At 46.5% G+C, this 113640-nt stretch carries 123 protein-coding genes, 2 pseudogenes, 1 riboswitch and 3 other annotated features (1 of these 129 only partly in view); of the genes and pseudogenes, 53 read left to right on the top strand and 72 right to left on the bottom strand.

Annotation, left to right across the window (positions count from 1 at the left end):
• Nucleotides 1-60 (top strand): annotated as a pseudogene (locus tag HP401_RS16900) (c-type cytochrome); its annotated part reaches 168 nt to the left of the window's first position; the annotation flags it as partial.
• On the opposite strand, the gene HP401_RS16895 reads toward HP401_RS16900, so the two are convergent.
• The 5 genes from HP401_RS16895 to HP401_RS16875 all read right to left on the bottom strand — a co-directional run bounded on the left by HP401_RS16895 (nt 57) and on the right by HP401_RS16875 (nt 7570).
• A complete protein-coding gene (locus HP401_RS16895) occupies nt 57-1613 on the bottom strand; it encodes a hypothetical protein (RefSeq protein WP_173605810.1) in 1557 nt (518 codons plus the stop codon). The pseudogene HP401_RS16900 and the gene HP401_RS16895 overlap by 4 nt on opposite strands.
• Nucleotides 1582-2139, bottom strand: a complete 558-nt coding sequence (locus tag HP401_RS16890; protein ID WP_173605809.1) for an RNA polymerase sigma factor — start codon at nt 2137-2139, stop codon at nt 1582-1584. Before HP401_RS16890 ends, HP401_RS16895 begins: the two co-directional genes overlap by 32 nt.
• A gap of 67 nt (nt 2140-2206) precedes the next feature.
• Entirely contained in the window at nt 2207-3736 is a 1530-nt protein-coding gene (locus tag HP401_RS16885) for a YcdB/YcdC domain-containing protein (protein ID WP_173605808.1), read from the bottom strand.
• Between the two features lie 231 nt (nt 3737-3967).
• Complete coding sequence (locus HP401_RS16880) at nt 3968-5512, bottom strand: 2-isopropylmalate synthase (protein WP_173605807.1); 1545 nt, start codon at nt 5510-5512, stop codon at nt 3968-3970.
• 63 nt (nt 5513-5575) lie between these two features.
• Nucleotides 5576-5810, bottom strand: a binding site (T-box leader).
• Nucleotides 5811-5852: 42 nt separating this feature from the next.
• Nucleotides 5853-6121: a binding site (T-box leader), on the bottom strand.
• A gap of 81 nt (nt 6122-6202) precedes the next feature.
• Nucleotides 6203-7570 carry an MFS transporter gene (locus HP401_RS16875; RefSeq protein ID WP_173605806.1) on the bottom strand — a complete coding sequence of 456 codons (1368 nt, stop codon included), beginning with the start codon at nt 7568-7570 and terminating at the stop codon, nt 6203-6205.
• A 149-nt stretch (nt 7571-7719) separates the two neighbouring features.
• Between HP401_RS16875 and HP401_RS16870 the strand changes: the two genes are divergently transcribed.
• Nucleotides 7720-8601 carry a LysR family transcriptional regulator gene (locus HP401_RS16870; RefSeq protein WP_173605805.1) on the top strand — a complete coding sequence of 294 codons (882 nt, stop codon included), beginning with the start codon at nt 7720-7722 and terminating at the stop codon, nt 8599-8601.
• Nucleotides 8602-8650: 49 nt separating this feature from the next.
• Here HP401_RS16870 and HP401_RS16865 read toward each other — a convergent pair whose 3' ends face one another.
• Together HP401_RS16865 and HP401_RS16860 are read right to left on the bottom strand one after the other, a co-directional pair.
• Complete coding sequence (locus HP401_RS16865; protein WP_012684743.1) at nt 8651-8830, bottom strand: hypothetical protein; 180 nt, start codon at nt 8828-8830, stop codon at nt 8651-8653.
• A gap of 21 nt (nt 8831-8851) precedes the next feature.
• The gene (locus HP401_RS16860; protein WP_012684742.1) at nt 8852-9082 is read right to left on the bottom strand and encodes a YneF family protein; all 231 of its coding nucleotides are present in this window, start codon (nt 9080-9082) and stop codon (nt 8852-8854) included.
• A gap of 161 nt (nt 9083-9243) precedes the next feature.
• Here HP401_RS16860 and HP401_RS16855 point away from each other — a divergent pair, with 161 nt between their 5' ends.
• Nucleotides 9244-10026, top strand: a complete 783-nt coding sequence (locus tag HP401_RS16855) for an N-acetylmuramoyl-L-alanine amidase family protein (protein WP_173605804.1) — start codon at nt 9244-9246, stop codon at nt 10024-10026.
• A gap of 14 nt (nt 10027-10040) precedes the next feature.
• Here HP401_RS16855 and prpE read toward each other — a convergent pair whose 3' ends face one another.
• The 7 genes from prpE to HP401_RS16820 form a co-directional block, all read right to left on the bottom strand.
• Nucleotides 10041-10865, bottom strand: coding sequence for a bis(5'-nucleosyl)-tetraphosphatase PrpE (gene prpE, locus HP401_RS16850; RefSeq protein WP_173605803.1), 825 nt, complete (start codon nt 10863-10865; stop codon nt 10041-10043).
• Nucleotides 10866-11039: 174 nt separating this feature from the next.
• Complete coding sequence (locus HP401_RS16845; RefSeq protein WP_016742803.1) at nt 11040-11669, bottom strand: response regulator; 630 nt, start codon at nt 11667-11669, stop codon at nt 11040-11042.
• 7 nt (nt 11670-11676) lie between these two features.
• Entirely contained in the window at nt 11677-12825 is a 1149-nt protein-coding gene (locus HP401_RS16840) for a HAMP domain-containing sensor histidine kinase (protein ID WP_012684738.1), read from the bottom strand.
• Nucleotides 12826-12838: 13 nt separating this feature from the next.
• Nucleotides 12839-13729 (bottom strand): cell wall-active antibiotics response protein LiaF, encoded by an 891-nt coding sequence (gene liaF / locus HP401_RS16835; protein WP_173605802.1) that lies wholly within the window; start codon nt 13727-13729, stop codon nt 12839-12841.
• Nucleotides 13730-13743: 14 nt separating this feature from the next.
• On the bottom strand, nt 13744-14322 hold the full coding sequence (locus HP401_RS16830; protein ID WP_173605801.1) for a class I SAM-dependent methyltransferase: 579 nt from the start codon (nt 14320-14322) through the stop codon (nt 13744-13746).
• 94 nt (nt 14323-14416) lie between these two features.
• Nucleotides 14417-15112, bottom strand: a complete 696-nt coding sequence (locus HP401_RS16825) for a PspA/IM30 family protein (protein ID WP_016742807.1) — start codon at nt 15110-15112, stop codon at nt 14417-14419.
• A gap of 64 nt (nt 15113-15176) precedes the next feature.
• Nucleotides 15177-15581, bottom strand: a complete 405-nt coding sequence (locus tag HP401_RS16820; protein WP_012684734.1) for a LiaF transmembrane domain-containing protein — start codon at nt 15579-15581, stop codon at nt 15177-15179.
• A gap of 319 nt (nt 15582-15900) precedes the next feature.
• A riboswitch (cyclic di-AMP (ydaO/yuaA leader) is annotated at nt 15901-16040 on the top strand.
• Nucleotides 16041-16044: 4 nt separating this feature from the next.
• On the opposite strand from HP401_RS16820, the gene HP401_RS16815 reads away from it, so the two are divergent.
• The 3 genes from HP401_RS16815 (at nt 16045) to HP401_RS16805 (ending at nt 18886) form a co-directional block, all read left to right on the top strand.
• Nucleotides 16045-16566: a C40 family peptidase gene (locus HP401_RS16815; RefSeq protein ID WP_173605800.1), complete on the top strand. Its 522-nt coding sequence runs from the start codon at nt 16045-16047 to the stop codon at nt 16564-16566.
• Nucleotides 16567-16780: 214 nt separating this feature from the next.
• The gene (locus tag HP401_RS16810; protein WP_012684732.1) at nt 16781-17500 is read left to right on the top strand and encodes a response regulator transcription factor; all 720 of its coding nucleotides are present in this window, start codon (nt 16781-16783) and stop codon (nt 17498-17500) included.
• The gene (locus HP401_RS16805; protein WP_012684731.1) at nt 17501-18886 is read left to right on the top strand and encodes a sensor histidine kinase; all 1386 of its coding nucleotides are present in this window, start codon (nt 17501-17503) and stop codon (nt 18884-18886) included.
• A gap of 190 nt (nt 18887-19076) precedes the next feature.
• Here the strand turns inward: HP401_RS16805 and HP401_RS16800 are convergent, their stop codons facing one another.
• The 3 genes from HP401_RS16800 to HP401_RS16790 form a co-directional block, all read right to left on the bottom strand.
• Entirely contained in the window at nt 19077-20417 is a 1341-nt protein-coding gene (locus tag HP401_RS16800; RefSeq protein ID WP_173605799.1) for a cytochrome P450, read from the bottom strand.
• A 110-nt stretch (nt 20418-20527) separates the two neighbouring features.
• Entirely contained in the window at nt 20528-21091 is a 564-nt protein-coding gene (locus HP401_RS16795; RefSeq protein WP_064203035.1) for a biotin transporter BioY, read from the bottom strand.
• A 94-nt stretch (nt 21092-21185) separates the two neighbouring features.
• On the bottom strand, nt 21186-21758 hold the full coding sequence (locus HP401_RS16790) for a hypothetical protein (RefSeq protein WP_087342574.1): 573 nt from the start codon (nt 21756-21758) through the stop codon (nt 21186-21188).
• Between the two features lie 95 nt (nt 21759-21853).
• Between HP401_RS16790 and HP401_RS16785 the strand changes: the two genes are divergently transcribed.
• Nucleotides 21854-22219 (top strand): hypothetical protein, encoded by a 366-nt coding sequence (locus HP401_RS16785; RefSeq protein WP_242466647.1) that lies wholly within the window; start codon nt 21854-21856, stop codon nt 22217-22219.
• Between the two features lie 117 nt (nt 22220-22336).
• Here HP401_RS16785 and yhfH read toward each other — a convergent pair whose 3' ends face one another.
• The 3 genes from yhfH to HP401_RS16770 all read right to left on the bottom strand — a co-directional run bounded on the left by yhfH (nt 22337) and on the right by HP401_RS16770 (nt 24779).
• Entirely contained in the window at nt 22337-22498 is a 162-nt protein-coding gene (yhfH, locus tag HP401_RS16780) for a protein YhfH (protein ID WP_012684726.1), read from the bottom strand.
• 181 nt (nt 22499-22679) lie between these two features.
• Nucleotides 22680-23927: a threonine ammonia-lyase IlvA gene (gene ilvA / locus HP401_RS16775; RefSeq protein ID WP_173605797.1), complete on the bottom strand. Its 1248-nt coding sequence runs from the start codon at nt 23925-23927 to the stop codon at nt 22680-22682.
• A 98-nt stretch (nt 23928-24025) separates the two neighbouring features.
• Nucleotides 24026-24284 (bottom strand) — a binding site (T-box leader).
• Between the two features lie 153 nt (nt 24285-24437).
• Nucleotides 24438-24779, bottom strand: a complete 342-nt coding sequence (locus HP401_RS16770) for a hypothetical protein (RefSeq protein ID WP_007721585.1) — start codon at nt 24777-24779, stop codon at nt 24438-24440.
• Between the two features lie 172 nt (nt 24780-24951).
• Between HP401_RS16770 and rlmD the strand changes: the two genes are divergently transcribed.
• Nucleotides 24952-26334: a 23S rRNA (uracil(1939)-C(5))-methyltransferase RlmD gene (gene rlmD / locus HP401_RS16765; protein ID WP_173605796.1), complete on the top strand. Its 1383-nt coding sequence runs from the start codon at nt 24952-24954 to the stop codon at nt 26332-26334.
• Between the two features lie 227 nt (nt 26335-26561).
• Here rlmD and HP401_RS16760 read toward each other — a convergent pair whose 3' ends face one another.
• From HP401_RS16760 to HP401_RS16750, 3 genes are all read right to left on the bottom strand, one after another.
• Entirely contained in the window at nt 26562-26831 is a 270-nt protein-coding gene (locus HP401_RS16760; RefSeq protein ID WP_041749783.1) for a hypothetical protein, read from the bottom strand.
• 254 nt (nt 26832-27085) lie between these two features.
• Complete coding sequence (locus HP401_RS16755; protein WP_173605795.1) at nt 27086-27496, bottom strand: YjdF family protein; 411 nt, start codon at nt 27494-27496, stop codon at nt 27086-27088.
• A 502-nt stretch (nt 27497-27998) separates the two neighbouring features.
• Nucleotides 27999-28529, bottom strand: coding sequence for a GNAT family N-acetyltransferase (locus tag HP401_RS16750; RefSeq protein ID WP_173605794.1), 531 nt, complete (start codon nt 28527-28529; stop codon nt 27999-28001).
• Nucleotides 28530-28792: 263 nt separating this feature from the next.
• Here HP401_RS16750 and HP401_RS29920 point away from each other — a divergent pair.
• Together HP401_RS29920 and HP401_RS16745 are read left to right on the top strand one after the other, a co-directional pair.
• Nucleotides 28793-29077, top strand: a pseudogene (locus tag HP401_RS29920) (hypothetical protein); the annotation flags it as partial.
• A 56-nt stretch (nt 29078-29133) separates the two neighbouring features.
• The gene (locus tag HP401_RS16745; RefSeq protein WP_173605793.1) at nt 29134-29703 is read left to right on the top strand and encodes an SF0329 family protein; all 570 of its coding nucleotides are present in this window, start codon (nt 29134-29136) and stop codon (nt 29701-29703) included.
• 81 nt (nt 29704-29784) lie between these two features.
• Here the strand turns inward: HP401_RS16745 and HP401_RS16740 are convergent, their stop codons facing one another.
• From HP401_RS16740 to HP401_RS16725, 4 genes are all read right to left on the bottom strand, one after another.
• The gene (locus HP401_RS16740; protein WP_173605792.1) at nt 29785-30366 is read right to left on the bottom strand and encodes a type 1 glutamine amidotransferase family protein; all 582 of its coding nucleotides are present in this window, start codon (nt 30364-30366) and stop codon (nt 29785-29787) included.
• A 106-nt stretch (nt 30367-30472) separates the two neighbouring features.
• A complete protein-coding gene (locus tag HP401_RS16735) occupies nt 30473-30805 on the bottom strand; it encodes an AzlD domain-containing protein (protein ID WP_173605791.1) in 333 nt (110 codons plus the stop codon).
• Nucleotides 30796-31530, bottom strand: coding sequence for an AzlC family ABC transporter permease (locus HP401_RS16730; protein WP_173605790.1), 735 nt, complete (start codon nt 31528-31530; stop codon nt 30796-30798). Before HP401_RS16730 ends, HP401_RS16735 begins: the two co-directional genes overlap by 10 nt.
• Nucleotides 31531-31612: 82 nt before the next feature.
• A complete protein-coding gene (locus HP401_RS16725; protein WP_173605789.1) occupies nt 31613-32422 on the bottom strand; it encodes a TrmB family transcriptional regulator in 810 nt (269 codons plus the stop codon).
• 152 nt (nt 32423-32574) lie between these two features.
• Between HP401_RS16725 and HP401_RS16720 the strand changes: the two genes are divergently transcribed.
• The 8 genes from HP401_RS16720 (at nt 32575) to HP401_RS16685 (ending at nt 40659) form a co-directional block, all read left to right on the top strand.
• Entirely contained in the window at nt 32575-33282 is a 708-nt protein-coding gene (locus tag HP401_RS16720; protein WP_173605788.1) for a DNA alkylation repair protein, read from the top strand.
• Between the two features lie 123 nt (nt 33283-33405).
• A complete protein-coding gene (locus tag HP401_RS16715) occupies nt 33406-34110 on the top strand; it encodes an ABC transporter ATP-binding protein (protein ID WP_173605787.1) in 705 nt (234 codons plus the stop codon).
• A gap of 2 nt (nt 34111-34112) precedes the next feature.
• Nucleotides 34113-36437 (top strand): ABC transporter permease, encoded by a 2325-nt coding sequence (locus HP401_RS16710; RefSeq protein ID WP_173605813.1) that lies wholly within the window; start codon nt 34113-34115, stop codon nt 36435-36437.
• A 126-nt stretch (nt 36438-36563) separates the two neighbouring features.
• The gene (locus HP401_RS16705) at nt 36564-36956 is read left to right on the top strand and encodes a DUF1259 domain-containing protein (RefSeq protein WP_173605786.1); all 393 of its coding nucleotides are present in this window, start codon (nt 36564-36566) and stop codon (nt 36954-36956) included.
• 148 nt (nt 36957-37104) lie between these two features.
• Complete coding sequence (locus HP401_RS16700; protein WP_375140434.1) at nt 37105-37905, top strand: TatD family hydrolase; 801 nt, start codon at nt 37105-37107, stop codon at nt 37903-37905.
• Between the two features lie 276 nt (nt 37906-38181).
• Nucleotides 38182-38583, top strand: a complete 402-nt coding sequence (locus tag HP401_RS16695) for a hypothetical protein (RefSeq protein ID WP_173605784.1) — start codon at nt 38182-38184, stop codon at nt 38581-38583.
• 479 nt (nt 38584-39062) lie between these two features.
• Nucleotides 39063-39593: an RNA polymerase sigma factor gene (locus tag HP401_RS16690; protein WP_173605783.1), complete on the top strand. Its 531-nt coding sequence runs from the start codon at nt 39063-39065 to the stop codon at nt 39591-39593.
• Between the two features lie 112 nt (nt 39594-39705).
• Entirely contained in the window at nt 39706-40659 is a 954-nt protein-coding gene (locus tag HP401_RS16685; protein ID WP_309145134.1) for a hypothetical protein, read from the top strand.
• A 185-nt stretch (nt 40660-40844) separates the two neighbouring features.
• Here HP401_RS16685 and HP401_RS16680 read toward each other — a convergent pair whose 3' ends face one another.
• Nucleotides 40845-41588, bottom strand: a complete 744-nt coding sequence (locus HP401_RS16680; protein WP_173605781.1) for a suppressor of fused domain protein — start codon at nt 41586-41588, stop codon at nt 40845-40847.
• A gap of 165 nt (nt 41589-41753) precedes the next feature.
• A complete protein-coding gene (locus HP401_RS16675) occupies nt 41754-42680 on the bottom strand; it encodes a GNAT family N-acetyltransferase (RefSeq protein ID WP_173605780.1) in 927 nt (308 codons plus the stop codon).
• A gap of 354 nt (nt 42681-43034) precedes the next feature.
• Here HP401_RS16675 and HP401_RS16670 point away from each other — a divergent pair, with 354 nt between their 5' ends.
• The gene (locus tag HP401_RS16670) at nt 43035-43814 is read left to right on the top strand and encodes an aminoglycoside adenylyltransferase domain-containing protein (RefSeq protein ID WP_173605779.1); all 780 of its coding nucleotides are present in this window, start codon (nt 43035-43037) and stop codon (nt 43812-43814) included.
• A 36-nt stretch (nt 43815-43850) separates the two neighbouring features.
• Entirely contained in the window at nt 43851-44423 is a 573-nt protein-coding gene (locus HP401_RS16665) for a hypothetical protein (RefSeq protein ID WP_173605778.1), read from the top strand.
• An 84-nt stretch (nt 44424-44507) separates the two neighbouring features.
• On the opposite strand, the gene HP401_RS16660 is transcribed toward HP401_RS16665, so the two are convergent.
• From HP401_RS16660 to HP401_RS16650, 3 genes are read right to left on the bottom strand one after another with little or no spacing between them, the layout of a single operon-like run.
• Nucleotides 44508-46055 carry a YcdB/YcdC domain-containing protein gene (locus HP401_RS16660; protein ID WP_173605777.1) on the bottom strand — a complete coding sequence of 516 codons (1548 nt, stop codon included), beginning with the start codon at nt 46053-46055 and terminating at the stop codon, nt 44508-44510.
• On the bottom strand, nt 46039-46620 hold the full coding sequence (locus HP401_RS16655; protein ID WP_173605776.1) for an RNA polymerase sigma factor: 582 nt from the start codon (nt 46618-46620) through the stop codon (nt 46039-46041). The genes HP401_RS16660 and HP401_RS16655 overlap by 17 nt, the downstream gene beginning before the upstream one ends.
• Nucleotides 46595-48121: a YcdB/YcdC domain-containing protein gene (locus HP401_RS16650; RefSeq protein ID WP_173605775.1), complete on the bottom strand. Its 1527-nt coding sequence runs from the start codon at nt 48119-48121 to the stop codon at nt 46595-46597. Before HP401_RS16650 ends, HP401_RS16655 begins: the two co-directional genes overlap by 26 nt.
• Nucleotides 48122-48442: 321 nt before the next feature.
• On the opposite strand from HP401_RS16650, the gene HP401_RS16645 reads away from it, so the two are divergent.
• The gene (locus tag HP401_RS16645; RefSeq protein ID WP_173605774.1) at nt 48443-48775 is read left to right on the top strand and encodes a hypothetical protein; all 333 of its coding nucleotides are present in this window, start codon (nt 48443-48445) and stop codon (nt 48773-48775) included.
• Nucleotides 48776-48848: 73 nt separating this feature from the next.
• On the opposite strand, the gene HP401_RS16640 is transcribed toward HP401_RS16645, so the two are convergent.
• From HP401_RS16640 to HP401_RS16615, 6 genes are all read right to left on the bottom strand, one after another.
• On the bottom strand, nt 48849-49574 hold the full coding sequence (locus HP401_RS16640) for a DsbA family oxidoreductase (protein WP_012684695.1): 726 nt from the start codon (nt 49572-49574) through the stop codon (nt 48849-48851).
• Nucleotides 49575-49709: 135 nt separating this feature from the next.
• Nucleotides 49710-50351 (bottom strand): ABC transporter ATP-binding protein, encoded by a 642-nt coding sequence (locus HP401_RS16635; protein ID WP_173605773.1) that lies wholly within the window; start codon nt 50349-50351, stop codon nt 49710-49712.
• Nucleotides 50348-52003, bottom strand: coding sequence for an ABC transporter permease (locus HP401_RS16630; protein WP_173605772.1), 1656 nt, complete (start codon nt 52001-52003; stop codon nt 50348-50350). Before HP401_RS16630 ends, HP401_RS16635 begins: the two co-directional genes overlap by 4 nt.
• Nucleotides 52004-52005: 2 nt before the next feature.
• Nucleotides 52006-53094: a Fe(3+) ABC transporter substrate-binding protein gene (locus HP401_RS16625; RefSeq protein WP_173605771.1), complete on the bottom strand. Its 1089-nt coding sequence runs from the start codon at nt 53092-53094 to the stop codon at nt 52006-52008.
• 150 nt (nt 53095-53244) lie between these two features.
• Nucleotides 53245-54648, bottom strand: a complete 1404-nt coding sequence (locus tag HP401_RS16620; protein WP_173605770.1) for a sensor histidine kinase — start codon at nt 54646-54648, stop codon at nt 53245-53247.
• Nucleotides 54645-55322, bottom strand: a complete 678-nt coding sequence (locus HP401_RS16615) for a response regulator transcription factor (protein ID WP_173605769.1) — start codon at nt 55320-55322, stop codon at nt 54645-54647. Before HP401_RS16615 ends, HP401_RS16620 begins: the two co-directional genes overlap by 4 nt.
• Nucleotides 55323-55526: 204 nt before the next feature.
• Between HP401_RS16615 and HP401_RS16610 the strand changes: the two genes are divergently transcribed.
• Both HP401_RS16610 and HP401_RS16605 read left to right on the top strand, forming a co-directional pair.
• Complete coding sequence (locus tag HP401_RS16610; protein WP_173605768.1) at nt 55527-55826, top strand: GNAT family N-acetyltransferase; 300 nt, start codon at nt 55527-55529, stop codon at nt 55824-55826.
• 63 nt (nt 55827-55889) lie between these two features.
• Entirely contained in the window at nt 55890-56426 is a 537-nt protein-coding gene (locus HP401_RS16605) for a superoxide dismutase family protein (RefSeq protein WP_173605767.1), read from the top strand.
• 62 nt (nt 56427-56488) lie between these two features.
• Here the strand turns inward: HP401_RS16605 and HP401_RS16600 are convergent, their stop codons facing one another.
• Nucleotides 56489-57334 carry a 1,4-dihydroxy-6-naphtoate synthase gene (locus tag HP401_RS16600; RefSeq protein WP_173605766.1) on the bottom strand — a complete coding sequence of 282 codons (846 nt, stop codon included), beginning with the start codon at nt 57332-57334 and terminating at the stop codon, nt 56489-56491.
• On the bottom strand, nt 57331-57993 hold the full coding sequence (locus HP401_RS16595) for a futalosine hydrolase (RefSeq protein ID WP_173605765.1): 663 nt from the start codon (nt 57991-57993) through the stop codon (nt 57331-57333). The genes HP401_RS16600 and HP401_RS16595 overlap by 4 nt, the downstream gene beginning before the upstream one ends.
• Nucleotides 57994-58142: 149 nt before the next feature.
• On the opposite strand from HP401_RS16595, the gene HP401_RS16590 reads away from it, so the two are divergent.
• A complete protein-coding gene (locus tag HP401_RS16590; RefSeq protein WP_173605764.1) occupies nt 58143-58928 on the top strand; it encodes a class I SAM-dependent methyltransferase in 786 nt (261 codons plus the stop codon).
• A gap of 53 nt (nt 58929-58981) precedes the next feature.
• On the opposite strand, the gene HP401_RS16585 is transcribed toward HP401_RS16590, so the two are convergent.
• Nucleotides 58982-59344, bottom strand: a complete 363-nt coding sequence (locus tag HP401_RS16585) for a VOC family protein (RefSeq protein WP_173605763.1) — start codon at nt 59342-59344, stop codon at nt 58982-58984.
• A gap of 206 nt (nt 59345-59550) precedes the next feature.
• Between HP401_RS16585 and HP401_RS16580 the strand changes: the two genes are divergently transcribed.
• From HP401_RS16580 to eutH, 3 genes are all read left to right on the top strand, one after another.
• Entirely contained in the window at nt 59551-60150 is a 600-nt protein-coding gene (locus tag HP401_RS16580; RefSeq protein ID WP_173605762.1) for a nitroreductase family protein, read from the top strand.
• Nucleotides 60151-60396: 246 nt separating this feature from the next.
• Nucleotides 60397-60597, top strand: a complete 201-nt coding sequence (locus tag HP401_RS16575) for a cold-shock protein (protein ID WP_007725380.1) — start codon at nt 60397-60399, stop codon at nt 60595-60597.
• A 375-nt stretch (nt 60598-60972) separates the two neighbouring features.
• Nucleotides 60973-62244: an ethanolamine utilization protein EutH gene (eutH, locus tag HP401_RS16570; RefSeq protein ID WP_012684681.1), complete on the top strand. Its 1272-nt coding sequence runs from the start codon at nt 60973-60975 to the stop codon at nt 62242-62244.
• Nucleotides 62245-62281: 37 nt separating this feature from the next.
• On the opposite strand, the gene HP401_RS16565 is transcribed toward eutH, so the two are convergent.
• Entirely contained in the window at nt 62282-62926 is a 645-nt protein-coding gene (locus HP401_RS16565; protein ID WP_173605761.1) for a DUF2625 domain-containing protein, read from the bottom strand.
• A gap of 88 nt (nt 62927-63014) precedes the next feature.
• Nucleotides 63015-63503: an SRPBCC family protein gene (locus HP401_RS16560; RefSeq protein ID WP_012684679.1), complete on the bottom strand. Its 489-nt coding sequence runs from the start codon at nt 63501-63503 to the stop codon at nt 63015-63017.
• Between the two features lie 242 nt (nt 63504-63745).
• Here HP401_RS16560 and HP401_RS16555 point away from each other — a divergent pair, with 242 nt between their 5' ends.
• On the top strand, nt 63746-64627 hold the full coding sequence (locus HP401_RS16555; RefSeq protein ID WP_041749263.1) for a YitT family protein: 882 nt from the start codon (nt 63746-63748) through the stop codon (nt 64625-64627).
• A gap of 67 nt (nt 64628-64694) precedes the next feature.
• Here the strand turns inward: HP401_RS16555 and HP401_RS16550 are convergent, their stop codons facing one another.
• A complete protein-coding gene (locus tag HP401_RS16550; protein ID WP_173605760.1) occupies nt 64695-64922 on the bottom strand; it encodes a hypothetical protein in 228 nt (75 codons plus the stop codon).
• 142 nt (nt 64923-65064) lie between these two features.
• On the opposite strand from HP401_RS16550, the gene HP401_RS16545 reads away from it, so the two are divergent.
• Nucleotides 65065-65559 (top strand): GNAT family N-acetyltransferase, encoded by a 495-nt coding sequence (locus tag HP401_RS16545; protein WP_173605759.1) that lies wholly within the window; start codon nt 65065-65067, stop codon nt 65557-65559.
• A gap of 55 nt (nt 65560-65614) precedes the next feature.
• Here the strand turns inward: HP401_RS16545 and HP401_RS16540 are convergent, their stop codons facing one another.
• Nucleotides 65615-67354 carry a sensor histidine kinase gene (locus HP401_RS16540; RefSeq protein ID WP_173605758.1) on the bottom strand — a complete coding sequence of 580 codons (1740 nt, stop codon included), beginning with the start codon at nt 67352-67354 and terminating at the stop codon, nt 65615-65617.
• A complete protein-coding gene (locus HP401_RS16535) occupies nt 67351-68067 on the bottom strand; it encodes a response regulator transcription factor (protein WP_173605757.1) in 717 nt (238 codons plus the stop codon). Before HP401_RS16535 ends, HP401_RS16540 begins: the two co-directional genes overlap by 4 nt.
• Nucleotides 68068-68175: 108 nt before the next feature.
• Between HP401_RS16535 and HP401_RS16530 the strand changes: the two genes are divergently transcribed.
• The 3 genes from HP401_RS16530 to HP401_RS16520 are packed head-to-tail and all read left to right on the top strand — an operon-like array spanning nt 68176 to nt 69996.
• Nucleotides 68176-68889, top strand: a complete 714-nt coding sequence (locus HP401_RS16530) for an ABC transporter permease (protein ID WP_254457099.1) — start codon at nt 68176-68178, stop codon at nt 68887-68889.
• Complete coding sequence (locus tag HP401_RS16525) at nt 68889-69809, top strand: ABC transporter ATP-binding protein (RefSeq protein WP_173605756.1); 921 nt, start codon at nt 68889-68891, stop codon at nt 69807-69809. The genes HP401_RS16530 and HP401_RS16525 overlap by 1 nt, the downstream gene beginning before the upstream one ends.
• The gene (locus HP401_RS16520; protein ID WP_173605755.1) at nt 69799-69996 is read left to right on the top strand and encodes a hypothetical protein; all 198 of its coding nucleotides are present in this window, start codon (nt 69799-69801) and stop codon (nt 69994-69996) included. The genes HP401_RS16525 and HP401_RS16520 overlap by 11 nt, the downstream gene beginning before the upstream one ends.
• A gap of 292 nt (nt 69997-70288) precedes the next feature.
• Here the strand turns inward: HP401_RS16520 and HP401_RS16515 are convergent, their stop codons facing one another.
• Complete coding sequence (locus HP401_RS16515) at nt 70289-70993, bottom strand: HAD family hydrolase (RefSeq protein WP_173605754.1); 705 nt, start codon at nt 70991-70993, stop codon at nt 70289-70291.
• A 99-nt stretch (nt 70994-71092) separates the two neighbouring features.
• On the opposite strand from HP401_RS16515, the gene HP401_RS16510 reads away from it, so the two are divergent.
• Nucleotides 71093-71431: a hypothetical protein gene (locus HP401_RS16510; protein ID WP_041749260.1), complete on the top strand. Its 339-nt coding sequence runs from the start codon at nt 71093-71095 to the stop codon at nt 71429-71431.
• Nucleotides 71432-71436: 5 nt separating this feature from the next.
• Here the strand turns inward: HP401_RS16510 and HP401_RS16505 are convergent, their stop codons facing one another.
• A complete protein-coding gene (locus tag HP401_RS16505) occupies nt 71437-71847 on the bottom strand; it encodes an acyl-CoA thioesterase (RefSeq protein ID WP_173605753.1) in 411 nt (136 codons plus the stop codon).
• 140 nt (nt 71848-71987) lie between these two features.
• Here HP401_RS16505 and HP401_RS16500 point away from each other — a divergent pair, with 140 nt between their 5' ends.
• The 3 genes from HP401_RS16500 (at nt 71988) to HP401_RS16490 (ending at nt 74052) form a co-directional block, all read left to right on the top strand.
• The gene (locus HP401_RS16500) at nt 71988-72443 is read left to right on the top strand and encodes a DinB family protein (RefSeq protein WP_173605752.1); all 456 of its coding nucleotides are present in this window, start codon (nt 71988-71990) and stop codon (nt 72441-72443) included.
• Nucleotides 72440-72958: a GNAT family N-acetyltransferase gene (locus HP401_RS16495; protein ID WP_173605751.1), complete on the top strand. Its 519-nt coding sequence runs from the start codon at nt 72440-72442 to the stop codon at nt 72956-72958. Before HP401_RS16500 ends, HP401_RS16495 begins: the two co-directional genes overlap by 4 nt.
• A gap of 146 nt (nt 72959-73104) precedes the next feature.
• A complete protein-coding gene (locus HP401_RS16490) occupies nt 73105-74052 on the top strand; it encodes a DMT family transporter (protein WP_173605750.1) in 948 nt (315 codons plus the stop codon).
• Between the two features lie 63 nt (nt 74053-74115).
• On the opposite strand, the gene HP401_RS16485 is transcribed toward HP401_RS16490, so the two are convergent.
• The 7 genes from HP401_RS16485 to HP401_RS16455 form a co-directional block, all read right to left on the bottom strand.
• On the bottom strand, nt 74116-75135 hold the full coding sequence (locus tag HP401_RS16485; protein WP_173605749.1) for a S66 family peptidase: 1020 nt from the start codon (nt 75133-75135) through the stop codon (nt 74116-74118).
• A 197-nt stretch (nt 75136-75332) separates the two neighbouring features.
• Nucleotides 75333-75704, bottom strand: a complete 372-nt coding sequence (locus HP401_RS16480) for a hypothetical protein (RefSeq protein ID WP_041749259.1) — start codon at nt 75702-75704, stop codon at nt 75333-75335.
• Nucleotides 75705-75859: 155 nt separating this feature from the next.
• Nucleotides 75860-77296 (bottom strand): sensor histidine kinase, encoded by a 1437-nt coding sequence (locus tag HP401_RS16475; protein WP_173605748.1) that lies wholly within the window; start codon nt 77294-77296, stop codon nt 75860-75862.
• Nucleotides 77296-77994, bottom strand: a complete 699-nt coding sequence (locus HP401_RS16470) for a response regulator transcription factor (protein ID WP_064202315.1) — start codon at nt 77992-77994, stop codon at nt 77296-77298. The genes HP401_RS16475 and HP401_RS16470 overlap by 1 nt, the downstream gene beginning before the upstream one ends.
• Nucleotides 77995-78188: 194 nt before the next feature.
• Nucleotides 78189-79523: a branched-chain amino acid transport system II carrier protein gene (gene brnQ / locus HP401_RS16465; protein ID WP_173605747.1), complete on the bottom strand. Its 1335-nt coding sequence runs from the start codon at nt 79521-79523 to the stop codon at nt 78189-78191.
• A gap of 119 nt (nt 79524-79642) precedes the next feature.
• Nucleotides 79643-80572: a DNA-3-methyladenine glycosylase family protein gene (locus tag HP401_RS16460; protein WP_173605746.1), complete on the bottom strand. Its 930-nt coding sequence runs from the start codon at nt 80570-80572 to the stop codon at nt 79643-79645.
• A 74-nt stretch (nt 80573-80646) separates the two neighbouring features.
• Entirely contained in the window at nt 80647-81567 is a 921-nt protein-coding gene (locus tag HP401_RS16455) for a proline dehydrogenase family protein (RefSeq protein ID WP_012684658.1), read from the bottom strand.
• A 201-nt stretch (nt 81568-81768) separates the two neighbouring features.
• Here HP401_RS16455 and HP401_RS16450 point away from each other — a divergent pair, with 201 nt between their 5' ends.
• From HP401_RS16450 to HP401_RS16440, 3 genes are read left to right on the top strand one after another with little or no spacing between them, the layout of a single operon-like run.
• Nucleotides 81769-83499, top strand: a complete 1731-nt coding sequence (locus HP401_RS16450; protein WP_173605745.1) for a sigma-54 interaction domain-containing protein — start codon at nt 81769-81771, stop codon at nt 83497-83499.
• Nucleotides 83490-84629, top strand: coding sequence for a winged helix-turn-helix domain-containing protein (locus tag HP401_RS16445; RefSeq protein WP_173605744.1), 1140 nt, complete (start codon nt 83490-83492; stop codon nt 84627-84629). Before HP401_RS16450 ends, HP401_RS16445 begins: the two co-directional genes overlap by 10 nt.
• Before the next feature lie 57 nt (nt 84630-84686).
• Nucleotides 84687-85943, top strand: a complete 1257-nt coding sequence (locus HP401_RS16440) for an MFS transporter (protein WP_173605743.1) — start codon at nt 84687-84689, stop codon at nt 85941-85943.
• Between the two features lie 432 nt (nt 85944-86375).
• Here HP401_RS16440 and HP401_RS16435 read toward each other — a convergent pair whose 3' ends face one another.
• Nucleotides 86376-86996 (bottom strand): PilZ domain-containing protein, encoded by a 621-nt coding sequence (locus tag HP401_RS16435; RefSeq protein WP_012684654.1) that lies wholly within the window; start codon nt 86994-86996, stop codon nt 86376-86378.
• 119 nt (nt 86997-87115) lie between these two features.
• Here HP401_RS16435 and HP401_RS16430 point away from each other — a divergent pair, with 119 nt between their 5' ends.
• Entirely contained in the window at nt 87116-87289 is a 174-nt protein-coding gene (locus tag HP401_RS16430) for a YlaF family protein (RefSeq protein WP_007722723.1), read from the top strand.
• A gap of 11 nt (nt 87290-87300) precedes the next feature.
• Here HP401_RS16430 and HP401_RS16425 read toward each other — a convergent pair whose 3' ends face one another.
• The 3 genes from HP401_RS16425 to HP401_RS16415 all read right to left on the bottom strand — a co-directional run bounded on the left by HP401_RS16425 (nt 87301) and on the right by HP401_RS16415 (nt 90705).
• Complete coding sequence (locus HP401_RS16425) at nt 87301-88356, bottom strand: tetraprenyl-beta-curcumene synthase family protein (protein ID WP_012684653.1); 1056 nt, start codon at nt 88354-88356, stop codon at nt 87301-87303.
• Nucleotides 88357-88478: 122 nt separating this feature from the next.
• A complete protein-coding gene (locus tag HP401_RS16420) occupies nt 88479-89417 on the bottom strand; it encodes a response regulator (protein WP_173605742.1) in 939 nt (312 codons plus the stop codon).
• Nucleotides 89418-89421: 4 nt separating this feature from the next.
• The gene (locus HP401_RS16415; protein ID WP_173605741.1) at nt 89422-90705 is read right to left on the bottom strand and encodes a sensor histidine kinase; all 1284 of its coding nucleotides are present in this window, start codon (nt 90703-90705) and stop codon (nt 89422-89424) included.
• A gap of 167 nt (nt 90706-90872) precedes the next feature.
• Here HP401_RS16415 and HP401_RS16410 point away from each other — a divergent pair, with 167 nt between their 5' ends.
• Genes HP401_RS16410 through HP401_RS16400 form a run of 3 tightly spaced genes read left to right on the top strand, consistent with a single transcriptional unit; the run spans nt 90873 to nt 94368 of the window.
• Complete coding sequence (locus HP401_RS16410) at nt 90873-91880, top strand: TAXI family TRAP transporter solute-binding subunit (RefSeq protein ID WP_173605740.1); 1008 nt, start codon at nt 90873-90875, stop codon at nt 91878-91880.
• Nucleotides 91881-91886: 6 nt separating this feature from the next.
• Entirely contained in the window at nt 91887-92420 is a 534-nt protein-coding gene (locus HP401_RS16405; RefSeq protein ID WP_173605739.1) for a DUF1850 domain-containing protein, read from the top strand.
• A 1-nt stretch (nt 92421) separates the two neighbouring features.
• Complete coding sequence (locus tag HP401_RS16400; protein WP_173605738.1) at nt 92422-94368, top strand: TRAP transporter permease; 1947 nt, start codon at nt 92422-92424, stop codon at nt 94366-94368.
• 74 nt (nt 94369-94442) lie between these two features.
• Here the strand turns inward: HP401_RS16400 and HP401_RS16395 are convergent, their stop codons facing one another.
• A complete protein-coding gene (locus HP401_RS16395; protein ID WP_041749254.1) occupies nt 94443-95363 on the bottom strand; it encodes a CvfB family protein in 921 nt (306 codons plus the stop codon).
• Between the two features lie 190 nt (nt 95364-95553).
• On the opposite strand from HP401_RS16395, the gene HP401_RS16390 reads away from it, so the two are divergent.
• The gene (locus HP401_RS16390) at nt 95554-96333 is read left to right on the top strand and encodes an undecaprenyl-diphosphate phosphatase (protein WP_064202330.1); all 780 of its coding nucleotides are present in this window, start codon (nt 95554-95556) and stop codon (nt 96331-96333) included.
• 33 nt (nt 96334-96366) lie between these two features.
• Here the strand turns inward: HP401_RS16390 and HP401_RS16385 are convergent, their stop codons facing one another.
• Together HP401_RS16385 and HP401_RS16380 are read right to left on the bottom strand one after the other, a co-directional pair.
• Nucleotides 96367-96573: a hypothetical protein gene (locus HP401_RS16385; protein WP_012684645.1), complete on the bottom strand. Its 207-nt coding sequence runs from the start codon at nt 96571-96573 to the stop codon at nt 96367-96369.
• A 64-nt stretch (nt 96574-96637) separates the two neighbouring features.
• Entirely contained in the window at nt 96638-96997 is a 360-nt protein-coding gene (locus HP401_RS16380; RefSeq protein ID WP_173605737.1) for a toprim domain-containing protein, read from the bottom strand.
• Nucleotides 96998-97131: 134 nt separating this feature from the next.
• Between HP401_RS16380 and HP401_RS16375 the strand changes: the two genes are divergently transcribed.
• The 4 genes from HP401_RS16375 to HP401_RS16360 all read left to right on the top strand — a co-directional run bounded on the left by HP401_RS16375 (nt 97132) and on the right by HP401_RS16360 (nt 100199).
• Nucleotides 97132-97290 (top strand): hypothetical protein, encoded by a 159-nt coding sequence (locus HP401_RS16375; RefSeq protein ID WP_012684643.1) that lies wholly within the window; start codon nt 97132-97134, stop codon nt 97288-97290.
• A gap of 49 nt (nt 97291-97339) precedes the next feature.
• Complete coding sequence (locus tag HP401_RS16370) at nt 97340-97630, top strand: ArsR/SmtB family transcription factor (protein WP_087342861.1); 291 nt, start codon at nt 97340-97342, stop codon at nt 97628-97630.
• 75 nt (nt 97631-97705) lie between these two features.
• On the top strand, nt 97706-98881 hold the full coding sequence (locus tag HP401_RS16365; protein WP_173605736.1) for an MFS transporter: 1176 nt from the start codon (nt 97706-97708) through the stop codon (nt 98879-98881).
• Nucleotides 98882-98960: 79 nt separating this feature from the next.
• Nucleotides 98961-100199 (top strand): MFS transporter, encoded by a 1239-nt coding sequence (locus tag HP401_RS16360; protein ID WP_173605735.1) that lies wholly within the window; start codon nt 98961-98963, stop codon nt 100197-100199.
• Nucleotides 100200-100268: 69 nt separating this feature from the next.
• On the opposite strand, the gene HP401_RS16355 is transcribed toward HP401_RS16360, so the two are convergent.
• Together HP401_RS16355 and HP401_RS16350 are read right to left on the bottom strand one after the other, a co-directional pair.
• Nucleotides 100269-101408 (bottom strand): agmatine deiminase family protein, encoded by a 1140-nt coding sequence (locus HP401_RS16355; RefSeq protein WP_173605734.1) that lies wholly within the window; start codon nt 101406-101408, stop codon nt 100269-100271.
• A gap of 80 nt (nt 101409-101488) precedes the next feature.
• The gene (locus HP401_RS16350; RefSeq protein ID WP_173605733.1) at nt 101489-102313 is read right to left on the bottom strand and encodes a MerR family transcriptional regulator; all 825 of its coding nucleotides are present in this window, start codon (nt 102311-102313) and stop codon (nt 101489-101491) included.
• Nucleotides 102314-102503: 190 nt separating this feature from the next.
• Here HP401_RS16350 and HP401_RS16345 point away from each other — a divergent pair, with 190 nt between their 5' ends.
• The 5 genes from HP401_RS16345 (at nt 102504) to HP401_RS16325 (ending at nt 107645) form a co-directional block, all read left to right on the top strand.
• Nucleotides 102504-103838, top strand: coding sequence for an ammonium transporter (locus HP401_RS16345; RefSeq protein ID WP_173605732.1), 1335 nt, complete (start codon nt 102504-102506; stop codon nt 103836-103838).
• A 22-nt stretch (nt 103839-103860) separates the two neighbouring features.
• The gene (locus HP401_RS16340) at nt 103861-104901 is read left to right on the top strand and encodes a DUF294 nucleotidyltransferase-like domain-containing protein (RefSeq protein WP_173605811.1); all 1041 of its coding nucleotides are present in this window, start codon (nt 103861-103863) and stop codon (nt 104899-104901) included.
• Between the two features lie 11 nt (nt 104902-104912).
• Nucleotides 104913-105620 (top strand): 3'-5' exonuclease, encoded by a 708-nt coding sequence (locus HP401_RS16335; protein WP_173605731.1) that lies wholly within the window; start codon nt 104913-104915, stop codon nt 105618-105620.
• Between the two features lie 54 nt (nt 105621-105674).
• Nucleotides 105675-106166 (top strand): GNAT family N-acetyltransferase, encoded by a 492-nt coding sequence (locus HP401_RS16330; protein ID WP_173605730.1) that lies wholly within the window; start codon nt 105675-105677, stop codon nt 106164-106166.
• Nucleotides 106167-106391: 225 nt separating this feature from the next.
• Nucleotides 106392-107645, top strand: a complete 1254-nt coding sequence (locus tag HP401_RS16325) for an MDR family MFS transporter (RefSeq protein ID WP_173605729.1) — start codon at nt 106392-106394, stop codon at nt 107643-107645.
• A gap of 69 nt (nt 107646-107714) precedes the next feature.
• Here the strand turns inward: HP401_RS16325 and HP401_RS16320 are convergent, their stop codons facing one another.
• The 8 genes from HP401_RS16320 to thiO all read right to left on the bottom strand — a co-directional run bounded on the left by HP401_RS16320 (nt 107715) and on the right by thiO (nt 113515).
• Entirely contained in the window at nt 107715-108278 is a 564-nt protein-coding gene (locus HP401_RS16320; RefSeq protein ID WP_173605728.1) for a hypothetical protein, read from the bottom strand.
• On the bottom strand, nt 108275-108763 hold the full coding sequence (locus HP401_RS16315; protein WP_012684633.1) for a YbaK/EbsC family protein: 489 nt from the start codon (nt 108761-108763) through the stop codon (nt 108275-108277). Before HP401_RS16315 ends, HP401_RS16320 begins: the two co-directional genes overlap by 4 nt.
• Entirely contained in the window at nt 108760-109497 is a 738-nt protein-coding gene (locus HP401_RS16310; RefSeq protein WP_087342835.1) for an MOSC domain-containing protein, read from the bottom strand. Before HP401_RS16310 ends, HP401_RS16315 begins: the two co-directional genes overlap by 4 nt.
• 25 nt (nt 109498-109522) lie before the next feature.
• Nucleotides 109523-110320, bottom strand: a complete 798-nt coding sequence (locus tag HP401_RS16305; protein WP_173605727.1) for an NAD kinase — start codon at nt 110318-110320, stop codon at nt 109523-109525.
• A 102-nt stretch (nt 110321-110422) separates the two neighbouring features.
• Nucleotides 110423-110872, bottom strand: a complete 450-nt coding sequence (locus HP401_RS16300; RefSeq protein ID WP_173605726.1) for an NUDIX domain-containing protein — start codon at nt 110870-110872, stop codon at nt 110423-110425.
• A 95-nt stretch (nt 110873-110967) separates the two neighbouring features.
• Complete coding sequence (locus HP401_RS16295; protein ID WP_012684629.1) at nt 110968-111366, bottom strand: YugN-like family protein; 399 nt, start codon at nt 111364-111366, stop codon at nt 110968-110970.
• 150 nt (nt 111367-111516) lie between these two features.
• Nucleotides 111517-112323 (bottom strand): LSm family protein, encoded by an 807-nt coding sequence (locus HP401_RS16290; protein WP_173605725.1) that lies wholly within the window; start codon nt 112321-112323, stop codon nt 111517-111519.
• Between the two features lie 88 nt (nt 112324-112411).
• Nucleotides 112412-113515 carry a glycine oxidase ThiO gene (gene thiO / locus HP401_RS16285; RefSeq protein WP_173605724.1) on the bottom strand — a complete coding sequence of 368 codons (1104 nt, stop codon included), beginning with the start codon at nt 113513-113515 and terminating at the stop codon, nt 112412-112414.
• Nucleotides 113516-113640 lie beyond the last annotated feature (125 nt).

The following is a 113640-nucleotide window of genomic DNA, read 5'->3' as shown; positions in this document are numbered from 1 at the left end:
AGTGATGAAATGCGGGCAATGGAGATAATGGCGCGTTCTTATCCTGCACCGTTTGTTTAATCAAGATAGCTCGCCATTGCCTTTGGTTCCAAAGGCACATAGACTAGCGAAGGGGTCTCTTGGCCTTTCACCCATATATAAGCCAGCTGTACAGAATAGTTTTTCAAGTAGGCTCTCGCTGCTCTTTCTGGCTGCATCTCTTGCTCGTCAGTCTGCGCACTTGAAGTGTTGCTGGATAAATCCTTCTGAAAGCCGATCACCTTTCCGGTTTTGGAATCGATGTCAACCGTGTATCCTTGTACATGATTCTCCGGACGCTTTTTTCCAGACAGAGCTTTGAAATAGATGCGGTATGTAGGTGAATGGAGTTCAACTTTGATCACTTGCAGCCCAGTAATTTCGGAATCCAGATATTTTTGAAGGAATGAAACGGCTGTATCGGTCACAACAGTAGCATCCTTCGCTTCAGCAGAAGGAGATGTTGGTGGATTCACATACTCGAATCCAGTGACCTCACCTGTCAAATCATTCGCCTGAAGAGAAACAGAACTGTTCTTGCCCACCTTCCAATGATAGGTAGTCGTACCTTGGTCGCCCTCCACTTTCCACAAGCTTTCTCCTTCTACCGTGAAATCAAAATTCGTTTCCAATATTCTCATGGCCTCTTCTTTATTCATAGCAATCATTCTCGTTCCAACGCCACTCACCTTGTAATTCTTGCCACGCAATTGGTTATATTCCCTCTCGACTCCAATCAATTGACCATCTTTGGCATCTACAAAACCCATCAGGTCAGGATTGTAGCTGATGTTCTGCGTGTCTGAATAGAAAAGCGACATGACGTCGGCTAGAATGGACTCCGCCTCTACTTTAGAAATCGTACGGGATGGATCAGGAAAGGTTTGTTCATTTCGTTCTCTTATCTGAATCTGGCTAGCAAGTACAGATTTTCCGTTGTTGGCTTCATCCAGCATCACGATGTAGTGATCATTGATGAACGGAATCCCGTTTACGGTACGCGCAAAGACAAATTGCTTTTGCTTTGTATCCGACAAGGAATCTACAAACTGGTAGGAGCGACTATCCTCTCCAACCATTTGCTCCAGATAGGCAGCTGCTTGGTCATGCAGGGTAGTCGAGGTCGTTTTGCTGTAGGGAGCCGTTGTTGTCATAGCAGTGCTCTCCTTAGGAGATTTCTCTCCTATTCTCGACTCTTTTGCAGTGACTCGTTTTTCTGGCCCCGCTATCTGTTCTTTTTTTACCCCAACCGCAGGAGGTACCGGTACACTTTCCTTGGTATTTTCAGGATCTATTTTTGTAACAGTCATCGGTTCAAAACTCGGAGGAGACAACTGTTCTGGTGACGAGTGCCTTGGTTCTACGTCAGTTGAAGGAAGAGCGAGTGAAGCTCCCCAGGCAACCAACAGAAAAAAGGCAACAGCCTGAACACTCTTGATCATTCGATTGCTGGCGATTGACTGCTGATCCATTTTCCTTGCTTTTGCCGCCAAAGCTACTCTTAGCCGTTCCTTGGCTTCCATTTGCGGTTTTGGAGCATATTGATTCAATTCTTTCATTCTCTCATGTAGGGTATCTCCGTCTTTCCAATACATGTGCTCCCCCCTCCTTCCGTTCCCTTTCCTCCATCTTTTGTTGAATGAGTTTGATGGCCCGATGATAGTCTACCTTGGCTTTGGACTCAGAGATACCCAGGAGCTCTGCTGTCTCTTTCACGCTGTGCCCCTCAATAGAACGTAAAATCACAACCATGCGATACTTGGGAGGAAGCGAGAGAATCGTATCTCTAAGCTGGCGGTCTCTCTCCTTTTCCATATAAACCTCTTCTGGCAAGCCATCTTTGGCTGGAAGCTCCTTAAACCAAATATCCCCGAATATTCTCTGAAATTTTTTGCGTCGATAAAGATCAATGGCAGCATGCTTGGCAATGGAAAATATCCATGTTTTTACATGCACTCTTCCGTCATACCGAGGCAATGCCTGCAACACCCGCGTGAATACTTCTTGGGTGATATCTTCTGCGTCGTTTTTGTTCCCAATAAAATGATAGAGGAAATAATAGATGTCCTGATAATAGGTTTCGACAAGATCATGAATCCTCTCTTCATAGCTCCCATACATCTGCTTCCCTCCTTTACACAAAACAAGTGTGCTTGCTCCATTAACTGAAAGCAAGCACAGCACTCCCTTATTTCTTCTTTCTTGGGTTTTGGATAGACTCCCCTGTCAAGGCGTCTACGTACTCTAACACATCGTCATTCTCTTGTGGCTTGTAAACCAGCATCGTGGACTCCGAACGTTTGCGGTCTATGACCGGAGCAAAGTACATCAGTTCCAATGGGTGATGCTTCAGATACTCTTTGGCAGCTTTCTCTGGTGAGACTGCCTTGGCTGGATCGGGATAGGTGACTGCGCTGGGATCGAATTCTCCAAACAGGCCCATGAGTTTGCCTGTCTCACTATTAATCTCAACTGTATACGATTGATCCTCAACCGGGATGCCATTTATCGTGTTGAAATAATTGAAGAGGTAATGATCGGATTGCTTCAGGCGGAAATCCTTGTCCAGTACCACAGCTTTTGTATCGGTATGCAAATAAGTTTGTAGCACTTGCAGGGCTGTCTTTTGAGCTTCTTCGATGGATACCTTCTTGCTGGGCTCTTTAGAATCGTCTTCCAAATACAGAGCAACGACTTGACCATTCGTGTTTTTTACCTGTACGGTGGCGACTTGATCCCCTTTTTTCCATTGAAACTCCTTCCTATCCCCATGTGGCTCATATTCGGGGACCTTTTCAGTAAAAGTAGCTCCCGTTGTGTCAAAGCCAAGAAGATTTTTCAAATGGCTCGCAGCTTCATCCTTATCCTTTGCAATCAACTTTTGGCCCTGCGGCGAAACTGGAATAGCAGGAGCTGAAAGATTGGGTTCTCGGTAAAATCTCGCATGTTCGGTCTCGACTGATTTGCCTGACTTGGCATCCAAGAATCCGGACCAGGAGACCTGATACGTCAACATCAAGCCACTGCGGTCTTTATTCGAACGATAAACGGGTGTCATCAATCCTACGACTGCTTTTTCTGCCTCTTCTAAAGACATCGCTTCTTCTGGTTTCGGAAGGGAAGCAGGATCAATCTGCTTGGAGATCTGCCCAACGTTGCTGATCAGAGAGACGACCTCCCCTTTCTCATTCAGGCCCAGGTGCATTTTTTCATCATGATGCGGAACCCCGTTTATGACTTGCCGATATTCGGGAAAGCCCAATTGCTCTGACTTTTGCGGATTATATTGGTACATCTTCGCCGCGTCTCCCAGTAAAGCTTTCAAAAATGCATCCGCTTTTTCCTTCTGGACGTCCAACGGAAGCTCCTTGTCATCCGGTTCATCTGTCTCATAACCAAAGCTGTCGATGTCCCCTGTCTTCTTGTCCAGAAAAATGACCATCCGGGGAGTTTTTTTACCGTCTCCCTTTTTTCGTTCTACCATGACAGCATCGCTTGTTTCTCCTATGTCCATTTTCTGAACAGTGAGCTCTTTTATATATGGCAGTAGCTCTGACAGCTTGTCGATTGTTTTTTGGGCCATGGCCTGCGCTGTCGCATCCATCGCCACTCCCGTATGGCTGGCTGAAGTTTTCTCAGCTTGAGCCGCCCATGCTGGCGTGGCTGTCAGAAGAGTTGCCGCCATGACTGACATAACTGCCCGATTCCATTTTTTCATCTATTCTTTCCTCCTCAGATTTGTTTCCTGCTTCTCATTTGCATTATTCGCACGAGCTTACAAAAGGTTACAATTTATTTCCAGTTTCCTCCACAAAAAGACAATCATCTGAACAGCGACTATCCAAACAATCAGTTTCCCCGGTCAAACTATGGTTACAAACATACAAAAAAACCTTGCTATGGTGATAAAACAGCAAGGTTTTCAGGCTGACTTTTTATGTTTTGGCTTTTAGCTAGCCCCGGCTGTTACAGCTTTTGCTTGATGATCACGCACCGCCTGATTGCTCGCTGCCATAAACGCCTGCGCGACCGCCATCAGTACATCTCGATGCTCGGCAACTCCTTTAAAATGACTTCCGTTGGCGCTGACCGTCACGATCGCTTCGCCTGTCGCATGCTCTCCCGACGACAATGAATACAGCTCCATGTCCGTAAACTCCACGTCGAACGGCAGTGCCTGCTTGATGCCTGCCACCAATGCCTCAACAGGTCCTTCTCCCGTGCCAGAATATGCTTGTTCTGCTCCTGTCACATTGTTCGTAATCGTGCAGGAAGCCATGCGATGTCCAGATGTGCCGGTGAGCACTTGCGCATTTACGAGTGTGAATGGCTCCAGTACGGCGTTCACGGTATGTCCCACGAGTTCAAGCAATTGATGATCCTGAACAACTTTTTGCTTGTCAGCCAGCTCTTTAAATTGGACGTACAGTGTCTCCATCTGCTCATCGGTCAGCTGTATCCCGAATTCATTTACACGGTGCTTAATGGCATGGCGACCGGAATGTTTTCCGAGAATGATCATGTTGCGAGGCACGCCCAAGCTCTCCGGGTCCATGATTTCGTAGGTGCTGCGCTCTTTTAAGAGACCATCCTGATGAATTCCCGCTTCGTGCTGAAAGGCATTGCGACCGACAATTGGTTTGTTGAAAGCAATCGGGAAGCTCATGGCACGACTCACCTTTTGTGAAGTGGTGTAAATGTGCTCCGGTCTGATGCCAGTCTCGGCATCCAGTGCTTCTTTGCGCGTCTCAATGGCCATCACCAGCTCTTCCAAGGAGCAGTTCCCTGCTCGCTCACCGACCCCGTTGACCGTTACTTCGACTTGAGTGACCCCAGCACGAATCGCAGCCAAACTGTTTGCAACCGCGAGTCCCAGGTCATTGTGGCAGTGTGCACTGAACTCTACCTTGTCGCTGCCACGAACGTTTTTCATGACACGAGTGAACATAGCTCCGTACTCTTCCGGAAGCGCGTAACCTACCGTATCGGGGATGTTGATAATGGTTGCCCCTTCTTCAATCGCTGCCTCAATCATCTCAAACAGGAACTCATCACCTGTACGAGTCGCATCCATCGGCGAAAATTCGAACCGGTCTACAAACTGTTTGCCGTACGCAATCATCTCGCGGGCGATCTTAATCACCTGCTCTCTGGACTTGCGGAGTTGGAAGTCCAGATGAATGCTGGAGGATGACAGAAACATGTGGAGTCTGCGACGCTCTGCCGCTTGTGTAGCCCGAACGGCAGCGTCGATGTCCTCTTTCACCGCACGAGCAAAGCCACAGATTTCCACGCCGTGCACCTCTTGCGAAATACGTTGCACCGCCATGAAGTCACCAGGGCTGGAGATGGGAAAGCCCGGTTCAATGACATCCACACCGAGGTCTGCCAAATGCTTTGCTATCACGATTTTTTGCTCAGGCGAAAGAGACGCTCCTGGCGCTTGCTCTCCGTCACGCAGTGTCGTATCAAAAATATGGATTCGTTTTGTCATGGTAATGCCTCCTCAATTTTTAGTCGTTTTTTTCGTAATAAAAAAAGCCCACCGTCTCCATATACAAGAGACGACAGGCTTTTCGCTGCCGCGGTACCACTCTCGTTGATCCCCTCTTTTTTCAGAAGAGAATCCACCTCGCTGTCCCGATGACGTGGGACGATCCGTCAAGGTCTACTGAACGGTTTCAACCTTGCCGCTCCCGGGTGAGATTCGAGCATTTCCTGACTGCGTCGCACCTACCCGCAGCTCTCTGGACAAGAAATTCGCTTTACTAGCTCCCGTTCTTCGCGTTTGTTCTATGTCGTTGTGAAAATCAAAAAAGGCCTGCCGTCTCTATCGAAGAGACGACAGACCTTGTCTATCGCGGTACCACTCTCGTTGACCCCAGCTACTCGCCAGAAGTCCACCTCATGTACTAATCCTAGTCGATCAGCACAACCCGATCACGGAGGTTAACCGTCAGAACTTACTACTCGATGCAGCGCTACATCTAGTTCAGTCCTGCCGCTCCCGGGCGAGCTTCACTGGCTTCTCTGACTGCGTTGCACCGTCCCGCAGCTCTCTAAACAGATCAGTCCACTTACTGTTCCCGTTCTTCGCGTTATTGTTATTATTGTTTGAAATTTTATTCGGTTTATATCTGATTGTCAATGGAGGCTAGCAATAAAAATAATTTTAATTAGCAAATTAATTGAGCTCTCTCACCGAGCTGCGGCTGAACTGTCTGTAATAAAGGCAAGCGAGACCCAGTATCACGAGCACTAAAGTGGAGTAAATATTGCTATAGACCGACGCTCCTGGATAGCTATTGAGCAGATTCCAGCTTACAGCAGCTCCTCCATCAATCGACTTGCCGTACAAGGTAGCTGCAAGTGCACCTGCAATAAAGTTCAGCATTGCCAACAGTCCCATCCCGACGCCGATCTGTTCCTTTGGTAACGACTGTGAGATTGCGTTTGACATCGAAATCATCATAAACGATAATCCGACATTGCCAAAAATCAGAAAAACGGCAATGAAGAACGGGGAAACCCCCGCAAAGGAAGAGAAAAGGACAAAGCTGCTTAAAAGTAGCACAGACGCTGTGTAAAATAAATACGAATTCCCTTTCTTATCTGCAAGAATCCCAGCCTTTTTCCCCAAGAACGCGGTCACAATTGCTCCTGGTACCATGACAAAGCCAATGAGCCCCGGTGCCAGATGATTCACATCGGCCAACAACTGTGGACTAAGAAAAGCGAACGAATAGCCGCTCCCGATCATCAAAAAGGCAATGATCAGCCCGAGCGAATAGCGTTTACTCCGGAATAAACCAGGGCGAATAAATGGTTCTGCAGCCGTCCGAATCCTTACCAGGAACAGAAGGAATGAGAGGATGCACCCCAGTGCGAGCAACAAGCTCTGATTTGTAATAGCTAGCAGAAGCAATGCAATCGTTATGGCGAGAAGCCCACCACCGATCCAGTCCATTTTGACGGCTTCCCGCTCCTCCTCTTCCAAATACTTACGGAAAAAAGGCACGGCAAAGAGTGTGAACAACGGCATGCAGAACAGCCATCTCCAATCGAGCAGACTGACCAGCAAAGAGGAAAGAACGGGACCTAATGCGCTACCGATTGCCATCCCTGTCATGGAGATTCCTAGAGCTCGGCCCCTACTCTCTGGGGGAAAATAACGCACCGGAATAATGGAAGACGTCGCCGGAACAACAGCAGCTCCTGCTGCCTGCACAATTCTCCCAAAAAGCACCATGCCATAATTATCGGCGAAAAAACCGATAACGGAGCCGATGGCAAATAAAATCAATCCGAATGCAAGCAAATGCTTGAGCTTGTAGGAATCAGCTAGCTTTCCGTACATCACGGTTCCAACCGCATAAATTAACAAAAAGGCAGACGTCACCCAGCTTACTTGGCTAAAGGATAAATGAAACTCCGTCCTGATTTGCGGTAACACGATATTGAACATCGTAGCACTCATCACCGTAATCATGAGCGTAAACACGAGTACGCGAAGAACTTTTTCAGCAGATTGTTGTTGTGGTTCGGTTTGCATATTGGAAAGACACCTCTCGTTATCACCGATTTCTTCCCGGGAAGGTGATTGTTGGCCTTGCTAGATGTAGTTTATAATGATTTTAAAATAAACAAAAATATATCTTTTGACATGTAGTTGATATACCTGAGTATATGGAGTTGAATCGAATGGAATTGTTGCAATTGCACTATTTCCGAACAGTGGCCAAGTGGCAGCATATGACGAAAGCCGCCCAAGAGCTGCGGATTGCTCAGCCTGCTCTAAGCAAAACCATTGCTCGGTTGGAAGAGGATGTCGGGGTTCCGTTATTTGATCGCGAGCGGGGACGTATTCGGCTAAATACATTTGGGAAGGCATATTTGGAGCGTGTAGATAAAGCACTGAACTTGTTAGAGGAAGGTCAAAAAGTCGTATCGGATCTAGCCGGAATGGAGCATGGTCGTATTCATCTGGCAACGTCGACCTTGGATCTATTATCAGAACCGTTGGGCAAGTTTCTCGCACACCATCCCGATGTGCATTTCCAGATCACGCAAGCCACCATGGAAGAAATGGCACTCCTTTTGGAGTCAGGCGAAGTGGATATTTGCTTCACGCATTTGCCGATCAAGCTACCGGATATTTTGACAACGCCCGTATTGAAAGAAGATATTCATGTAGCTGTCCCACGCACGCATCACTTAGCCAAGCAAGCCAGCATTCAACTAAGCGAGCTGGCTGAAGAGTCCTTTATCGGCTACCGGGAGGACTTTCCCATCCAAATGCTGTATGATCAGTTCTTTCAAAAAGCGGGGATTACCCCCAAATTCGCTTGTCGGGTAGATGATCCCGGCTCTATCCAAAAGCTGGTCCGGGCAGGTCTTGGTATCGCCCTCTATGGCTGTATCAGTCGAGAGGAAGACCCTCACCTTGTCATGCTTCCGATCAAACACCCAATCTGCCAGCGACATTTTCAAATGATTCGGCACGAAAAAAGATACCTCTCCCTGGCAGCACGCCAGTTCTGTGATTTTATCGTCCAGTATTTTGCTGATTCTCTTGAAAAATAAGCCCCTTTCCAACAGAAAAAAGCCTGGCATCCTTCGCCAGGCTCTTCCCCTACTCTTGTTTTCTTTTTTTCATACGTAAAATAATGCCGTCAATGAGCAGTCCAATCCCCGCTCCGTAAAAAGGGGCCGCAAACCGAGTTCCTTCAGCAAGCGGCAGGTCTTTCAAGTACACGATAAACACACCGACAATAAAACCGATCATCGTGTAGCGCAGCCGGGTCGCCCCCATCAAACGACACTCCCTTTCACGCTACTTCCCGAATTTATTTGGCATTTTCATGTTTTTCATCGTACGACTCATTTGTTTGAGCTGCTTTTGATTTAGATTCATCCCCATTGAGCGGGCCATGGCTTGAAGCTGCTTGTCGTCCATTTGCATGTTGGACATTTGTTTTTTCAATAAATAAGTCCCTCCATAAAATCCACCAGCGAGACCGATTAACAATGTAACAATTGGAATTACCCAGTTGTACCAAGCCATCAATACATTACCATCCTCTATACGTAATTATGAACTCTTTTATTGTACCATAGTTGGGCTATCTTCTGTAAATTGTGATTAGAAAACTTGGAAAATGAGAACACTGCCCTCAACAACATCCTTGTCTCAAGCATATTCTAATAGCAAGAGGTGAAACAACCATGACTCCAATTGTGATTCTGGACGCTGGACACGGTGGCAGCGATCCAGGCGGAGGTAACAACACGCAATTTACCGAGAAAGATATGAATTTGCAAATATCGCTTTACCAATATAATCGCTTTTTGGCTCTAAATATTCCTGTCGCGATCACACGGACAACCGATGTGACTCTAACAAGTGAGGCTCGGACTGCTCTGGTTCGAAACAGTAGTGCTCGCTACTGCATATCCAACCATATTAACTCAGGTGGCGGCCGGGGCTCCGAGGTCATTTACTCGATTTATGGCTCCCCAACCTTTCCCCAATTGATCCAGGATGCCCTGACAGCGGAAGGGATGCCAAATCGGCGCATTTTTACGCGGACACTGCCAGATAATCCGCGACTCGATTACTACTTCATGCACCGGGAGACTGGTAGCGTCGAGACGGTCATCGTCGAGTATGGCTTTGCCGACAATGCGTTGGACGCAAATAAACTGCAGCAGGATTGGCGAGATCTCGCGGAAGGGGTAGTCCGGGCATTTTGCACATACGCTAAACTTCCCTACCAGCCCCCTGCGACTGCGACTCCTACTTCAACTCCAAAACCTACTACAGCACCTACCCTTGCTCCCACTACTTCTCCCGGAAACGGCGCTGACTGGAAGCAGGAAGCCGTCAACTGGCTGTATGATCAAGGCTTTTTGACAGACGAACAATGGCGTCAGCAGCCTGACCAACCTCTGCCGCTCTGGGCACATGCTGTCATCCTGAAGCGTTTATTCGAAAAGCTCAAACCGTAACATCACGTCTCCGTTTAATCATCTGCCTTAAAACGGGTCAGCGGCGTATCCGTTAAACCCGAATAGTTTCTTTTTGCTGGCACACTCACCAATTCGTCCTCTGGATAGCGGTAGGCGGTTAACTTTCCGCCGAACACACATCCTTGGTCGATGTTGATGGTGCCATTTTTTCGTTTTGGTTCTGGATGCGGATCATGTCCCCATACGATGATAGGCGAAGTCACCTTTCGTTCTTTTGCCCATTCTCTGCGGATCGGGCGCCCATCCGGCCCCGTCCCTGCTACATCGCCATATCGGCAAAACGTGTAGACCGCAGGCGAATCCATCCCTATGTAATCATCGCGAATCCCCGCATGAACGGCGACCACTACTATTTTTTCATTTTGTTTGATGATCATGTGCGAAGGAGAAGAAAATAGTAATCTACGGCTCTGCTCGCGCAGCAAAGAGGCCTTCTTCGGTCCGTATTCTTGCTGATACAACCGAATCTCCTCTTCTACCTTTTCATCTCCGTGAGCCAATGTCACTGGTCTGCCATCCAACCAGCGGGCTACTTTCCACCCGTGGTTACTATCTACCATTTCAGCCAGGCCTGCCGTGACATGCTGGTGAAAAAATTGCAGCATTTTGATTGAGTAAGGTCCACGACTCGTGATATCACCGAGGGAAAGGAGCTTTCGGCCGTGGGGATGGCGATATGTACCGTCTGGGGCTCGTTCATATCCCAAGCGTTTGAGCAATTCTATAAATTCGTCGTAACAGCCGTGAACATCCCCAACGATATCCACACCATTGTCAGCCGAAAGCACCTTGGAGCGTGTTTGAGGTTTGTGCCTCATAGCCCGTCCCTCCTTTCCGTAATCTCTCATTCGTTACTTACTATCTTTACCACATCTACGAAAAAAACTCACGGTTTGCACACAAGAAAACGGTTTAAACAAGTAAACGCGCGAAAAAGCCCCTGTTTGCTGAGGAGCTATTTGGCGCGTTTACTTAAAGATGATGCTATGTGATTAACCTAAGCTATGTGTATGCACATAAATGGCCGCTTGCGTGCGATCCTCCACGTTCAGCTTGGCAAGAATGTTGCTGACATGAGTCTTGACTGTTTTGATCCCGATAATCAGCTCATCAGCAATTTCTTGGTTGGACTTGCCCTGACCGATCAGCTTCAAAACCTCCAACTCGCGCGGCGTCAGCTGTTCATGAGGATGAGACTCTTGACCGTGACGGAAACGGGCCATGATTTTTCCTGCTACCCTCGATTCCAGAACTGGCTCACCCGCGGCAGCAGAGCGAATTGCTTTTGCAATTTCGGCTGCACGCGAAGTCTTTAACAAGTAGCTGAATGCCCCCGCTTCAATGACCGGATATACCTTTTCGTCATCAATAAAGCTAGTCAAGACAATAACCTTACTGGAAGGGCAGCTTTCACGAATACGTCGTGTCGCTTCCACACCGCCGATGCCTTCCATGACCAAATCCATCAGAACGACATCTGGGAGCAGTTCTTGCGTCATTCGCACGCCTTCTTCCCCACTGCCTGCCTCTGCTACGACTTCAATATCGTCCTCTGTAGACAAATAAGCAGCCAGACCCATCCTAACCATTTCGTGATCATCTACCAGTAGTACCCGAATCACCGAGCCTTCACCCTTCCCGTTCCGTCTGTAACACTATAGGAATACGCACCTCAATTTGCGTCCCCTTCCCAATCGCCGAGTAAATCTCCATGGAGCCTCCAACCTCTGCTACGCGCTCTTGCATGCTGCGCAAACCGTAGGACGTCATCTTCTCCCCATCCGGATCAAAACCAACACCGTCATCCGTTACTCGCAGGCGAACCTGCTCTTGCAGTGTAAATAGCTTCACTGCAATCTGGGTAGCTCTGGCATGCCGCAATGTATTGGACAAGGACTCCTGCAAAATACGGAACAAATGATCCTCAATTCCACTCGGCAAGCCTTCGACGTCTTCGATCTCCCAAGTCAGCTGCATGGTATTTTTACGCGTCAGCTCATCTAAAAGTTCCAGAATAGCTTCTTTCAATGACTTGTTTTGTAACGTAGCCGGGCGAAGGTGCAAGAGCAACGCCCTCATCTCTGCTTGTGCAGCTGCTGCCATCTCTTCGACCAATTCAATCTGTTGGGCTGCACGCTGAGGATTTTTTTCTACAAGCCGCTTCATCGCCGCAGTCGTCATGGCGATGGCGAACAGCTGCTGGCTGACTGCGTCATGCAGTTCTCTCGCCAATCTCTGTCGCTCCTCAGTTACTGCTGCATGCTTCAATTGCTCTGCGAGAGCCGCATTGTGGTTCGACAACCGCTGCAAAGATGCTACTTGCTCTTCCCATTGCGAAGCCAAGCGATTGATCTGCCATCCTAATTCGCCGACTTCATCAACGCCCAATTCGGGAACCCGATATGACAGCATCCCGCGTCCAAGCTTCATAGCAGCTTCCCACAGTACACTGAGTCTCTTTTTCAACAAATTGCCGATGATATAGGAAATGATCAATGCCACTAAGACACCTGCCGGCAAAGAAACAACAAAAGCAGCAAGCTGAATCAAGCCCTCTGGATCGGTAGGCAGATTGATGCCTATATATTCTGCCAGCCACTTCACGAGGTTGCGGTCGCTAATTATTTCGTTGTACCACCGATGAATCCCGGGGTGATCTTTCCATAAAAAGTATAGCCAAAAGAAACAAATAAACGCGGCAGTAATTGCACTGACGGCCAGTAACATGCCATAGCGCACGTATTGCCACTGAATACTTGCCAATCGCTGTCGACGCATCCGCCAGTACCTCCTAGATGTACTTGACTTTTATATCGCCGACAAGCAGCGAGATATGCAAGTTTACTTTTTGCAATGCTTCATCATACTGATCAGAACGAATCTTAACACTGCGATTGATACCTCCCTGCCGGTGGCTTAGCACCTCCAGGTCACCAATACTCAAGCCTGCCGTTACCGATACAGGAAGATCGATAGGCACATAAATCGTCACATCGCCTACCCAGCCCTCTACGACAAGAAACGCCTCATCCCGCATCAACACTGCCCGAGAAAGATCAATCACAACATCCCCGATTCCATGCCAGACATGCAAGTAACTCAGTTCAAAACGCCCGGAAGTCAGGTGATAATCCCCAATCAGAGAACTGCGGGAATCTTTTGGCAACATGTCGTCAGGTGATGAAGACATTTTTTCGTGATGAGGAATTTTGCCACCAACATGCTTCCATTTGTTCCAGTTGTCTTGCCAAGGGCGTTCCGCTGTTGAAACGTTCACGTCATTCGGGACACTCGCATCACTAGTCAAAATCGTCTCCGCAGCAGATGGGATCCCACTCTCTCCCAATGGTTGATTCACACGCTGATCTCGTTTGCTGTTCTTGCCCCGAATCAACTGAAAGCCGAAATAAATAAACACGATTGGTACTGCAATCTGGAACAAATCATCAATTCCGACACCGAACCACATATCCGTCGCGATGATGGTCCCAAGAGAGAATAGAATCCCTCCGCCAATCCGATTTTTATTCCCCCACAAACGAAGGCCAAAATAAATAAGCACCATCGGCCACAAATCAAACAGACCGAACGATATGATACCCAAACTGTCTAACAAAAGACCGATTCCCGTAAAAATAATCAGGACACCAGCCAACATTTTGTGTAAACGGGACAGTTTCACAAAAGTCTCCTCTCTCACGCCCCACGCTGATCGTTTTCACTTTGTCCATTACGACATGTATAGATGAATGCAGGCGGAATGTTCAACAGGGTAAAGTCGATCTTGACCCAGGGAAAACGATCCTGCAACTCAGCTTGGAGTTGTAGCGAATATTGGAATGTAATAAATAGGCCCCCTGGCTTCAGTACAGATTGAACTTCGTCCAGAATTGCTGCCCGCAGCTCTTGTGGAAAATTGGCGAATGGCAGACCTGAGATAATGACATCTGCACCTGCAAGGTCCTGCTCCTCCAAGTAAGACCTAAGTTTAGTCGCTTCCTCCCTGATAGCAAGATCGGGAAAACGTGATTGAAGCATAGAGCGAAATTGGGAATCTCGTTCCACGAGCACGTACTGTGTGCCGGGATGCAAGCGCTGATAGATCGTTTGGGTAAATGCCCCTGTACCAGGTCCCAGCTCCAGGATCACATCGGTTGAAGCCCAATCGACGCTTTTCAACATTTGCTCACATAAAAAACGAGAGCTGGGGATGATACTACCGACGCGTCCAGGCTCAGCGATAAACCGCCGCAAAAAGACCAAGAAGTCCTGCAAGAATCGTACCTCCTAGGGGAAAAGCAGCCTGATGTACACAGGCTGCCGAATTGACACAATCTATTCTACACCTTGTCCCCCAGTTCCTGTTGAATTAGGATTGTACTGGTTTGGCTACCGGTGTTTTTACTTCCTTAATGGATGCTTTGATGCTGGCAAGTTCTGCATCGAGATCATCCTTTTCCAGTTCAGACAGAGCGTTCTCCCAAGCGCGGTTCGTTTGGCGCCATTGCCCGCTCATTTGCGCTTCTGCTTCCATGCGCATGACTTTCTCTTCCATGCGAGCGAAGCCACGGCCTGCGGACTGATTGCCGATACCGACAACTGCTTGATTGACTTGCTTTTGTGTACGAGCTACTTGTGCACGTGCCATCAGTGTGAACTTTTTCGCACGCATTTTATAGAACTCTTCCTTCAGCTCAGCCAGCTTCTCGCGCATTTGCGTAGCTGACTCGGATGCTGACAGGTAGAGAGTTTCATATTCCGCTGCACGGCCTTCGTACTGCTTCTTGTCAGCGAGTGCTCGACGAGCCAACTCGTCTTCTCCTTCAGTCAAGGCGAGCTTGACTTGGCGATCACGTTTTTCGATCAAAGCATTGGCTTCGTCCAATTGCTGGCGGAATTTCTTTTCCAGTGCAACCTGACGGGCAACCGCTACTTCAACTTGTCCGATTTCTACTTCCATGTCACGCATATATTGATTCAGCATTACTACCGGATCTTCCATCGAATCCAATGCATCATTTACCGAAGCTACTGTCAGGTCACGCAAACGTTTAAAGATACTCATTATTTTTTCCTCCTCATCATATCACATCATATTGTTCATCCAAAAGACTCTTGCGACATTGGCGTTACTGTGGGCGTCTTCTTACATCTCTCTCCCAAGTGTCCAGCGTATCTTCCTTTAATACTTTTTGGGCCCATTCACGCTCCCAAGCAGGTGGCGCTTGTTTAGGTTCTTGGCTGGGACGCAGTAAGCGATATCCCAGATAAATCACCCCAATGGCCAGAAGCGCGTGAAACAGTAGGTCAAGCTTGCCAATCAACATCAGGAACCCGAATAGGAAGACCAGGATTCCCCAAAATCGTGAACCGGTTTGTCCCATGATCTTTTTGGCACCGTATATCATGATCACGCCGGGAATGATAAACCCGAGCAAGTCTCCGATATCGATACCAACCAGATCGAGAAGAACCAACCCACCGACTAGCAGCAGAACCAGCCCGAGTAGTACTTTGCCAGACCGTTCGCTCATTACTCGCTTACCTCCATTCGTTTTGCATGTGGTGCTTGTGGAACGTTATGCCCTTATTGTAGCCCTCGGTATAGGCTTCCCATAACGGGCGTGCGGTTGGTTTTTCCCTCCGTCCTTGGACGGAGACATTTTCCTGCCTTAATCGGACGAGCTCTCCCGCAAGGCAGGAATAAGCCCACGTCGAAAGGCGGCTTGCACTGTCGAACGAAAACGTTACAGCATTTGACGCTATCTTTGTGACGAATATGTGAATGAACAGATAAAAAGAAGGAAAAAAAGGATTGGCGTAGAATCTTCGTAAGAGTGCGTGTAAAAAAACATCGAAAAATAGCCGAATTCCGCTTAGCGGAAACGGGGGAACCACGTTTTTGGGGTGAATGGTTGCTACTCCTAGCAGCCTAGGGCGTCCTTTCGACCGAACCCTTCAGCTAACCTCGTAGGCTCACGAAGGGAGCAGTTTCTTTTGCGCAAGATGGTTTTATCTTTATTTATGGCTGGATTACTTACTATGGGGGCAGGCGCTGCACAGGCTGCTGAGGAGAATACTCTCCATGAAGTTGTCAGTGACTTGTACGGTACCCCTTACAAATCTTCCGGCTCGTCCAAAAAGGGCTTTGACTGCTCCGGTTTCACGCGCTACGTATTTGATGCGTTAGGTGTAGACCTGCCTCACAATTCTGCTTCCCAGTACGAGTTAGGTACAGAGGTAGACAGAAAAGATTTGCAACCAGGCGATCTCGTATTCTTCAATACGAACGGTCGCAGCATTTCTCACGTGGGTATCTACATCGGAGACGGCACATTCGTGCACTCGGAATCTGGTCGTGGAGTCGTCAACACCAAGTTGAACGATCCATACTACTGGAGCAAGCGTTATGTAGGCGCCAAGCGTCTCAGTGCTCCTGTTCTAGCGAAAGCAGAAACTCCGAATAAGGAAAAAGCGGTGCAAGCTGCATCGTTGCCGGAAAAACCAGCTAAAAAATAGTCATTCGGCAAAATAATAAAAGCCAGGGACACTACGTCTCTGGCTTTTTCTGACGAAATTTAGTACCTGGTCTAAAGAGGTACCCTCACATATTAGAACAACTTAATAACTTACGGGGTTTCTTCCCCTGATAGGGGCAAAGCATGTTATGATAGACAAGACCCATTCTTTGAATGGTATTCCTTATTAATAGAAGTAACTGGGGGTTGTTCCGGTGAAAGATCACATTTTAATTGTCGATGACAATCTGGAGATTATTGAACTGCTAGAAGACATTTTGGAGAACGAGGGCTTCAGCGTTTCCTCTGCTGAAAGCGGAGAAGATGCACTCTCGTTGCTCAGCCAAGGTGAGCGTCCCAACCTGATCCTTTTGGATATTATGATGCCCAACATGAGTGGCTACGAGCTCTGCTCTCAAATTCGCCGTGAGTGGGATTTACCTATACTGTTTCTCAGTGCAAAAGGAAAAGCGGTAGATAAGGTAGTCGGCTTCGAAATCGGCGCAGACGATTACATCACGAAGCCTTTTGATACAGAAGAGCTACTCGCTCGCATTCGTGCCCACCTTCGTCGCTATGAGCGCATTCGCAAGCATACCGAAGAGCAGCCTGAGAAGGAAACAGCCTCTTCTCCAATTACGGTTTTGAAATTCAAGGACTTGGAAATTCATAAAGAAACGTATTCCGTATACGTATGTAACCAAAAGATCGAGCTCTCTACCAAGGAATTCCAACTACTCACCTTCCTCGCAGAAAATGCGGGCATCGTCTTTACAAGAGAGCAAATTTATGACCGTGTTTGGGGATATGGTTATGGCTCGCTCAATACAGTGACGGTCCATATTAAAAACCTCCGTGAGAAGCTGGAAACAGAACGTCAATTCATTAAAACACAATGGGGGACAGGCTACGTTTTTATCGGGGAGAAGCTTTAAATGAGCTTGCGCAATAAAATTTTTCTCTCCTTCATTGCCTTGCTCACACTCAACATTTTGTTGTTTAAATTTGTTTTTCAAGACATTATTGTCGCTCAACTCAAAAATGACCGGCATAATCAGTACCAGGCTGAGAAGGAAGCCGCAGAGAAGGTCATGCTCAATCAACTGCTTCTCGTCAGTAATTTCAAGGACCCAATCGAACGCATGGAGCTTGAGAAGCAGTTGCCAGACGACGTGATGTACCGCATGCTCGTGAAGGATGCCAATGGAAACACTATCTACAGCAAAACATCAAGCGCCTATAATTTAAAAATGCCTTCCCCCTCCTCATCAAGCCGTGGCGATTCTGCTAAGCAAAATGACCTCAAAGTGGTGGCTGAGTACCATTTTCAGCAGGAGCCACCGCGTACAGGGGAGATTGTTGTTTATTTCTACACGGATGATTACGACATGATGGCTACGACAGGGGTTTCCATGATGCTTTGGTTTATTTACGGAAGCATTAGTCTGGTAGGATTGGTTCTGCTCGCTTTGTTCGTTCGCTGGATACTACGGCCGGTTAACGAATTATCGCGCGTCACCCAAGAAATCCAGGAAGGGAAGCGGCTGGTCACATTTACGTATCGATCGCATGATGAATTTGGGCAACTCTTTCGATATTTCGGGGAAATGGTGGATGAGCTTCGCTTAGCGGAAGAAAGACAGGCTGAAATGATTGCTTCGATCGCCCACGACTTCCGTACACCTCTCACCACGATCAAAGGGTATGCCTCATACATCGGCTCTGGTCGCGTGACGGATATGACCAAAATACAGAAACAGATGGGCAAGATCGAGCTAAAAACGACGGACTTGGAAAAGCTGCTGGATGAGCTGCAGGACTTCACCACGCAAAGCTCCGAAGTTCGACTCAGTATTAACCGCATTCATGTCAAAAGCTTCTTGCGAGGAATCATTGAGGACTATTTGCCAAGAATCAAAGAGGCAGGCCTCACGTTTCAATGGAAGCTGCGAATCTCCAATGAACTACACATCGAAGCGGATGAGACTAAGCTGCGCCGTGTCATGGAAAATTTGTTGAACAACGCCATTCACTACAACAAACCGGATGGCTCCATTTACCTTACTTGTGATCAGCGAGAAGGACATGTCCTTTTTACTGTAATCGACAAAGGAGAAGGAATCGCCGCTGAAGACTTGACGAAGATTTTCACCAAGTTTTATCGGGCGGAAAAATCACGAAATCGCAACAGTGGAGGTACAGGCTTAGGCTTAACGATTTGTAAGAGCATCGTCCGGCTTCACGGCGGAGATCTGATGGTAAACAGTGAATTGGGAATGGGAAGCAGTTTCTCCTTCACCATCCCCTTCTTCCACGGGTAGCTTTCTCAAGCTACCCTTACTTTATATAGATTTATTCTCAGTTAATTATTTCTTTATATTTTACTTGTAAAATCATTTTTGTAAGCATGTTGCTTTCAGTGATAAATAACCCCCAGTTCGGTATCTGACACAATCGGCGAAACCGTAGTGATAAGATGCCTCTTTTTTTGCCCCTAACTTCCATTTTTTTCTATCTCTTCTCCAAACGCATCGGCAGTCCGTTCTTGGGACGCAAGGTGACCAACGGCTCGGGCTCCACTGTCTGGTTCGGTTCAGCCAGTCGTAGTCGATATCGCTGTGCAATCGTCGCCAGTAGCAAAGCTGCCTCCATCAAAGCAAAGTTATTCCCAATACAAACACGCGGCCCGCCGCCAAACGGGAAATAAGCATAGGCCGGATTTCTTTTTAAGAGGTCGCTGTCAAAACGCTCTGGAATGAATTCTTCAGCCTGCTCATAATAGCGTGGGTCACGGTGCATGACATATTGGCTCATCATCAGTGTTTCCCCAGGCTTGTACGTGTGACCGCCGATCTCAACCTCATCTACCACTTCCCGGTTAATCGTCCAAGCCGCAGGATAGAGCCTCAGCGTTTCCTGTACTATGAGATTCGTATACTTCAGCTGCGGAAGATCTTCGACTGTCGGCAGCTTATCACACAGCACCGTCGACAGCTCGTCATGTAGCTTTTTCTCCACCTCGGGATGAGTAGCCAGCAAATAGAAAATCCACGACATGGTATTCGCAGTCGTCTCATGGCCAGCTACAAAAATGGTCATGACCTCGTCACGCACCTGCTCGTCTGTCATTCCCTCCCCATCATCCTCATCACGCGCAGCCAAAAGCATTCCCAACAAGTCCTTGTGCTCTTCTCCTTGGCTATTACGCCGCGCTTCGATCAAGGAGTAGATCGTTTTGTCCAGCAGCTCACTCGACTCTAGGAACTCCCGATTGCTTTTAGTAGGTACGGACAACGGAATGTCGATAAACGAGGAGCCTTTGTTTGCCACATATTTCAAACCGACATCGATGGCATGTCCAATCTGATCGGCGCCTTCCTTGACGGTTTTGCCAAACATCGTCTCCGTAATGATCGCAAGGGTTACTTTCATCATGTCCGAGTGAATATCGCGCAGCTCCCCGGTTTTCCAATCCGACATGAGATCAACTGCTTGCCGGACCATCACGTCTCCGTAGGTGGCGATGCGATCTCGATGAAAAGCTGGCTGCATAAGTCGCCGTTGTCGCAAATGCTTTTTTCCTTCACTGGTAAGAATTCCATCTCCTACAACAGCTCGGGCAACCTGTAGTCCTTTCCCTTTTCGAAAATGCGCCTGTTTGCTGACCAAAACCTCTTTGATGTGATCTGGATTCGTTAACAGATAAATATGGCGGGAAGGACCGAAGCGAAAATGAACGACTTCTCCATGCTCTTCTGCCGCGTCGCGGATGAACTGAAGCGGCGATCGGCGAAATGCCATCAAGTTCCCTGAGATTGGAAGACCTTTTGGGCCAGTGGTCGTGATATTCATGCGTCTCCTCCTTTTTACATGCAAAATCCTACCGATAGTATCCGGCACGTTTAGGAGATTATGCGAAAAAAAACCACCCGAACTTCGGGTGGCTGACGAAATCATTTTGTTTATCGTGTAACAGGCTGATCTGTACGCAACAGGCGAGAAGCAATCAGTCGCTCGCGTACCTTGATGCCAATCAGAGAAGCCAGAACAGCTTTGACAACCCCTACAATGAGGAAAGGCGTTACACCAAAAGCGACAGCTTTATCCCATGGAATGTCCATGACGTATTTGAGCTGTACAGCACCAAAAGCGAGTGCGACAAACATACCAATGATATTGGCGATGATGGCGTTTTTCAAGGTGAATCTTGTTTTCTCCAAGTAGAGCCCAGTCACATAAGCGGTTGCAATAAACCCAAATATGTACCCGCCGGATTTTCCGACCAATATTTGCAATCCGCCTTTTGCCTCGCTGAATACAGGCAATCCGACTGCACCGAGCAAAACATAAATAACCAAAGCAAGTGTCCCGTATCGTTTTCCCAAAATGGTCGCCGTCAGCCCTACCGCTAACGTCTGCGCGGTAATCGGAATCAACGGCAAAGGAATCGTCACCTGCGACAATACCGCAGTCATTGCAGCAAAGATGGCAGAGAGCAATAGCCATCTCAAGCGTTCGTTTCTCATGCGTACTAGCCTCCGTTTTGTTAACTAAAAATAATATAAGGTTAACAAAATAATAATACGCATCTGCCCTTTTGTAAATCCCCGTTCTGTCCGCTTACCTTTTTGCTTGTTGATCCATGTATAACTGTAGCTTTTGAAGTGACTGAACCGTATGATCGATTAATTCGTTCAAGTCATCGATGTTGCCTTCATCGATTTTCCGATGAAAGTCCAGCGTCACCTGATTGGTTATTTGCTTCGGCGGCCAATCGATTCGATGCTCTTCTAGCTTAGCCGATACTTTCTGCGTAATATACGGTCGCTGCCCCCAGATGTCATTGAGAATCGATGTGATTTCTCTCGCTTCGGCGGGCACATCTCTGTAATTTTCCATCTGCAAGAAAAAATGGATGCAAATCGTACATCCGATATGATCCGTCAATGGCTGTTCTAGCTGCTCGGCCGCAATATCAGCTAACTGAGTACGAAGCTGCATCTCAGCACGGACAGCTGTGGTATGCTCATGTTGATCAGCCAGTTTGAACTCGATCTGAAACTGTCGATGGAACGTAGCCATATCCATGACATCCGAGCGGTTCGTAATCGTGATTGCCCCTTCGAAGTCCCGGTCGTATACCGCACCTTCCAACACAACCCTGATATTGTCAAAAACAAGCGGATGAAACATCTCGCGCCCTCCTTTTCCCAGGCGTTCCGGCCCTTTCTTTTACAGTATATAGCATGCCTGCTTTCTCCATGTTTTGCAAGCAGACCGACTTCCCCATGGCGGCGTCTTCAGGAGAATGGTACCATGAGAGTGATCCAACCTTTGAGGTGACAGCCATGTTTTTAATCGGAATTCTAATCGTTGTTGCAATCCTTGGTGAAATTATTCATCGTTTGAATCCATGGAAAAAGCCAGAACCTGCGTATGAGGATCTCGTCGCCCAAATCAAACAGACAGACTGGTACCAGGAGCTTTCTCGTGATCAGGCATGTCGTTCCGTTCTTGACAACGATCCGCATGTCCAAGCCTACTATGCGAGTACGTATGAAGCCAAACGTCTCCTTACACAAGAAGGCTTTCAATTGGGGCTGATTGATTACGTCAAGCAGGAAGCTGCAAAGCACGCCGATAAACCGCGCTGACATGCGAAAAAGCCGTTGTTATGGAACAGCGGCTTTTTCTTTGAATCAAAAAACAGGTATACCTGCCATGGCTCATGCCCTGTGGTATACCTGCTTCATCCAGTATTTATGCTCGGCTTAGCGTTTTTGATGATAGTATTTGTAAGCGTCAAAGGATGCTTGCTCTTGGCAAGGTGCGCATTCTGTTGCATACGATTCAGCTTGTTCGTGGATCATCTGACCGCAAGCAGCACAGCATTTTGCTTCGAGATTGCGAAAGAAAGAAGTGATCGGCGTCATGATTAAAACCCCCCGTGTGTTATTATCTGTATTGTATTACAACAGCATCTGTTTTATAAAAGTTTGTTATAATACATTACGCCGATTTATCTTTCTCTCTCGCTCATTCTCTCTTTATTGCTCCTTTTTTCGCTGTATTCATACATTTTTGTAAATTCCGCATCTGTTGTAACACAACGGCCTAAATCAGCAGATTGAACAAATACGGATCATTCGTAATCTCTACATAGCGGATACCATGCTGCTTCATCCGACTGACTAATGGCTGATAGTCATCCTTGCATTTCATTTCAATGCCAACCAGCGCCGGGCCATTTTCTTTGTTGTTCTTTTTCGTATACTCAAACCGGGTGATATCATCGTGCGGCCCCAATACTTTTTCCATGAACTCTCGCAAGGCTCCGGCACGCTGTGGGAAGTTAATCACAAAATAGTGCTTCAAGCCCTCATGCAGCAGGGAGCGCTCCTTGATCTCTTGCATCCGGTCAATGTCGTTGTTTCCCCCGCTGATGACACACACTACGTTTTTCCCGGCGATTTGATCCCGGTAGTAATCGAGAGCGGCAATCGACAGGGCACCCGCAGGTTCCACGACGATGGCATTGCTGTTATACAACTCCAAAATGGTTGTGCATACCTTGCCTTCCGGGACCAGTACGATGTCATCCAGCAGCTCCTGACAAATACTCATCGTTAGCTGCCCTACTTGCTTGACAGCTGCACCATCGACAAACTTGTCAATTTCATCTAAGGTGACAACATCGTTTTGCTCCAGAGCGGCTTGCATTGAGGCTGCTCCTGCCGGCTCCACGCCAATGATCTGGGTGTTCGGGCTGATGCCTTTTACGTACGTTCCCACACCCGCTGCCAATCCACCACCGCCGATACTCATAAAGACGAAATCAGCCGGTTCCTCCATGTCATTCATAATTTCCAGACCGACTGTTCCTTGTCCAGCTACCACCAATGGATCGTCAAACGGATGAACAAAGGTCCGATCTTCCTGAATGCAGTACTTCATCGCCTCTGCAAATGAATCATCGAAGGTGTCCCCGATCAATACAACCTCTACATAGGAGCCGCCAAACAGCTTGACCTGCGATATTTTTTGGCGCGGGGTGGTCGCTGGCATAAAGATCGTGCCCTTAATTTGCAAATGGTTACACGAATAAGCTACACCCTGCGCATGATTGCCCGCACTCGCACAGACGACACCACGCTCCCGCTCCATTGTGGAAAGATTCCGCATAAAATGATAAGCACCGCGGATTTTGAAGGAACGAACGATCTGCAAGTCTTCTCTTTTCAAATACACGTTGCAGCCGTAGCGCTCAGACAGCACTTTGTTTTTTTGCAAGGGCGTCTTCTCCACCACGTCTTTTAATGCATGATTGGCTACTACAATGTCTTCCACTCTGACCGTATGCATATATATGTTCCTCCCAAATTCCTTCTCTTTTGTAATAAGGACCAGACCAAATCAAAAAGCCCTCGCCCCAACCAGCTACGCACAATTTGCGCACGGCTGGCTGAGGCGAGGGCATCGCGGTACCACTCAGCTTCTCTGTCTTCCTCACGAAAAACAGACTTTGGCAGTTCACTATGAAACTCCCGTCCGATAACGAGGACGAATTCGTTGTCCTATACTCACTGCTACACAAGCTGATTTTCCAGGACAATGCTCCAAGGTGATTTTCAAAACAGGCTGGCGGCCATTCTTTCAGCACGGGGAACGGCTCTCTGCACGCTGCTTTCTGTTTCTACTCTTCCTTTTCAACGCTCATAGATACGAACTATTCGAATTAGTTAAACATTCTACGCCGAAACCCACTAGTTGTCAATCTTCTTGTCATTTGGCAGGAAAGCAAGGACAAAAAAAACGGGTTCCCTTTCGAGCTAATGCACTCAAATCGGTACCCGTTTTTCTTTTCGCTACATCCTATACTGCTTCGTAAATCGCTTCGTAACGCTTGCCGATTTCTTCGTCAGTCAAACCTGCTTCACGCAGACGGCCAATCAGAGCATTCGCCCAAATCTCAGTGCGCTGTGCCATTTTTGCGTATTTTTTCGCTTCCTTCACTTTGCGTTTGGAGCGATCTTCACCGTTTGACTTGAGGTTGTCGAGGATGAACAGCATGTGCATCGTATCTTCCTCGTTTAGCGTTTCCCAGCTATCGTTTAGAAACGCAGTTACCTTTTTGTAGTAGCCATCAAACTCGTCAAAAGAAATCTCAGTATCCATGTTGAGATATTCTTTCATTTTTTCAAATAGATCTTGCATCTAGCGTCACAACTCCCTCATTATTCTCCGCACTATTATAACAAAAACATAGCTGGACAGGAAGTTTCCATTATCTGAGAGGTTTTTCGAGGTACCTTCTCGCATACATGCAACGTCTCTCGTAATGCTCTATAATAGGGAAATACTGAATTGCTTGAGGAGAACGGAATAGATGACAACGCATAAAAAAGAACAAGACGCCAGCATCCGTGTCGGCCAGCAAATGACGCTCACGATCAAGAGCTTGGGCATTAATGGCGAAGGGATCGGCTATTTCAAAAGAAAAATCGTTTTCGTAGAGGGTGCCCTCCCTGGTGAGGTCGTCCATGCAGAGGTCACCGAGGCAAGAGAAAAATACGCGACCGCGCGTCTTTTACGAGTCGTTGAAAAATCAACATCTCGCACGCAGCCCCCCTGTCCGGTCTATGCGGAGTGTGGCGGATGCAGCTTGCAGCACATGGATTATGCCGCACAGCTCGCAAGCAAGCAGGAAATCGTCATCGAGTCACTGCGCAAGTACGCTCGACTGAATCAGCCACCAGTCGCCCCTACGATTGGTATGGATAACCCGTGGTCGTATCGAAATAAAGCACAGTTTCAGGTAGGCAAGGAAAAAGGCAAGCTCATCGCTGGACTGTATCAAACAGGCAGCCACAAGCTCGTCAACTTGGAAGGCTGTCAGGTGCAGCATGAAGCGACAACGAAAATCGTCCAAACAGCGAAGCAAATCGTCGAGGAGCTCGGGATTCCGATCTACGACGAGAAAAAACGGACGGGCGTTATCCGCACCATCGTTGCTCGTGTTGCTTTTGCTACGGGTGAAACGCAATTAACACTCGTAACGGCTACCCCAGAAATTCCACGGGTGAAAGAACTGCTTTTGGAGCTCCGCACGAGATTGCCTGAGCTGGTAGGAATTGCACAAAACGTAAACAACCAAAAAACGTCACTCGTTTTTGGTGACAAGACCGTATCCTTATGGGGCAAGGCTTCCATCGCTGAAAAGCTAGGTGAGCTATCCTTCGACTTGTCGGCTCGTGCCTTCTTCCAATTGAATCCCGAGCAGACACAAAAGCTGTACAATCAGGTGAAAATGGCAGCTGGACTGACTGGAAAAGAGCTTGTGCTCGATTTGTATTGCGGGACAGGGACAATTGGCTTATGGCTCGCTCCCTATGCCCGCGAGGTTCGCGGGATCGAGCTGATTCCTGAGGCTGTCGAGGATGCCAATCGCAATGCAGAGCGTAACCAAGCGGCGAATGCCAGCTTTCACGTGGGGCGTGCCGAGGTCTTGATGCCGAAATGGGCCAAGCAAGGGACTCGACCAGATGTCGTCGTAGTCGACCCGCCGCGGACTGGGCTGGATGATGCGCTGATTCGTTCCTTGTTGGATGTGCTGCCGAAGAAGATTGTGTATGTGTCTTGTAATCCTTCTACGCTGGCGAAGGATGTTGGGAAGCTGATGCAGCGGTATGAGCTTGTGAGTGTGCAGCCGGTGGATATGTTTCCGCATACGGCGCATGTGGAGTCAGTGACGCTCTTGACGTTGAAATAGGTGTTAAAGAAAAGGCTAAATTCCCTTGATTAATGGGAGTTTAGCCTTTCTCATTTGAAATAGTAGATTTCTTTTTTGTCGCTTTTCGGAGGTTTTGGAAATAATTTGGCGAAATAAGGTATTTTGAACTACTTAGCTACAAAATAGTTTCGTTTTTCGGGAGGTAAAAATGGGTAATCAGAAATAAATCTCTACAACTGCACTCTAATGAAATTGGACATAACGAGCTATCTCTCTGAACTCTTAACGAACTTTATCATCAATACACCATCTTGCTGTTCGGCAGAATAACAATTTTCGTTTAAATTTTCCGTCGAATATTGATATTCGAGAATTGCATCTGCCATTTCTTGAGTGAATCTCCCCTTAAAATACGGTATATTTATCTTAGTTCCAACTTGAAAGTCTTCATCACAACAATTAATATCAATGTGTTCTATTATCGTTTTAACTGGATCGCTTAAATCAGCCCATTTTAAATTACATTGATTATTCACCACTTTCTTCCCCCTTAAAATTATCTTTTCATTACATCAGAAGTTAAGTCAAAGGTGGTGACCCCCTCCTTTTAGACAGTCTACAGAAGCACAAGGCAAGGACAATTACAGGAGTTGTTTCCCCCTACATTTCAAAATTCTCCTTTCTATCAAGCTTTATGAACAGGGCTTTTTACATAGCAAAAAGAAGCGGGGCTATCACCACTAAAAAAAGATGATGATAGCCCACGTACTTGAATAAAAAACTCTCCAAATTATTTACCACGATGCTTAGCTTTAGCTTTTTGAAGTCTTAATTCTCTTTTTCGTTCCTTCATTTCGTCTCTTTGCTGACGAGTATATACTTTTTTCTCTTTTTTTCTCTTCTCATGCTCCAATTTCAAAGCCTCTTGAGCATAAGAAGAGATTCCTTTCATGCTTAGTTCGCGAGCCACTTGTCTGGCTAACCGTTTTGGATTAACCCTTCGGTCACAAGAGGTATGAATATCCACCTCTTGTGATAATTTGTTTGTGACTTCGTGAATATTTTTCTGGATGAACTCCAGAATTTCAATATCCTTTGGTTCAGAACCAAATAAATATCTGCCTGCTTTTAACCTGCCGTCATCATTTTCCTCTACAACACCTACCCAAAATTGACCATCAAAGTAGACAGTCAGCTTCATAAATCTTCCCCCTCTAAAAGTATTACGGGTAACGATGGACATCCCGAGGGGGGAAGGTTACTGACATGGACAAAATGACCATGCGTTCGGACTACCAACCGAACCGTGTTTTTTCGTTCCCGTTGCAAAATTACTGGCTCATATTGTATCATTCATTCCCTAAAATTTCCACAGGAACGCCGCCCTAATACACGACTTATCATATCGCCTTCATTCGTTACACCCTTTCCTTTATCTTGACAGGAAGGGTAATATCGCAAAGGCTATGTATGCAGCAACTATTAAAAACATGAAATACATGCTTGGCTTGCAGTCAGCACAGCGTAAAGGAAAAGGAACTCATTGAGGTCGTTTTAACACACATGCAGAATAATCAAATGCCCTTAACTCGAAAGTCGCGCGAGGGTTAGCCCTCAGCGCTCACTTTTTGCGTTGTTCCAATCCGATTCACAATACATTAGGGTAATCGAAAAATAGTTTCTTCACCTATGCTTCCTTTAAGTTAGTATGGAAAGGTATCCTCTATTATTGTTTTGGTATTGTTCTCCCAGTCCTCTCTTATCATGGCATACCCAACAGAATCAAATAATTGTCCGCCTTGTCTCCAGGATCTACGGTTATAAGATTCTTTTACAAATCCGCTATTAAAGAACGTTTTTCTCATCGCAAAATTATCATATCTGGTATGACCCTCGATTCTAATAATATGAGTGTACTTCTTGAATACATAAGTACTTAACCAATTAAGGACATCCTTTGCTATTCCTTTGCCTCTAAACTTTTCTTTCAATCGCAAATCGAATAAACATATGGGATCTTCTAAATCAAAAACTCTTATTAAACCAATTTTTGTATGATTATCCATGATCCAAAATGTTTGGTTCCCATTTTCGTTATAATTTCCGTTGGCTACATTTTCTCTTATAGACTCCTCAGTAGGATTCTCCTGTCCATGAAAACTCCATGTTTCTGATGTTAAAAATTCTACTAATTCATCAACCATTTTATTTTCAAACTCTAAATATATGTACATCGTTCTCCCCCCTTGAATGGCTACCTTCAATTAACTGAATAATTTTCCAACAATTCATATAACTCTATCATTCCACCATATCATATATCTGTTATCCCTACACGACGCATGTGGAAAGTGTGGCTCTTTTTGTAGACATAAATAATTGAGATTTATTGTAGTAGAGGGCCTCCCCTGCTTTTTTATCAGGCTATAATCATATTATGGATGAAACTACCTTAATCACGTATAGACCAATAACAAGACGAATCTCGGTTATATGAGTAAAACATGATCCATATAGTCCAAGTCCGATTTATAAAGACATCCAAGCATATAATCCTTATGCAAATAAAGATAATTTATCAAGTTATGATATGATAGCGAAGTATTTACCGGTCTTTCATTTCAAAAAGCTTGTCGATACAATTAGAGCTGATAGCATAGACACATATGAAGATAACGTAAACTTTCAAGTGAGCAGCGAGGTTTGTGGTGGTATGCTACTTTGTGCTACTTACGGAACAATCTATGCCAATAATAAGCTAGAAGTTACGCATCATTGTTAATAAAAGAGTAACTGCCGTAAATACTGGCAGAAGGCTTTGTGAACATAGGAGGATACATGTCCTGGAGCAAATTGAAGAAACAACTGGAGAGCTTTCTCTGTCCTGCGTTAGATGGAAGGGTCGAATACAGTGCAACCGCTTACCGTTATTTACCTGATAAAGCCGGAATTTGTTATATTGCCGTAGATAAAAAGAACATACTTAATATGAAAGATATAACTAGCTCAATTAAATGGTATCAGACGGAGCAGGAAATTAAGAATGATTCAGATATCCAAATTCCTATCAGCAATGAAGAAATGGAAGCAGTCAGAAAAGATACCAAGGGGACCGTTCCGGAGGATCGTCTAAAAGTAATTGCAAGAAATAGAAAAATCTCTGAATATGCTAAGGAGCTTTTGTCAGCACAGTCATCATTAAGTAAATCAAATTTTATCGTTGTGGCTAATCAATTTTTATCTACTTCGATAGAGGAAAGCATAGAGAGCAATGATATCCTATTGAATATTCTAGCCTTGGTGGACAGAAGGATTGGAAAAAAGAGGATTTTAAATATGTCCGAGAAGATGAAGTTAAAGCATCCAATTGTGCAGTATTTCTATGAATTACGGCTTAGTACATTATGAACCGAAGACCATGAGTATCTGAATAAAAAAGGAAAGCACCCAAGCGTGAATGCTCTCGTGCTTTCCTATCAAACCAAACTGTTAGGAGGGAAAGTAGCCCTTTTTAAATAATTCGTACCACTGATTCAATTCATCGCCTTCTAATACGCCCAACCTCTCCAAGATATGTCTTGAAAACTCCAATGCGCCGCTTCCATTCGCAGTGATGAGATTCTCGTCCCAGATTGACTGACCCTCTACATAATGTTGATCTCCTCTGTAGTTCGGAGCCCCTTCCTTCAAATAAGGTAACGTATTGCCTGTATGTTTATGATTGTCCAAAAATCCGTGATTCCCCAAAAAAGTCGTAGCATCACAGATGGCAGCGACAGGCACATCCTTTTTCACACAATAATCAACTACTACTTTTGCGTGCTGATTCTTTTCTTCTCTCCATCCCGTTCCGCCAGGGATAATTAACATGGCGATATCCACATTCGGATTGAATTCGCTTACGCTATAATCTGGAAGGACCGTTAACCCACCCATCGAAACTTTAGGTTCCTGATCAATGGCGATTGTCTTTACACAATATCCTGTTCCTGGCTTGTTTAGCTCTGAACTGACGTAACTTGCCTCCCAATCAGCAAAACCATCCGTAATAAAAATCAACACTTCCTTCAAAGTGATTCCCTCCTTGTAACTTCATGTACAAATGAATTGTAAAACAACTTCACTGACAGTTATGGTCAGGAAAGAAAACGGAAATCACATGAACATCTTGAAGCGATCAAGCCGGAAACAAAAAACGTAATACCATCACGACAATAATCCCTGCGAGAACAGTTACCAATAAACTACGTGTTTTTATCGCTATGAAAAAGGTGGGTATGGCTGCTAAAAGTTCAACATGATTCGTAGAAAAAGAAATATTTTCACCATTTTTAAATATCTCTTGCGCTACTAGAGCAGCCATAACAGATATGGGGACATAACTTAACCATCTTGTTGCCCACTCTGGCAATTGAAAACGACTCAGTACCATAAGAGGAAGGACTCTAGGGATGAATGTAACAATAGCTGTTCCTACAATGATCAAAAAAACATCCCATCTTACTTCCATTTTTCCAACACCATCCCTATCGTTGAAGCAAAAATTGTAGCAACAATAACTCCCATACTGCTAGACAACACTGAACTGGCTCCCACAGCAATAACAACTGCGATCATCGCAACAACCACATCACGTGCAATTTTTTTGCGACTTAACATCGAAAGTACCAGAAGTCCAATAAACATCGCTGTCAAAGCAAAATCCAAACCTAATCTTTCAGGATTTGAAATCCATTGTCCCAAAAATGCTCCGGCTATATTGGCTGCGCACCAGTTTAGATAAGCCGTTATATTTAGACCGTGCATCCATTTTTCACTAATGTAATTCTTTTTTGCAGCTTCGTTGATCGCAACACCAAACGACTCATCGGTAAGTAGTGACCCTACCAGCATGTTTCTAAGCGGAGAAAGATGTCGAAAATATGGTGCCAGGGCTGCACTAAGTAAAAGATGCCGAAGATTAACAAAGAAAATGGTAATAATAATGGTAGTAATCGAACTGCTTGCTACCATCATTCCGGCAGCGATAAATTGGGCGGAGCCAGCATAAAGAATTAAACTCATCAGGGCTATTTCAGCTATACTCAGACCCGCTGTCCTTTCGATAACACCAGCAGCAAATCCAATACTTAAATAACCGAGTAACGTAGGGACACAATCCTTTACACCTTGGAGAAAAGTATCCTTATCTCTTGAATCTGCCACCGTTTCGATTTGGTCATTTGCCAGTCCCATTTTATCCCTCCTTCGTCTTATTTACATTCAGGGCGTTATTGTGATAACTACTATGAAAAAATGAAAGAAAATACGGTTCAAATTACTTGAACCGTTTTCCTGTAACCACGTGGAACAGGTCAGGATGGTTAATCCAGACAGCTTCGGCTTTCTCGGGGCCAACTTCCTTAACTAATTGCGCAAACATAATGTCGTGCCTGATGTACTCCACTGCTACTAATACAAGTGCTGGGTCTTGTGTTTTTATAGCCCATGCAGCGGTATTTGGAGCGAAATTTGCTATTAATACTTCTTCATTGTCCCGGGAGACAATAGTTAAACGACCACTCATACGTTCCTCTGCTACTTTCGGAGACATGTAATCATGATGAGTGGTTGCCCCCAACTCCGTATCGGGTGCTCCAAACAACATAGAAAATACAGGAACACCTTCTTTTACCCGCTTATCTACGTCCTGTTTAATAAAAGAAATCTGTGGTTGCCAAATCGATAACCATAGTTCTTCTCGGGCTTTGTTTATTATATCGACCATTTCTGTGATAACCAACTCATCGGTACTAATGCGTCGAACTACGTCTACTTGCTGTTCACTTTCTAATGCAGATAGATTTTTTTCAAGATAATCAAATGATTGCTCGAAGGAATTACGTAATCGCGTGATTAATTCTTTTGCTGGCAAAGGAGAGTAGGTCAGAGGTTCAGACGGTACCGTATAAACTGCTCCTTTATCTAACAATTTCCCCAATACCTCATAAATCATGGAGCGCGGTACACCCGATCTTTTACTAATTTCATATCCAGTTATAGGAGACTGCTTTAAAAGTCCGATATATGCTTTGCACTCATATTGTGAGAATCCCAATTTCTGAAGCTCTTTATAGATTTCATCCAAAGAAAGCCACCACCTTTCATGCTTACCTTTAGTCTTTCGTGGTTATGATAATAACCTCTATGTTTTATGGTAGTTATTATAATAATCACTAATAATCTCGTCAATCATTTTCATTATACTTTGAGAGAAACCAGCGAAAGAAGGGTTATACGATGGATGTAGGGATGGTCATGCAAGAGCTTGAAGCTCTCGGCAAGGAACGAACCAAGAAAATTTATCTATCCAATGGCGCTCACGAACCACTTTTTGGCGTGGCTACAGGCGCTATGAAGCCCATCGCGAAAAAAATCAAGATCAATCAACCCTTGGCTGAGCAGCTTTACGCTACCGGGAACTACGACGCCATGTATTTTGCTGGTGTGATCGCAGACCCAAAAGCAATGACCAAGGCGGATTTTGATCGGTGGATGGATTCCGCTTATTTTTATATGCTGTCAGATTATGTGGTTGCCGTAACCTTATCGGAAGCAGATATTGCCCAAGAAGTTGCCGATCAATGGATCACAAGCGGCGAAGAGCTCAGAATGTCTGCGGGCTGGAGCTGTTACTGCTGGCTTTTGGGTAATCGCCCCGATCATGAATTTTCCGTAACCAAACTTGCCAATATGCTTGAAACTGTGAAAAAAACGATTCACGATGCTCCCGAACGCACGAAATACGCTATGAATCAATTTATTTATACCGTGGGAACCTCCTATTTGCCACTCCACGATAAGGCGGTCGAAATCGCGAAGGAAGTAGGTCCAGTAGAAGTCCAAAAAGACAAAGCAAAAAGCAAGTTCCTAAACGCTTTCGATCATATTCAAAAGGCAGTAAGTAAAGGTCAGCTTGGCTTCAAACGGAAACATGTGAGGTGTTAACAGCGCGAACAAACTCCTTCTGGAGACCGAGGTCAAAATACATCGACTGCGGGATGTAACCACTTCTACTTGGTATATTATGGTAGGTAAGCTTCGAAATTTAGATACGAGGAGATGTAATCCGTGAAGACGTTAATCGAATTCAAAAAAGTAACGAAAGAATACAAAATCGGAGAAGTGCCAATCAAGACGCTTAATGGTGTTGATTTTTCCATAGCGGAGGGGGAATTCGTCGTTATTTTGGGTGCAAGTGGCGCTGGTAAAAGTACGATTTTGAATTTGCTAGGCGGAATGGATACGGCTACCTCAGGTCAAGTATTTATTGGCGACCAAGAAATCACCACATTCAACGAAAAAAAATTAACGCAATTCCGCGGTGAGAAAGTTGGCTTTGTCTTTCAATTCTATAACTTAATTCCGAATTTAAACGCTCTCGAAAATGTTGAATTTGCCACAGAGGTATGCAAAAACCATCTGGATGCGAAAGAGATTTTACATAAAGTTGGATTACAAAATCGCATGAAGAATTTCCCTTCTCAGCTCTCTGGCGGCGAACAACAAAGAGTTGCAATCGCGAGAGCTGTTGCCAAAAATCCTTTGCTTTTACTTTGTGATGAACCAACCGGAGCATTGGATTATCTGACAGGTAAGTCCGTCTTAAAGCTTCTCCAGGATTTGAACAAAGAAACGAAAAAATGCGTCGTATTGGTCACACATAATTCCGCCATTGCTCCAATGGCTGACAAGGTGATTAAGGTGAAAAGCGGGATGATTGAAAGCGTTACCATTAATCAGGAAAAGCAAAGTGTGGAAGGGATTGAGTGGTGATCATGAAATTATTTTTAAAATTAGGAAGGGATATCAAACAATCGATCGGGCAATTTATCGCCTTTGTTTTGGTTATCGCAGTAGGAGCCTTTTTCTATGGAGGGCTCGTAACTTATAGCAATAATCTTAGTACTTATACAGAAGGTTATTTTCAAGAACATAACATAAGCGACCTGTATGTATTTTACAATCAAATATCCCAAAATGATGTCGCTGTTTTAAGTGAAATAGAAGGCATTAAAAAAATAGAAGCACGTTATACCTTTGATGCCACGCAAGCCTTTGAAGGCGAAAAAGCTTCATTGAAGATTCATTCCATCCCTGTCAAAAACGAGATTAACACCATTACTCTGATTGAGGGCAAAATCCCGTCCAAAAAGAATGAGATATTAGTGGATTCGCGTTATGCAAAAGAACATCTTTTTCAAGTCGGTGATGAAATCAGCATTCGTGCGAATGAAAGAAATTTTACATTTACCATTAGCGGTCTGGGTGAGAATGTCGAACATGCCAAAAAGAACGAAATACAAGACCATAAAACCTACGGAGTCGCTTATATAGCCGAAGAGACCCTCTCTGAAATCTTAGGTGGCCTTTCTTATAATGAGATCATGATCGATGCTACAGAAGGTTACGATATAGACAAATTAGGTCAATCCATTGAAGCACAATCCAAGCACCTTCCTTATGTAAATCAAGTCAGAAAAGAACGGACTTTCAGCTATTCGAAAATGAATGAAACGATCCATAACAATAAATTGATGAGTATGGTTATCCCGTTCGTTCTCTTTTTGATTGTCGCCATTATCCTGTTTCTTACCATGTCGAGAATGATTGATTCTCAAAGAAACCAAGTAGGGATTATGAAGGCTTTAGGTGTCAAAAACAGAAGCATCATGCTTCATTACATGGGATACCCTGTGCTGGCTAGCATCATCGGCTCAATCATTGGTTGTGCGATTGCCGCACTCGTATTTGTTCCATTCGTAACAACATCGAGTGCAAGAGCCTACTCTCTGCCTGGCATTACATACTCCCTTTCTTTTTACACTTTCATTCCTCCCATTATTTTCTCCAGTGCTTTTGGAATCCTGGCGTGTTACTTAAGTGGTAGAAGCATATTAAAAGAATGTGCGGCTCAGGCTATGCGTCCCAAACCGCCAAAGAAGATGAAAACACTATTGATAGAAAGAATTCCAGGTATTTGGAGTCATATTTCCTATAGCTACAAACTCATCTTAAGAAACATTTTCCTCAATAAACAAAAAGCTATAGCGAGCTCCATTGGTGTTGTTGTAAGCACCGTCTTATTGATCACTGCTTTTGGTACTCAATCTGCCCTGCAAAAAGTAGCGAGTCAAATGGAAGAGGTTTATACGTATGATTTACGAGTAGATTATATGCTAGGAACATCGATTGATACAGTAAAGCTCCCCTCCGGGATAAAAAATGGTTATTCTTTATCCACCTTTCCTGTTGAATTCATAAAAGGTGATGAAAAAGATAATGCCACTCTCGTTGTTACTGAAAAAGAAAACACTCTCATTCATTTCTTTGACGAAAATAATAATCGGATCACGCTAGAAAATAATGGTGTGCTGGTACCGAAATCCTATGCCGACAAATATCATATTTCAGCAGGAGATACGATCCCTATCACGTTCAAAGCACCAGAGCTTCAAAACAAATCTGTAGAGATGAAGGTTTTACATATATCTACGCAGTATTCGAATCCTTCGTTTTATCTCACACCAGACTATTTAAAGAGCTTTGGCATAGACTACAGCCCAACCTCGCTTTTCGTTGAAGCAAATAGCTCTGCAGATCTTATAAGTGTTCGTAACTTCTTTGAACAAGACCCTCATGTAAAAGCCCTTGCAGATAGAGATGATCTAAAGAAAACCGCGGAATATATTTTGAAACAAAACAATTTCGTATTTATCATGTTTATTGTTTGCGCCGTCATCCTCTCTTTTGGCGCGATATACTCGATCTCTTCCATCAACATTTATGAAAGGAATCGCGAGCTTGCAACCCTTAAGGTATTAGGCTATCAAAAACATAAAATAAACCGACTTATCTTTTTTGAAAACCTGATACTCACTACATTTGCGATCCTTGTAGCTTTACCGATAAGCAGTTACGTTTATTCCGTGATTGTCAAAGCACTGTCTAGTACCCATCAACAAATCCCGGATCAATTAACGATTCCTATCCTGTTAGTTTCTGTTATTCTTGCCTACTTGCTAACGATTCTGTCCAATTTGCTACTTCAAAGAAAAGTAACCAACATCAATATGATTGAATCATTAAAAGGAGTTGACTAAAGAGCTATTGACCTCTTCTGACGCTCTGTCCTTACTCGTTTCAACCTCAGCAGAATAGGCCATTATCCGTTTCCGTCCTGTACCTGTCTTCATACGATAAACAAAAACACAGGGGGGAAACGAGGAATGCCCAAAAAAGCCTCGCTTTGCGAGCAGTTCTCCAGAATTATCAGGGGGCAATCCGGCTTTGCCGGCGGAAAATGCGTCGCGACCATCAATCGAAATCAAATAAAAGCGACCATTTTGGGGAAAAGATTTCGTGTGACGTCTTCTTTTTCGTTCGAATCCTTGAATCCAAAAACGGGCAAAGCACTCTGTTTAGGGAGAGCCGCGTTCTTGCAGAAAGAAGTCAATCCGTTCATTACAGCCATCCGGAAGCAAGGCATACGAGTCTCGTCCATCCGTAATGAATGGTTATTCGATCGTCCCCGCTTGATTTATGTAAATATGGAAGCAGTCGATAGACCTCTGGCTTTCGCAAGAAAAGTAAGGAGAGCATTGGATGCCATTCCTTCATGAGAATAGAAAGAAACGAGTCCTCTCTGTCACAACAGGGAGGATTTTTCGTCTATAGAACTTAACAACTCCATCAGCTATAATGAAAAACAACCAAAAATGGGAATTTTAGCGAAAATCAGCACACACTCATACCTGTTACTAGGAAGGATTGATTCTCTTGGATACACAGATCATCGATATAGGCGTAAACCTGATGCACCGCTCCTTTCAACAAGACCGCGATGAAGTCGTTGCCAGAGCAGAGAAACAAGGAATATCCCCATTAATTTTGACGGGGACAAGCTTGAGAAACAGTATAGATGCCTCCCGATATGCGAGTCGCTCCAAAGGAAAACTGTACACTACGGCAGGTATTCATCCTCACGATGCAAAAAGCTGTGATGAATCGACGATCAAGAAATTAAGAGAACTGGCATCGCTTCCCCATGTGGTAGCGATTGGAGAGTGCGGGCTGGATTATAACCGTGACTTCTCCCCCCGTGATGTTCAAAGAAAGTGGTTCATCGAACAAATCTCCCTGGCTACAGAACTTCAACTGCCGTTGTTTTTGCATGAACGCGATGCTCATCTTGATTTTGTCTCAATTCTCAAAGAGCATCGTCAAACTATCAATCGTGCGGTTGTACACTGTTTTACCGGAACCTCCAAGGAATTGGAAGCCTATTTAGAAATGGACTTCCATATCGGGATTACGGGATGGATTTGTGATGAACGACGTGGGAAACATCTTCGGGAGCTTGTCAAAAAGATTCCGTTGAATCGTTTGATGATTGAAACGGACGCGCCATTTTTAACTCCTCGTGATTTGCAAGAAAAGCCTGTGGATGGTCGGAATGAGCCCATGTATTTGAGACATATTTTGCACGCGGTCGCGGGGTGCATGGGATTGAGCTCCGAGGAAGTAGCCAGCGCTACTACCAAGACTGCGAAAGAATTTTTTAACGTATAGGTCTTCCTATATTAATCGGCACATGTGGAAAATGTACCGGATGTTGATCACGAAGGACATATCATAGTTAGTTATTCGCAAGAGGGACTAGTGCCCTCTTTTGGTTTGAATATATATGTAATTTATTGGTATATTTGTAAAATAACAAAAGAACCTAGTAATAATAAGGTGGTGTTCTATAGACAAATTTTGGGGGATCATACAATTCTTTAATCATCGTAAGAAAATGAGTGAGATGCCTGTTTAACTCAAGTAATTTAAGAAGGAAGGAGCATCATGATGAATATTTTTTCGTTAATCATAAAATTCTTTGGTATAGGTTTTATCATTATAGGAGCTTTAAAAATGGTAGGGTTAATAACCATAGAGTTCAAAAATATTTTCAGCCTTTCGCTAGCTGGTTTTTTCTTTGTACTATTCGACTTTATTAGTCATTTTGTTGAAAAGTCAGATAAAAAAGCATTAACAAACACATTATCATATTTACGGGTAGCAACCCTTTTTTTATCAATAATGACTATAATAGTAGTTCCATTTTTCCCCATTAAATGGAATACTCCTTTTCTTAAAGTTATAACTGATTCACTAGTTTATTTAAGTTTAGGAATAGTAATTTACCTTATTGGTTCTAAGGATAGACACGGAAGCAAAATAAATACTTCTTCTGTAGAAAAATGAAACAAGCAGATCTGAGTTAATTACAGTGATCATTTTCTCTTCAAGAAGAAATCGTCCGAACAGGTATAACTAAAACATTCCCTATAATGTGGATCAGGTATAATCAACAGATTCCAGCTTGGGGTTGTTACCGATCGGTTTAACACACGAATTGAAATCACTCTTATGGGCTAGAACCGCTATTGGAGTGGGACGCGACTAATCTGCGTTCCGCTTTTTTATTTACAACTCTATTCCATCCCCATGCTATGCTTTACGAAAGGTGATCCAAGTCGCAACCATCCTAATTATCGACGATGAAATTCCAATCAATGAGCTCAATAAAAGAAATCTACAAGCAGTTGAACATAGAAATTGACGGATATGAGGTAGAACAAAGACACCTGACTGATCTTCCGGGGTGTCTCATTTTTTTTCATGAAAGTGAAAGATTGTCAGCAAAAACTCCGTCTATACAGTGACAAGGAGGTGGAACACCAGTGGATGATCATTCTGGTGCACGAATTGAGCAATGGTTTCTTACATACAGCCAAGATGTATATCGGTTTCTCGTCTATTACACGGGACGAACAGATATCGACGATCTGGTTCAAGAGACCTTTATTCGTGCCCTCAAAGCTATGCAGGGAACAGAGGTTGAGAATCCCAAAACGTGGCTGTTTGCCATAGCACGTAACGTAGCCATTGATGAGAGACGCAAGGCGAAGCTAATCAGCTGGTTGCCGGATATCTTCTTGCAGCATCTCGTGTCGCACGACAAAACACCGGAAGAGTCGCTGATATTAAGCGAAGACAAGCGTCTGCTCTATGAAATGATCAATCAGTTAAAGTCTTCTTATCGGGACGTGTTGATACTCAGAGGGATCAAGGGATTATCGAGCAAGGAGGCTGCGGAGGTTTTGGGATGGACGGAAGCCAAGGTCAATCTTACTTTGCACAGAGCAATAAAAGCGATTCAAAACAAAAGGTATGTTTCAATTGCGGAGGTGATGAACGATGCCATCATGTGATGAGCAGATCATTCTTGAAGAATTGAATCAATTCCCGGAGCAAATCCTTTCCCGAGAACGAAGCCAAGCCATATTAGAGGGTGTGCGAGAAGAAGGAGGTAGACTTCAAAAAGTGAACAAACGAAGAATGTACTATGGATGGATGGCAAAAGGGCTAATTACCTGCGGCCTGTTACTCGGTTTTTTCTGGATAAAACCATTTTCTGCACCAGCGGAATCGACGAGTAGTGCCGCAGCCTTGACTCCTGAAGAACAAATGTATTTTGCAGCTGCTCAAAAAGCCGTACAAGATGCGAGTGGCATTCAGAAGACCTTCCCATTTAGAGAGATTGAGAAAGACGCCGACTCCTATAGTGTACAGGCAAATGATGAAGAATCCAGAGAAGCTCTCGTAACTTTTAAGCCTGGTACCACAGAGGTTCTTACCGTCTTTGCGAGGTTTGCGATCAACGAATTACCGAAGCCCTATCATACATATGTACAGACTGCACAAGAAGCATTTAAGGATACGAAACAACAGGTTACCTTCCAAAAAACCAGTTTTTTCAAAAGTGAGAAGAAAGCATATTTTTCCTTTTGGACAGAAGACAAACAGTACGTCATAGTCGATCTCCCCACAAATAAAGTGTCTGATTTCACATTATATTACAACCTAGAAGACGTCGATCAAAAGATCATCTCCATCGCTCAAACAGCCTTGATGCGTTTATCCAATGAAAAGAATCTTTCCTTTACCCAAGCCAAAAAACGTTCAGACGAAAGGGAAGAGAAATGGTTGCTCATTAATAAACAAAAGAAATACGATGTAATGATCGGAGCAAATACAGGTCAAGTGTATAAAGTGAGCTATGAAACAGATAACTATAAAATCAAAGCATTAAATGAAGTCATTCCCGTAACCAAGCCACTTATTCAAGACATTTTTGGCATAGATATCTCTGGGTATACGGCTTACGGCGGCCGAGACTGGGGCGGCTATATTTTGAGAAGTCCGGGGAAACCAAGTTTCTCCATACAGCTTGGAAATGTGAATGTTGGTGATATTCATCGAATTGAAATTGAATAGGCAAAGACAACGTGACTGACTTGGCTCGCATAGCTGAGGAAAACGGGTTCTATATTATGTATGTGGAACCCGCTTCCCCATCGTACTTTTGTTAGTCGATCGACAGCTTCATTTTCAGCCCCTCATGCATCGCTCGCCAACAAGAAAACCCCTTTAGCTAAAAGGGGTAGGGAATTCATGAATGTTTACTTGCACGTATTTCTTCTATTCGGATTCAAAATCAGCGCATCATCGTCCAGCTCAAACAATTTATCCAATAGCGCATCCATGCCATGCTCCAATTTATATTCCATCTCTTCTTTATACAAAGGAATTAAGAAATAGGTATGAATCTTGTTTCCGTCCTTGGTAGGAATGACACTGATTTCTTCTGATAGCTGAAACAGAACGACTCCATTTAAACCCGTGCCATCCGCATACGGTTCATATTCCTGATAATTCGGTATCGTATGCCCGTATCCCAACCATGTATTGTAGTGATGGGGAAACCGCGCCAGCATCTTCATCAGTCTGATTGGCCAGTAGTTATTTTCATCCTGTAGCGACTCTTGTGTCAGCTCCCAGGAAGCTGGCAAGAATATCATCAGTTCTGCTCGCTCGATATTCTCTTCCATCTGCTCCTGTATTTCATCCGGGATCGTCATCGGTAAATCACTCATCCCATTCGTATACAGAACCCAAAATGGCTCTTCTTCTGTAGGGCTCATCACATTCACATCAATATGGATCGTATCGGAAATAATTTCGTGAAAAACACTGCTTTCTCTTCCCACAAATACTGTTTGAAAGTGGTTTCCGATTTCTTCTACATATTCCATTGGAGCTGGTGGTTCATACGTTGCCTGTTGGTCATATGTGTAAATGGTAGTGCCGTCCTTTGACTTTTCTCCGTTGTTCGTACCGCCGAATAGCTTTTTGAAAAAGTTCATCGCTGTTCCTTCCCTTCTTATCCTTCAGGTGCGTGGTCCTCTCTATTGTATCGGCATGAGATACATCCAACTTTTACCTTAACTTTTCATTTCTTGCAAGAGAATTCCGATTCAATTTGCATAAAAAAGAGGGAAGCCTCTCTAGCGCTCCCTCTTTTCGTCTTCTTATTTCAATTCTGTATAATATCTGATTTCTTCTTTCTCTACCTCAAATCCAACCGATTTGTATAAAGACATGGCTGATAGATTCGTCGTTTCAACCATGAGATACGCGGAGTTCAGCTCATGCGATTTTAGATATTCCAATGCTTTTGCCAGTAAAAACTTCGCAAACCCACGCTTCCTCCAAGGTTCTTGTACGAAAACATCCTCGATTACTCCCTCGTCTTCCTCTCGCCATGCCATCGAGCCAGCAGCTATCGTATCGTTATGACGAATCACCATCGATGTCCAGAGCGCTTTCCTCTTGTATTCGGACAATCGTTCAAGTCCTAATGGAGCATCCGGCCAGATCGTAGCTTCCACATTCAAGTAATCTTTTTCTTCCTCTGGTCTCTCCATTTTCCAAAACGAAAAGTCAAAGTCTTCGTCCAGCGTTAACACGGGAACAGGCTCCAGTAAATCTCGCTTCATTTGATACAAGCTATTCAAATGCTTGTAGCCCATTTGAGTGAAAAATTGGTTGTTCGCCGTTTCGGAAGAATCGTTGCCGACACATAGCATTGTTTGGTGCGTAGCTGGCAACGTTTCTCTTAATTGCAGAGCTCTTTGAAAAAGATGCTGATACACCTTTTCTAGCAAATCGGCGTCATTGTCTCGCTCCGGGAGTGTTTTTAGATTCACGAAGATCGAATGCTTGTTTTCTTCTGAACGTCCGGGAGGGATCGTATTTATGATACTGACTTGCCCCTTCGCGATCATTTTTCCATTTTCAAATGCACAATAGACATTACACCAATTTGCTTCTTCACCAACCCACCAAAACGCCGCGTTTTCTTTTGTAGTAACAGCTTGATATAGCTCGCCAAGTAACGGGAAGTCTCCCTTTTGAAAATTCCGAATAATTATATCCGTTGATAATTGACTCACCATTATACCCCTTTCAAAATCAGGGAAGATCACGGGTTTGCGGGCTACTTACGCGAGTTCCCCCTCAAAATTTTGCCCTTTGTCAGCATTCGCTCAATCACAATAAACGCCTCCTTTAACAATTATTCCCATCCAAATAATCATACCGTGTCCCTTATCAGCTATCAAACTATTTTCCCATCAAGTACAGGATTTATCTTGCGAGAAAATTAAAAACCAAGTAAACTTGATCTCATTTACTCGGGGTATGAAAATTATGGAAGACCCCAACGTGTTCAAGCCATGATCGACCATGCAAACGTGATGGTTGCAGGATGAACATCACGCGAATCTTGATTACCAAAAAGGAGCTTGCTTATGGACTCGAGAATCCCGGAAAGCGTTAGACCTTTATTACACGACTATACGAAACGGCTTATGACAGAACTGCCGAATGTCATCTATGGTGTGTATTTGTATGGTTCTATTGCTCTGTCTGGCTTCGAGGAAGATAACAGTGATATTGATTTTGTGACACTTTTGCATAGAGGGTTAACGAATGCAGAAATAGAAATGCTCAAGAATATTCATAAGGCTCTTCATAACACCAACCCATTCGCTAAAAGAATGGACGGCATGTATATCCAGCTGGATGACATCGGAAAAACCAATCCATCCTTGGAGCCTTATCCTTACGTTGACAGTGGGACATTCCAATCATCCGGCCACTATGATATCAATCATGTGACGTGGTGGATCCTCAAGCAACGGGGCATTACGGTTATGGGGAAAAGTGTTGAAGCATTACACATCCCTACCCAGTGGTTTGATGTCGGGGAAACGATGAATTACAACAAACATGATTATTGGTCACCGAAAGGAAAAAGCATGATGAAATTCATGCTCGATGAGTGGGTAGAATTCGCCGTTTTCACCTTATGCCGAATCGATTACGCGCTCGACCATAAAGACATTATTCCGAAGAGAAAAGCCGTAGAGCACGCTCTGCAAGAGTTTCCCAGCGAATGGCATCTCTTACTGCAAGAATCCTTGCGAATACGCTACCAACCAAATGATCCATCTTTATTTTCGAACAGAATTAAGCGGGCAAAGGAAACCCAAAGATTTATTCGCTATATTTGCGAGCCGAAGCTCTAACGCAAAGCCGCTTTGCGTAAAGAAGGAGATTTGCTTATGAAGATCATGGAGCATTTGCACCTAGAGCATTTTAGACAAATGGAACAACTCGAGCTTCAATACTATGATGCTGAATTTATTACACCGTACCAAGAGAGCTACAATTGGTATTTGTTTCGTCCCGATTCGGTCGTTGCGATCGAAGAGAATGGGCGCATCATCGCTTTTATGAACCTGCTTCCCGTCAAGCCGCATATTTACCTGCAAATTGCGCAAGGGACTTTTAATGACAGCCTGATGACGACCGCGGATATCGAAGATTTAACTACTTCTCCCGAACAAGTCTATTATTTTTTGTCCTGTGTCGTTGTCGATCAAGCCTATCGAAAAAGCCTTGCCTTGCCCATGATGCTGCATCATTATCTCGATGTACTGGCTCATGTCGAACAGAGTGGCTACTGCATTCAATCGATCATCATGGATACGATCACAGAAGCAGGCAATCGGTTCGCTCAGCGCCTTGGCATGAAGCATGTGTGCATAAGCGACCACGACTCTCATATACATGCCTCAGACTATGAGAGCTTCAAACAGCATGTGCACGCGAGTTATCCCCTGCGCTCCCGCTAAAGGCTTTGCATCGACCGTTCTCGAACCAGTAAAAAAGCAAATCCTCCATGAAGCATCTTTTCATGGAGGTTCGTTGCGGGCTTTTTAGTTGATGACCTTACCTGTCGTGGCTTCTATTGCCCATGGCTGTTCTGAATCCCGGCGGATTTGGTAAGCAAGCACTGGCTCCGCCCCTTTTTCTGCTGGCAAGTACACGAGTTCCAGCGGAGCATGTTGCACAAATTGATCAAGTGCCTCTTCCTTGGAGAGCGTTTTTGCTGTCTGATCAATCTGTATCCATGATAAATCCGAAAAGTTGCCCGTAAGCTCGGTAACAAGCCCGCTAGCCAGCTCGACCGACACTTTATAAGGATGCTCCATGACGGGAATCCCGTTGACCTTCGGAGCAAAGGTAAACTGAATGGTGCTAGGTAACTCTTGCGACGCTTCCAATGACAGCTCACGAACATCGGTGGGGAGGAATTTCTCCAGGTGGGCTATCGCCAGTGTTTGTGCCTGTTCGTAGGTCATTTCACGTTGGTTCTGACGTTCATTTGCAGCCATCCGTGAAAACCCGAGGAATGCTCCGTCATCTGTCGTCTCAACCGAAACACCGTTGCCCTGCCCACCGTTCCAAGAGTATGAAATACCACGCGAATTTACACCGATGAATGCTTTTTGTTCCACCTTTATGCCCAACTTGCGTTCAAGCAGCTCTGCCACTTCATTAGAAGTTTTCAGTATGAGTGGTTTTCCTTGTCCCGAAACAGCAACGGACTTTTTCTCTGCTCTCGCTTGGCTGATCAGCGTGCCTGTTTTCGCGTTCACATAAACATCTGATGCTACTACATATTGAAGCCCTAGTTGTTTCTTTCCTGCATAAACGAGGCGAAGCGTACCCCCCAGCTGTTGGGCGGCCTTCTTCTTGTCGATCGTCCCGTCCCGATTGGCAGACTGAGATGCTCCCCCACTATCTTCGAAATCAGGGTAAAGAAACAAGGTCATTTCCCCTGTTTTTGGGGAGATACGGACCGTCGCGCTATTCTCCTGAAGAGGAATGCCATTGATGATTTTGCGAAAAGCTACTTCTCCTGTTGCCAAATTCGAGTGAATATAATCTACTTCAAACTGTTTGCTCTGTGCTCCCAGCTTCTTTTGCAAATAAGCCTCTGCCTGATGTTCCAATGGTGATTTCTCTCGTGTTGTTGTGGGTTGGCTCCTATCTGTTGAGTTCGTTGCAGACTCCTTGGCTACGGACTGCGGCTGTGAAGCATCATGTGTAACCGTTTGGTTCTGAACGATTTTGTTGTCTACTTTTTGGGTAGCTTCCTGCTCCTGCTGTGGCTTGGCCATGCTTTCAACTGGCAGAGAAGGCGTAGCTGATATGGCGGCTGGAGGTGAGATCGTTGTTTGCCTATCAACAGATGGCTTCAGCGGTGAATCATAGCTCAGCCAAACACCCATGAATACGGCTGCTGCAAGGGAACCTGCTCCGGCGACAACCCGCTTGATCTTCGTTGCTTGCTGCTTTCGATACGCCTCACGAATGAGCCTTTCCTTGCCCATCTGCTTCCACACTTGACGAGGTGGGATGCTCTCCTGCCTGACTTGCTTCAGTAATTCGATCACGTGGTTTTCATCTGGCAAACTCATTGGCAATCCTCTCCTCGCAAGCGTTGCCGAGTATTTTCTGCAACGCCTTTAGTCCCCTGTGACAGTCCACTCTCACTTTTGTCTCCGGAAACCCCAAAATCTCGGCTGTTTCCTTGACGCTGTACTCCTTTATGTATCGTAAAATCACAATGATACGCTGATCGGGCTTTAGCTTTTGCAAAGCCCGTTGAATACTATGCATCTCTTCTTTTGTGGCAAACTCCTCTTCTGGAAGACCCTCCGTAGACTTCATGAGGGCCAACCAGTTGTCTGAGAACAAACGCTGCCACTTTTGCTTGCGATAATGATCAATCGCGACATGCTTGGCGATGGAAAAAAGCCATGTCTTCATTGCGACTCGACCATCATACCTCGGCAGTATTTTTAATAGTCGTGAAAATACTTCCTGCACCATGTCTTCTGCATCTTCTTGTCTACCAGTAAAGTAGAGCAAGAAGTAGTAGATGTCATCATAGTGAGCCTCGTAAATAACTCCGATTCGTTCCGTTAACTCCCCAGACAACAAGCTTCCCCCTTTCTTACTCAGATTCTCCCTCTTCTCCATAGGTATAGAACTCCCCGGTTAGCGCATCGATTTCTTCGTTAGAAACGAGTGGTGAAATATAAACGAGCTCGGCGATGTTGTTATTTTCCTCATCCAAGGAGTAATACAGCTTCATTGGATATTTTTTAAGAAACTTCTTAGCTGCTTCTTCTTTTGTCATGGCGTTCTTGATATCCGGCAGTTTGATCGTTTGAGAGACTCTCCAATCTAGTAGAGTCGCTTTTCCGGTGACTGCATCTACGTGCGCCTGTCGAAGCATACCATCTACCGGATACCCCCGATGAAGCATGGTGAAATCAAATTTGAACAAATTTTGATCGGGCTCATATCGATTAGCAGTGATGACCATTTCTTTATCGGTGAGAGGAAGGAACTCGGACATGGCTTCCACGGCTGCTTTTAGCGCCTGCTCTTCGCTCAGCTTTTTGTCTGCCGCACTTTTCCGTTTTGTATCCAATACTTGATAATTCGTTACCTTTCCTGTCTTGGTTTCGAAGAAGATATTGGCGATGACCTCTTCCTCCGTCATCCACAAATAGTTGGTGATTCCGGTTTTCGGATGGCTTTCTTCCTGAAAAGTTGCACGCCCTTTTGTGGGATTGTATCCTGTCTGCGCTGCCAAGAAAGCTGCTGCCTCCTCTTTTGACTTGATGATCGTTTGCTTCGCTTTTGGTTGGAACTGGATGATTTTGTCGTTTTGTTTGGCGGACAGCTCAGCTCCGCGGCTCGCATTAATTCCCTCGTGAGAAGGAGCGTACAAGAACCTGTAGCTTTGCCCATCTGCACTTCGTCCGTAGTAAGGCTTCATAGCAGATGCAAACATCGCTTCAACCTTTTCTTTTGGATGAACCTTATTGGGATCAGCGAATTGAATTTTGCTGATGTCCTGTTCCATTTCCACTGGCTCTGCATACCCGTCGCCTCTTGCCAGATGCTGAATTTGTCCTTCGCTATTGATGGCGAAATTCAGTGTGTCATTGCGGAACGGAATCCCATTTACCCTTTTGCGAAACAAAATGGAAGAATTCCGATTGGAGGCTTCCTCGTCCAACTGATAGTCCGCCATACCCTCGCCATACCATTGCTTCATGAACTCCGTTGCCCTTTTCTTCGCATCTTCTAAGGGATAGGTGGAGGAGAAACCTCCTTTGCCTATGATGTGACTAAAAAATTTAACTTCACCTGAATCTTGATCGACATGCAAGATCACAAAGGGAGCTTTCTTTTCCTTCGTTTGATACTTTTTCACTTCAATCCGGGATGTTTCTGCGTTCATCTCCAATTCGGTGATTGGATAGTTCTTTAGATAAGGCACAATTTGAACGAGTCTCTCAACAGACTTTTCGATTTTCCTGATCAGCTTCTCATCGATAGCTCCATCACCTTTGCTCTCCCCCTGAACCGTTACACTCGATTCTTTTGCCGCCATAGAACTGATCGGTGTCGTCACAGTCAGACTCGCTGTCATGATTGCCAATACGCTTTTCGTCCATTTATTCACGGTTCGTTCATTCCTCACTCTTTTTGGATAGTGATGCTAGGGCCCCAGCTATTTTTCACTCTGTCCATTATTCGAATGAGTTCCCTTTTTGTTTCAGGGGGAAAGAAAATTTTCCCAACGAAATTAGACTGTAACGAGTTGGTAGAGCCCACCAAAGAAACGGAGCAGATAGTGAGACCTGAAAGGGGATTATAATTATCCATTTAATAACAAATCATGAGCCATATGGAAATAGGCGTGTTATACCGACAACTTTGGGCACCCAGGGCATATGATGACCAGTAGAAACAAGGCACAAGGCGACTACGGGAGGTAACTAATATGAACCTGACATTAAATCGACTCAGTCTGACGAATGTGGATGACTCTGCTGGTGGGTGGCAATATGAAGGTGGTAAAGTGTTTGAGGGAAATAACCATGTAGCCAATTACGCGAGTATGAAGCGCACCGTGCATCAGGGAACTGAAGCGCAGAATACGGCAATGCTCACATTGACACTTTTCTTTTTTGGTCTCGAGAATATTACTCTACAAGGAAGTCATGACTTCAGCTCTGGCAAGCAAATTGGAAGCGTTAGCGCTGCTTCATCCCTATTTGCTTCTAATATTGGTAAACAGTTCACAGTATTAGGAAATAATCTCGTTATTCAGTGATCTCAAGCGATGAGAAAAGCCGATTCCCCTTCATTTCAGGAGGATCGGCTTTTCTCTTAGGTTTTCGTGTTGCTTATATTTTGCAGGAGCCATCTGCGCAATTGTCGCCGGATTGCTCGTCTTTTTTCTCGTCGTTCTGTACGAATTTCAGAGCAGGAGTTGCGCTTTCTTCTTCCCACACCTGGTTCAATGCGCCCAAAAAGACTTCACCAGGCTGCGCGCCAGAGACTGCATATTTGTTGTTAATGACAAAGAACGGTACACCCGTGACACCCAAATCGTTGCCTCTTTGTTTGTCCTCCTGTACTTGCTCTCTGTATTCGTCTCCTGCCAGCATGGCGAGCGTCGCTTCCTTGTCCAAGCCCACCTCAGAAGCAAGCTGTGCTAGCACCTCGTGGTCACCGAGATGGAGCGATTCCGTAAAGTACGCCTTCAGCATTCGCTCCTTCATTTCCTTCATTTTTCCATGAGCATGGGCAAAGTGCGTCAAGCGATGTGCATCGAATGTATTGGTCGGAATCATCGTGTCAAAATGATAGTCGAGACCGACGCCTTTTGCCATTTGGGTAACTTGGTCATTCATCCCCTTCGCCTGTTCGAGCGGAATGCTATACTTGGCTGCCAGTACTTCATGCATGTCCATATCGGTATCGCGTTCCATCTGCGGGTCGAGCTGGAAGCTGCGATATACGACCTCTACTTGATCCTTATGCGGAAATTGAGACAGCGCTCCTTCCAGACGGCGCTTTCCGATATAGCAAAACGGGCAGGCAAAATCAGACCAAATTTCAATTTTCATGTTCCATCCTCCTCTATTTGAACGGAGCTGACTAATAGACAGCAGACCGCACACTGCAAAATTCGTCGTATGCACATTATACAACAACGTACGGTACGACTATGCACTTTGGAGGTTGAAAGCTGCACATTTCCCTTAGCGAGTCATGCGAATGATGCGATCACAAATCGTTTCCGCATCTGCTTTGTCATGCGTGACTAGGATCGAAGTCATCTTGGCAGCTCGCAGCATTTGCTTCAAGTCATCGCGTATTTTCGTTTTCAGCTCGGCATCCAGATTACTGAACGGCTCATCCATCAACAAGATAGCCGGTCTAGGTGCCAGCGCACGCGCAAATGCGACACGCTGCTGCTGTCCCCCGCTCAGCTCATGTGGATATCGCTTGCCATAGCCTTCGAGCTGCACGAGCGCCAGGATCTCTTTCAATCGAACTATACGCTCTGCTTTGGACAATCGATGCAGACCGAACAAGATGTTTTGCTCGACAGTCAAATGCGGGAAAAGCGCATAATCCTGAAAAATCATGCCGATCCCGCGTTGCTCTGGCTCCACAAACTGCCCCTGATCGACCAACACCTTTCCATCGATCTGGATGCGTCCGCTCTTCGGGGACTCCAGTCCGGCTATTAAGCGAAGCAATGTACTTTTTCCGCAACCGCTATTCCCGAGCAGCCCGACTACTTCCCCCTGCTCCATCTGCAAGGAAAAATCCCGGATAACGCTGCCGTTCCCGCTTTCATAGCCAAACGTCAGGTTTTTCACTTCAAAAAAAGTCATTTTGCCTGTCTCTCTCCTAACCAGTGATAGAAAATAACGGAGACGATCCCCACTGCAATGATACAGAGCGAAGGAATCGCGGCCTGATGAATTTGTTCATCGCTCGCATATTGATAAGCTTTGGTCGCCAGCGTCTCGAAGTTATAGGGACGAAGGAGCAAGGTAAGCGGCAATTCCTTCACGATTTCCATGAACACCAAGATAAAACCAGTGAACACAGCCCCTTTGATTAATGGCAAATCCACCTTGAAAAAGGTTCGTGTCATGCTCATCCCGAGCATACGTGCCGCTTCTGAATAACGGTTTCCCGTCTTCTCAAACCCCGCTTCGACTGCATTGAATCCGACAGCAAGGAAGCGGATGATGTAGGCAAACGTCAGCATGAACAAGGACATGCTGAGTACCAGCTTGTTGGCGCCTAAGCCCAGCCAGCTATAGAAGGAACTCAGTTCTTTATCTACGGACATCATCACCGCCATCACCCCGATGGACAAGACTGCGCCCGGAATGGAATAGCCCATGGAAATCAAGCGCGTCAGTGCCACAGCGAATATCGAGCCTCGGGAGAATCGGATGACATTCGCTACAGTTACGGCGAGCAGCATCAAGATGGTGATTGAGATACAGGAGATGAACAGCGTATTGCTCAAGAGCTTCCAGAAGGTCTCATTTAACACTTCCCCATACGTCCACGTCGCCCAGACAATCAACTGCCCAACAGGGATCACAAATGAAAATGTAACAATAACCAGTCCGAAGATTACAGCAGCGAACATCGGGATTCCGCGCAATTTTCTGCGTGTGAGCGGCGTGCTCCTGTTCGTAGGCGAGCTGTATTTTTTCCGCTTACGCACGAGTCGCTCAACGATAGAGATCCCGATAATCAAGGTCATAAGCCAGGCGGACAAACGAATGGCCGATTCTACGTCATACATGCCAAACCACGTCTTGAAAATCGCCGCTGTAAAAGACTGAATCCCAAAATGCTTCGTCACTCCAAAATCATTGAGCACTTCAAATGCCACCAGACTCGCGCCACCCACAATAGCTGCCTGTGACATAGGCAGGACGATACGAAAAAAGATATGCGCTTGGTTTTTTCCGAGCAATCTGGCATTTTCAATGAACACCGCACTCTGTTTTTCAAGAAAGGTTTTCGTAATCAAATAGACGTACGGGAACAAAAACAGCGTAAATATAAAAATAGCGCCCTTCATCGACATGATGTCAAAGTAGCGTTGATCGAGCGTCAACCCGAATGTTTCACGTAAAGTCGTCTGAATGCTCCCCGTGTAGCTGAGCATGGAGCCGTACGTGTATGCAGCGATATAGGGAGGAATCGCCAGCGGCAGTACAAAAGCAAATGAAAAGAAGCGACGCAATGGAAAATCGTAAGCAGCGACCAGCCAAGCCAAGGTCACACCTACGATGATCGTACAGGCTCCGGTACCGAGCACGAGCCATAGCGACTGCAGCGCGTAATCCAGCAACATATACTCTTGAATATGCTGCCAGTTTTCATTCTGTTTTTGAAAGAGTCCGAAAAAAATATAAAGAGACGGGAGAAGGGCCAAAAAGGCCCCTATCACGCTCAGCGTTACCCACCCGTTCAGTTTTCGTCTCAGGCTTCTACGCAAAAGTGCTCCCGTCATGCTTATTTCCAACCTGCTTGATTTAGCAGTTCTACCGCTTTTTTGTTATACTCGCCGAGCTTAGCAAAGTCGAGCTTTTGTGTTTTGAATTCTCCCCACTCTTTCAAAAGAGCAGGCTTGTCAGCCTCTGCATTGACAGGGAACTCGTAGCTTCCGTTTGTCAGCATCGTTTGAGCCTCTTTCCCTGTGACGAACTCCATCAATTTCACGGCATTGTCCTTGTTTTTCGCGTGCTTGGTCAAACCAATACCACTGATGTTCAAGTGTGTGCCTGTCGTTTCTTGGTTCGGGAAGAAAACGCCGATGTTTTGCGCGACTTTTACTTCCTCTGTATCTTTAGAATTCAGCATTTGTCCAACATAATAGGTGTTCATGATCGCAACGTCACCGACTTTGGCAACGACAGCTTTTGCCTGATCACGGTCTCCACCTTCAGGCTTGCGCGCGAAGTTGTTTACCAGACCCTTTGCCCAATCCAAAGCAGCCTGCTCGCCATTCAGCTCTATAAAAGAAGCAACGAGTGACTGGTTGTACAGATTGGAAGAAGAGCGTACCAATACTTTGCCTTTCCATTTATCTGTAGCCAAATCTTCATACGTAGACAGCTGCTCTGGCTTCACGCGATCCTTTGCATAGACGATTACACGCGCACGGGTAGCCATACCGATCCATTGATTGTCAGGATCGCGCAGCTCTTTCGGTACGTTTTTCTCTACTTCAGCAGATTGAATCGGTTGCAGAACGCCATTTTGCTTCGCGTAGTTCAGAACACCACCGTCAACCGTGATGAACAAATCCGCTTCGGAGCTCTCTCCTTCACGCTTCAAACGCTCAACCAGCTCTTCTGCTGTACCCTTCACTTCGTTTACCTTGATGCCTGTTTGCTTCGTGAATTCTGCGAACAGTTTGCTATCAATATCGTAATGGCGCGCAGTAAATACGTTGACGACTTGCTCTGTAGCAGCCGGCTCTTGTGCCTTTGGCGCTTCTGTTTGCGGCTGGGCAGTATTCGCACCGTTTCCGCATGCAGCAAGTATTGGCAGCGTCAGCATCGTACTCAGCATGACCGCCAGCATCGATTTTTTTCTCATTTTGATTCTCCCTCTCTATCGCACTGATTATTGATAATGAATATCATTGCCAATTGACAAGGCTTATTGTAACGAACAAAAATGAGAAAATGCTGTGAAAATAAAAAAACATCCCCAATTATTTTTAGCGAGATGTGGATCGGTTGAAATTCACTGACGAAGCGGCACAAAAACAGTCACAGTCGTGCCTTTCTGCTCCACACTCTGAATCGTTATACTTCCGTTGTAACGTGCCAGCAATCGTTTGGCGATGGCAAGCCCGAGTCCATACCCGCTCTCCCCGCTATTTCTTGCTTTGTCTACCCGATACAATCGGTCCAAGACATACGGCAAGTCCCGCTCGGGTATGCCGATTCCTTCATCAATGATTTCCATACAGGCAACCTTTTCTTGCACCTTGGCCCTCACGCAGATTCTCCTGCTCTCCCCGGAATACTTGACCGCATTATCCAATAGGATCAGTAGCACTTGCTCCAGGTGTTCTTCCGATATGGCTAAGGTTTCTCCGCCCAAAGGACCAAGCTCTTGCTCAATTGTAAATGTCGGCTGAATCATGGCAAATTTCTTGACCATGTGACAGACGGCTCGATCCGGATCATGGAGCGCAACATCCTCTTCTACCTCCACATGCTCCGCTCTCGTCAAAACGAGTAGCTCCTGCACCAGTCCTTTTAGTCTGGCGAGCTCTTGAACAGATGTCTGCAAGGATTCCTCCAAAACAGCCGGATCATTTTTGCCCCAGCGCCGGAGCATTCCCAGATGCCCTTCGATAATCGCGATCGGCGTCCGCAGCTCATGTGAGGCATCTTCGACGAATTGTCTCTGCTGCAAAAAGGAACGCTCCACCTGATCCATCATTTTATTGAACATTTTCATCAAGGTCGCAATCTCATCCTGATTATCATGAAACTGCACACGTTCATGGAATCCTTTTTGCCGGACGTTGCTCATCGTTTCATTCATCGATTGCAGGGGCCTAAGTAACTGCCTCGCGAGCAATCTTCCACCCAGACCGCTTATGATCACAGCGGTCAAGCACCCGATTGCCATGACCTGAAAGAGCGCACCACTCAACTGCTCAAACTCTTTCATATTCTTCAGAATCATCACTGTCCCGTTAAATTGAAAGATCGTAAGTGGACTGCTCATGATCAACAGGTCACCACGCACTTCTTGGGTCTGGGTGCGAATCGACTGAACAGGTGGAAGCGGTGGCAGTGTGATATCTTGGAAATTTTCCGATACGACAACAATCGGTTTACCCTCTTCGTCCAGAATGCGAATCATCTGGTTTCGTTGATTAATTTTCTCCAAGAAGCTGCGCAGCTCTGTGAGGTCCTCGCCCTCAAAAGATTGCTCTTTTTCCAGCGCGTAGTTGAGGAATTCTCGCATGGTCTGTTGCACAACCTGCTGTTCCTGATTAAACATCCACTTCTCTACAAAAAAATATTGAAAGCTATTATAGCCAATGAATACAAGAAAAAGCAGAAGCGACGACCAGAGTGTCAGCTTCCATTTGATCGGGAGCTGTAAAAATCTCGATGGTCCTCTCATTTTCGCATCACATAGCCAATCCCGCGTACAGTCGAGATATAGCTGTCCTCATTGGGGGAATCGATTTTATTGCGCAAATATCGAACGTACACATCGACAACATTAGTCTCGACAGCCGCCTCGAATCCCCACACGGTATCGAGCAGCACGTCACGAGGCAGGACTCGATTGATGTTTTTCATGAACGTCACGAGCAAATCATACTCTCTTTTGGTCAACTCAACAGGTTGATTATTTTTGGTTACGATACGTCCCTCTATTTGGACCACCAGCCCTCGGTGGGCAAGCATGGTTCGGGGGACATTCTCCTGTTCTTCCTGACGTCGAAACACAACGCGAATACGTGCCAACAGCTCCTCGATCGCGAAGGGCTTCGGAATATAATCATCAGCCCCACTGTCCAAGCCAAAGACGCGGTCCGTAATACTGTCTCTGGCTGTCAGCATAATAATCGGCGTCTTTTTCACGCTGCGGATTTTTTGACAAACCGCAATACCATCAAGCCCCGGAAGCATGACGTCCAATAATATGACATCCCATTCTTCCTGTAAAGCGAGCTCGAGTCCTTTATGTCCATCATGCGCGACTGTAATCGCAAACGATTCGTAGCTAAGCTCCAGTTCAATAAATCGGGCCATATTGATCTCATCTTCTATCAGCAGCACTCTTTTCACGTTTTGCCCACCCTTTTTCCCATGCTGGGGAATTCCACCTGATTGTAGATGAAAATAATTATCAGCGTCAATGTTCACGCGGGAAAAGGAACTTCCACTTCGTTTGGTAAATACTTACTTATGCTCATGTAGAACTTTTTAAAAGGAAGTGGATTCACGTGTACCTCGTGAAAGGAAACCAACAATTGGCAGGGCAGCTTCTCCATGATAAAAGTGACGGATGTTTGCAGGAGTTGTCGCAGACAATCATCCCGGGTTACTTTGGGTAGATCATCTCGACAGTCGACTCATGCTATCGGCGTTGAAACACTAGAGCCTTATCGTCAAAAAGGCTTGTCTAGTACACTGGCTTATCCATTGAAAAATCGGCTTCATCAGGAAGCAGCCACTGTGTGGTGGGACTGTATGGATTCGAATATCGCTTCGCAAAAAACGGCTGAAAAGGCTGGACTGCATCTCTCGCATCGTTATGAAATCGCTTGGTTTTCCTACCCAGCCCAGTAACCATCCGCCCACCACTTACATAAGATATGTCAAACTGGTTCATGAAGTAAGGTGGTGTATAGGATGCACGGATATCAGCCTTATGAATACCCCTATGAATATGACTTGCAAGCCGTGTCCTCACAACATGGACGGAGAACGGGACAATCTTTTGCCGAAATTCAGGGTGGTCCACTGGCACCGGATCTGCACGGCTACATTGTGTTTACCGATGTCCCCTACGGCACCGACGTATTCGTGGAAGTCAGTGGCCTCCCCGCTTTCCAGCCGGCCACTGGCAATCAGCCGCAAATTGGGCCATTTGGTTTTCATTTGCATGAGCATGGCGTCTGCACGGTAGGAAATCCGAAAGATCCCTTTACGGCTGCAGGCAGTCATTGGAACCCTACACAACAACCACATGGCAACCATGTCGGTGACTTCCCCGTACTGTTTTCCAATGACGGCTATGCACGAATGACTTTTTTCACAAACAAAATCAGTGCAGCCGATGTGGTCGGTAGAAGCGTGATCATCCATCAAAGTCCGGATGATTTCCATTCACAACCGGCAGGAAATAGCGGAAAACGCCTGGCATGTGGGTTGATCTACGCTGGATAAGCTTCACTCGAACAAAAAAAGGGGGCAACCCTGTAAGCTGCCCCCTCGTATTATTGAATTAGCTATCGCCGTAATGTCGACAAATCAAATGCTGGTACAAGCCCTTCCTCGGCTGCACGACCGAGCAACGCCTCTACAGCTGCATAACCATCATTTCCTAAATTTCTCGTAAACTCATTTACGTACAAATTAATATGCGCTTGCGCTACCTCCGGAGATAGCTCTTGAGCATGGGACATGACATATTCTTGTGATGCGGTCGGATTCGCCCATGCATATTCCACAGAGGAGCGCGTCCAATTGGTCAGAGCCTCGATATCCATTGATTTTTTCGCGATGATGGCACCCAGTGGAATTGGCAAACTGGTATCAGATTCCCACCAGTTGCCCAAGTCAGTCATAAGCGACAGCCCGTAGTTTTGATACGTAAAACGCGCCTCGTGGATCACGAGTCCTGCATCGATCTTGCCGTCACGTACAGCAGGCATAATCTCATGAAACGGCATGACGACGATCTCCCCTACACCACCTGGGACATTTTGTGCAGCCCAGAGCCGGAACAGTAAATAAGCTGTGGAGCGCTCACTTGGAACCGCTACACGTTTGTTGGACAGGCGTGCTGGATCGTTCACACTCTCGCCAGAATTTCCTTGGGTCAAAACGAGTGGCCCGCATCCTCTACCCAGTGCACCGCCGCAAGGGAGCAACGAGTAATTGTCCATCACCCATGGCAATGCCGCATAGGAGATTTTCATTACTTCAGGGCCTTCTCCCTGTGCAGCAAGTGTATTCGTAATATCGATATCTGCGTACATAATATCGAGCTTTGGCGCTCCCGGAATCAAATCATGTGCCCAGGCATGAAAAACAAAAGTGTCATTCGGACATGGTGAAAATGCAATTTTCATGATAGTACCTCCCGTAGTACAGAGCTTCCCTTTTCTAGAGATTCCAACGCATCTTTTATCCGCCAAGCAGATTTATCCCGCGGTCCAATTGCATTCGATACCGTGCGAATTTCCAGAACAGGTCGTCTGGCAGCCTGGGCAGCAGTCGCAACGCCATACCCCTCCATCGCTTCAGCTAGCGCGTCTGGCATCCGCTGCGCCAAAGCAGCCGCTGTTTCCGCTGTTCCCGTCACGGTGGATAGTGTAAGGACGATGCCTTTTTTGGCAACCAAGCCTGCCGCTTTCATCGAATTGGTCAGTTGTTCCACCAACTCCTGGTCAACACTTACTTTCGCTGATCCAAATCCCAGCTCGTCCACACTGCAAAAGCCCTCAGGGGTTTCTGCCCCTAAATCTGCACAAATAATCTCTGTCGCGACAACCAGTGACCCAATCTCTGCTTGCCCTACGAATCCACCGCATATTCCTGCACAAATGACCAGATCGTAATCCGCGCAAGCAAGCTCTCTAGCTGTACTCGCTGCGGCTGCTGCGGGCCCTACTCCCCCAGCGATGACAGTGAATCGCTCATCTCCTTGAATGCCGCGCATCACTGCATCCCGTTCTGCGCCAACGGAGGTCACGACCAGAATGCTTCTATATTGTTGTGACAAAATCATTTGCTCTGTCTCCTTTCAACCGCTTTCCACTTTCCACGTTATCGCTACTTTTCGTTCGTGTAAAGCCGTTTAAAGAGTTTGTCAAAAGGCAGGAAAATACTTACAATGAATCCTGTTGTGCATTTTCGCTAGATGAGAGGTGACCGATCATGCTTTATCCACCGAATCCGAACACCCATCCTGACTGGCTCTCCCCCCACTCTTTGGCCTGGTACACGCAGTTGAGCAAAATGACTGGTGAATACGTATACCCATGGCGCTCTACCATTACGGAACCGAATGGCGAGTCGCTTTTTATGGAAGAAATTAGTCGACTGGTTCCGAATCAATCCGTTCTCGACATCGGCTGCGGGCACGGTGCATTCACACTGCACTGGAGCCGTTCTGCCAAAGAAATCGTCGGCTTGGATGTGACAGAACACTTTGTGCAAAAGGCCCGTATGCAAACACCCGAAAACGTCTCCTTCGTTGTTACCAATACAAAATATACCCTCCCCTTCCATGACGATACGTTCGATTGCGCCTACAATCGCAAGGGACCTACCTCCGCCTATCCAGATATAGCACGTGTCGTTAAAAGAGGAGGCTCGTTCATCGGATTACATCCGGGTGATCAGTTGTCTGCCGAATTATTCGAATGGTTTCCTCATTTATTTGGTTCACGTCCAGCAGACACTCCGATCCTGCAAAATCTGCAGGAGAGACTCAGACAAGCTACTTTCCAGCGAGTGGATATTCAGACGGTGCTTGCCACCGAGTATTTTCAGACCCCACTTGATGTCATTCGTATGCGTTGCTTCGGGCAAAGTCCCACTATTCTCACGTCCGCCATCGAAGAACACATGGACAGTGTTCTGCCGATTTTTGACCATTATGCGACTTCTGACGGTCTTCCCACTACGCATATGTATTACCTCGTTCGGGCGATTGTTTAATTCGTCTTATTAAAAAACCTCCAGCCGTATTTGGCCAGAGGTCGTCACTACCCTTATCCTTTTAGCAAAAAGCTGTTGCCGTCTTCATCCTGAAAAGTCGCATAGGTCCCCCATTGCATCTTGTTCAGTTCTCCTTGAAAAACAACGCCGTTCGCCCGCATCGTTTCGTACGTCTTTTCAACTTCTGTACATTCAAAAACGATCGAGGCTTTTTGTTCCTGCCAGTTGCTCATCATACTTTTCGGATAGAGCACCAAAGCAGTCTGGGCACCTGCTGGTCCTACCTCCAGCCAACTGCTGTTTGGTCCCATCGGGTGCTCTTGCTTGACCTCAAATCCAATCTTCTCTGTCCAGAACACTTTTGCGCGTTGCTGATCTTCTACGTAAACAGCTACCGTTGCCATTTTGGTAATCATAATATCCTCCTTACTAATTCGAGCATTTATCATCCCATTTTAACCGAAAAAAAGTTTACTTATCGCTATCAGCAAACCCAAATCTTGACAATAGTTACACGCAATTTTATATTTAATTACGAAATGTAAGAAACAAAGCATTGAATAAGCTTCTCCCTTTCAATGCATCATGTTAGTGTAAAAACAAGTTGCAGGAGGAATGCAAAGTGGGTAAGGATTTTATTGCAGCCGTAAAAGACAGAAGAACGTACTATGGAATCAGCAAGGAAAACGTTGTATCTGATGACCGTATTAAAGAAATCGTGCAGGAAGCAGTAAAGTACACCCCATCGGCATTCAACTCCCAAAGCGCTCGCGTTGTTGTCCTCTTGGGTGCGGAGCACGATAAGCTGTGGAACATTACCAAAGAAACACTGCGTAAAATCGTTCCCGCTGAAAATTTCGGAGCCACGGAAGAAAAAATGAACGCCTTCGGTAGCGGCTACGGCACTGTTCTTTTCTTTGAAGACCAAAGCGTCGTCCAAAACCTCATGCAGCAATTCGAAGCGTACAAAGATAATTTCCCGATTTGGTCCGAGCAATCTTCCGGAATGCTTCAGTATGTTGTGTGGACTGCGTTGGAAACCGAGGGCTTCGGTGCTTCCTTGCAGCATTACAATCCACTCATCGATGAAGCAGTCCAACAAACGTGGAAGATCCCTAACGAATGGAAGCTGAGAGCACAAATGCCTTTTGGCAAACCAACCGCTCAACCAGGCGAAAAACAATTCCAACCGTTGGATGAGAGAGTGAAGTTCTTTTCCTAAGTAACTTTTGTTCCATGTCTGTAATGGACGGCTCAGAATTTCCTATTTGGGCCGTCCTTTCGTGTATTGAGCGATTGCTTTCCTCTGTCGTCTGTGATAGTATTAGCTTAAACAAAAGATTCTTATTTAAAGCGTTCACATATTGTAAAGGGTTTACACTTATGTTTGAACCTTTTACAATGTGTGAATTTTATTTTATATAAATAAAAGTTACATATTCATTTTATTTTGTTGGAGGTAACACCCATGCAAACAGGTACAGTTAAATGGTTCAACGCAGAAAAAGGTTATGGCTTCATCGCAGTTGAAGGCGGAAACGATGTATTCGTTCACTTCAGCGCAATCCAAGGCGACGGTTTCAAAACCCTCGAAGAAGGCCAACGCGTAGAATTCAACGTAGTTGAAGGCAACCGTGGTCCACAAGCTGAGAACGTAACAAAACTGTAAATTACACATAAAGCTGCCCTTGCGAATAACAAGGGTGGCTTTTTTTTCCACATCTTTTTCCTCACATAATTCGTTCTTTGTTCCTAATGGGCAGTTGACATTAGCCATGCCTCCCCATATAATCTCTTTATAATGCAGAGTAAAGCAACGGCGCTTTCTAGCATAAAATATTCAGAATGTACACAAAGGAATAAACGCGACATGTATTTTCCGTTTATTTTTAACGAGCTATGAAAGCGGTTCCAGCTGGCTGTTATTACCATTACCTGTAAACAAGTTCATAAAAGTAAGCAAAGGCGCTTAGGGTATCACTCATTTATTTAATGAGATCCTAAGTGCTTTTATTGTTTACATCCGCAAAAAGGTGGGATATCCATGGAGCACATTGGAAGCGTCATTATTTACATCATCATGTTATGTGCAGTAATTGGTGCCATTGCCGCGATCCGCAACAGCGATGAGGGTCTCGGTAAGGAGTTCATGGAAGGGATTCACTCAACAGGTTACATCTTCGTTCCTGCCGCCGGTATTATGGCGTCCCTCCCGTACATCTCTTGGTTCGTAGAAAAAGCGGTATCACCCATCTTTAACAAAATTGGAGCAGATCCTGCAATTGCGGCAACTGCGATTCTCGCATCTGACATGGGTGGCTATCAGTTGGCAAACCTCCTGAAGACCTCCACAGAAGGTTGGATTATGGCGATGATCGTCGGTCTGATGGCCGGTGCTACGATTGTGTTCTCCATCCCTATGGGACTTGCTATGTTGGACAAGCGCGATCATAAATACATGGCGCTTGGCGTAATGTCCGGTATTTTGACAGTTCCGATCGGTGCTTTTATCTCCAGTGCCATTCTCGTTTTGACAAATGCAGAGGTTCGCAATGAAATCTCGACGAACGCTGAATCGACTTATGCTTTTGCCATTGGCTTCGGACAGGTACTGTTGAACCTTTCACCAATTTTGTTCTTCGTATTAGCGATTGCTGCTGGTCTGCGCTTCCTGCCAGACTTGATGATTAAAGGCTTCATGATTTTCGGAAAGACAATGGATGCAGCTATCAAGCTCGTACTCGTTTTCTCGATCGTGCAACACTTTACTGGTATCTTCACAAAGATTTTCGGAGCTTGGGGCTTCGATCCGATCATCGCAGATCCAACCGACCAATATCGTGCGTTGGAGACCGCTGGTTACATCGGTATCATGCTCGCAGGTGCGTTCCCAATGGTTTACATGCTGCGTAAATATGCAGCGAAGCCACTCGAAGTATTGGGTAATAAGCTTGGCATGAGCCCTTCTGGTAGTGCAGGCTTGCTCGCAACGAGCGCAAACATCCTGGCGATGTTCCGTCTCATTCGTTCCATGCCGCCTAAAGACAAGGTTATCAACATTTCCTTCGGGGTTTGTTCCGCTTTCTTGCTAGGTGACCACTTGTCCTTCTCGGCAAACTTCCAACCAAACATTATCTTGCCGGTCATGCTCGGTAAATTGGGTGCAGGTATTATCGGGATTGCTTTTGCTTACTGGCTCTCCGTACCGAAAGCCCTTGAACTGGAAAAACAAGATCGTGCTGCTGGAATTATCGGACCAGATGAGTATCTGGATACTCACAACGCTCAAGCTGAAGTTGCAGCAACCAAACAATAAAAGTAAAAGAGCGGTCCTTCGTGGGCCGCTCTTTCCTTTACACACCGTTCTTGCTCATCTCCCACATTTCCGATGCAGGTACCGGCTTTTTGGAGCACCCATCCATCGTTAATTCACGAGCTTCTTTTGACCACAAAAAAGGATAGATTGCGAACATTTCATTGCCTTTTAGCTCGGAAACGTCCTTCTCCCAATCCGTCCAGAAAAATGTCTTATAAAACGTATGGATGTCCCCGGTCATTGCCCAGTGCAAAAAGTCGGTATAGCCAATTTCAAGATCCTCCCACGCAAGACTGTCCGGAGCGAAATACCATATACCGCCTACCGAATCCGGAAACATTCCACCATTGATCGCAAAGAATCCCCCTATGACATCGTCTGCTACCAGCAGCATCCCGTTCAAGGCACATTGCTGATTCCAAGAAGTGATGGAACGCGGCAAATGAGGATGGCCAGACCCTAGAATCCTTAGCCAGCCTTGGTGAATCAGAATCCCGCCTGTTTCAAAAGCAACAGCACCTAGCGTTGACCTCGTCGTCACTTGTAAATCAACAAGCTGTTTTTTCCCTTTCTCCAGTTCAGCTGGAAGAAGAGTAATTTTCCGCTCTGATGCTGACTGCCATTTTTTTATTTCATCCATTGCTGAATCCTTTTCGCAGTACAATTCCTCGAAGCTTTTCATTTCAGTCTCCACCACCGATTTCCGCCAATCTCGCCAAAACAAACAATAGTATGGAAGCTGTCCGCCGTGACGGATGAATCATCTACATCTACCCTTGATGGGCAGCAGCCTGCGGAGAGCAGCACAGATCCCCTTTGCCCGATTCAAGTGCAGACTTCAGGCTCCCCAATACATGAGACCAAGCCATTTCGTGCCAACCCCGAGCCTTTTCCCACTCCTCTCCCTCTTTCCAACCGAAATGCTCGACCAACACTTGCGTTTTCCCCGCTGTTTCAGACAAGGTGACAAGCACATATGTCAAAGCATCCTCGTGATTCATGGTATCTGCGAATTCATCTGGTCCCTTCCATGTAAAGCCCAGGCGCTCCTTCGGTTCAAAATGGGTAATGATGCAACCTTTCGTCCCCATCTGGTCGCGATTGGCTGGGTTGAAGTACAATTCATAGGCTCCGCCCAGGTACGGCTCAATCGTTGCATCAGGCGCAAACCACTGAACTAGCCGTTCCTTTCGTGTCCATGCCCACCAAACCAGCTCTATAGATGATGATACTTCTATCTCCGCTTTCAAGAAACCCATGGAACATCCCCCTAACTATTTTCCTAACAGTTTGAAAATAGCAATTTCTGTATAACCAGTCAATACGGTACACTCTCTATCCTCAACATTCACGACCGAACGAGATTTTAAGCGTATGAATGAGTCTGAACAAGTCTGAATGGATTATTTTTTACTAAAAAGTGTAATTATGCAGTAATCGCATCAGAATGAATGCTATAATAGCTGAGTAAGTAAAAAATTTCACAATGGGGAGAGGAACGATGGAACAACCACTTGCTAAATCGGCTCATCAGAAATTACCCATTGGAAAATTGCTCAAGAGGGTCTTCGGTATCCTGATTGGTGCTTCCCTGTTTTCGGTAGCGCTCGAGATTTTTCTCGTACCGAACAATATTATCGACGGTGGAATCGTAGGTATCTCGATTATTACCTCGCATCTGTCTGGAATCCCTCTTGGCGTTTTCCTGTTTGTGCTTAACCTGCCCTTCTTGATCATAGGGTACAAGCAAATCGGAAAAACGTTTGCACTCTCAACCCTCTTCGGGGTTACGATCATGTCAGTTGGAACGACATTCCTTCACGAAGTCAAAGGGCTAACGGATGATCCCTTGCTTGCAGCTGTTTTTGGCGGCATACTTCTCGGGATTGGTGTAGGACTCGTTCTCCGTTATGGAGGCTCTCTGGACGGTACAGAGATCGTCGCTGTACTGCTTAACAAGAAATCTCCATTCTCCGTTGGTGAGATCGTAATGTTCATGAACTTATTCATTTTGAGCAGTGCCGGATTTGTATTCGGTTGGGATCGCGCGATGTACTCGCTGATCGCCTATTACATTGCATTCAAAATGATCGATCTGACCATCGAAGGCTTCCAGGAGTCGAAAGCCGTATGGATTATTAGCGACAATCACAAGGATTTGGGAGATGCGATTGTTGCTCGTCTGGGCCGTGGCGTTACCTATTTGAATGGTGAGGGCGGCTATACCGGAGACGATAAGAAAGTGATTTTCTGCATCATTACGCGTTTGGAAGAAGCCAAGCTGAAGCTGATCGTGGAAGAAGTGGACCCGAATGCCTTCCTGGCTGTCGGCAATATTCACGATGTGCGCGGTGGGCAGTTTAAGAAGAACGCGATTCATTAAAGGGAAAAAAGTGTACCCTATAGAGTGGGCGTTGGGGAACGTCTGTCTATAGGGTATTTTTTGTATGTTAATAATTTATCGTAATATTTTCAAAGACTTTCTTTTGTCTATCTGAATTATTGTTTGTTAAAGTTAACATCTCAGCATGGGTAAGATTACGTAATGTTCCCTCATATACAACATTTTCAAAAGTATCACTCGTTGTATAACTGCCTTTTGTACTTTCATCAATAAACATTAATTCTTCATCTTTCACAAAAATCGATGTTTGATTTCCGTTGAAACTAATAAACAAATCCTGTTTTTCTCCGTCACCATTCCGAACGATAATTTATTGTTTTTTCTTGCATGAATCAAACACCTTCTCTTTCAATAATGCTAGAATTCAAAATAAAGTACGATACTCCTATATCTCAAGAAAAAAGGAGGTTTTCTCGGTGAATCAAGCATTCTCGATAGAACGAGTTCCTTTTGAACAGAAGCACGCTCTCAAGCAACTGTTGGAGCTGTATACGTACGACTTCACTGAGTTTGAGCCTTTTGAAGTAGATGTCGACGGCTTGTTTGGCTACGACTACTTTGAAAAGTATTGGGTTGAACCAGAGCGCCATCCCTTTTTCATCAAGGTTAATGGTAAGCTCGCTGGTTTTGTCCTCGTCCGCATGCTCACAAGCCCTGATGCAAATTTGCCATCGGTCCACTCCATTGCTGAATTTTTTATCATGAAACGCTACCGTCGGCTGGGGATTGGAAAAGCGGTCTCCCATCAAATCTTCAAAATGTTCCCGGGTGCTTGGGAAGTCTTTCAATTGGAAAACAACGTGCCTGCCATCGGCTTTTGGCGGGCGAGCATCTGCGATTACACTGCCAATCACTATGAAGAGCGTCAAGCGGATGGCAAAGTCATACAAACGTTCATCTCGAGACCATAGTAGAAAAAAACCAAGGGACAACGCAAATCCCTTGGCTTTTTTTCATGAAAACGAACTAGCTGATAACCGCAGGAAAGGTCATCACGACAACCGTTCCGCTACCCAGCTTACTGTCCACCGTAATCTCTCCCCCGTGCGCCAAAACGAGCTGCTTGGCTATCGCCATACCCAGCCCCGTCCCACTGGTATTCTCTCCTGTATGCCCACCTCGATAGTATCTTTCGAACAGATTGGCCAGTGTCGTTTCATCCATGCCTGGACCATTATCCGCGATTTTGACCACAAACTGATCGGCTGCAATCGATTGTACCTCTACAAGCACATGTGTACCTGCCGGGGTATACTTGATCGCGTTTGTCAAAATGTTGACGATGATGCGGCGAAACCAGATTGGATCGACCTCGGCCGTTATCGATGGGACATTCGCCGAAAATTCGATATCATGCAAAGACGAGCTCGGATCGTTCACCATATCCACCACAATCCTGCGAATGGTTTCTACGATCGCGACAGGTTGTTTGACCATCGGCAAAGCTTGATTCTTGAGTCGATAGGTCAAATTCAAATCTTCAATCAGCCCGTTCATGTAGTCTGACTTTTCCCGAATCGTTTTCCCAAATTCGCTGACTTCTTTTCTATCCCACTCATACTGTTCCGACTCTAAAAAGGTAGCATAACCGTAAATCGAGCTCAGCGGTGTCTTGAGATCATGGGATAGCCCTGTAATCCATTCCTCTCGCGTCTGCTCGATCTCTTGCTGAAGCTTTTCGTTGGAGCGCAAGGTTTCACTCAGATGCCGGAGAGCGTCAAATACATCCTTGAAAACACGAAATGACTTCTTTTCCTTCCCTCGCCAATTCCTTCCGATTGGTTTCCCCTTTTTTCCGATCGGCTCCTCATAGCGGCCTTGAGCCAGTCTTTCCAGCCAATTCACCATATGCAAGAGCGGCTTGCCTACCCGCCACGCATACCAGCTACCTGCAAATAAAACGACAAGGATCAAAAGAATACCGATCTGAAGGAACGTTTCCTTGACCATGGCATCCTCAGACGTTTCTTGGACACCAGACTGATAGGTTGGATTCGGTGTGCCCACTACGTAGGTCAAGTCGCTCTTCGTGTCATATCGACTGGTGATGCGGACAGGAACATTTTTGGTGGTCTCGCTGTTCTGAAGAGCCTCCGTCATGTCTAACTGGGCAGTAGCGTTCGGGTGATTCCATTGATGGATGAGCTTCCCCGTACGATCGTATACCAAGTACCATGCCTTTTCTTGGGAAAAGCTTTCGTTCAACTCGTCCCATGTCTCCTTGCTCGTTCCCGTTTTTTTTGCGATCAGGCGCTGCATCATTTCCTTTTCGGGAGCGGGTGTTCCATAGAGGATGATCATGTTTTCGTCAGATTGGTTTATAACCCAGTGCGTGACGTGATAGCGAGAAGCGTCACGGTCTTCTACATAACTAATCCACTCTCCTGGCCGGAATTGACTGGGAACATCAGCAGGTGTCCGATAGTTGTACAGTATTTTTCCGTGCTTGTCGATAATCTGCAACCAGCCTTGATGTCTCGCCACGCTCTTCTCAATTTCCGGATCGACGCGGATTCGCTTCCCCTCATACTCTATCTTCAATGTCAAATCGGATGCATCCAGCCGGGACAAATCGCTGGACAACTGCTCGTTCATAATGCGCCAGCCTAACCCCAGCATCGCAAAAATTAGAAATAGCAGCAAGACGAGGAGAAAGCCGAACAGTTGCCGGACATATTGAAAAATCAGCTTGTTCCGCAAATTCATGACTGTCTTGCCGGACTAACCAGCTTGTAGCCCAGCCCCCTCACTGTGACCAAGAGCTTTGGCTGTCCCGGATTTTCTTCTATGCGCTGACGCAGCTTGTGAATGTGCACCATGACTGTATTTTCATCAAACATCCCGTACTCGTCTTCCCATACATGATCGTAAATTTGTTCTTTCGTAAATACCCGGTTCGGATTCTGGCAGAAAAAGACGAGCAATGAAAATACTTGCGCCGGGCAATCCACTCGCTCTCCGTTCACGAACAGCTCGGCTGCCTCCACATTTACTTGAAAACGTCCAAAATCATAGCGCTTTTCTTCCTGCGATGGAGGAGATCCCCCCAAAGTTCTGCGCAGATGAGCCTTCATCCGGGCAACGACCTCTAGTGGATGAAATGGCTTCGTTATGTAATCATCCGCTCCATAGGCAAATCCGCTTAATTTATCAAAATCGGTACCTTTTGCTGTCAGAAAAAAAATCGGTGCCTTCGTTCGCTGTCGCACTGCTCCGCACAGCTCAAATCCACTTTTATCAGGCAGCATGACATCTAGAATCAACAAGTCGTATGTCTTCTCTTCCACGAGACGAATCGCCTCTGCTGCTGTCGTGCATGTATCGATCTGGACAAAGCCTTCCTTTTTCAGCACCGTTTGGAGCATCTGCAAAATCGCTTCTTCATCATCTACCAGCAAGATTCTTGCTTCTTTCTCCATTCCCGTTCCCTCCCTTGCTGTCATACATTCTACCATGATAAACGGCGCCAACAAAAAAGATAAGGAAATGGTAAGGTAGTGTTTTAGTAGGGGAAAGGTCTGGCAATTATGATGAAGGAGAAAGGAGCGGATTCACCTATGTGGGCTATTTGCCAACACGAATTTTTTCGGTTGTTTAAAAGTATCAAATCGTTAATTACCGTTGCCTTTATCGTCGGCATCTCGTACTTGGTTTCTGACCTCGTCAATCAGGCAGCAAGTCTTCTCCCAGAAAAGGAGCTGGCGCAGGGACATGCGCTTGGTATTTTTGCACTCATCATGCTGTTCGGGCCCTTGTTTGTATTCAGCCTGTCTCATGATGTCATAAATCGTGAGCTAGCGGGCAGGACAATTCGCTTTCTCGTCACCCGGACTTCACGCAATCAAATCATTTTGGGGAAATTTCTTGGAGTGGCGTTCTTCTGGTTAACCTGCATGATTATTACGTTTGGCGTAGTTTTTGCCACCGTCCAAACGTTTGACGCGAAGACCTTTTATCTATGCGTATCTCTGCTTATCTACTGCATCTCGCTAGCACTGCTACTCTCGCTCGTGATACCTCGCCCCAGCTACACGATGTTTTTAGGAATCGTGATTGCACTGATTTTGCCAGGTCTCGGACTATGGAGCACCTTCTCTAGTCACCCAGCAGCACCATGGATTAAATATTTGACACCCTTTTCATTCATGGAAAAAGGCGGCGCTTGGACCGGCTTCATTTGGCTCTATGCAGCAGCTTTCCTGATCGCTTCTATGTACTTATTCCGACGGAGGGATTGTTAATGGCAATGATCGAGACCATACAGTTGAACAAGCGCTTTGGCAATCGCACGGTCGTGAATGACGTCAGTCTTACTGTGCACAGCGGGGAGATTTTCGGATTCCTTGGTCGAAACGGCGCAGGAAAATCGACCTTTATCAATATGCTGACAGGGATTCTGATTCCGACAGCGGGTACCATTCGTATGTTCGGAGAAGAGGCCCATACAGAAGGATGGAAAAAACGAATTGGCGTACTGCCAGATTACTCCACCTTCTACGACCATTTATCTCCTGCGGAGCACCTGCACTATTTCGCTCGGGTAAAAGGCGTCACACTCACAAAGGAAGACTGTATGCGCATCCTGACAGCCGTTGAGCTTGAGGAGCATGCATCCCGCAAAGCCAAAACGTTTTCCTTCGGGATGAAAAAGAAGCTGGGTATTGCCCAAGCCTTAGTCGGTGACCCGGAGCTCATCTTCCTTGATGAACCTACTTCTGGCGTAGACGTCGAATCAGCCCTGCATATTCAAAATTTGCTGCGCAAGCTCCATCAACAAGGAAAAACGATCTTCATGACCTCGCACAATTTGAATGAAGTTGAGAAAATCTGTACCCGCATCGCCATCATGAAAAGCGGAAAGATCCGTTCACTCGGCACTCTCGATGAGCTGCAAGCTGCCCATCAGGCATGGCGATCTGTGAACGTACGTCACTCGGCTTTTATTACAGAGGATTCTGTAAACCTGCGCACCTTTATCGAGTCCCTCGGGCGCAATACGATTTGGGAAGATGGTCGTCTCTCGATTCAGGTTGATGACGATCAAAAAGTGGCAACCCTCGTTCGTGCTCTTGTTCAGGCACGCGTGGATATTTATGGCGTGAACGTTGAAGTCCCTTCGCTCGAACGAATTTTTATGGGGGAAGAGTCTCATGATGCTTAATCTCGTTTTTGTCCTGCTCCTATCCGGGATGCTGCTTTTCAACATCTCGATAGGAAAAACCATGACTACCGGAAGTATGTCAATTACGATTGGCCTGATTGTCCTCAATCTCATCTTTTTCATCACAAAGTATAGGAAGAGTCAGCATGAAAAAATGGAAGATCAGGTTAGTCGATACGAACGATAATCAGGTTCATGTAAATGGGGGAAGATTCGTATGACAAGTAGGTTTCTGGATTTTGCCGTTATCCTGACAGGGGTTTTGCTGTATAGAATCTTTTGGGGAGATAGCCTTAAACCAGAAGTTATCGGGATTTTAATTGGGCTGATTATTGTTTCTCTCATCCTTTTCATGAGAAAGCAGTACGCAAAACGCTAGGAGCAAAAAGAGCAAGAAAATATGTAGAAAAAAAGCAGCTTGATTGCCACCGAAAACAGCCTGCAAGCTATGCGGCTATGGGGCAATAGGCTGCTTTTTTCTACAAGATTGCCAAAAGCTGATCCAGTCGTTCAATGACAGCGAGTGGCTGATGCTCTGAAGTAGGCTTTTTCCCTCGTGGATTGATCCAGACAGCTGAGAAGCCTGCGTCCATCGCGCCTGCTACATCTGCCTCCCACGTATCTCCGACGAACAACACCTGCTTGCTCTCAACTCCGAGTTTTTCACGAACATGTTCATATATACGTAGATCCGGCTTATGGTGTCCGATGATTTCGGAGAGAAACACCCGCTCCCGTGGAAAATAAGCAGACAATCCCAACCTCTCCAGCTTGATAAATGCCATATCGACAGGACCATTCGTAACAATCCCTAGTGTATGCTCTTCTGCCAGCCTCGCAATGGTAGATTGAACAGTGGTATCTGGCTGGACTGCGTCCATACATGCCACCTGATAGGCGCGTTGAAAATCGTCGACCTGCTCCACTTCAATCTGTCGGTTACAATCAGCCATAGCTCGCTGAAAACGCAACCTCCTGTATTGCGTAAAATCGTAGCGCTTGGCAATAACATCGATCCACAAATCATCTCCGTGGCGCCGCAGAGCTTCAAGGAATTTCTCTTGGTCGAGTTCTGCTGTAAGTGCATGGCTCGCAATCGTCTGCCGCATCCCTTTCTCCCAGCAAGCTGAAAAATCGAAGAGAGTGTCGTCGAGATCAAATAGGATTGTTGTAAATTTGGACATGGCTGAGTGGCGTCCCCTTCCTTTTTTCTTGCTGTTTTCATTGTGCATATGACTCTGTCTTTTGTTATGATCATTGTAACGGAAAAAGGAGGTGGAAACATGTCTAACGAAAAACTGGATATTTTAGTAGAGGGTATGAATGAGTTGCGTCTGATTGCTCATGCCCTCATAGATCGGCAGGACGAATTGGATGCCAAGATGGACGCTTTAACCATGGAAGTTCACCAGCTAAAAGCCGATGTTACCGAACTAAAGCAGGATGTTGCCATGTTGAAGCAAGATGTTGCCGAATTAAAGCAGGATGTTGCCATGCTGAAGCAAGATGTTGCTGAGTTAAAGGAAGGTCAAGATCGCCATGAGCGTATCTTGGAGACATTGGCGCTGCGTGCTCTCGAATGGAATAATTTCCGCCTCGACTTCATTCGCAAATCATCCTGATGCCTTTAGCTTTTAGGCAAATCCACAAGCAATGCCTCTTTCAACTCAACTGGTAAAGAAATAGATTGGCGTGTATTCGCATCGATCATGACCATTGTCACATCGGCGTCCGCCACTAATACATCTGCAGCGTTGTACAGCTCCTGGCGGATGACGAAGCTTTTTTCACCCACCTTGACCACCGTAGTAATCGCCGTTACCTCTTCACGCATTTTCAATTCTTTGCGGTAGTTAATGTTTATATTGGCCACTACCGGCATGATGGCCCGTCGCCTCAATTCATCCAGTGTAAATCCTTGCTCCCATATCCATTCAAAACGCGCCCACTCCATGTACTCCAAATACTTGGCATTGTTCACATGTCCGATTACGTCAATATCAGTTGAACGCACAGTTAGATGATAGTGATGAGCCATCTTTCTCACTCCTTGTTTTTCTTTAGTATAACGAATTCAGGTTGCTGAGTGAACATTCATTCAAAATATTCCGAATGGTCATGCTGTTCTTTCCTGATCTTTTTCCTATAATATAAATAAACACTAGAAAGGAAGATTCGATGTTCGAACAAGAACTTTTGCCGACCTTGCAAACTGCTCGCTCCCGGTATCAGGATGCACTCGTCCAATTGGTTGAAGCCGAGCTTGGCTGGAAGCTGGCTCCGGGCTCTAATTCCATCGGATTTTTGATTCATCACATCGCGGAAGTCGAATATCGATTCTGTATGATGTTTTTCGGAAGAGCAATCCCGTCCGACATCACTCTCACTACCATTGGACCTGTGAAGGATGAAGGAAACTTTACCGACTTGTCTGCCTTGCTTGCTTTCAAAGATGCTGCCTACCATCACTTGCTGAATTCTTTGGCTGCCCTGCCAAAAGACGCGTGGGACATCCCCTGTGAAGCACCGATTGCCACATTGACTCCCCGTCAGGCACTTGGTCGACTGATCTATCATATGGGCTACCACGGCGGGCAGATTGGACTTATCCGCAAGTACGGAGGACCTCAATGAGTCTCATTTTGACAGGTGAGCGGCTCATCATTCGCGAATTGCTGCGCGAGGATTTACCCGACTTACTCGCCACCTACAACAGCAATCCAAAGTACAATCAGCTTCGAAACGGCACGAGCACAGTAAGTCTTGCTGAACTGGAAGCCGAATATGACGCTACCATAAGCATACCTTCCGGGCATTGGCTCGCTATTACTCGTGAAGGTACGTTCATTGGAGTCATCCATATCGTCCTCTCCAGTGAAAACGATCCAAAAAGCTGGTTTAGTCTTTTGCTTTTGCATGCCGATTATCAGCAGCAGGGCTTTGGAAAAGAAGCAGTGACACTCATGGAAGCCTACTGCATCCACCATGGCAGTCAGCATGTTCATCACGGTGTCATTGCGCATAATGAACCTGCTCTTCTTTTCTGGGGGAAGCTTGGCTATGAGCAGTATCGTCAGGTGGAGGCACCAGTCGGTCGTCTGACACAACCGGTGCTGCTGGTAGCCAAGTGGCTACCCCGTACAAATTAAGGAGGTGAAAGATATGAACCGTCGCCTTTTTGAAAATGATGTGCCCTCCCTCCTCTCCTAGTCGGTGAGGAAGTGGTTCTCTTACTGCCTCCCGGCTACGGAATAACGCTCGAACGATTGATTCATTATTCCGGGAGGGACTTGTTATGTCACAATCACAATGGAAGCAAATGTTTTTAGGGGCTGTCTGCCTGACTCTCGCCGCAGCGATCTGGGGCGGTGTTTATGTCGTCAGCAAGGTTGTGTTGGAAGTGATTCCACCGTTCACGCTATTGATTTTGCGCTTTTGCATTGCTTTAGTCGTGCTAGGGGCATTTATCGTTGCTCGCAAGGAGCGTGTCGCGAAAAAAGATTATCCACTGCTGATGGCCATCTCCTTTGTCGGGGTCACGATCTCCATCGCCGCACAATTTCTCGGTACCAAGCTGTCTACTGCCCATATGGGTGCTTTGATTACCTCCGCATCGCCTGCCTTTATTGCCATTTTTGCGGTCTGGCTATTAAAGGAGCGCATCCATCTGAAGCAGGCAGCGGGTATTTTGTTAGCGACGATTGGTGTCATCATCGTCATTGGTGTTCCTGATCAAGCTGACGCTCAGTCTTCTCTCGCAGGAAACCTGATTTTGTTCCTAGCAGCGATTAGCTGGGGATTGTATACCGTTCTCAGCAAAAAGGCAACGCAGCGCTATTCATCCCTGCTCGTCACTACCTACGTAGCATTGTTTGGCATCATCTTTACGAGTCCGCTCATGTTTTGGGAGCTGTCTGTCACACCCGTCTCCTGGCAATTTGGTTGGGACATCTGGGCAGGCGTCCTCTATATCGGGATGATTTCTACCGCAGGTGCTTTTTATTTGTGGAACAAAGGCTTCGAGCTGATGCCCGCTGGTAGTGGGGCCGCGTTCTTTTTTGTACAGCCCATTGTCGGTGCATTCTTGGGCTGGCTGTTGCTGCATGAACATTTGGGTATTGGCTTTTTCGCTGGTGGCTCATTTATTTTCCTCGGTGTCGCCTTGTCCACTTTGCGTACCAAAAATAAACGTGAATCGCTGGAGGAACATCCTCTCCCCCATTCCAACGAGAAGCAAGGCTAAAATCGTGTTTGCTTACATGCTACGAGGACTTCCTAATCGTTGGGAAGCCCTCTTTTTTTTAAGCTATGGACGAAAATATTGCCGTACACTTCCTTTTTCAAAAGACAACTCCACTTCAGCAAATGCCCCATTTATAAATGTGATTTGTGGCGGCATATGTCCACAATCTATATCGTAGAGGACAGGGACTTGCAGCTCTTCAGCCAGTTCCTGATAGACGTCTTCCACAGTGTAGCCGTCGACCGTCTGATTCGCTGGACTGCGCCCAAACATGATCCCAGCACAATGGCCGAACCATCCGGCTAGCTTCATTTGTACCAATGATCTGCGCAAATCAGTCGTTGAAAGCTCACAGTTTTCCAAATACCAGATGATCGCTTCATTCCCGATCTGTTCTTTTTGAAAAGTTTGCACGTCCCCATACGGTGTGCCGATCACATGCCGAATGATATCGATACATCCGCCAAGTAGCCGTCCCTGTATATTTACGTGGGGAGTAGTCTCTGTTGTTTTCCATACAGTCGGTTCCGTCAGGTGAAAGATATGCGGCGAAGGATTCGTATGCTGCCATTCCTTTTGATACATCGGAGAAGAGTACTGCAAGACTGACTCGCCCTTTTTCGTTGACAGAACTGTTTCCCACATAGCCGTCGTCTCATCCATATCTGCTCCACGCAAATCTATCAGATTCGTCCCATGGGCCGTAGCCATCCCCGTTTTTAATGTAATCGCGAGCAACAGCACACTCACATCCGAATAGCCTAACACCCATTTTGGTTGCATGGCATCAAAATCAAGCTTGTCTAAAATCTCAATCAGCAGCTCGCCACCCCAAGGAGGGATGATGATATCGACGTCTCCCTCTTGCATCAGGGAGTTGAATTCGGCTGCGCGGTTTATGGCAGGAGCTGACTTGGCTTTTTCCTGTGTCCAGACTGTGTCTTTGCAAACGATGGAATACCCCCTGCTCTCCATACGACTGCATGCCAGCCTGATTCGTTCATGCAAATACTCTGATACACCTGATGATGGTGCAGTTACCCCTATAGTGGCGCCCTTTTTCAACGATGGATACGTGATCATGCTTCTCCCTCCCGCTATGTATGATTTTGGATAATCATACCACATGCCACCAAAGTATTTTCCAGACGTAGGCCGAAGGGTAGACTGGAACTGCTTTTCTTAGACAAAAAAAAGACGACCTATAGTCGTCATCAAAGTATATAAAACGGGAGGGAAGTAGAGGAGTTCAGACGAACGTGTTTCCTGTTCGTGAATGATTACTTCTTGCTGGCGTCAGTCGTTGTAGACTGTCCAGCGGAACTGCTGTTGTCGGTTCCGACAGCACCAGATGATCCAGTGCTGGTACCTGCATCAGATTTGGCATCTGTCGCAGGTGCTTCCGTAGACGAACCTGTGCCCGTTGATGCATCCGAGCTGTTCGCTGAAGCATCCGGAGTAGACTGATCTTGCGAAACCGAGCTATTGGTCGATTGTCCGCTATCAGAAGTGGAGGAGCCCGGAGCGGTTTCGCTTGTCGTGCCCTCTTGTTGTGTCGCCGGTTCAGGTGTTCCTGTTGTGTTAGAGCAGGCAACCAAGCTGCCAGACAGGAGTAATGCGACAGTGGCAATGGAGAACCACTTTTTGTTCATGTTCATTCCCCTTTCATTCCTTGGCTTCGTGACCTTCTCGCTGTCACACCTATATCGTAACGGGCAAAGATAACCATTCTGTAAGGAAAGTAGGAAAAAACGATGATCAAAATATGAAAAAAGTATGACCATGATCATTTTGAGCGGATCATGATTTAGTTCTCCGGCTTAATCCTAGGAAGCCATATCGTAAAAGTACTACCCTTCCCAGGCGAGCTCTCCACTCTGCATTTGCCATCATGCAGTTCTACCAGCTCTTTTACAATGGCGAGTCCAAGTCCTGTTCCTTTATTGTTCTTGGAACGTCCCCGATCTACTTTGAAAAAACGTTCCCAGATTCGGTTCAGGTCATCTGCTGCAATTCCCATCCCTGTATCGATCACTTGAATCTGTACGTATTCTCCTTCCAGCGAAGCACGCATGCGGATTTCACCAGCAGACGTAAACTTGAGTGCATTCTTCACCAGATTTTTTAGAATTTGCGCGATCCTGTCTTTATCGGCATAAATTCGCGGAAGCTCGTCCTCTACCTCTACTCCCATGTGAAGCCCTTTTTCCTCTGCTTCTTGATGGAAGGAAAAAGCAACCCGATTCATGACATCTGCCACATCGACAGGGAACTTGACCAGATTTACTTCATTGTTCTCCAGCTTCATCAAATCCATCAGGTCATCCACCAAGCGATTCACTTGCATCGTTTCGGTGTACATCACAGCGTAATACTTCTGTCGCGCCTCTTCCTCCTCTACCAAGCCATCCTGCAACGCCTCAAGGAAACCTTGGATCGCCGTGAGAGGTGTACGCAATTCATGAGAGACATTCGCCAAAAAATCATTACGGACTTGCTCCAAATGATGACGCTCCTGCTCTACCTTCTCCAGCTTCTGTGCCATCGTATTGATCGTTTGCGCCAAGTCGCTGATCTCGTCCGACGTATCGACCTGGACGCGCTCTGCATAATTCCCTCGACCAATTTCAGCGGCTGTTCTCTCAATGGTTCGCAATGGGCGGGAGATTGACCATGACAAATACGAAACCATGATCGTAGAAAGAAGCACCCCGAACAAGGTCGCCCACAGAATCGACTCGCGCATTTGACCAAAGGTTTTCTCAATTCCTTCAATCGGCGCGTGCAAAATAATTCCGCCATAAACGTTTTCGCCCTCGCCCCATGGGACGGAGACCGACAACATCGGGTCATCCAGACCTTCGATTTGCAGCTCGGTTACCGCGCTTTTTCCCTTCAGTACGTTATCCGCGATAGAAACTGCCACGGACTTGCCCGTAAACATCTCATCCTTCATCGAAGTCGCGACAATTTTTCCTTTTGTATCAAATAACCAGATGCGGGTATCAAATGACTCGTCCAGCATTGCCAGCTTGTCCAAGAGCCGTTTGTTTACTTCATTGCTGTTATGAATAGCGGTATTTACTTTTTTGGCCATTCGCAAAAGCTCTTCTTCTTTGGCGTTGTAAATATACTCCTTCGTAAAAAAGGAGAGAACAATCCCTGTAATCCCCAACCCTACCAAAACGGTAGCCAAAAAGCTGACCAGCAGTCTGCGGTAGATACTTTTCGACATGCCTAGCATCAGTTATCCACCCCAAACTTGTAGCCGATCCCCCAAACCGTTTGAATGCAATCATACGGGAGCTTATCTAAACGCTGTCTGATCTTTTTAATATGAACATCGATCGTTCGAACATCGCCAAAATAATCAAATCCCCACACCTGTTCCAGCAATTGCTCCCGCGACCATACACTTCCCGGCGATTTGACAAGTTGAACAAGCAGATCAAACTCCTTCGGGCGAAAGCTCACTTTTTCCCCGGCAACGATCACTTCCCGTTTATCCAGATCTATCGTCAATTGCTCAAAAACAAAGGTTCGAAGCGCTGCCTCGTCTTCTACTTTTGGTTTTGGCTGCAATCTGCGCATAATCGCGCGGATACGAGCAACGATTTCACGTGGACTAAACGGCTTCGTCACGTAATCATCCGCTCCGAGCTCCAAGCCGAGAACACGGTCAAACTCCTCATCCTTTGCCGTCAGCATAATGATCGGCGTATCCCACTTTTTGCGGATTTCCCGGCATGCTTCAAAGCCATCCAACTGCGGCATCATGACATCGAGAATGACCACATCCGGCTGTTCCTTTTCCATCATCTCAAGAGCTTCTCGTCCATCTGTTGCTGCGATGAGCTCGATTTGTTGTTTTTCAAAATAAAGGCGAATAATTTCGCGTACGTTTGGATCGTCATCGGCAACCAAGACTTTCATCGTGGACATAGCCAATAACCTCCCTTCTTTCAAAACGACATAAAATGAAACATGCCGTTCAGACAATTTACGTTTTTCCATGGTAACATAGATCACCCATGTTGTGGACGGGTAGAAGTCCTATCCAGCTGGTAATAGCAGGACAAAATGGTTTGGAACAATAAAAAAGCGAGTGGACCTAAAGCCCACCCGCTCTTCATTCTTTACTTCGTTTCTCTTACAATCGGAACACTTCGCGTGAGACTAGCCCACAACAACCCTATCAGTGCGCCTGCAATAGCTGGGACCAGCCATCCAATTCCAACTTTGTACAGCGGCAATTGTTCCAGGATTGGGGTCAGCGAGTCGATAGACAATCCAAGCTGGGAAGCTCCATCCAACAGACTAATGACAGCCGTTGCTGTGATCGCACCCACATATACGGCACGATGTCCATTGAACATCCGATGACAAAACGTCAGCAGCATCAGCACGATAGCCAGCGGATAAATCGCCATCAAGACAGGAACGGAGAAGGTAATCAACTGTGTCAAGCCTACGTTTGCTACCGCAGCACTGAACACAGACAAAATTACCGCCATGTTCTTGTAAGAGATGCTAGGAATCCGACTGGAGAAAAATTGACTGCACGCAGTGACAAGCCCGACAGAAGTCGTGAGGCAAGCAAGCGTAACGGCTGCTCCCAGCAGTAGTGAGCCTAATGGACCGAACAGTTGATGCACGACCCCTGTCAAAATTTGTCCACCATTTTCCGATTGCGCAATCGAAACACTCGTCGCTCCCAAATAGCTGAGGGCAAGATAGACAAGTCCAAGTCCGGTAGCGGCGAGAATCGCTGCTTTGATCGTAGACCACATCACTTTTTTGCGATCGATGATGCCTCTATCTTGAACAGCCGTTGTTACTACCAGACCAAATACCATCGCAGCTAATGCATCCAGCGTCAGATAGCCTTCGAGAAAGCCTTTGAAGAATGCTGTATCCTGATAGGCGCCTATCGGTTGTCCCACCTCACCCATTGGAGAAATGAGTGATTTGACAAACATCAGGCCAATGATGATCAAAAGAGCAGGTGTCAAGACTTTACCAATTCGATCCACCAGCTTGCTCGGGTTCAGACTCAACCAGAAGGTGATGGCAAAATAGACGACCGTGGTCACAAAAAGCGGTACCCAACTGCCTTTCATCGATTCTGGCAAAAACGGCAACACGCCCATTTCAAAGGTTACTGTACCTGTCCGCGGAATCGCCATGAATGGACCAATCGACAGATAAACAATAAACGTGAACACGACTGCAAACATCGGATGGACTCTTGACGCCATCGTTTGCAAGTTACCTCCCGCCAATCCTACCGCGATGATGCCTAGTAAAGGCAGACCTACACCAGTAATCAAAAAGCCGCCCATCGCGATCCAAACATTATCTCCTGCAGCTTGTCCTAGCGCTGGCGGAAAAATCATATTCCCTGCTCCAAAGAATAGGGCAAACAGCATTAAACCAATTGTAATTGTTTCTTTCGTGGAAAGTTCTTTCATATGAATCCTCTCAATATTGTTTAATAAAATAAAATTTTCATTAGTATAACTTAAAATTAACTCACTATTCAACCTTTAATTTTTTAAAATTATTGAACTTTTGTTAAAAATGAAAGTTCTTACAGGTCAAACATCTCTTTTCTCTTGATCGCCCCCACAGCTTCCCATACGTACAGACAATAGATACTGCGCCATGGAGCCCACTTTTCCCCTAGCTTGCGAATGTCATTTTCATTTGGCTTCGTTTTCATTCCATAGAGGTGCACAATTCCATTTCGCAAACCGATGTCAGCAGCAGGCAACAAGTCCGGACGCCCCATTCCAAACATGAGTAGGCACTCTACTGTCCACCGTCCAATTCCTCGTAGCGAAGTGAGGTACGTAATGATTTCCTCGTCCTTCATTGTCCATAGTCTTTCCAAATCTACCGTTTCATTCACAATGGCACGCGCGAAATCGATGATATACTCTGCTTTTCGCTGACTAAATTGCAGAGAGCGCAAATCCTCCACAGTTAATCTCGCTACCGAGTCAGGTGTCGGAAAAGCAATGATGCCCTCGCCGTTTTGGTTTTCTACTGGGTCGCCTGCAAGTGTAACCAGCCTCTCTGTCAAATTGGCTGCAAAGGTCAGATTGATCTGCTGCCCGATGATCGTCTTGACCATACATTGAAACAAATCAGCATCCAGCATAGGACGAAGACCGCGAAACCGCTCAGTCAGGATGGCGAGCTCACTCTCCTCCCTCATCTGCTCGTAAATAACGGATAGCTCCAAATCGGCACTAAAAGTACGGCGGATCATCTTTTCTAGCAGCTGTTGGTCTGACGTGGACAAAATCGCTTGTGTCTCATAGCGCAATGCCGGTTCTTCCAAGCTACCCATAAATTGCATATGGACCAGAACAGGCCGTAAGCCGATACGAAAGACGCGCTGTAGGCTATTTTTTTCTTGATTCACACGTATCTGCGTATCTGGATGTGTCTCTAGACGCCGAAGCAACCGGTCAAAAGAATATGGAGGAGTAAGCAAAATAATCCAACAATTCACAAGACTATCACCTTTCCAGATAAAATAAAAACCTCCGGAGAATCTCCGAAGGTGTCAAGTATACTTCGCGAAACTTATTTCGTAAACATCCCTTTGAGAACAAATTTCACGTTTGCCGGACTTTCTGCCAAACGGCGCATGAAATATCCGTACCAGTCGTTTCCGTACGGTACATAAACACGCATTTTATAGCCTTCGCGAGCCAAGTCAATTTGGGACTGCGTACGAATACCATACAACATTTGGAATTCAAACTGTGTACGCGGGATGCTGTGTTCCTTTTCCAGCTTTTTCACAAAATCAATGATGTTGTCATCATGAGTTGCCACAGCAGCGTAACCGCCGTTCAACAGATGCTGCTTGATGATTTTTTTGTAGTTCTCATCTACATCTGGCTTGTTCGGGTAAGCGACTTCAGGAGACTCCTTGTATGCTCCTTTTACGAGACGGAAGTTCACTTTTTTGTCCTTCAAGCTGTCGATATCGTCCGATGCTTTGTAGAGATACGCCTGAATAACGGTTCCGACGTTGTCGTACTCTTGCAGTAATTCGTTCAAAATCTCCATGGTCACCTGATTGTGTGCGTAGTCCTCCATGTCGATACGAACGAAAATGTTTCCGTTTTTCTTAGCCGAATCCAAAATGCGTCTCATGTTGTCCATGCAAAGCTCACGGCTGATATCCAGACCAAGCGAAGTCATTTTCAACGAAAGATTGCAATCGACACCAGATTGGTGGATCGCATCCAGCGTTTTGATGCAATAATCAGCAGATTCGTTTGCTTCCTCTACGCTGAACACGAATTCGCCCAAGTGATCCAGCGTGCATACGAGACCTTGCTGGTTCAGCTTGCGTACGGCGTTGATTGCCTCCGCGATTGTTTGACCAGATACAAAGCGGCTCGCTCCAAAGCGCAGGCCCCACTTTTTTGCGGCAGAATTTAAGGTTTTGTTTTTGGATAAGAATAGAAAGAAATCCTTCATCGCTTGTTCCATCGTTGACTGTCTCCTCCTCAACGTACTCTGTCCACTTCTACTAGCATGAATCGTGCCAACTATTTCACGTAAGCGCTATCGTGATGTCTATCCGACGTATTTAACACATATGTACATTACGTGTCTATTCTTGTACACTTCTGATTAGATGTACAACAGGAACCATTCCTTTCCCTGTTAGTTTGGATAAGAGGTGACAATTTGAAACCGTTATTTTCGTTGGACAGTACGCTCTCTTCCTTTGCGATTCCGATTCCACCTGATATTGTCAAAATACGCACAGGTGAAACTGTAGGTGAATGGGTGGATAAAGAACGAAAGGGCAGAGTAGTCGTCGTCGCTTCTACAACTACGCTCGAACAATCCATTAGCCACATTGTCGCTGGCTCAGCTCTTTCCGATCTGCCGACACTCGTCATCGTGGATGAACATGGCACTCCGACAGGAATGGTTGAGCCATACCAGCTCATGACTGCCTTTGTCGTGTTGACCCAAAACCAGTCTGCCCTGCTCCGTACCTTGATGGATACGATGAGTGAGGCTGTCACCATCGTAGACTCCCGCAATGTCGTCCAACACTGGAATCGGGCAGCAGAAACGATATATGAAATCGATCGCGCCCAAGTCGTCGGAACCTCGCTCGATGAGCACTTCGCGAGTGAATCGATTCGCCTGCTAGATGCGCTGCGCCAAGGGACATCTGTACAACGTGTCTATCACATTCCTCGTCCTGATAGCCATGTACTCATTAATGCGGCACCGATTCGCCGTGAGGGTGAGATTATTGGCGCGATTTCCATCGAACAGGATATTACCGAGCTGGTTCGTCTCAATGAAGAATTAGCACATACGACGGCCCATCTCCATAATTTGCAGCAAGAGATGAGTCGGTTTCAGGCAGCAGACGATCCTTTTTACGCAATCAAAGGTCATTCCGCCTCTATTCAATCCGCTATTGGTTCCGCTAAAAAAGTGGCGCAGACGGATGCGACTGTGCTGATTTATGGAGAAAGCGGCGTTGGGAAAGAACTGTTTGCCCAAGCCATTCATCAGGCAAGTCGCCGACATGAGAAGCCTTTTATTGCGATCAACTGCGGTGCCATTCCTGCTGCACTGTTCGAAAGTGAGCTGTTTGGTTATCAAGGCGGCGCTTTTACCGGAGCCGAGAAAAAAGGCAAGCCTGGCAAGCTGGAGCTGGCGCATGGCGGGACGCTTTTCCTCGATGAAATAGGAGAACTCCCCCTAGAATTGCAGGTAAAACTGCTTCGCGCCTTACAGGAACGACAGTTTTACCGCGTAGGCGGAACAGAACCGATCACCGTCAATACACGGATCGTAGCGGCGACAAACAGACAGCTGGAGCAAATGGTTGCAGACGGTCGTTTTCGCGAGGATCTGTATTATCGGCTGAACGTCTTTTCTCTGGAAATCCCGCCACTGCGCGAACGGCGTGAGGATTTGCCAGAGCTCGTGCAAATTTTCATTCATGAGTATTCCGTGGCCCATGACCAATCCGTACCACGCATCTCTCCCGAAGTCATGCAAGCGTTGTTCGAGTACACTTGGCCTGGGAACATCCGCCAGCTTCGCAACGTCATTGAACGTCTGTCGATCCTGCAAGAAAACGGCGTAATTTTGCCTGAGCATCTGCCGTCTGTCATTCGCAGTCACACAGAACCCACACACGTCTCTCTGCACACGCCGATGGGGGGAACGTATGTACCGCCGACTACGACACCGCCGCCCATCATCCGTCCGTCGATTGCGTACCCTTCTTCACCTGCGAACGAAAAGGAGCGCATTCTGGCAGCGTTGGAGCGCACATACGGCAACAAAAAAGCAGCAGCCGAGCTGCTCGGCGTATCTCGTGGCACCCTTTACAATAAAATGAAGAAGTTCAATATAAACGAGGAGTCTTTCAAATGGGATTGATGACATGGTCGGATGATACGTATCAAATCCATTATGCTGGGGAAACGATTGTCCTTTTGCCAAAGGAATACGCCTTGTTTCAATATCTGTACACATGGAAAAACCGGGCCTTTTCAAGGAGTGATTTGCTAGATCGCGTCTGGCCGCTGGAAGAGCCTACTGACCGTACTGTCGACGATCACATATACCGCTTGCGGAAAAAACTGCAAAAGTGGTCTAATCTGCTCACGATTGATACGGTCCGAGGAGTCGGCTATCGGCTTACACTAAAAGAGCAGCCATCGCCTAGTCCATCCGTATTAACCAGTGATTTCTCAGATAACATCCAGAGGATGCTAACCACCTACCACGGCATGGGTATGGGGGCCGCTTTGCAGACACTCTATGCGAATCAGCAAGTGCTTGGCTTCCAGATGGACTCTTTTTATGCTACCTATTTGCGGTTTGTTGGCGGTGACTTCGGCTGGTTTGTCGAGGATAAAAGTTCCCTCTCCGACAAGCTGTTTTATTTGTTTCATTTATACCGAATGACAGAAATTGACTCGCAAAAAACATTAGAAATTTTACAATGGGCTCTGAAAAACGCGAAAAGTATGCCTAAAAATTATCAGGATGAGATGCAAATCACCGCAATCTGTGTCTACGCCCAAGCCAAAGAATGGGAGCGAGCAAAAAAACAGCTGCTTCCTGCCAGGGAGGTTGTTGAGCGAGTCAATTCACCCGGCTTTCAACTCTTTTTTCAAGCGGAAGAAGCCCTCTTGTATCTGCTCATGGGTGAGGTTGAAGAGGCTGAGAAGGTCATTCAACGCTCTGAGGAGATCTTGCAAGAACTCCCTATGCAGCGTGAACTCGGCAGCTTTACTATTACGCGCGGTCTTTGTCTGTACCATCGACAGGAGCTTGCCAAGGCGCGCCGCTTGGTCGATGAAGGTCTGGAGGTCTTACGAAGCACCAAGTTCGTCCCCCATCTCATTTATGGCGCAAAAATGATCTTGTTGTTCTTGAAAGACTTCGGCTACGACCGAGAATGGGAGCGCAAATACCAGAAAATCTGGACAGAATTATCCGAAGGGTACAAGTTCGACTACTTGCAGAAAAAAATTCGTGCCATCATCTCATCCACTATCTGATATTCCTCTGACAAATCCCTTTTATCATCGAGTTAACAGATCGATGGAGGGATTTTTTTGTTAAAAGAAAATAGAACGTTTCGCACGCTGTTCGTCTCTTACGGACTGTCTACGCTTGGCGATTGGTTTGATTTTATAGCGGTATCCATCCTGTTGGGGTTTGTGTGGAAGGTTGATCCGATGACGATGGCCCTCCTGCCCGTTGCCTATGCAGCTCCAAGCATTTTGCTCGGACAGTTTGCCGGGGTGGTTGCAGACCGCGTGAACAAGGTTCGGATGATCATGTCCATGAATATCTTGCAGGCTGCTTTCACTCTGCTCCTGCTTGTCATGCCGAATCCGTTCTGGTTCCTGGTAGTCATTGCCCTGCGTTCAGGTGCCTCTGTCTTCAACGATCCTGCACAACAGACCTTGACGCGTCAAATCGTACCTGAGAATCAATTGTTACAAGCCTCTGCCTTGAATGGAGCCGTATACCAGATGGGGAAATTGATCGGTCCACTTGCCGGAGGATTGGTAGCGGCCGTTTTTGCACCCGCCATTTGTCTAATGATTAATGCTTCGACATTTCTTCTCTCTACTGGATTTCTGTTCACGATTCGTAAAGTGGAGAAAACGTTGTCTCGTCCATCCGTAGAAGAGCAGCCTCTCCCTTACCGTCAAGCATGGCAAGAGGGCTGGCGGATCTTTTTGCAAAACCGTGTCCTGTTGTACAGCACGATCTTCGCAATCATTACCTCGTTGGCGATTCAGTTGGCGGATACACAGTTTCCCGTGATCTTCCGCGAGAAGCTGCCCGACAATCCCGAAATGCTCGGGTTTACAGTCAGTGTCATTGGATTAGGCGCACTTGTCACCGTCACCTGGCTCCATCGCTTAAAAGAAATCCGTTCCTATGGATGGGTGCTGGGCGGTGGCGTTTTGCTCATCGGAATTAGTTTTTCGTGGATTGGATTTTTCCAGCCGGGTGATGGCATGTATTGGCTGCTGATTGCTGCTTTATTGGCTGGAGTCGGAACGGGTCTGACTTCGGTCGGAGCCAATTATCTGGTACAAAAAGAAAGCCCCCCGCAAGCACTCGGCCGCGTGAGAGGAATTATCGATTCATTGACGAGCGCCACTTTCATCATTGCTCCGTTGCTCGGAGGCGTCATTATGACCATCTGGGGTCCAAACACCGCTTTTTTATGGGTCGGAATGTTAATCGCTTCGATTGGCGGAGGTGCTGTCCTCTTACAGCACTGGATTTGGGGGAAACGAACAAAAGCCGTAGCTGTTTCTACTGCTACGGCTGGATCGGAACGAGCCGGATAATTTTATCGTCCCCTTCTCTGTTGAGTAGCATCTATGTGCCAATGTCGTATTACCGCTTTGTAGGAGGGGGTTTTCATCCCCTCTTTTTGCTGTTCACCAGGAAATGACCGTTTATCTTTTTTCCTCTTTTATGCCTTTTCAAATATTGACTGAAGCCACGTAGGAAGAAGCGGATTTCCAGTCCAAGCGCCTCTGGAGCCCTCCCCAGCGAAGGAATGAATGTCGGGGGTTTTCAGCCTCAACCTCTGAGATGTCATCCTCGAACCTCTACTTTTGAGGCGCTCCCGACATTCATTCCGTAGCGAACAGTCCCCGCCTCCCGGCTGGGCGTAGGCCGAAGCGTAGACTGGAAATCCGCTTCTTCCCCTCCCTACACCCCCTCCAAAAGGCAAAAAAAAAATTGGTCCCCATTGAACCAATTAACGAAAAGACCTACTCGATTTTCACTTGTCTTCGTTCCTCGATTTGTCGATGCAAGATGTACTTTCGCAAATTGTGAAAATGACGGGCATTGATTCCTTTGATCGTACAGCCGTAAAAATAATTCGGTCCCTCTATTCGCTCATGAATGATAACCAAATCAGTTTTTACTACCCCGTCCGGGCGATTGCGACCATACAATTCAAAGGAAAAGACAATGTGCTGATCCGCGGGAATCTGTTTGTCTGAGCGGAATGCCAAGCCTCCCAGGCTCAAGTTCACCAAGTACACCATTTGACTATAGACGGAAAAAAATGAGTCTGGCTCCTGCGTCGGATACTGGATCCAACCCTTAACCTCCATGTCGAAACGGGGATAGCGTCTGCGCTGCTCCCGAAACTCAGCAGCTGTTGGAGAGTGGAACAAAAACAAGCGATTTTTGTCTTTAGCCACGACTACGGCTTCAAACGTATTGATTGTTTCATAGTCAGCCGTCAATAGACAAGGGAGCTGATCCCCTACTGTGACATCCAATGGGCTGGGAAATACGGCTTCGATCAAGTCCCCTTCTTCATAGGTAACATGACCTTCTATCACTCGATTCCCTTTTCTAATTTGTATTATGCTTTCCATCTGCGTTCTCCACCACTTCGCACAAATATATTACCGGGATTTCCGAAATCTTTACCTGGATGCTTTTCGCGGAAAATAAGGTATAATGGGAACATTGACAGATAGGAGGTTACAGACCGATGAATCGTTATCAATTGGTAACACTGGCTTTGGCATTTTTGGTAACCGCCTGTCTCATCGGAGTTGGCATTGCCATTGGGGAAAAAAGCCCCCTCGGTATCCTTGGCTGTATCGTTGTTGCCTTCTCGTTGATGGGATTTGGCTTTTCGTACAAGCGCAAGCATATGCGCTAACCTCTTCTCCGTTATCGCCGTACAAGTAAACTGTTCACATAAAACAGGACAGAGGGCAAGCCCTTTGCCTGCTTCAGCAGTTGTCTAGCGATAGTATAAATGTGTGGCTGGCTCCGATTTACCTTGCGATCCGCGAGATAAAACGCGACTAGCCCGTCCACGATCATACGGTGAAATGCAGGATTTGGCAAGCGTTTAACGCTTGCCTTTGCTTGTTTTATGAAAAGCTTCAAGCGTTCAGTCGCTATCCGTTCCGAATCGTAATAGCTCACGAAGTTTAAATCTCCACCCATTTTATCTTCTTCCAGGTCAATTAAATAGTCCAATAAAATATGTAACCCGCACAGCCACGGAAAGTAAGCCTCACTTACTGTCTGTATTTGCTCTTCCCCTACATCAGGATCAGTCGCCAAGCAAAAAAGAGCGAATATCCCGATAGTCGAGCCTGTGACAGCAGCAAATTCTTGCCAGTGCAAATCGTGATAGCGGTCTTTGTACTGATCCCACCACGTCAACAGGTGATCCTCGCGCAAATGGGGAGCAATGTGCTTATATACTTGCAAATCGCTATACAAACAAGAAAACTCGAGTATCTTTGCCTGAATTTTTTCATAGGCTGGCAATTGTGCGACATGCTGTTGACAGGTCTGAACCAGCCCAGCCAAAAAACCGCCGTCATCCTTATCCTCACGGTACAAATAATAGTCGCGTAAGGGCGCACCTGGTGTCAATGCATCCTGCATCGACACATGAAGCTGACGGAAATCTTGCGGATCTAGTGACGTGCTGCGATCACACAGATTATCCAAGTAGTCGCTGATTGTTTGGTAGGCGACAATCAGCGGAACAATTGTCTCTACATGCGGGATGACCTGTGCTGCATAGACACATCCCCCTTGGCAGTGAAACTTTTTGGAGTCCATGCTGTCTTGTGCCTGTTTTCTCAGCTCGGGATTGGGAATCGCCTGTGCTCGTTTATACCAGGCCGCAAACTCCCGCTCCAGAACAGGTTGCACATGACGATAGACTCGGTAAAGTAGCTGCCATGGATTACGTAGTTCGCTCACTTTCTTCCCTCCCAAAACAAATGTAAAACGGAGGCATTCCAAAGCTTTTACCAGCTTACATCGAAGCCCTCGCTCATGACCAATAGAAATATCTTATCACATTTGGATGCCCACTCCAAAAATCAGCACTGAAATACACCAATTCGCCTTTTTGACTCCATGTAGAGTACAAAAATAAACTTCTTGGTATTGATACGCGTAGAAGAGATCGTCGCTTCCATTTGATTCTCCAGCTCCAGCATACGCTTTCGCACCTCGGTAAAATCGAAGAATGTGGTCGCGTAGCTCTCGAATTTAGGATGACTGTAGTCGGTCAGCCCGAGGGAAGCCAGATGGGTTAATGCCTGATAAATGGCTCTGCGTACCCGCTGCTCAGCGGCCTTCGTTTCCTTTTGGATCAGGACAGTCACTCCCTTCCCCAACTTGCGGGCAGCAATCGCCCAAAAAATATCGCGTAAAGGAGGAAGATTCACTTCTCCATCCCTTTCCTTCTCCCAGCGATACAGCCACTCCATCATGTCGAGTAAATCTTTGCTGCCTTTTTCACTAATCATCCCCAGTTCAGTCAAGAGAAACCGTGCGGAAGATAAGATACCCATTTCAGAATACAATGTATCTTTTGATGGAGCTGCCGTCATGTTAATCGTGCCGGACAAAACGGAAAGGGACCGTTGAATACCCTCAATGGATTGCTGTAGCAATATGCGTTCCCGTACCTTTTGCAGAACACTGATGACCTCTAGGCGATTCACCGGTTTGGTCACGTAGTATTCGATCCCTGTCACATACGCCTCAGCGATCATCTCCTTCGTTTCGATTTGCGAGATCATGACAATTTTTCCGGTAAAACGCCTCAGATGGCGCACCGTTTCAATGCCATCTCGATTCGGCATTAAAAGATCAATCAACAAGATGTCTACTTGCTTCCAATTCAAAAAATCGTGGTCAATTTGCGAGCCATCCTCCGCTTCCCCACATACCTCTCCCAAATCAGCATCCTCAATCATTTGACCGAGCATGAATCGAATCGCAGGATCGTCGTCCACAATGAAGTAGCGCATGAGGTCACCCTTTCTGAATCAGAGTTGCGATTGGCAAGCGAATGCAAAATTGTGTCGTTTGTCCGCATGAGTCCTCGGATAAATCAATCATTCCTTGGAGACTGTCTGTCATTTCCTTTACGTATGAAAGTCCGATCCCCGTGGAAGGTCTGCCTGATACGTCGTATTTGGTCGTGAATCCAGGCATGAACAAGAGCTCCTTATCCTTCACTACAATGCCTGGACCATCATCGGTTACGACAAACTGAAGCCACCCCTGACTCTCATCAATCGAAGCCACGATCGATACCATCCCCCGGTCGCGGATCGCTTCGACACTGTTGCCGACCAGATTGTTGATGAGTGAGAGTGTCGTGTATATGTGGCAAGCGAGATACGGCACCTCCACATTCGTTTCAAACTGGATGTCCTTTTCCAATAGTCTCGCGTACTTTCGTTGTCCCTGAACAATGATCCCTATCAATTCGCCCAGTGGCATATAGTCTCGATCATTCTCGTCAGAAATCAGCTTGGAAAGACCAGCATATATGCGTTGATTGTCCTTTTTCACTTCATGCACTTGTCCGGCAAGGGATAGCAACCGCTTCGCGTAAAGCTTGCTCGTCCCATTCTTTTGTTCCACCTCGTTCATCTCGCGATACAGCTCATAGCAGCTGCGTGTGATTTCCTCAACCTGATGCAATGTCTTTTTTAGGAGAACAGATTCCTCGTACAAATTGGAAATGAGCATTAACATCTGCTCGTTTCGAATACGCTGTTGCTTTTCCAGCCATTTCGCCTGACGCAGCTGAATCATATTGAAAAAACTAAGGACAAAAAAACTGCGTATCAATGCAATCACAGCAATCGGCCCTACAACCTCCAGCTGAAAGACTCCCTTCCAGGACACTGCACGGAAGGACAGCTCTACCAAATTCGCTGCTATTTCTGCGACTGTCCCCAACAGCCCCACCCAAAGCGGTCGATGATGTAGCGTATTAACGCGAAAGAGCGAGAATAGACAAGCAAAGGCAGCATAATAGCAAAATGCAGGGAAGTGCATCTGTAAAGAAACCAGAAGCGAAAAGACATCCTCATACAAGAAATCCAAGACTATTCGAAATAGAACGACAATTAATCCGGTTACGACCCCTGCCAAGAAAGAAGGACGCAGCCACAATAAAAAAAAGAAAAAAGCCGTTGTACCAAAGCTAATCCGAAACTCATCCTGAAACGGGTGAAATTTAAGCTCTCCGGCAATCGGGACAGCAATGAGCATCAGCAGCAGAATTGAAATGTTCTCTCTCATAAAATGTTGCCCGCACTTTCTCATATGAAATTGTTCAAAAAGCCGTTAACGTTTATTTCTTAGTTTACTATATTTTTCTATAGAATTTTGTAGTTTTTTATAGACCTCCCCTTACAATTCCGAAGAAAGCTGTATAAACAGAATTTTTAGACTAAGGGGGAATTATCTTGAAGAAGCGTCATTTTCTTCTCTCGCTCACACTGCTTCTGTCCATGTCGCTTATGACGGCATGTGGAGGTGGCGGGAACTCTGCTCAAGGAGGGGCAGGTGGAGGCAGCTCCAGCTCAGGAGGAAGCGCCGATCCCTCCCAACTAATTATTGCAACAGGCGGTACAGGAGGCACCTATTTCCCACTCGGCGGCGGCATGGCTGACCATATTACGAAAAACGCCGGGATCACTGCTACAGCCCAAGCTACAGGCGCTTCAGCAGAAAACATTCGCCTCATTCGTGATAAAAAGGCGGACATCGCCTTTACGCAAAACGACATTGCCGAGTATGCGTCAAAGGGAACGAACATGTTCCAGCAAGACGGTAAAATGGATTCCTTCCAGGCATTGGGCGCTCTCTACGATGAAACCATCCAAATTGTCGTCTCTGCTGACAGCAATATTAAAAGCGTTGCCGATTTGAAAGAGAAACGCGTATCTGTAGGCGCTCCGGGAAGCGGCACAGAAGTGAACGCTCAGCAAATTTTGGAAGCATATGGGATGACCTTTGAAGATACGAAGCTCCAACGCCTCTCCTTTGCTGACTCTGCCAAAGCCATTCAGGACGGGCAATTGGATGCTGCCTTCCAAACGGCTGGTACGCCTACCGCAGCAATCACGGAGCTGGCAGCGACAACTGGTGTAAAAATCATTCCAATTGACGCGGACAAAATCGATGCAATCATCGCCAAATATCCTTACTACGTGAAAACAACAATCCCTGCCCATACGTACCAAACTGTTCCTGAAGAAGTGACAACCGTCTCCGTCAAATCGATGCTCTTGATTCGCTCCGATCTGAGTGAAGACCTCGTGTACAAAGTAACAAAGGCGATCTTTGAGAACAGCGACAAGCTCGGCCACGCCAAAGCCAAGGAAATCAAGCTGGAGAACGTGAAGAACGGCGTCAGCATCCCTGTTCACCCGGGGGCACAAAAGTACTTCGACGAAAAAGGCGTGAAGTAAAGCCAGATGGTTTTTATCCAGACGGTAACAAAAGGAAGAGGGCGGACGTTGTTCCGCCTTTTCTCCTTCTTTCTTCTCATCACTGTCTTTTATGTAGGCATCTCCACTCCGCTGTTTCCCGCTCTGGTTATCCGGGATACACAGTCAAATCAAGTAGTTTGGAGTGCCAACATACAGGATGAAACAGCCTTTGGCATTCGCTGGACTCATTCCATTCATCGCTCCACAATCGAGGAGCAATACCGGATTGTAGACGGTCAAATTATTTTGTCAGAGATGAGCTTTCACGACTACGGTATCGGCATGGAAAATGAATTGGCTCCTGGCGAGAAGCTGGTTCTGGCCGATGGTCGATTCCACATTCGCAATATGCAGCGGTCTTTTCCTGCCCTCCGGCTGTTTATCGGGCAAGTACGTGCTAATCATACGTTGCTTTTCGCTGGACAGGATATTCCGTTGAGCTTGATCGACAATCCGGGAGAAGCCATCACGATTCAGGCAGAAAAGCGATCCATTCTGAGCGAGTTAGGAGGTTACTAGATTGAGTACAACAACCAATATGAACCAGCAAGAGATGGATAAGCTGATCGCGCAATACGACAAAGAATCAGCCACACGCCAGCTCGCAGGTCCCATGAAGTGGATCTCTTTTGGTCTACTTGTCCTCTTCTCCCTGTACCAATTATCCAGCACACTTTTCTTCACGTTGCCTCCCCAGATTCACCGCCCGATCCACTTAGCCTTCGGGCTTGCGCTTGTCTATCTGTTATATGCAGGGACATCCAAAGGCAAGCATAACAAAATCGGGATCGTGAACATGATTCTCGCTCTGTTAGGTGTCTTCGTTTCACTCTATTGGGTCATTGACTACGAGGGACTCGTGACCCGAACGGGCAACTATACGTCGATGGATATGGTTGTCGGCGGTATCGCTGTCTTGCTTGTCCTCGAGGCTGCACGACGAGTCGTCGGAATTCCAATCGCTCTCATCGCCACCATTTTTCTTTTATACACCTACTTCGGACCTTACATGCCCGGCTTTTTGGAGCATCGGGGCAGTGATGTCGAGCGGATTATCGGACACAGTTACTACACGCTGGAGGGGATTCTCGGTACTCCGCTCGCCGTTTCCTCTACCTTTATCTTTTTGTTTGTGCTGTTTGGTGCGTTTCTCGAAAAAACAGGCGTCGGTGAGTATTTTAACGATTTGTCGCTGGTCATTGCTGGTAGACGTATCGGCGGTCCGGCGAAGGTAGCCGTTTTTTCCAGCGCCCTGCAAGGGACGATTAGCGGCAGCTCTGTTGCCAATGTCGTTACCTCTGGTGCCTTTACCATCCCGATGATGAAGCGGCTCGGCTATCGCTCCGAATTTGCCGCTGCGGTGGAAGCCTCGTCCTCTACCGGGGGACAAATCATGCCGCCTGTCATGGGAGCTGCTGCCTTTTTGATGGCGGAGTTCATCGGTGTTCCTTACTTGGAAATCGCCAAATCAGCGATCCTTCCTGCGATTTTATTTTTCGTAGGGATCTGGATTATGACGCATTTTGAAGCGAAGCGACTCGGATTGCGCGGACTCTCGAAGGAAGAACTGCCGAACAAAAAAGAAGTGTTGAAAAAAATGTACCTGCTCCTTCCCATCGTGATCATTATTACAGCCTTGATGATGAACATATCAGCCGAGCGCTCCGCGATTATCGGTATTGTCTCTACAATTGTCGTAGGAGCCTTCCGAAAAGAAACCCGCATGTCTATTGCTGATATTTTTGCAGCACTTGCCTCAGGTGCCAAAATGGCTCTTGGCGTCGTCGCTGCAACCGCGTGTGCCGGAATCATTGTCGGTACGATTACGTTGACAGGGATTGGGTTGAAGCTGGCAAATGGTCTGATTGATCTGGCTGGCGGTCAGCTTTTCCTTACGTTGTTCTTTACCATGATTGCATCGCTCATTTTGGGAATGGGAACGCCAACAACGGCGAACTACATTATCACTTCGACCATCGCGGCTCCAGCGCTCATTCAATTGGGCGTTCCTGCTATCGCGGCTCACATGTTTACCTTCTACTTCGGAATCGTCGCAGACATCACTCCGCCAGTTGCGCTTGCTGCCTTTGCTGCATCAGGCATTGCCAAGTCAAAGCCGATCCAGACAGGTGTAGAATCAACGCGTCTATCGATCGCCGCTTTTATGGCTCCCTATATTTTCGTCATCTCGCCAGCCTTGCTGCTCATTAATACCACCTTGCTGGAATCGATCTGGGTCATGCTGACATCTATAATTGGGATGATCGGTGTGGGAGCAGGATTGATCGGGTACTGGATGTCCAAGCTAAACGTACTGGAGCGAATCCTGGCCATTGCGGGTGGCGTGCTCGCGGTCATCCCCGGAATTGAAACGGATATCGCCGGAATTATTTTGATCGCACTCGTATATTCCCTGTCGTATTACAAAGCCCGTAAGCAAAAGCAATCTGTACAAGCGACACTGTAAAAAAACCAAAAACCCTCCCAAGCATTCGTTTCCTGTTTTCAGGAAGCTTTTTTGCCCAGGAGGGTTTTCTTCATTTATTCTTCTTGTTCGCTTTGAATGATTTTGGTCCAGCCGTCTACTTGCTCCACGCGACGTTCCTTCATCAGCTTGCCGAGTGCTCGCTTGAAGCTGGACTTGCTCATTTGGAATTTTTCTCGGATGACATCCGCTTCTGTCGAATCAGTATAAGGCATAGCCCCGTCACGATTGATCAAATAGCGCAGCAGCTTGTCCGCATCTTCGCCATACTGTACTTCCTTGCGCTCTTTCATGGAACCGTTCAGACGACCATCCTCACGTACAAAGCTAATGCGGCAGCGCACCGTTTGTCCGAGGCGCAGACGCCCCACCATTTCATCACGATGAATGAAAAGGATATGCTCGTCCTCCGTCAACAGGAATGCACCTGCTTGAATCACTTTGTAGACCGTACCCTCGACAGATTTGTTTTTCATACTTTCATCTGCCATTGCTGCGATCTTGACGATTTCGTTTTCCGTGACCGGCTTTGCCAAGAGTCTGCCGAGCTTGTCTTGTTTCAGCGCTACCAGCATTTGATCCTTGGGACGCGGCCATTCATCGCTATGCTTGGGCAGGTCATCGATGAATAAGAGCAGGTCCTTGTTAATGCCGTTGTCCAGGAAAACACCCATGCGCGGAGAAATGTCCACTACTTCTAGCCAGCCGTATTCACCCATGCCGACATGAGGCATATCCATGGTTGCAGCCAATCGGTTCTCGTGATCATGGTACAAAAACACTTCAACCTCATCATCGATATGTAAACGCTCGTGCGCTTCATTGGCATGGAGAAACACTTCGTCTTTGCCATCGCTCAAGAAATAGCCGATTTCCGTTTTACGCGCTACCGTCATGGTAAGCGTCATCCCTGCCGCCAAATTGCCGTTCTGAATGATTTGGGGCTCACGCTTTTCACGCATTTGTCTTTTGTACATATGTATTTTTTCCTCGCTCTCTACCTTTGTGCACACTAACTATACCCATCTCCCGCAAGAAAATACCACAACTTTTTTCTAACAAAATAACGATGCCCAACGAAATAGGCAAGTCTTCCATTCACGGACATACATATGACAGTAAGACTGGCTTGGCCCTACTTTTTCACGACTGGAGTGACTCTTGCCTATGCTGTTGTTGCTTGAACATATTTTTCTAGGCATTGTACAAGGCTTGACTGAATTTTTACCGATATCCAGCACGGGTCATCTCGTTTTGTTTCGCAAAATGTTTGGTATGCAGGAGGTCGGCCTTTTATTTGACACGATGCTTCATTTCGGTACGCTGATCGCTGTCGTTATCGTCTTTTGGCCACAGGTTCGTTTTATCATCATGAATCCGATGAGCAAGCTGACAAAGCTATTAGTCGTAGGTACGATACCTACAGCAGTGATCGGACTCGCCTTTGAAGATTATTTTGAAGAAATCTCGCAGACGGGCATTACGATCGGGTGGGAATTTCTTGCGACAGGCGCGATCCTCTGGGCGGTGGAATCCATGCGTCGTGGAAATCGGAGATTCGAGGAAATCAACTACACGGACGCCCTCATCATCGGGACACTGCAAGGTGCTGCGATCCTGCCTGCTATTTCCCGCTCAGGACTGACGATTGCCGGCGCTCTCCTACGCGGGATCGACCGTGCTGACGCTGCGCGCTTTTCGTTTTTAATATCCTTGCCAGCGATTCTGGGTGCTTGTGTCTTGCAAACAGCCAAGCTCGTAGAAACACCGCTCGAAACAGCCTTATTGATCCCGATGCTCGTGGGCACCATGTTTGCCGGACTTGCTGGATATGTTGCCATTCGCTGGATGCTTACGATTATCAGTACAGGCTCGATGAAGGGCTTCGCCATCTACGTCTGGGTATTAGGTGGGTTCATTTTACTCATGCAGCTCTTGGGCTGGTAATGCAAAAAAAGCCGGCTGCTTGCTCGCCGGCTTTCATCTGCTTTCTTCCTTGTCTGGATAACGGCTGGCAATTAATTTGCCTACCAATAAAATAACGCCGTAGAACGCTGTTGCCAAAAGCGAGGTAGCCAGCCACGTCGCCGTCCCCAGCACCAGATAGAGCGCGGCATGAGCAACAAAGATACCCACCAGCCACACCATAATGTTCATTCGATTAAAAAATGTCATCAAACTACGCAATCACCTTGCACCTCCACCATTCCATTTACTACTGTTATAGCCGATGGAACGGTGTTTTATCCCCTTACAGCTCTCCAAGATCAGGATGAGGCACTATAACTGCAAAGCCTGCTCGCTCCAAAATTTCTGCCAGTACCGAAAGAGGCGTGTCGGCAACCTCTCTGTACATTTTCGGCGTATGCAGATGGATTGCATCAGGAAAATCTTCACTTAAATGCGTTCGCAATTTTTTCCCGCTGTCGTCTTCATCAGTAAATAGGTATATCTCATCTGCATCTGCTGCTTCCGTTTGAGCGAGCAGCTTCTCCCCTTTTTCCAAGCTGTAGGAACCGTTTGTACAAAGAATCGTGACAGGCTCAGCCAGCACCCGAAGCAAACGTTCTTTGTCTGTCTTCCCCTCCACGATCATGACACACCCTGCCATCCGCTCCCATCCTCCCTGACGCACCCTTTTTATTTAGTATACCTCAACTGCCGTCTAGGAAAATGAGGATGACTACTCCCCCGCGAAACAAGACATCTTAAGTAAGCATCCATTAGCAAATAGGGGGTAGTAATATGTCCAAATTCAAAAGCGCCAAAAACCTGAATCAAAAAGGATTAGCCGTAGCAGGGCTAACCAGCAGTACCGTTGCAGATGATACGCATACCGAAGACAACCAAGGCGCTTCCTATCAGCACCAACACAACAACGAAAACATAAAGAATCAAAAATAAAAGGAATGAAATGGTTGCCTGGATAGCGTTTCCTTAGTAAGATAGTTTTATGAATATTGAACAACTTGAACTCACCGAAAAACGAATCAAGATTTTTAAAGCGTTGGCAGATGAGACAAGGCTAGCCATTTTAAAGGCCTTATATCATTCCAGCAACGAGCTAAGTTGTACAGAAGTGGGCTTTACCTGCGATACTTCCAAGTCCAATGCCTCCTATCATTTCAAGACACTTCGAGAGGCAGGACTAATCAAAGTCAGAAAGGAGGGGCAAACACGGTACATGCGCATTTATAAAGAGACATTTGATCAAATTCTGCCTGGCTTTTTAGATACCTTATAATTGGTATCCTTTTTTTGCTCGTTAGTTTAAAAGTTATTTAACTATAGAATTATAAAACAAAGAGGAGAGTTTTTTATGGAGCGCCTATTTTTGATGATCTTTTTCTTCACCATGTTTTTGATCGGTACGAATACATTTATCATTAGCCCACTGCTGCCAACCTTGCGAGAGCTATATCACGTATCCACTAATCAGGCAGCTTGGTTGATCGGAACCTATGCTCTCGGATTTGCTTTAGCTGCTTTAATCGCCGGCCCGCTATCTGATAATCGAAATAGGAAACATGTGATGGCAGTTGGTATGCTCGGATTTGCCCTATCCACACTTGCATGCGCCTTTGCACCTAGTTTCACCGCGATGCTTTTCTTTCGCTTTCTTGCCGGGATCTGTTCAGCCTTTATCGGTCCGCAGGTGTGGGCCGCCATTCCTGTTTTGTTTCCCCCTGCTCGTATCGGTAAAGCAATGGGGGTTGTCATGGCAGGTCTTTCGGTTTCCCAAGTGATCGGTGTGCCTATCGGCAGTTTTCTGTCAGCTTATCATTGGTCGTTTCCTTTTTTGGCTGTAGGAATTGCTTCTCTCGGAGCTTTTGTACTCATCATCCGAAAACTTCCTGATCTATTACCTCTTACCTCCATTGCCGGACTTGGAACCACCAACGCTATTTTTGCACGTTACAAGGATCTGTTGCGACTGCCGCAAGCTTCACGCAGCTTTATCGGCTATTTCGTTTTCATGACGGGTGTCTATGCAGTCTTTTCATTCTATGGCGTATGGCTTTCCGATCAATATCAGCAATCTGTTACTGAAATTGGCTTGATCACTTTAGTTATCGGGCTTGGCAACACCGTTGGTAGCTTACTCAGCGGTTGGTTACTCGAGCGTTGGAAGAGAAGTACGATTTTGACCGTTGGGTTTCTGGGCAGCGCCCTGCTCTATCTTGTTTTGCCTTTTATACCGGGAGTCGGCCTTTTGCAGGTTGTCCTTTTCTTCATGTACTGCTTCGGCGGTGTACTCGTGCCTGTCCTGATGGGTTACTTGCAATCATTGTCCGACACCTCGCGCGGTACCATATCGAGCTTGGCTAACGCTTGCATGTACATAGGAACTTTCATTGCCTCTTCTTTCGCAGGCAGTTTGTATTCGATTTTTGGTTTCGTGGGGGTCAGCACCTTCGCCACCTTCACTTTTCTGATCGCCTATTTTCTCTTCGTTTGGAGGACAGGTAAATTACATGTAACCGCACAAGCTTGAGTCCTTTACTTTCCCTCTCCGCCTTGCTACGCTATGGTCAAATTCATTTTATCGCAGTCAGCAGAACGGAGAGGGTTAGATGGATTCGCCTTCATCTTTGTGGAAAAATGGGTCGTTTCTCAAGCTATGGCTAGCGCAATTGATGGCCAACATTGGAGATCAGTGCTACAGCTTTGCCTTGCTCTGGTATTTGCTTCAAGCAACGAAATCAGGGACGGTGCTCAGTCTCCTCTCCATTCCGGAGATGGTTGCCGGCCTGCTGTTTTTCCTCATTAGTGGCGTACTTGCGGACCGATACAGTCCACGCCTCCTTATGGTTGTGGCTGTCCTCTCACGAATTGCCGTGGTGATCGTCGTTGGCTTCCTTACAGTGATGGGAATCGAGCAGTTTTCGTATTTTCTTATAGCCCAATTTGGGTTAGGATTGTTCTCCAGTCTGTTCCAACCAGCCCGGACTGTGGCGATCAAATCAGCAGTTCCCGTGGATCAGCTAGGACAGGCAAACGCCATTTTGGATACAACCATGCGAACAGTCCGAATTATTGCGCCAATGACAATCGGGCTTGTCGCCTCTTTCTTGCCACTTTCCACCTTGTTTTTTATCAACGCAGGCAGTTATCTCATCTCGGTATTCTTTCTTCAAGCACTTCGCCTCTCTAAGACCGATCATTTCCCTGTCAAAATGACACCTCGCCAGTACATCCGTGATATTACCTCAGGGGTACAAGAATTGAAGCGAAATCGAATATTACTGTTGGTCCTCCTCTTTGGCAACATGGGTTTTCTCATTTGGCAGGTCACGTATACGGTGGGCTACCCCTTTTTAGCCGAACGCATGCAACAAGGCAACGGAAGTATATTAGCCATCCTGTTTGGTTTTTATGGAATCGGAAATTTGCTGGGGAGTCTGTACATGACCCGGACGAGTTCTACTCGCTATTTGTTTCTCATTTTAATCGGGTGGTCTTTTCAGGCATGCGGGTCCTTTTTACTCATGATGGGAGGGAGTGCTTCCTGGACCGCTTTCCTCGGAGCTGCCGTCTCAGGAATAGGGGGACCGCTCATCGGCATTCCTACCGTGACTGCGATTCAAATGAAAGCATCCAGCAACAGTACAGGCAAGATATTCGCAATCAATTTGCTTGTGCTCACCTTCTTTTCGACGTTGTCCAGCAGCCTCGGTGCAATCTGGATGGGCAAATGGCCCGTCGAGCAGCTTTTCCTCGTCAGTGGACTATTCCTCGCTGCCATGAGCTTCACTGGCTTCCTAATTGAAAAACGAGCATCAACCGAACAACACCAATCCTCCTCTGTTTAAGTAACTTTTTACTACCAAAAAAGCCGGTTTTTCCTCCTTCAAGGAATCACCGGCTTTTTCCGTACGGATTTAAGGCATTTCAACTGGCTGTTGTTGTGTTACACAATGAATCATCCCGCCATGTTTATAAAGCTCTCTTACATCAATGCCAATCACTTTACGATCTGGGTAGAGTTTTTGGATGATATCGTTTGCGACCTTGTCATTCGGATCATTATAATTCGGAACTAATACAACGGTATTCCCAATATAAAAATTGAGATAGGAACCTTTGTATCCTAAGTCCTTTCCATTCTTTAAAACGACATTGTGTTTCGTTATTGGTAAATACTTATACTGATACGATTTTCCAAAAGCATTCTTTGCACGCAGTAATGTTTTTCTATCCTTATTCGGGACACCCCATTCTTCCAAATCATTTTCATTCATCGTAATGATGGTTAACTGATCATAGAATTTAGCAAAACCATCAATGTGAAAATCTGTAATGTCCTGGCCAGGCACACCATCTAACCAAATAAAGTTCGTAGCACCAAGATACTCTTTTATATATTCTTCAACGTCTGCTTCTGAAAATTGGGGATTTCTATTCTTATTCGTAACAGCACTGCGTGTCGATAAAAATGTACCATTCCCATCCAGTTCAAATGCTCCACCTTCAAGCACAAGATCATTCAAATCAATTCGTTCCATTCCTGATTGCTTGCTTAGCTTGCTTGAAAGTAATGCATCTTTTTTATACGGCGTTTTCTTCCCCCATCCATTAAATCCCCAGTCCATCATTTTCAAGTTCTTATCCTTGTCGTATACAAAGATCGGTGCAGTGTCTCTTGCCCATACATCGTCCGTAGGCGCAATGTAGAAGTCAATTTTGTCCATATGGATACCTTCCTCGTACAGAAGATCATAAATATAGTCCTTTTCGTATTGATCATAGGCGACAATATGGACATTTTCCCCTTTACTTAAGGCATCTGTCATCTCGATCCAAATGGACTCAACCTCTTCTTGATAACCTTTCCCATACGTAAAGTTATGCGGCCATAGTAACCACGTACCTTCATGCTTGCTTTTTTCATCTGGTATGGTGTACTTGCCTACGAATTGTTTTTCCACACCTTGATTCTCCTCCGCTTTACTTGGCATACACCCTATTAAAATCCCGGCCGTTAATACAACCCCTGAGCACAGTACCATGAACTTATTCAATTTCATCATCCCCTCATGTCCTAGAAGCTTTCTTGCAGAAGTAGAATAAGCTTTGACATAGTGTCAAGGTCAAGCAGTTACTATTTGGCTTTCTTCATGACCGGAAAGGAGATTTGCGTCACATATTCTTCGACAGGACAGTCACATTCTGTGCCTTTCAAGTAGGTTTCGTAAGGCGGACCTTCCAAGCAGTAGCCGTTGCTATCTGTCCACTCTTCAAGTGCCATATGGGCGTATCCGATATCGTCATAACTTCCGAAATGCAAAGTAGTCGCAACAAACTGTTCGGGAAGTTGTTTAATTTGCCATTCGTTTGATGAATCAACGCCATCTCCATTTAGGATCGGGATCATCAACTCCATATTGCTGTGGTCAGGGGTGAATTCTTCATCGAAAAACACAACAGACGGAGCGCCCAGTAGCTGAACTTGATTTTCTTCCGCCTTTGCGTACATAAAATCAATGGACTTGTCCATATCTGCAATACGAATCTGTAATCTTTGACTGATGACACTTACTTCGTTTCTCATTCCCAACAATATATCGTACGATCTTCTTTCCCCACGAATGATATCCGCTTTTTTTTCAATCATCTCTTGCATTTCTGTAATGATTTGTCTATATCGATTCATCTCATTGGATAATTCATTTATTTTCGAGTGGATCAATCCAATAAATAATTTCCTATCTGAAGTCTGAAGGATCGCTTTAATCTCTGGCAGGGAAAATCTGTATTCTTTCAGCTTCTTGATCAATAAGGCTGTTTCTAATTGACTCTTTTCATAGTATCTGTACCCATTTGTTGTATCTACATGTACGGGCTTCAAAAGTTCTTCCTTGTCATAATGTCGCAACATGCGCGGACTCATTTTGCAAAGCTGAGAAAATCTGCTAATTGTGTACATATTTCTCCCTTACCTTCTGTGATGGTATCAGAGGTAATTATATCATTCCGTATCGAAGTCCTCCCGATGCCTTCAATCGATGTTTTCTCATTATTTGCAAAAAAACAATTGCATCCGAAATTTTCATGTCATATAATCTGACATAAATAAATCGGTGTCAGGTTATATGACACAGAAAAGAGGTGGATGGATGGAACCTACTGTCGCAAGTCTCTCGTCTGCCATTGACGCCACATGGGTCATGGTCTCGGCCATTCTGGTCATTCTCATGCAGGTTGGATTCGCCCTGCTGGAAGCCGGTTCTACTCGCATGAAAAACGCCGGTCACGTCGCAGGCAAAACGGTCCTTACCTTCGGCATCTGCTCGATTGCTTTTTGGGCGTTCGGCTTTGGGCTGACCTTTGGAGATGGGAACTCTTTCATCGGACTTTCCGGATTCTTTTTTGACGGCATGCAAAAAGACGTTTTCTCCGCTTTTTCCGCTGCAACTGTACCTATCTCGATTCTCTTCCTCTTTCAGCTCGCTTTTGCAGCCGTTTCACTCGCGATCGCCTGGGGCGGTTTTGCTGAACGCGCCAAGCTGTCCATTTATTTTCTGTTCAGTGTACTGTTTACCGTCCTCATCTACCCTGTCGTCGGTCACTGGGTATGGGGCGGAGGTTGGTTGGCACAGCTCGGGATGCAAGACTTCGCTGGTTCTACGGTTGTCCATCTCCAAGGCGCCATCGTCGCACTCGTCGCCACTATCCTTTTGAAACCTCGCATCGGAAAATACAATCGCGACGGCAGCTCCAATCTGATTCCTGGTCACAACCAAGTCTACTCTGTCCTAGGTGTCCTGTTTCTGTGGATCGGCTGGTTCGGCTTTAATGCTGGCTCTACGCTCGGTAGCACATCTGGATTTTTCGGCTATATCGCCGTCACTACCAATCTCGCTACCGCAGCGGGCGCTGTAGCCGCTCTTGCTATCTCCTGGATCGTCATGGGGAAAGCAGATATTCCAAGCATGCTCAACGGCGTCCTCGCAGCTCTCGTCGCGATTACAGCATCCTGTGCCTTCGTCGATCCGTGGGCAGCTGTCGTGATTGGTTCCGTGTCAGGTATTCTAACATTTTATACATCTATTTGGTTTGACCGCATGGGGATTGATGATCCTGTCTTCGCTTTTTCCGTACATGGGGTGGCTGGTATATGGGGAACATTGTCCACGGGCTTATTCGCTACCCCGGAGCTTGTCGAAAAGGTCGGCGTAGGCAGTCCTGGGCTGTTTTATGGCGGCGGTCTGCATCAGCTAGGGGTTCAGGCGTTGGGCTTGGCTGGCTCTGCGCTCTACGTTTTCGTAGTAGCCTTCATCATTTTGTATGTGTTAAAAGTAACTATTGGCCTGCGAGTCACTGAAGAGGAAGAGGTGATTGGTCTTGACCTTAGCGAACATGGGGGATACGGCTATCCCGAACTGCTCCAGCCTGAACGCGCACGACCGACTGGATCTACTCAAAGCAGCACCTCTCACTCTCTCACCTGAACAAGTGGAAAAAATACGGAATATTGACTCCTTTGACGAGCTGGCCTTATTGCGACGCGAATTGTTGGACCCTTCTCCGTTACGTTCATTAAATCGCGCAGGGGAATTGGCCCCCTTTTCTATCGTCGTCAATCTGATTCATGATAATCTCATCCGACAAGGGGTGCTCCTCGCTGTGAACGACCTTGCCAAAAGAGGCTTGGGTACCCCTCCCGTCCCCTTTGCCTTTCTGCAATTCGGCAGTGGCGGCCGATCAGAGCAAGCACTCATCAGCGATCAGGATAACGGTCTCGTCTATCAACTGCCAGATCATCTGGGCGAACAAGAAAAAGAGAAGATACATGGCTACTTTCAATTGCTAGGGGCGACGATCGTTGCTGGTTTGGAGGTAGCTGGCTATCCTCCCTGCCAAGGGAATGTCACTTGCCTCTCCCCAAAATGGCGAGGCAGCACCGAACAATGGCTGGACCAAATTGACAGATGGGTCTCTCACCCCATCTGGGAAAACGCCCGTTATTTACTACTAGCAAGTGATGTGCGTGTCCTATGGGGTGAATCGGCTATTTTTACTCCCGTCCATGACCGTTTCCGTCAATTGCTTGCAGGAAACGTCTTCTTGCTGAATCGACTGGTGAGCAATACGTTGCATTATCGGGTCCCGCTCGGAATCTTCGGCAGAGTTTTACCTGAAGTCCATGGTCGCTTCCGCGGCGCCATCAATGTGAAGTATGGCATCTATTTGCCACTGGTGAATTGCGTACGGCATTTTGCCTTGGCGAATGGAATCTTTGCTAGTTCTACTTTGGAACGCTTAGATCTACTTGGCGAAAAAGGCGTCTGGAGCAAAAGCTTTTGTGACGAGGTAGCCGCGTACTTCCGTCAAGTTCAAGGTCTGCGACTGATCGCTCCCCTCCATTGGGAAGATGGACAATACACAAGCAATAGCTATATCAAACTAGGGGAGCTTTCTCCTGACACCCAAGTGATGGTGCGACAATCGATGAAGCTAGCGATCCGCCTGCAAAAAATGACAGAAAAGCTCCCGTCCATTTTTGGGGGATAGGAGGAGATTGCGTGGCAAAATGGGACTTATTCGCTCGCATTTGGCATATGAACCGTGACATGCCGGAGATTGCAGATGATAAACAACACATCGCCTATTTACGTTCCATCTCCAAAGTGAATAAACAGGTCGATTCCAGTGCCGATATTCCTCTACACGATCTGGAGGTTGTCGTCATCGATCTGGAAACAACCGGTTTTTATCCCGATCACGGGGACGCGATTATCTCGATGGGAGCAGTCGCCATGAGAGGAGAACACCTCCTCCTCGGCGATTCTTTTTATACGTTGGTCAATCCCGGACGGGCGATTCCTCCACACATCCGCTCTCTCACCGGGATTACCGATGATATGGTTGCCGATGCTCCTCCGCTATTAGAGGCTTTGTCCCGTTTTTTTCAATACGTTGGAGATCGGCCGCTCGTCGCCCATCACTCTCGCCATGAGCGTGAATTTTTGCGATCTGGACTTTGGAAAACGAGTCGTCGTCCGTTTACCCACCGCATGCTGGATACAATGCTGCTCATTCGATTGTTGAGTAATCCGATTGGCAACGGCTCGCTGGACGCCCTCTGTGCGGCCCACGACATCCCGATCTCACGCAGGCATCACGCTTACTGTGACGCTGTTGCCGCTGGAACGCTCTGGGCGAAGTATTTGGTAAAAGCACAATCCCAGGGATTTACAAACCTTCGGCAGGTTTACGAAGCCGCACGCTAGAATTTGTTCGAATCGTTCAATAAGTCCTACTAACCAACATGAGGAGAAAATATTATGCTACAGATCAGAGACGCAGTTCTGAGTGACCTGCCCGCTATGCTCGGTATTTACAACTACGCAGTGGAAAATCTAGTTGCGACCTTTGATTTGGAGCCACAGACCTTGGCCCAGCGCGAAGTGTGGTTTCACAAGCACGGTGGCAGACATCCGATCATCGTCGCCGAATACGAAGGGAAAGTGATCGGATATTGCAGTCTGTCCGTATTCCGTGAGAAGCCCGCCTATCAAAAATCAACGGAACTGTCTATTTACATCGCCGCTGATCAAAGTGGGAAAGGTGTCGGCACTACCTTGATGAGTGCGATTCTGAAGCGCGCCAGACAACTCGAATACCACACGATCGTGAGCGGAATCGTAGGTGGCAATGACGCCAGCGTGAAGCTGCACGAGAAATTCGGTTTTACATTGGCAGGGAGGTTTCAAGAGGTGGGATTCAAGTTCGGAGAGTGGCACGATGTTCATTTTTATCAATGGATGGTCAAGTAACAAAATACGAAAAGCCGACACCCCTTTCCACAAGGAAGTGTCGGCTTATTTGTTTTTGTAAGAAGCGAATCCCTAAAAGTGGCACATCTTAAGCCAGGGTCTAATCCCTTAGCCCTTATGATATTAGTGTAACCGACGGATGATTATAAGTCTATATCTTTTTGAAAATTTGCACTAAAGTGGGTGTACCTGGCCAGGGAATCAAAAATAGGAGGTAACCCTGCTGTGCAATGGCTGTCATGGGATCTGAACCTGAAGACCAGATTGATCGGCGAGACCCTTTTCAACCTATTATTTTGGATGTACTTTCCCTTTCTTACCCTCCACTTTAGTGATACCTTTGGCAAAAATGTTGCCGGGTTACTCATGACAGTGCCACCGATTATGAGTATGATCGGCAATCTTTTTGGCGGCTATTTGGCTGATCGATTTGGTCGTCGATATGTCATGCTGTCAGGAGCGTTTTTGCAGGCGGGCATGTTTGTCCTGTTTGCCTTCTCCCTCTCTTCTTGGATCGATTATCTTGCGTTTATTGGAATCGGGATTGGCAAAGCGGTATACAGCCCGGCGAGTTCTGCGATGGTCGCTGATCTCACCTCCGAAAAAGACAGACGCAGAGTCTTCGCTACCTTCGTTACAGCCATGAACATCGGCGCTGTATTGGGACCCGCTCTAGGGGCTATCTTTTTCTTCCAATACCGCAGTGAGCTGCTGTGGACTTGTGCGCTTGTCACTTTTTTGTATTCGATTGCGATCTGGTTCAATGTGAGAGAAACACTGCCACAGTCCGTAAAAAGCTCTGTCGCCTCTATCCATTTCCCTTCCGTTATGAAGGAGCAATGGCAGAGCTACGCCGTCATTCTACGCGACAAAGCTTTTGCTATCTATATTTTCGCGGGCATGCTAATAACGATCGCAATCGTACAGCTCGATTTATTTTTGGCGGTCTATGTAAAAGAGTTTGTCCCAGCGCAGACACTTCTTACGTGGAATGCCTGGTCGCTCTCGCTTAGCAGTACGGAGATTTTCGGATGGATGCTGGGAATAAGTGGCCTTCTATTTGTTCTGTGCGCTCTGCCAGTTACCAAATGGTTTGAGAACTGGAGCGACCGGAATATCTTCCTCTTGTCCTCCTTGCTATTTGGCATGGGCATGTTTTTGGTGGGTTTCACGACGAATGCCTGGCTGTTGTTCGGATGCGTGGTTTTCTTTACTGTAGGGGAAGTGATGCGAACTCCGGTCGAGCAGAGCTTCATCAGCAAATACGCACCAGAACATGCACGGGGACAGTACATGGGTGCCGCTAACCTGCAGTACTCCCTTGGTCGCTTCCTCGCTCCCGTGACCGTCATTCTTTCGGAGTGGATCATGCCGATTGGTGTTTTTGGATTTATCTTGTTCTGCTCCCTGTTGAGTGCCATTCTTTATGTGAAGCTATTCCAGATCGTTCAGATGCGCGAGTCCTCTCATTCCAGCTAAACGACAACAAAAAACGAAAAGTGGTTGCGCAGCCATAACTTCCTGCCAACCACTTTTTCATTTTCAGCATCATAATTTTTTCGGAGCTTCTAATTTCACAGGGTCAACCATTACTTTTATTTGTGCTGACGTTCCTTCGATCGTTACTTTCACATCGGAAACAACCATTTCTTTTGGCGTTTTTGCAATGTTGGTAACCGCAACGAATTGATCCAGCTCTGGAGTCCAGGTAAGTCCAGTAGCTTGAATCATCGCCTTCACCGTATGAACGTCAGGAACCCCTTCATACATGATACCGTCTATTGTTTTTTGATCACCGCTCAGCATAACACTTACCCATATCGCTTTTTCGTTTGCCGCATTTTCTTGTTTTGGATAATAAAAGCGGTAGTAATTCGTTTGCTTGTCCAACTCAAGCTGAAAAGGAAGAGTATGAATTCCTTTCACAGCTAAATCTTCTTTGATTTTGTTGTACTGACTCAGGTACGTTTCTGTTGTCATCTGTTTAAATGAGGAAGCAGAATGGGAGATGCTCGTTTCAATTGCAGTTGTTTGGTTAGACATTCCGAGCATGGCAAGACCAGCGACTACGACAATGGCTACTACAGCGATGGAGACTGCAACCTTTTTCATGATGCGCTTCCTTCTGCCGAAGCCGCATCGATTTCCTTCGCCCCTGTCATCTCCAACAATGCTTCATAAGAGACGGGTAAAAGCGATTCTGCTATACCAGCCGCCGTATAAACCATCGGGAAACGCTTCAAGGAGCGATCCACATAGACAGGTACTTCTTCCTGCAAAGCAAACGGACAAACTGCTCCGACACGGAAGCCTGTCATTTTTTCTACCTCTTCCGGCGTAGCCATCTTTGGCTTTCCTTGTCCAAATGCTGCCTTCACTTGCTTAGGATGGACACGTACATCGCCTGCTGCCACAAACAAGGCGAACTGCTCATCTACCCGAAACAAGATCGACTTTGCGATTTGGCCGATCTCGACACCTAATGCCTGTGCTGCCACTTCCGACGTAGGCAACGGCTGTTCAAACAAAATTGGCTCGATACTCGAATCATAGCGTTGTACATAGCTGCGAACCTTTTCTAAAGGGCTAGCGATCATTCCCCATCACTCTCCATCTCCACTAAAAAAACGTCATCGCCTTGTGACACACTGCCTGTCGTGACAACTGAAGCATAAACGCCGAAGTGATTGTTGTGACGCTTGACGCATGCCTTCAATACGGCAGGGGTCATCGCCAACGTTTCCGGGTCGATATTGACATATACACAGCGCTCGCAGTGCTTGTTGACTTGCAAGGTCACATCATTGATTTTGATCTGCTTGCCCAGCCATTTGTCTTCGGCGAACGGCTCATCATCCTCCAGGACAACAACCAAATTCCCCCGAAAGCGTCGTGGATCCACCTGTTCTGCGTCAATCTGTCGAGCAATCTCTCGAAGAGATGCATCCGTGACCAGCAGAATGTGATCTTCCCAGTTCACGCCGCCTTCATGCGGACTACTAATCATTGGCGTAACGGAGCGCTTCGCCGTCTCGGCGACATGGGCAAATAAAGCATCATCCCACGTATGTACACTGCCGTCTCGGGCTTCAATCCGAATCGGCGGGTACGCTTCTTTTCCTGTCCCTTCGCTCATGCTGGCATGATACCCGATTAAAGCGGGCACAACATCCGCACTGAGATACTTACCTTGACGAGCATTATCCAAAAAATAATAGGCACGGTCTCCATACAAGCCAAATTCATCGACCGTACTTGATGATAGCTCTTCCCCTCGCATCCCTTTGACAGGATGACGGAAAATGGTCTGCAGTTTTCCTACTTTTTTCATTTGGTTCCCCTCCCCAACGCTTTCTCTATCCGGATATAAACGAATTGCGAACCCGCCCCCAAAACGTCAGTCGCTTGTAGCGAGCGAATTTCACTTTGTCAGGTCCCACTCGGCAACGAATGGAACACACATCTTTCCACACTGCCTGCTCGCGGTCCAAGCCGATCATAATCTCAGGATTCATGACGATGAGCTCTACTTCATGATGCTTCGGCAATACGAGCGAGCTGTTGATCGTCCGATACGCTTGATTATTGATCGAAGCGATCTCGGACAACTGAATCGCCTCAATAGACGGATGAACAATCGCTCCATCCACCGCCTTGTTGTAGGCTGTACTTCCTGACGGTGATGAAACGATCAAGCCGTCACCGCGAAACGTCTCCAGCTCATCGCCATTTATATAGACGCATGTCACCAAGGTAGACAAATTCGCGTTGCGCAAAACCATTTCATTCAACGCCCACTTTTCATACTGCTTGCCATCTCTTGTGCTAATCCTGCATTGGACCGTCGGGTATTCCGCGATCAGAGGCTCATCGTTCATCAGACGCTCAACAAATTCGTCCAGCTCCTCGGGACGCCAGTCCGCATAGAAGCCGAGATGTCCCGTATGCATCCCCACATAAGACGGCTCGATTCCATATTGATGGACGGCTTCCAAAAGTGTCCCGTCTCCCCCGATGGACAACACCATATCCGGTTGCTCACCTGGTCCCTTCACAAAGGTAAACAGGCTATTTGCTGCATGCAGCTTTTCTTTTAATGCTTGTTCCACTTCTCGTGTATAATCGTCATTTCGCAGTACAGTCGCAATCTTCATGCTGGTTTGCCCTCACTTTTATCCTTACAAGCGGTCATGTACGCTCTGTTGTTTGTCTTCACTATACCATAGGAAAAATCGACTTGCATAAAATCCCACTTGTCACCAGTGGTCACTCTGAAAAGACTGCATGCGATACTGAGATAAACGCCTCTCTGTAGCCGGTGATATTTCCTGAGGAAGTTCATCCCAAGCGAAAAAGCGCAATTCCGCTACTTCTTTGTCATCCTTATGCAATTCTTGGCCAGGTGTGAGGTCGACATGATACAAGGCAATGTGGTCTCGTTTTCCTTCCCGCTCACTGTAAAACAGATGGCAGAGGGTAAGTACGTCTGCTCGTATCCCGCACTCCTCCCACAACTCCCTGCGAGCAGCTTCCCCAAACGACTCTCCTCGCTCTACCCCTCCCCCCGGCAAATACCAGCCATGGACATACGTATGCCGAATTAACAAAACTCCCTTTTCTTTATCCGTTACAATGACACGGACACCCAAGGTGAGAGGCTTGCGGATTTTCCAATACCATTTCGCCACTGCATGGTACCAGGCCATATTTCCACCTCACTTTTTCCATGTGCTACCATTCTTTAGTCACCTATATTTTCCCTGCCATGAACAAGAAAAAACAGGCCTATCGGCGGCCTGTCTCACGCGAGGCGATTCTCCAGCTCTTTGACAACCGCCTCTGCTTTTCGAATCCATCTCGAATCAATCTGTGCGTCTTTGTCTACCGGCTCTTGAAATTGATTCATCAAACCCGAAGCGAGCGCCTCCGTGTAGCCGATATCTTCTTCTACCCCAGTCTGGTACACATGCCGGATCACAAACGGTCGCCCCAGTTCCAGCCATGCATCCGGGCTATCGAGCTCGCCTTGCAATACTTTTACAGGCAAGCGCAAATAGACCATGTTTTTATCATCCAGCGCCCGGTCGAAGTACCCTTGCTCATAATCCCAATTGGATAATGTAAAATGCGGCTGAAGCGCTTCACGAAAATAGCCAAATGTCGCACGCGTGCCTGGCAAGCTGCTGTTTATTTGTTGCATCGTCAATCCCTGCCTTTGTTTATTCTATGAGAAACGTCCACCTTTTGTTCGTAGTGTGTGACAAAAGGCCAGGTTGTACTCTCACATCTACAAAAAGCAGCAAGCCTCTTAAGCCCTGATGGCCTTGAGAGGCTTGTAAGTTCCCCACCATTAAATCAAGACAATTGTCAGGAGTGTAAAGAGTGCCAATGGAATGATTCTACGTCCGTTCCGGCATCTTCTACGTCTTCTCCCTTGGACTTTTGGCAAAACATATGGCGGTGGGGGGGGTGGTGGTGGCGGACAAAAAAACGGCGGATACGGCGAGAATGGTGGAAATGGCGATAGATTTTGCTCCCACGGACTTACTTGCGGTTTCTGCTCGCTATACGGACTGACTTGGGGAGCGGGACGGTTACTGCTGCTATACGGGCTGACTTGGGGGGCGGGACGATTGCTGCTGCTAAACGGGCTGACCCGTGAGTTGTTGGAACTGCCGAAAGGGCTTACCTGACTGTATGGATTGAACTCATCGCCATAGGGACTTACCTGCGGAAAGTACGGATTGCCTCCATAAGGACTAAGATCGCCATAGGGAGGATAACCTGCATACGGATTATAGCTCACATATTGAAAGTAATAATCAGGATACTGCCCCCATCCTCCATACGGCTGCCGATGCGCCACTTCCATTACTTGATAAGGATTGTAGTCCTCATAGTTCTCATAGTTCTCATAATCATACTCTTCGAAAACTTCTTCTTCCTCCGCATCCTGGTCGACAACTTCTACGTATACGTTTTGATCATCATAATCGACAATGACGCCTTCAAACACTTGCCCGTCAAGTGCTTCGATGCGCACTTTTTTCTCCACGTGCTCCTTGCAGATGTTGTGCACATTTTCTCGCATATCCTTTAACAGGCTGACAAACTGAATGTCAGCCTGATACAGGTTTTTTTCAGAATCAGACTGCATGGAAACTCCTCCCCTTCTGGTGTTTCTTTATTACCATATACAAGTGCCCATGGGGAGGTTACCAGAATCTAGGCGTGACTAGCCCAATTTATAGAAAGCGGGCAGGTAAAAATGGCAAAAGGCGCTCCGTCTCCCCTTTTTCCACAAAGTCCGCCATCGCTTTTGCAGTGACAGGAGAAAGCAGGATGCCATTGCGAAAATGTCCGCCTGCGATCGACAGTCCTTCCCAGCCAGGAACTGGGCCCAAGAGCGGCTTGCCATCTTGGGTAGCAGGTCGAAGTCCACCCCACGCCTCCAGAAAGGTAGCGGAGTGAAGCGCATGAACATACGGCATGGTCCCTTGCAGGATACTCGCTAAACCTGCCATTGTAACGTCTCGCTGGAAGCCACTCTCATCCTCAGTCGCACCAAGGACAATTTTTCCATCCTTTTTCGGGGTGATGTAGCCTGTCGTTCCGAAAATCACCGTTCGCAATGGAATGCCCACGGAAGAGACGGCTGCAATCTGCCCGCGTACAGGGCGAATCGGCACGGAAACACCAAGCATCTCCATCATCATTCCAACCCACGCTCCTGAGGAAATCACCGTCTGTGCGGCACGCAGTGACCCTGAAGAGGTCTCGATCCCGATCACTTTTCCGCCTTTCACGGCAATGCCGCTTACCACACAGCCTGATAACAGCTTCACTCCTTGCAATTGGCAAGCAGTAGCCAAGGCGCGAAGAAGCATTCGATTGTTGATGTGTCCTTCGTACGGCGAGTAGATGGCCGCTTGCACTTGATCGGTCAGAAGCGGCTCTATTTCCTTCACTTGTGCTGTATTCGAGAGCCAGTGCACAGCATGTCCCGCTTCTTTTTGCCAACGGTACTTGTCAGCGAGCTGCTGGACTTCCTCCTCATTTAACGCGACGGTCAGCAATCCATCCAAGCTTAGCTGTACATCTCCGCCAGTCAATTCTTCCAGCTCTGCTGCCCATTCCGGGTATAGCGCAAGTGACTCCATGCCCAAATCGAGCATCGGTCCAGGTGCTGTGAATTCTTTCAAAGGAGCAAGCATTCCGGCCGCAGCAGAAGACGCCTGTCCTCCCCATTCGCCCTGCTCAACCAAAGTCACGCTCATCCCGCGCCGTGACAGCTCGTATGCCAAGCTCAATCCGATAATTCCTCCACCCACTACCAGACAATCACTCATCTTTTTCTCTCCTCACCATGTTGATTAAATGCGTCTTGAACGTTGCTGTTGTGGCGTGGAGGAAACAGGAGAAAACGCTCAGCTTCTAGGGCCACCCCCTGGGGGATTGACTGCACGACTCCATG

This window comes from Brevibacillus sp. HB2.2 (assembly GCF_013284275.1).
In the GTDB taxonomy this organism is placed as follows: Bacteria; Bacillota; Bacilli; order Brevibacillales; family Brevibacillaceae; genus Brevibacillus; species Brevibacillus brevis_D.
This window is presented reverse-complemented; position numbering and strand designations above follow the sequence as displayed.

What these genes read in the sequence shown, in the direction of transcription:
- HP401_RS16895 (WP_173605810.1), bottom strand. Translation starts at nt 1,613, where the DNA reads ATGTATTGGAAAGACGGAGATACCCTACATGAGAGAATGAAAGAATTG.
- HP401_RS16890 (WP_173605809.1), bottom strand. Translation starts at nt 2,139, where the DNA reads ATGTATGGGAGCTATGAAGAGAGGATTCATGATCTTGTCGAAACCTAT.
- HP401_RS16885 (WP_173605808.1), bottom strand. Translation starts at nt 3,736, where the DNA reads ATGAAAAAATGGAATCGGGCAGTTATGTCAGTCATGGCGGCAACTCTT.
- HP401_RS16880 (WP_173605807.1), bottom strand. Translation starts at nt 5,512, where the DNA reads ATGACAAAACGAATCCATATTTTTGATACGACACTGCGTGACGGAGAG.
- HP401_RS16875 (WP_173605806.1), bottom strand. Translation starts at nt 7,570, where the DNA reads ATGCAAACCGAACCACAACAACAATCTGCTGAAAAAGTTCTTCGCGTA.
- HP401_RS16870 (WP_173605805.1), top strand. Translation starts at nt 7,720, where the DNA reads ATGGAATTGTTGCAATTGCACTATTTCCGAACAGTGGCCAAGTGGCAG.
- HP401_RS16865 (WP_012684743.1), bottom strand. Translation starts at nt 8,830, where the DNA reads ATGGGGGCGACCCGGCTGCGCTACACGATGATCGGTTTTATTGTCGGT.
- HP401_RS16860 (WP_012684742.1), bottom strand. Translation starts at nt 9,082, where the DNA reads ATGGCTTGGTACAACTGGGTAATTCCAATTGTTACATTGTTAATCGGT.
- HP401_RS16855 (WP_173605804.1), top strand. Translation starts at nt 9,244, where the DNA reads ATGACTCCAATTGTGATTCTGGACGCTGGACACGGTGGCAGCGATCCA.
- prpE (WP_173605803.1), bottom strand. Translation starts at nt 10,865, where the DNA reads ATGAGGCACAAACCTCAAACACGCTCCAAGGTGCTTTCGGCTGACAAT.
- HP401_RS16840 (WP_012684738.1), bottom strand. Translation starts at nt 12,825, where the DNA reads ATGCGTCGACAGCGATTGGCAAGTATTCAGTGGCAATACGTGCGCTAT.
- HP401_RS16825 (WP_016742807.1), bottom strand. Translation starts at nt 15,112, where the DNA reads ATGAGTATCTTTAAACGTTTGCGTGACCTGACAGTAGCTTCGGTAAAT.
- HP401_RS16820 (WP_012684734.1), bottom strand. Translation starts at nt 15,581, where the DNA reads ATGAGCGAACGGTCTGGCAAAGTACTACTCGGGCTGGTTCTGCTGCTA.
- HP401_RS16805 (WP_012684731.1), top strand. Translation starts at nt 17,501, where the DNA reads ATGAGCTTGCGCAATAAAATTTTTCTCTCCTTCATTGCCTTGCTCACA.
- HP401_RS16800 (WP_173605799.1), bottom strand. Translation starts at nt 20,417, where the DNA reads ATGAATATCACGACCACTGGCCCAAAAGGTCTTCCAATCTCAGGGAAC.
- HP401_RS16795 (WP_064203035.1), bottom strand. Translation starts at nt 21,091, where the DNA reads ATGAGAAACGAACGCTTGAGATGGCTATTGCTCTCTGCCATCTTTGCT.
- HP401_RS16790 (WP_087342574.1), bottom strand. Translation starts at nt 21,758, where the DNA reads ATGTTTCATCCGCTTGTTTTTGACAATATCAGGGTTGTGTTGGAAGGT.
- HP401_RS16785 (WP_242466647.1), top strand. Translation starts at nt 21,854, where the DNA reads ATGGCGGCGTCTTCAGGAGAATGGTACCATGAGAGTGATCCAACCTTT.
- yhfH (WP_012684726.1), bottom strand. Translation starts at nt 22,498, where the DNA reads ATGACGCCGATCACTTCTTTCTTTCGCAATCTCGAAGCAAAATGCTGT.
- ilvA (WP_173605797.1), bottom strand. Translation starts at nt 23,927, where the DNA reads ATGCATACGGTCAGAGTGGAAGACATTGTAGTAGCCAATCATGCATTA.
- HP401_RS16770 (WP_007721585.1), bottom strand. Translation starts at nt 24,779, where the DNA reads ATGCAAGATCTATTTGAAAAAATGAAAGAATATCTCAACATGGATACT.
- rlmD (WP_173605796.1), top strand. Translation starts at nt 24,952, where the DNA reads ATGACAACGCATAAAAAAGAACAAGACGCCAGCATCCGTGTCGGCCAG.
- HP401_RS16755 (WP_173605795.1), bottom strand. Translation starts at nt 27,496, where the DNA reads ATGAAGCTGACTGTCTACTTTGATGGTCAATTTTGGGTAGGTGTTGTA.
- HP401_RS16750 (WP_173605794.1), bottom strand. Translation starts at nt 28,529, where the DNA reads ATGTACATATATTTAGAGTTTGAAAATAAAATGGTTGATGAATTAGTA.
- HP401_RS16745 (WP_173605793.1), top strand. Translation starts at nt 29,134, where the DNA reads ATGTCCTGGAGCAAATTGAAGAAACAACTGGAGAGCTTTCTCTGTCCT.
- HP401_RS16735 (WP_173605791.1), bottom strand. Translation starts at nt 30,805, where the DNA reads ATGGAAGTAAGATGGGATGTTTTTTTGATCATTGTAGGAACAGCTATT.
- HP401_RS16730 (WP_173605790.1), bottom strand. Translation starts at nt 31,530, where the DNA reads ATGGGACTGGCAAATGACCAAATCGAAACGGTGGCAGATTCAAGAGAT.
- HP401_RS16720 (WP_173605788.1), top strand. Translation starts at nt 32,575, where the DNA reads ATGGATGTAGGGATGGTCATGCAAGAGCTTGAAGCTCTCGGCAAGGAA.
- HP401_RS16710 (WP_173605813.1), top strand. Translation starts at nt 34,113, where the DNA reads ATGAAATTATTTTTAAAATTAGGAAGGGATATCAAACAATCGATCGGG.
- HP401_RS16705 (WP_173605786.1), top strand. Translation starts at nt 36,564, where the DNA reads ATGCCCAAAAAAGCCTCGCTTTGCGAGCAGTTCTCCAGAATTATCAGG.
- HP401_RS16695 (WP_173605784.1), top strand. Translation starts at nt 38,182, where the DNA reads ATGATGAATATTTTTTCGTTAATCATAAAATTCTTTGGTATAGGTTTT.
- HP401_RS16680 (WP_173605781.1), bottom strand. Translation starts at nt 41,588, where the DNA reads ATGAACTTTTTCAAAAAGCTATTCGGCGGTACGAACAACGGAGAAAAG.
- HP401_RS16675 (WP_173605780.1), bottom strand. Translation starts at nt 42,680, where the DNA reads ATGGTGAGTCAATTATCAACGGATATAATTATTCGGAATTTTCAAAAG.
- HP401_RS16670 (WP_173605779.1), top strand. Translation starts at nt 43,035, where the DNA reads ATGGACTCGAGAATCCCGGAAAGCGTTAGACCTTTATTACACGACTAT.
- HP401_RS16665 (WP_173605778.1), top strand. Translation starts at nt 43,851, where the DNA reads ATGAAGATCATGGAGCATTTGCACCTAGAGCATTTTAGACAAATGGAA.
- HP401_RS16660 (WP_173605777.1), bottom strand. Translation starts at nt 46,055, where the DNA reads ATGAGTTTGCCAGATGAAAACCACGTGATCGAATTACTGAAGCAAGTC.
- HP401_RS16655 (WP_173605776.1), bottom strand. Translation starts at nt 46,620, where the DNA reads ATGGAGAAGAGGGAGAATCTGAGTAAGAAAGGGGGAAGCTTGTTGTCT.
- HP401_RS16645 (WP_173605774.1), top strand. Translation starts at nt 48,443, where the DNA reads ATGAACCTGACATTAAATCGACTCAGTCTGACGAATGTGGATGACTCT.
- HP401_RS16640 (WP_012684695.1), bottom strand. Translation starts at nt 49,574, where the DNA reads ATGAAAATTGAAATTTGGTCTGATTTTGCCTGCCCGTTTTGCTATATC.
- HP401_RS16635 (WP_173605773.1), bottom strand. Translation starts at nt 50,351, where the DNA reads ATGACTTTTTTTGAAGTGAAAAACCTGACGTTTGGCTATGAAAGCGGG.
- HP401_RS16630 (WP_173605772.1), bottom strand. Translation starts at nt 52,003, where the DNA reads ATGACGGGAGCACTTTTGCGTAGAAGCCTGAGACGAAAACTGAACGGG.
- HP401_RS16625 (WP_173605771.1), bottom strand. Translation starts at nt 53,094, where the DNA reads ATGAGAAAAAAATCGATGCTGGCGGTCATGCTGAGTACGATGCTGACG.
- HP401_RS16620 (WP_173605770.1), bottom strand. Translation starts at nt 54,648, where the DNA reads ATGAGAGGACCATCGAGATTTTTACAGCTCCCGATCAAATGGAAGCTG.
- HP401_RS16610 (WP_173605768.1), top strand. Translation starts at nt 55,527, where the DNA reads ATGATAAAAGTGACGGATGTTTGCAGGAGTTGTCGCAGACAATCATCC.
- HP401_RS16605 (WP_173605767.1), top strand. Translation starts at nt 55,890, where the DNA reads ATGCACGGATATCAGCCTTATGAATACCCCTATGAATATGACTTGCAA.
- HP401_RS16600 (WP_173605766.1), bottom strand. Translation starts at nt 57,334, where the DNA reads ATGAAAATTGCATTTTCACCATGTCCGAATGACACTTTTGTTTTTCAT.
- HP401_RS16595 (WP_173605765.1), bottom strand. Translation starts at nt 57,993, where the DNA reads ATGATTTTGTCACAACAATATAGAAGCATTCTGGTCGTGACCTCCGTT.
- HP401_RS16590 (WP_173605764.1), top strand. Translation starts at nt 58,143, where the DNA reads ATGCTTTATCCACCGAATCCGAACACCCATCCTGACTGGCTCTCCCCC.
- HP401_RS16585 (WP_173605763.1), bottom strand. Translation starts at nt 59,344, where the DNA reads ATGATTACCAAAATGGCAACGGTAGCTGTTTACGTAGAAGATCAGCAA.
- HP401_RS16575 (WP_007725380.1), top strand. Translation starts at nt 60,397, where the DNA reads ATGCAAACAGGTACAGTTAAATGGTTCAACGCAGAAAAAGGTTATGGC.
- eutH (WP_012684681.1), top strand. Translation starts at nt 60,973, where the DNA reads ATGGAGCACATTGGAAGCGTCATTATTTACATCATCATGTTATGTGCA.
- HP401_RS16565 (WP_173605761.1), bottom strand. Translation starts at nt 62,926, where the DNA reads ATGAAAAGCTTCGAGGAATTGTACTGCGAAAAGGATTCAGCAATGGAT.
- HP401_RS16560 (WP_012684679.1), bottom strand. Translation starts at nt 63,503, where the DNA reads ATGGGTTTCTTGAAAGCGGAGATAGAAGTATCATCATCTATAGAGCTG.
- HP401_RS16555 (WP_041749263.1), top strand. Translation starts at nt 63,746, where the DNA reads ATGGAACAACCACTTGCTAAATCGGCTCATCAGAAATTACCCATTGGA.
- HP401_RS16540 (WP_173605758.1), bottom strand. Translation starts at nt 67,354, where the DNA reads ATGAATTTGCGGAACAAGCTGATTTTTCAATATGTCCGGCAACTGTTC.
- HP401_RS16535 (WP_173605757.1), bottom strand. Translation starts at nt 68,067, where the DNA reads ATGGAGAAAGAAGCAAGAATCTTGCTGGTAGATGATGAAGAAGCGATT.
- HP401_RS16530 (WP_254457099.1), top strand. Translation starts at nt 68,176, where the DNA reads ATGATGAAGGAGAAAGGAGCGGATTCACCTATGTGGGCTATTTGCCAA.
- HP401_RS16525 (WP_173605756.1), top strand. Translation starts at nt 68,889, where the DNA reads ATGGCAATGATCGAGACCATACAGTTGAACAAGCGCTTTGGCAATCGC.
- HP401_RS16520 (WP_173605755.1), top strand. Translation starts at nt 69,799, where the DNA reads ATGATGCTTAATCTCGTTTTTGTCCTGCTCCTATCCGGGATGCTGCTT.
- HP401_RS16515 (WP_173605754.1), bottom strand. Translation starts at nt 70,993, where the DNA reads ATGTCCAAATTTACAACAATCCTATTTGATCTCGACGACACTCTCTTC.
- HP401_RS16510 (WP_041749260.1), top strand. Translation starts at nt 71,093, where the DNA reads ATGTCTAACGAAAAACTGGATATTTTAGTAGAGGGTATGAATGAGTTG.
- HP401_RS16505 (WP_173605753.1), bottom strand. Translation starts at nt 71,847, where the DNA reads ATGGCTCATCACTATCATCTAACTGTGCGTTCAACTGATATTGACGTA.
- HP401_RS16500 (WP_173605752.1), top strand. Translation starts at nt 71,988, where the DNA reads ATGTTCGAACAAGAACTTTTGCCGACCTTGCAAACTGCTCGCTCCCGG.
- HP401_RS16495 (WP_173605751.1), top strand. Translation starts at nt 72,440, where the DNA reads ATGAGTCTCATTTTGACAGGTGAGCGGCTCATCATTCGCGAATTGCTG.
- HP401_RS16490 (WP_173605750.1), top strand. Translation starts at nt 73,105, where the DNA reads ATGTCACAATCACAATGGAAGCAAATGTTTTTAGGGGCTGTCTGCCTG.
- HP401_RS16485 (WP_173605749.1), bottom strand. Translation starts at nt 75,135, where the DNA reads ATGATCACGTATCCATCGTTGAAAAAGGGCGCCACTATAGGGGTAACT.
- HP401_RS16480 (WP_041749259.1), bottom strand. Translation starts at nt 75,704, where the DNA reads ATGAACAAAAAGTGGTTCTCCATTGCCACTGTCGCATTACTCCTGTCT.
- HP401_RS16475 (WP_173605748.1), bottom strand. Translation starts at nt 77,296, where the DNA reads ATGCTAGGCATGTCGAAAAGTATCTACCGCAGACTGCTGGTCAGCTTT.
- HP401_RS16470 (WP_064202315.1), bottom strand. Translation starts at nt 77,994, where the DNA reads ATGTCCACGATGAAAGTCTTGGTTGCCGATGACGATCCAAACGTACGC.
- brnQ (WP_173605747.1), bottom strand. Translation starts at nt 79,523, where the DNA reads ATGAAAGAACTTTCCACGAAAGAAACAATTACAATTGGTTTAATGCTG.
- HP401_RS16455 (WP_012684658.1), bottom strand. Translation starts at nt 81,567, where the DNA reads ATGGAACAAGCGATGAAGGATTTCTTTCTATTCTTATCCAAAAACAAA.
- HP401_RS16445 (WP_173605744.1), top strand. Translation starts at nt 83,490, where the DNA reads ATGGGATTGATGACATGGTCGGATGATACGTATCAAATCCATTATGCT.
- HP401_RS16435 (WP_012684654.1), bottom strand. Translation starts at nt 86,996, where the DNA reads ATGGAAAGCATAATACAAATTAGAAAAGGGAATCGAGTGATAGAAGGT.
- HP401_RS16430 (WP_007722723.1), top strand. Translation starts at nt 87,116, where the DNA reads ATGAATCGTTATCAATTGGTAACACTGGCTTTGGCATTTTTGGTAACC.
- HP401_RS16420 (WP_173605742.1), bottom strand. Translation starts at nt 89,417, where the DNA reads ATGCGCTACTTCATTGTGGACGACGATCCTGCGATTCGATTCATGCTC.
- HP401_RS16415 (WP_173605741.1), bottom strand. Translation starts at nt 90,705, where the DNA reads ATGAGAGAGAACATTTCAATTCTGCTGCTGATGCTCATTGCTGTCCCG.
- HP401_RS16405 (WP_173605739.1), top strand. Translation starts at nt 91,887, where the DNA reads ATGGTTTTTATCCAGACGGTAACAAAAGGAAGAGGGCGGACGTTGTTC.
- HP401_RS16395 (WP_041749254.1), bottom strand. Translation starts at nt 95,363, where the DNA reads ATGTACAAAAGACAAATGCGTGAAAAGCGTGAGCCCCAAATCATTCAG.
- HP401_RS16390 (WP_064202330.1), top strand. Translation starts at nt 95,554, where the DNA reads ATGCTGTTGTTGCTTGAACATATTTTTCTAGGCATTGTACAAGGCTTG.
- HP401_RS16380 (WP_173605737.1), bottom strand. Translation starts at nt 96,997, where the DNA reads ATGGCAGGGTGTGTCATGATCGTGGAGGGGAAGACAGACAAAGAACGT.
- HP401_RS16375 (WP_012684643.1), top strand. Translation starts at nt 97,132, where the DNA reads ATGTCCAAATTCAAAAGCGCCAAAAACCTGAATCAAAAAGGATTAGCC.
- HP401_RS16370 (WP_087342861.1), top strand. Translation starts at nt 97,340, where the DNA reads ATGAATATTGAACAACTTGAACTCACCGAAAAACGAATCAAGATTTTT.
- HP401_RS16365 (WP_173605736.1), top strand. Translation starts at nt 97,706, where the DNA reads ATGGAGCGCCTATTTTTGATGATCTTTTTCTTCACCATGTTTTTGATC.
- HP401_RS16360 (WP_173605735.1), top strand. Translation starts at nt 98,961, where the DNA reads ATGGATTCGCCTTCATCTTTGTGGAAAAATGGGTCGTTTCTCAAGCTA.
- HP401_RS16350 (WP_173605733.1), bottom strand. Translation starts at nt 102,313, where the DNA reads ATGTACACAATTAGCAGATTTTCTCAGCTTTGCAAAATGAGTCCGCGC.
- HP401_RS16345 (WP_173605732.1), top strand. Translation starts at nt 102,504, where the DNA reads ATGGAACCTACTGTCGCAAGTCTCTCGTCTGCCATTGACGCCACATGG.
- HP401_RS16330 (WP_173605730.1), top strand. Translation starts at nt 105,675, where the DNA reads ATGCTACAGATCAGAGACGCAGTTCTGAGTGACCTGCCCGCTATGCTC.
- HP401_RS16320 (WP_173605728.1), bottom strand. Translation starts at nt 108,278, where the DNA reads ATGAAAAAGGTTGCAGTCTCCATCGCTGTAGTAGCCATTGTCGTAGTC.
- HP401_RS16315 (WP_012684633.1), bottom strand. Translation starts at nt 108,763, where the DNA reads ATGATCGCTAGCCCTTTAGAAAAGGTTCGCAGCTATGTACAACGCTAT.
- HP401_RS16310 (WP_087342835.1), bottom strand. Translation starts at nt 109,497, where the DNA reads ATGAAAAAAGTAGGAAAACTGCAGACCATTTTCCGTCATCCTGTCAAA.
- HP401_RS16305 (WP_173605727.1), bottom strand. Translation starts at nt 110,320, where the DNA reads ATGAAGATTGCGACTGTACTGCGAAATGACGATTATACACGAGAAGTG.
- HP401_RS16300 (WP_173605726.1), bottom strand. Translation starts at nt 110,872, where the DNA reads ATGGCCTGGTACCATGCAGTGGCGAAATGGTATTGGAAAATCCGCAAG.
- HP401_RS16295 (WP_012684629.1), bottom strand. Translation starts at nt 111,366, where the DNA reads ATGCAACAAATAAACAGCAGCTTGCCAGGCACGCGTGCGACATTTGGC.
- HP401_RS16290 (WP_173605725.1), bottom strand. Translation starts at nt 112,323, where the DNA reads ATGCAGTCTGATTCTGAAAAAAACCTGTATCAGGCTGACATTCAGTTT.
- thiO (WP_173605724.1), bottom strand. Translation starts at nt 113,515, where the DNA reads ATGAGTGATTGTCTGGTAGTGGGTGGAGGAATTATCGGATTGAGCTTG.